Annotated in this window: 122 protein-coding genes and 1 pseudogene (1 of these 123 running past the window's edge); 55 read left to right on the top strand and 68 right to left on the bottom strand. The window is 52.6% G+C overall.

The window, feature by feature from the left end; translation table 11 throughout:
• Positions 1 to 128 precede the first annotated feature (128 nt).
• Positions 129 to 1,157, top strand: a pseudogene (locus E0765_RS07830) (replication endonuclease); the annotation flags it as partial.
• On the opposite strand, the gene E0765_RS07835 reads toward E0765_RS07830, so the two are convergent.
• On the bottom strand, positions 1,150 to 1,755 hold the full coding sequence (locus E0765_RS07835; RefSeq protein ID WP_132812663.1) for a transglutaminase domain-containing protein: 606 nt from the start codon (positions 1,753 to 1,755) through the stop codon (positions 1,150 to 1,152). The pseudogene E0765_RS07830 and the gene E0765_RS07835 overlap by 8 nt on opposite strands.
• A gap of 229 nt (positions 1,756 to 1,984) precedes the next feature.
• A complete protein-coding gene (locus E0765_RS07840; protein ID WP_132812664.1) occupies positions 1,985 to 2,197 on the bottom strand; it encodes a hypothetical protein in 213 nt (70 codons plus the stop codon).
• A gap of 233 nt (positions 2,198 to 2,430) precedes the next feature.
• On the opposite strand from E0765_RS07840, the gene E0765_RS07845 reads away from it, so the two are divergent.
• Complete coding sequence (locus E0765_RS07845; protein ID WP_132812665.1) at positions 2,431 to 2,811, top strand: PAS domain-containing protein; 381 nt, start codon at positions 2,431 to 2,433, stop codon at positions 2,809 to 2,811.
• 14 nt (positions 2,812 to 2,825) lie between these two features.
• Positions 2,826 to 3,932 carry a methyl-accepting chemotaxis protein gene (locus tag E0765_RS12810; RefSeq protein WP_132812666.1) on the top strand — a complete coding sequence of 369 codons (1,107 nt, stop codon included), beginning with the start codon at positions 2,826 to 2,828 and terminating at the stop codon, positions 3,930 to 3,932.
• A gap of 21 nt (positions 3,933 to 3,953) precedes the next feature.
• On the opposite strand, the gene E0765_RS07855 is transcribed toward E0765_RS12810, so the two are convergent.
• Together E0765_RS07855 and E0765_RS07860 are read right to left on the bottom strand one after the other, a co-directional pair.
• A complete protein-coding gene (locus E0765_RS07855; RefSeq protein WP_132812667.1) occupies positions 3,954 to 4,421 on the bottom strand; it encodes an HPP family protein in 468 nt (155 codons plus the stop codon).
• Complete coding sequence (locus tag E0765_RS07860; protein WP_132812668.1) at positions 4,405 to 4,836, bottom strand: globin domain-containing protein; 432 nt, start codon at positions 4,834 to 4,836, stop codon at positions 4,405 to 4,407. The genes E0765_RS07855 and E0765_RS07860 overlap by 17 nt, the downstream gene beginning before the upstream one ends.
• Positions 4,837 to 4,992: 156 nt before the next feature.
• On the opposite strand from E0765_RS07860, the gene E0765_RS07865 reads away from it, so the two are divergent.
• Together E0765_RS07865 and E0765_RS07870 are read left to right on the top strand one after the other, a co-directional pair.
• Positions 4,993 to 5,412 (top strand): Rrf2 family transcriptional regulator, encoded by a 420-nt coding sequence (locus E0765_RS07865; protein ID WP_255417885.1) that lies wholly within the window; start codon positions 4,993 to 4,995, stop codon positions 5,410 to 5,412.
• Positions 5,413 to 5,479: 67 nt separating this feature from the next.
• Positions 5,480 to 5,671, top strand: coding sequence for a hypothetical protein (locus E0765_RS07870; protein ID WP_132812669.1), 192 nt, complete (start codon positions 5,480 to 5,482; stop codon positions 5,669 to 5,671).
• 40 nt (positions 5,672 to 5,711) lie between these two features.
• On the opposite strand, the gene E0765_RS07875 is transcribed toward E0765_RS07870, so the two are convergent.
• From E0765_RS07875 to E0765_RS07890, 4 genes are read right to left on the bottom strand one after another with little or no spacing between them, the layout of a single operon-like run.
• Entirely contained in the window at positions 5,712 to 6,794 is a 1,083-nt protein-coding gene (locus E0765_RS07875; protein ID WP_132812670.1) for an ABC transporter permease, read from the bottom strand.
• The gene (locus E0765_RS07880) at positions 6,791 to 7,903 is read right to left on the bottom strand and encodes an ABC transporter permease (RefSeq protein ID WP_132812671.1); all 1,113 of its coding nucleotides are present in this window, start codon (positions 7,901 to 7,903) and stop codon (positions 6,791 to 6,793) included. The genes E0765_RS07875 and E0765_RS07880 overlap by 4 nt, the downstream gene beginning before the upstream one ends.
• Positions 7,900 to 9,504 carry an ATP-binding cassette domain-containing protein gene (locus E0765_RS07885; protein WP_132812672.1) on the bottom strand — a complete coding sequence of 535 codons (1,605 nt, stop codon included), beginning with the start codon at positions 9,502 to 9,504 and terminating at the stop codon, positions 7,900 to 7,902. The genes E0765_RS07880 and E0765_RS07885 overlap by 4 nt, the downstream gene beginning before the upstream one ends.
• 14 nt (positions 9,505 to 9,518) lie before the next feature.
• On the bottom strand, positions 9,519 to 10,676 hold the full coding sequence (locus tag E0765_RS07890; protein ID WP_132812673.1) for an HlyD family secretion protein: 1,158 nt from the start codon (positions 10,674 to 10,676) through the stop codon (positions 9,519 to 9,521).
• 107 nt (positions 10,677 to 10,783) lie between these two features.
• On the opposite strand from E0765_RS07890, the gene E0765_RS07895 reads away from it, so the two are divergent.
• The gene (locus tag E0765_RS07895) at positions 10,784 to 12,064 is read left to right on the top strand and encodes a TolC family protein (protein WP_132812674.1); all 1,281 of its coding nucleotides are present in this window, start codon (positions 10,784 to 10,786) and stop codon (positions 12,062 to 12,064) included.
• A 54-nt stretch (positions 12,065 to 12,118) separates the two neighbouring features.
• On the top strand, positions 12,119 to 13,201 hold the full coding sequence (locus tag E0765_RS07900) for a hypothetical protein (protein ID WP_132812675.1): 1,083 nt from the start codon (positions 12,119 to 12,121) through the stop codon (positions 13,199 to 13,201).
• Positions 13,202 to 13,216: 15 nt separating this feature from the next.
• On the opposite strand, the gene E0765_RS07905 is transcribed toward E0765_RS07900, so the two are convergent.
• The 4 genes from E0765_RS07905 to E0765_RS07920 form a co-directional block, all read right to left on the bottom strand.
• Positions 13,217 to 13,465, bottom strand: a complete 249-nt coding sequence (locus E0765_RS07905; RefSeq protein ID WP_132812676.1) for a hypothetical protein — start codon at positions 13,463 to 13,465, stop codon at positions 13,217 to 13,219.
• Positions 13,462 to 13,794, bottom strand: coding sequence for a nitrogen fixation protein NifQ (locus E0765_RS07910; protein ID WP_132812677.1), 333 nt, complete (start codon positions 13,792 to 13,794; stop codon positions 13,462 to 13,464). Before E0765_RS07910 ends, E0765_RS07905 begins: the two co-directional genes overlap by 4 nt.
• Before the next feature lie 63 nt (positions 13,795 to 13,857).
• The gene (gene ald / locus E0765_RS07915; protein ID WP_132812678.1) at positions 13,858 to 14,955 is read right to left on the bottom strand and encodes an alanine dehydrogenase; all 1,098 of its coding nucleotides are present in this window, start codon (positions 14,953 to 14,955) and stop codon (positions 13,858 to 13,860) included.
• Between the two features lie 115 nt (positions 14,956 to 15,070).
• Positions 15,071 to 15,619 carry a redoxin family protein gene (locus tag E0765_RS07920; protein WP_132812679.1) on the bottom strand — a complete coding sequence of 183 codons (549 nt, stop codon included), beginning with the start codon at positions 15,617 to 15,619 and terminating at the stop codon, positions 15,071 to 15,073.
• Positions 15,620 to 15,751: 132 nt separating this feature from the next.
• Between E0765_RS07920 and E0765_RS07925 the strand changes: the two genes are divergently transcribed.
• Positions 15,752 to 17,365 (top strand): sigma-54-dependent Fis family transcriptional regulator, encoded by a 1,614-nt coding sequence (locus E0765_RS07925; protein WP_132812680.1) that lies wholly within the window; start codon positions 15,752 to 15,754, stop codon positions 17,363 to 17,365.
• A 3-nt stretch (positions 17,366 to 17,368) separates the two neighbouring features.
• Here E0765_RS07925 and E0765_RS07930 read toward each other — a convergent pair whose 3' ends face one another.
• The 5 genes from E0765_RS07930 to E0765_RS07950 form a co-directional block, all read right to left on the bottom strand.
• Positions 17,369 to 18,343: a diguanylate cyclase gene (locus E0765_RS07930; RefSeq protein WP_132812681.1), complete on the bottom strand. Its 975-nt coding sequence runs from the start codon at positions 18,341 to 18,343 to the stop codon at positions 17,369 to 17,371.
• 146 nt (positions 18,344 to 18,489) lie between these two features.
• A complete protein-coding gene (nifT, locus tag E0765_RS07935; RefSeq protein ID WP_132812682.1) occupies positions 18,490 to 18,702 on the bottom strand; it encodes a putative nitrogen fixation protein NifT in 213 nt (70 codons plus the stop codon).
• Positions 18,703 to 18,766: 64 nt separating this feature from the next.
• Positions 18,767 to 20,419, bottom strand: a complete 1,653-nt coding sequence (locus E0765_RS07940) for an L-aspartate oxidase (protein ID WP_132812683.1) — start codon at positions 20,417 to 20,419, stop codon at positions 18,767 to 18,769.
• Positions 20,409 to 21,530, bottom strand: coding sequence for an aldo/keto reductase (locus E0765_RS07945; RefSeq protein WP_132812684.1), 1,122 nt, complete (start codon positions 21,528 to 21,530; stop codon positions 20,409 to 20,411). Before E0765_RS07945 ends, E0765_RS07940 begins: the two co-directional genes overlap by 11 nt.
• Positions 21,530 to 22,507, bottom strand: a complete 978-nt coding sequence (locus tag E0765_RS07950) for an iron-sulfur cluster assembly scaffold protein (RefSeq protein WP_132812685.1) — start codon at positions 22,505 to 22,507, stop codon at positions 21,530 to 21,532. Before E0765_RS07950 ends, E0765_RS07945 begins: the two co-directional genes overlap by 1 nt.
• 230 nt (positions 22,508 to 22,737) lie before the next feature.
• On the opposite strand from E0765_RS07950, the gene E0765_RS07955 reads away from it, so the two are divergent.
• From E0765_RS07955 to E0765_RS07975, 5 genes are all read left to right on the top strand, one after another.
• Complete coding sequence (locus tag E0765_RS07955) at positions 22,738 to 23,133, top strand: P-II family nitrogen regulator (protein WP_165921718.1); 396 nt, start codon at positions 22,738 to 22,740, stop codon at positions 23,131 to 23,133.
• A 103-nt stretch (positions 23,134 to 23,236) separates the two neighbouring features.
• On the top strand, positions 23,237 to 24,991 hold the full coding sequence (gene aspS, locus E0765_RS07960) for an aspartate--tRNA ligase (protein ID WP_132812687.1): 1,755 nt from the start codon (positions 23,237 to 23,239) through the stop codon (positions 24,989 to 24,991).
• A gap of 2 nt (positions 24,992 to 24,993) precedes the next feature.
• Positions 24,994 to 25,566 (top strand): adenylate kinase, encoded by a 573-nt coding sequence (locus E0765_RS07965; RefSeq protein ID WP_132812688.1) that lies wholly within the window; start codon positions 24,994 to 24,996, stop codon positions 25,564 to 25,566.
• 16 nt (positions 25,567 to 25,582) lie between these two features.
• Entirely contained in the window at positions 25,583 to 26,230 is a 648-nt protein-coding gene (adk, locus tag E0765_RS07970) for an adenylate kinase (RefSeq protein WP_132812689.1), read from the top strand.
• Between the two features lie 45 nt (positions 26,231 to 26,275).
• Positions 26,276 to 27,016: a molybdopterin-binding protein gene (locus E0765_RS07975; protein WP_132812690.1), complete on the top strand. Its 741-nt coding sequence runs from the start codon at positions 26,276 to 26,278 to the stop codon at positions 27,014 to 27,016.
• Positions 27,017 to 27,232: 216 nt separating this feature from the next.
• On the opposite strand, the gene htpX is transcribed toward E0765_RS07975, so the two are convergent.
• Together htpX and E0765_RS07985 are read right to left on the bottom strand one after the other, a co-directional pair.
• Positions 27,233 to 28,129, bottom strand: a complete 897-nt coding sequence (htpX, locus tag E0765_RS07980) for a zinc metalloprotease HtpX (protein WP_132812691.1) — start codon at positions 28,127 to 28,129, stop codon at positions 27,233 to 27,235.
• On the bottom strand, positions 28,116 to 28,601 hold the full coding sequence (locus E0765_RS07985; protein ID WP_132812692.1) for an ankyrin repeat domain-containing protein: 486 nt from the start codon (positions 28,599 to 28,601) through the stop codon (positions 28,116 to 28,118). Before E0765_RS07985 ends, htpX begins: the two co-directional genes overlap by 14 nt.
• A gap of 112 nt (positions 28,602 to 28,713) precedes the next feature.
• Here E0765_RS07985 and E0765_RS07990 point away from each other — a divergent pair, with 112 nt between their 5' ends.
• Positions 28,714 to 29,910 carry a tetrahydrodipicolinate N-succinyltransferase N-terminal domain-containing protein gene (locus E0765_RS07990; protein WP_132812693.1) on the top strand — a complete coding sequence of 399 codons (1,197 nt, stop codon included), beginning with the start codon at positions 28,714 to 28,716 and terminating at the stop codon, positions 29,908 to 29,910.
• Positions 29,911 to 30,032: 122 nt separating this feature from the next.
• Positions 30,033 to 30,338 (top strand): hypothetical protein, encoded by a 306-nt coding sequence (locus tag E0765_RS12580; protein ID WP_188109932.1) that lies wholly within the window; start codon positions 30,033 to 30,035, stop codon positions 30,336 to 30,338.
• A 1-nt stretch (position 30,339) separates the two neighbouring features.
• Here E0765_RS12580 and E0765_RS08000 read toward each other — a convergent pair whose 3' ends face one another.
• The 12 genes from E0765_RS08000 to E0765_RS08050 all read right to left on the bottom strand — a co-directional run bounded on the left by E0765_RS08000 (position 30,340) and on the right by E0765_RS08050 (position 38,648).
• Positions 30,340 to 31,806, bottom strand: a complete 1,467-nt coding sequence (locus E0765_RS08000; RefSeq protein ID WP_132812694.1) for an SH3 domain-containing C40 family peptidase — start codon at positions 31,804 to 31,806, stop codon at positions 30,340 to 30,342.
• A 12-nt stretch (positions 31,807 to 31,818) separates the two neighbouring features.
• A complete protein-coding gene (locus tag E0765_RS08005; protein ID WP_132812695.1) occupies positions 31,819 to 32,478 on the bottom strand; it encodes a LexA family transcriptional regulator in 660 nt (219 codons plus the stop codon).
• Between the two features lie 244 nt (positions 32,479 to 32,722).
• Positions 32,723 to 32,869, bottom strand: coding sequence for a hypothetical protein (locus E0765_RS12540; RefSeq protein ID WP_165921719.1), 147 nt, complete (start codon positions 32,867 to 32,869; stop codon positions 32,723 to 32,725).
• Positions 32,869 to 33,339: a tRNA (cytidine(34)-2'-O)-methyltransferase gene (locus tag E0765_RS08010; protein WP_132812696.1), complete on the bottom strand. Its 471-nt coding sequence runs from the start codon at positions 33,337 to 33,339 to the stop codon at positions 32,869 to 32,871. The genes E0765_RS12540 and E0765_RS08010 overlap by 1 nt, the downstream gene beginning before the upstream one ends.
• The gene (gene purU / locus E0765_RS08015) at positions 33,340 to 34,179 is read right to left on the bottom strand and encodes a formyltetrahydrofolate deformylase (protein WP_132812697.1); all 840 of its coding nucleotides are present in this window, start codon (positions 34,177 to 34,179) and stop codon (positions 33,340 to 33,342) included.
• A 24-nt stretch (positions 34,180 to 34,203) separates the two neighbouring features.
• The gene (locus E0765_RS08020) at positions 34,204 to 34,551 is read right to left on the bottom strand and encodes a hypothetical protein (RefSeq protein ID WP_132812698.1); all 348 of its coding nucleotides are present in this window, start codon (positions 34,549 to 34,551) and stop codon (positions 34,204 to 34,206) included.
• On the bottom strand, positions 34,542 to 34,790 hold the full coding sequence (locus E0765_RS08025) for a tol-pal system YbgF family protein (protein WP_132812699.1): 249 nt from the start codon (positions 34,788 to 34,790) through the stop codon (positions 34,542 to 34,544). Before E0765_RS08025 ends, E0765_RS08020 begins: the two co-directional genes overlap by 10 nt.
• A complete protein-coding gene (gene leuB / locus E0765_RS08030) occupies positions 34,778 to 35,854 on the bottom strand; it encodes a 3-isopropylmalate dehydrogenase (RefSeq protein ID WP_132812700.1) in 1,077 nt (358 codons plus the stop codon). The genes E0765_RS08025 and leuB overlap by 13 nt, the downstream gene beginning before the upstream one ends.
• Positions 35,855 to 35,857: 3 nt before the next feature.
• A complete protein-coding gene (locus tag E0765_RS08035) occupies positions 35,858 to 36,361 on the bottom strand; it encodes a 3-isopropylmalate dehydratase small subunit (protein ID WP_132812701.1) in 504 nt (167 codons plus the stop codon).
• 89 nt (positions 36,362 to 36,450) lie between these two features.
• On the bottom strand, positions 36,451 to 36,909 hold the full coding sequence (locus E0765_RS08040) for a methionine-R-sulfoxide reductase (protein ID WP_368666179.1): 459 nt from the start codon (positions 36,907 to 36,909) through the stop codon (positions 36,451 to 36,453).
• 119 nt (positions 36,910 to 37,028) lie between these two features.
• Entirely contained in the window at positions 37,029 to 37,817 is a 789-nt protein-coding gene (gene flgG / locus E0765_RS08045; protein WP_132812702.1) for a flagellar basal-body rod protein FlgG, read from the bottom strand.
• Positions 37,818 to 37,835: 18 nt separating this feature from the next.
• Complete coding sequence (locus E0765_RS08050; RefSeq protein WP_132812703.1) at positions 37,836 to 38,648, bottom strand: flagellar hook-basal body protein; 813 nt, start codon at positions 38,646 to 38,648, stop codon at positions 37,836 to 37,838.
• A gap of 148 nt (positions 38,649 to 38,796) precedes the next feature.
• On the opposite strand from E0765_RS08050, the gene rpoD reads away from it, so the two are divergent.
• Positions 38,797 to 40,659 (top strand): RNA polymerase sigma factor RpoD, encoded by a 1,863-nt coding sequence (rpoD, locus tag E0765_RS08055; RefSeq protein ID WP_132812704.1) that lies wholly within the window; start codon positions 38,797 to 38,799, stop codon positions 40,657 to 40,659.
• Positions 40,659 to 41,345, top strand: a complete 687-nt coding sequence (locus E0765_RS08060) for a hypothetical protein (RefSeq protein WP_132812705.1) — start codon at positions 40,659 to 40,661, stop codon at positions 41,343 to 41,345. The genes rpoD and E0765_RS08060 overlap by 1 nt, the downstream gene beginning before the upstream one ends.
• Here E0765_RS08060 and E0765_RS08065 read toward each other — a convergent pair.
• From E0765_RS08065 to hemL, 5 genes are all read right to left on the bottom strand, one after another.
• Positions 41,320 to 42,348, bottom strand: coding sequence for an HD-GYP domain-containing protein (locus tag E0765_RS08065; RefSeq protein ID WP_132812706.1), 1,029 nt, complete (start codon positions 42,346 to 42,348; stop codon positions 41,320 to 41,322). The two genes, E0765_RS08060 and E0765_RS08065, sit on opposite strands and share 26 nt — an antisense overlap.
• On the bottom strand, positions 42,348 to 43,811 hold the full coding sequence (locus tag E0765_RS08070; RefSeq protein WP_165921720.1) for an ATP-binding protein: 1,464 nt from the start codon (positions 43,809 to 43,811) through the stop codon (positions 42,348 to 42,350). Before E0765_RS08070 ends, E0765_RS08065 begins: the two co-directional genes overlap by 1 nt.
• A 152-nt stretch (positions 43,812 to 43,963) precedes the next feature.
• On the bottom strand, positions 43,964 to 44,473 hold the full coding sequence (locus tag E0765_RS08075) for a hypothetical protein (RefSeq protein WP_132812708.1): 510 nt from the start codon (positions 44,471 to 44,473) through the stop codon (positions 43,964 to 43,966).
• Complete coding sequence (locus tag E0765_RS08080) at positions 44,460 to 44,762, bottom strand: AtpZ/AtpI family protein (RefSeq protein ID WP_132812709.1); 303 nt, start codon at positions 44,760 to 44,762, stop codon at positions 44,460 to 44,462. The genes E0765_RS08075 and E0765_RS08080 overlap by 14 nt, the downstream gene beginning before the upstream one ends.
• A complete protein-coding gene (hemL, locus tag E0765_RS08085) occupies positions 44,762 to 46,045 on the bottom strand; it encodes a glutamate-1-semialdehyde 2,1-aminomutase (RefSeq protein ID WP_132812710.1) in 1,284 nt (427 codons plus the stop codon). Before hemL ends, E0765_RS08080 begins: the two co-directional genes overlap by 1 nt.
• A 101-nt stretch (positions 46,046 to 46,146) precedes the next feature.
• On the opposite strand from hemL, the gene tgt reads away from it, so the two are divergent.
• From tgt to E0765_RS08105, 4 genes are read left to right on the top strand one after another with little or no spacing between them, the layout of a single operon-like run.
• A complete protein-coding gene (gene tgt / locus E0765_RS08090; protein ID WP_132812711.1) occupies positions 46,147 to 47,268 on the top strand; it encodes a tRNA guanosine(34) transglycosylase Tgt in 1,122 nt (373 codons plus the stop codon).
• Positions 47,249 to 48,046: a pyridoxine 5'-phosphate synthase gene (locus tag E0765_RS08095; RefSeq protein ID WP_132812712.1), complete on the top strand. Its 798-nt coding sequence runs from the start codon at positions 47,249 to 47,251 to the stop codon at positions 48,044 to 48,046. The genes tgt and E0765_RS08095 overlap by 20 nt, the downstream gene beginning before the upstream one ends.
• A complete protein-coding gene (pdxA, locus tag E0765_RS08100; RefSeq protein WP_132812713.1) occupies positions 48,034 to 48,969 on the top strand; it encodes a 4-hydroxythreonine-4-phosphate dehydrogenase in 936 nt (311 codons plus the stop codon). The genes E0765_RS08095 and pdxA overlap by 13 nt, the downstream gene beginning before the upstream one ends.
• Positions 48,966 to 50,453, top strand: a complete 1,488-nt coding sequence (locus tag E0765_RS08105) for a hypothetical protein (RefSeq protein WP_132812714.1) — start codon at positions 48,966 to 48,968, stop codon at positions 50,451 to 50,453. Before pdxA ends, E0765_RS08105 begins: the two co-directional genes overlap by 4 nt.
• Positions 50,454 to 50,461: 8 nt before the next feature.
• Here the strand turns inward: E0765_RS08105 and nspC are convergent, their stop codons facing one another.
• Positions 50,462 to 51,604, bottom strand: coding sequence for a carboxynorspermidine decarboxylase (gene nspC, locus E0765_RS08110; RefSeq protein ID WP_132812715.1), 1,143 nt, complete (start codon positions 51,602 to 51,604; stop codon positions 50,462 to 50,464).
• Between the two features lie 157 nt (positions 51,605 to 51,761).
• Between nspC and amrA the strand changes: the two genes are divergently transcribed.
• The 4 genes from amrA to E0765_RS08130 all read left to right on the top strand — a co-directional run bounded on the left by amrA (position 51,762) and on the right by E0765_RS08130 (position 55,417).
• On the top strand, positions 51,762 to 52,313 hold the full coding sequence (gene amrA / locus E0765_RS08115) for an AmmeMemoRadiSam system protein A (RefSeq protein WP_132812716.1): 552 nt from the start codon (positions 51,762 to 51,764) through the stop codon (positions 52,311 to 52,313).
• Between the two features lies 1 nt (position 52,314).
• A complete protein-coding gene (amrS, locus tag E0765_RS08120; RefSeq protein WP_132812717.1) occupies positions 52,315 to 53,301 on the top strand; it encodes an AmmeMemoRadiSam system radical SAM enzyme in 987 nt (328 codons plus the stop codon).
• Positions 53,298 to 54,104: an AmmeMemoRadiSam system protein B gene (amrB, locus tag E0765_RS08125; protein WP_132812718.1), complete on the top strand. Its 807-nt coding sequence runs from the start codon at positions 53,298 to 53,300 to the stop codon at positions 54,102 to 54,104. Before amrS ends, amrB begins: the two co-directional genes overlap by 4 nt.
• An 86-nt stretch (positions 54,105 to 54,190) precedes the next feature.
• Entirely contained in the window at positions 54,191 to 55,417 is a 1,227-nt protein-coding gene (locus E0765_RS08130; protein WP_255417887.1) for an EAL and HDOD domain-containing protein, read from the top strand.
• A 68-nt stretch (positions 55,418 to 55,485) separates the two neighbouring features.
• Here E0765_RS08130 and E0765_RS08135 read toward each other — a convergent pair whose 3' ends face one another.
• The 7 genes from E0765_RS08135 to hemH form a co-directional block, all read right to left on the bottom strand.
• Positions 55,486 to 56,670 carry a saccharopine dehydrogenase family protein gene (locus tag E0765_RS08135; protein ID WP_132812720.1) on the bottom strand — a complete coding sequence of 395 codons (1,185 nt, stop codon included), beginning with the start codon at positions 56,668 to 56,670 and terminating at the stop codon, positions 55,486 to 55,488.
• A 70-nt stretch (positions 56,671 to 56,740) separates the two neighbouring features.
• Entirely contained in the window at positions 56,741 to 57,109 is a 369-nt protein-coding gene (locus E0765_RS08140; RefSeq protein ID WP_132812721.1) for a diacylglycerol kinase, read from the bottom strand.
• Positions 57,090 to 58,928, bottom strand: coding sequence for an MFS transporter (locus E0765_RS08145; RefSeq protein WP_165921721.1), 1,839 nt, complete (start codon positions 58,926 to 58,928; stop codon positions 57,090 to 57,092). The genes E0765_RS08140 and E0765_RS08145 overlap by 20 nt, the downstream gene beginning before the upstream one ends.
• Positions 58,925 to 59,638, bottom strand: coding sequence for a DUF695 domain-containing protein (locus E0765_RS08150; RefSeq protein ID WP_132812723.1), 714 nt, complete (start codon positions 59,636 to 59,638; stop codon positions 58,925 to 58,927). The genes E0765_RS08145 and E0765_RS08150 overlap by 4 nt, the downstream gene beginning before the upstream one ends.
• A gap of 36 nt (positions 59,639 to 59,674) precedes the next feature.
• Positions 59,675 to 60,913 carry a hypothetical protein gene (locus E0765_RS08155; protein ID WP_132812724.1) on the bottom strand — a complete coding sequence of 413 codons (1,239 nt, stop codon included), beginning with the start codon at positions 60,911 to 60,913 and terminating at the stop codon, positions 59,675 to 59,677.
• A gap of 12 nt (positions 60,914 to 60,925) precedes the next feature.
• Complete coding sequence (locus tag E0765_RS08160; protein WP_132812725.1) at positions 60,926 to 61,558, bottom strand: HAD family hydrolase; 633 nt, start codon at positions 61,556 to 61,558, stop codon at positions 60,926 to 60,928.
• On the bottom strand, positions 61,559 to 62,506 hold the full coding sequence (hemH, locus tag E0765_RS08165) for a ferrochelatase (protein ID WP_132812726.1): 948 nt from the start codon (positions 62,504 to 62,506) through the stop codon (positions 61,559 to 61,561).
• A 122-nt stretch (positions 62,507 to 62,628) separates the two neighbouring features.
• Between hemH and E0765_RS08170 the strand changes: the two genes are divergently transcribed.
• Entirely contained in the window at positions 62,629 to 63,432 is an 804-nt protein-coding gene (locus E0765_RS08170) for a C40 family peptidase (RefSeq protein ID WP_165921722.1), read from the top strand.
• Positions 63,433 to 63,436: 4 nt separating this feature from the next.
• The gene (locus E0765_RS08175; RefSeq protein ID WP_132812728.1) at positions 63,437 to 63,901 is read left to right on the top strand and encodes a hypothetical protein; all 465 of its coding nucleotides are present in this window, start codon (positions 63,437 to 63,439) and stop codon (positions 63,899 to 63,901) included.
• Here the strand turns inward: E0765_RS08175 and E0765_RS08180 are convergent.
• Together E0765_RS08180 and glyS are read right to left on the bottom strand one after the other, a co-directional pair.
• Complete coding sequence (locus E0765_RS08180) at positions 63,892 to 65,022, bottom strand: FAD-binding oxidoreductase (protein WP_132812729.1); 1,131 nt, start codon at positions 65,020 to 65,022, stop codon at positions 63,892 to 63,894. The genes E0765_RS08175 and E0765_RS08180 overlap by 10 nt on opposite strands.
• A complete protein-coding gene (gene glyS / locus E0765_RS08185; RefSeq protein ID WP_132812730.1) occupies positions 64,994 to 67,042 on the bottom strand; it encodes a glycine--tRNA ligase subunit beta in 2,049 nt (682 codons plus the stop codon). The genes E0765_RS08180 and glyS overlap by 29 nt, the downstream gene beginning before the upstream one ends.
• A gap of 170 nt (positions 67,043 to 67,212) precedes the next feature.
• Between glyS and E0765_RS08190 the strand changes: the two genes are divergently transcribed.
• From E0765_RS08190 to E0765_RS08215, 6 genes are all read left to right on the top strand, one after another.
• Positions 67,213 to 67,632, top strand: a complete 420-nt coding sequence (locus tag E0765_RS08190) for a class II SORL domain-containing protein (RefSeq protein WP_132812731.1) — start codon at positions 67,213 to 67,215, stop codon at positions 67,630 to 67,632.
• Positions 67,633 to 67,714: 82 nt separating this feature from the next.
• Complete coding sequence (locus tag E0765_RS08195) at positions 67,715 to 68,377, top strand: uracil-DNA glycosylase family protein (protein WP_132812732.1); 663 nt, start codon at positions 67,715 to 67,717, stop codon at positions 68,375 to 68,377.
• Complete coding sequence (locus E0765_RS08200; protein ID WP_132812733.1) at positions 68,374 to 69,441, top strand: hypothetical protein; 1,068 nt, start codon at positions 68,374 to 68,376, stop codon at positions 69,439 to 69,441. Before E0765_RS08195 ends, E0765_RS08200 begins: the two co-directional genes overlap by 4 nt.
• The gene (locus E0765_RS08205; protein ID WP_132812734.1) at positions 69,422 to 70,108 is read left to right on the top strand and encodes a Crp/Fnr family transcriptional regulator; all 687 of its coding nucleotides are present in this window, start codon (positions 69,422 to 69,424) and stop codon (positions 70,106 to 70,108) included. The genes E0765_RS08200 and E0765_RS08205 overlap by 20 nt, the downstream gene beginning before the upstream one ends.
• 27 nt (positions 70,109 to 70,135) lie before the next feature.
• Positions 70,136 to 70,642, top strand: a complete 507-nt coding sequence (locus tag E0765_RS08210; protein WP_132812735.1) for a ferritin-like domain-containing protein — start codon at positions 70,136 to 70,138, stop codon at positions 70,640 to 70,642.
• A 3-nt stretch (positions 70,643 to 70,645) separates the two neighbouring features.
• Positions 70,646 to 71,101: an ankyrin repeat domain-containing protein gene (locus tag E0765_RS08215; RefSeq protein WP_132812736.1), complete on the top strand. Its 456-nt coding sequence runs from the start codon at positions 70,646 to 70,648 to the stop codon at positions 71,099 to 71,101.
• On the opposite strand, the gene E0765_RS08220 is transcribed toward E0765_RS08215, so the two are convergent.
• From E0765_RS08220 to E0765_RS08235, 4 genes are all read right to left on the bottom strand, one after another.
• A complete protein-coding gene (locus E0765_RS08220; RefSeq protein ID WP_132812737.1) occupies positions 71,090 to 71,461 on the bottom strand; it encodes a YbgC/FadM family acyl-CoA thioesterase in 372 nt (123 codons plus the stop codon). The two genes, E0765_RS08215 and E0765_RS08220, sit on opposite strands and share 12 nt — an antisense overlap.
• A 26-nt stretch (positions 71,462 to 71,487) precedes the next feature.
• Entirely contained in the window at positions 71,488 to 72,870 is a 1,383-nt protein-coding gene (locus tag E0765_RS08225; protein WP_132812738.1) for a diguanylate cyclase, read from the bottom strand.
• Positions 72,871 to 72,960: 90 nt separating this feature from the next.
• Complete coding sequence (locus tag E0765_RS08230) at positions 72,961 to 73,839, bottom strand: cell envelope integrity protein TolA (protein ID WP_132812739.1); 879 nt, start codon at positions 73,837 to 73,839, stop codon at positions 72,961 to 72,963.
• Positions 73,823 to 74,704 carry a FecR family protein gene (locus tag E0765_RS08235; RefSeq protein ID WP_132812740.1) on the bottom strand — a complete coding sequence of 294 codons (882 nt, stop codon included), beginning with the start codon at positions 74,702 to 74,704 and terminating at the stop codon, positions 73,823 to 73,825. The genes E0765_RS08230 and E0765_RS08235 overlap by 17 nt, the downstream gene beginning before the upstream one ends.
• 88 nt (positions 74,705 to 74,792) lie before the next feature.
• Here E0765_RS08235 and E0765_RS08240 point away from each other — a divergent pair, with 88 nt between their 5' ends.
• Entirely contained in the window at positions 74,793 to 75,596 is an 804-nt protein-coding gene (locus E0765_RS08240; protein WP_132812741.1) for a tetratricopeptide repeat protein, read from the top strand.
• Here the strand turns inward: E0765_RS08240 and E0765_RS08245 are convergent.
• Positions 75,593 to 76,417, bottom strand: a complete 825-nt coding sequence (locus E0765_RS08245; RefSeq protein ID WP_132812742.1) for a mechanosensitive ion channel family protein — start codon at positions 76,415 to 76,417, stop codon at positions 75,593 to 75,595. The two genes, E0765_RS08240 and E0765_RS08245, sit on opposite strands and share 4 nt — an antisense overlap.
• 58 nt (positions 76,418 to 76,475) lie before the next feature.
• Positions 76,476 to 78,026 carry a sensor domain-containing diguanylate cyclase gene (locus tag E0765_RS08250; protein WP_132812743.1) on the bottom strand — a complete coding sequence of 517 codons (1,551 nt, stop codon included), beginning with the start codon at positions 78,024 to 78,026 and terminating at the stop codon, positions 76,476 to 76,478.
• 156 nt (positions 78,027 to 78,182) lie between these two features.
• Here E0765_RS08250 and E0765_RS08255 point away from each other — a divergent pair, with 156 nt between their 5' ends.
• The 3 genes from E0765_RS08255 (at position 78,183) to E0765_RS08265 (ending at position 80,958) form a co-directional block, all read left to right on the top strand.
• Positions 78,183 to 78,488, top strand: a complete 306-nt coding sequence (locus tag E0765_RS08255) for a helix-turn-helix domain-containing protein (protein WP_165921723.1) — start codon at positions 78,183 to 78,185, stop codon at positions 78,486 to 78,488.
• A gap of 218 nt (positions 78,489 to 78,706) precedes the next feature.
• Positions 78,707 to 79,651, top strand: coding sequence for a GGDEF domain-containing protein (locus E0765_RS08260; RefSeq protein WP_132812745.1), 945 nt, complete (start codon positions 78,707 to 78,709; stop codon positions 79,649 to 79,651).
• Positions 79,652 to 79,791: 140 nt separating this feature from the next.
• Entirely contained in the window at positions 79,792 to 80,958 is a 1,167-nt protein-coding gene (locus E0765_RS08265) for a pyridoxal phosphate-dependent aminotransferase (RefSeq protein WP_132812746.1), read from the top strand.
• A gap of 4 nt (positions 80,959 to 80,962) precedes the next feature.
• Here the strand turns inward: E0765_RS08265 and E0765_RS12865 are convergent, their stop codons facing one another.
• The 14 genes from E0765_RS12865 to nifN all read right to left on the bottom strand — a co-directional run bounded on the left by E0765_RS12865 (position 80,963) and on the right by nifN (position 90,755).
• On the bottom strand, positions 80,963 to 81,199 hold the full coding sequence (locus E0765_RS12865; protein WP_368666182.1) for an excalibur calcium-binding domain-containing protein: 237 nt from the start codon (positions 81,197 to 81,199) through the stop codon (positions 80,963 to 80,965).
• A gap of 39 nt (positions 81,200 to 81,238) precedes the next feature.
• Positions 81,239 to 81,460 carry a hypothetical protein gene (locus tag E0765_RS08275; protein WP_188109933.1) on the bottom strand — a complete coding sequence of 74 codons (222 nt, stop codon included), beginning with the start codon at positions 81,458 to 81,460 and terminating at the stop codon, positions 81,239 to 81,241.
• A gap of 66 nt (positions 81,461 to 81,526) precedes the next feature.
• Entirely contained in the window at positions 81,527 to 82,069 is a 543-nt protein-coding gene (locus tag E0765_RS08280; RefSeq protein WP_132812748.1) for a hypothetical protein, read from the bottom strand.
• A 17-nt stretch (positions 82,070 to 82,086) separates the two neighbouring features.
• On the bottom strand, positions 82,087 to 83,034 hold the full coding sequence (gene lpxD / locus E0765_RS08285; RefSeq protein WP_132812749.1) for a UDP-3-O-(3-hydroxymyristoyl)glucosamine N-acyltransferase: 948 nt from the start codon (positions 83,032 to 83,034) through the stop codon (positions 82,087 to 82,089).
• A gap of 1 nt (position 83,035) precedes the next feature.
• Entirely contained in the window at positions 83,036 to 83,506 is a 471-nt protein-coding gene (gene ilvN, locus E0765_RS08290; RefSeq protein ID WP_132812750.1) for an acetolactate synthase small subunit, read from the bottom strand.
• The gene (locus E0765_RS08295; RefSeq protein ID WP_132812751.1) at positions 83,506 to 85,200 is read right to left on the bottom strand and encodes an acetolactate synthase large subunit; all 1,695 of its coding nucleotides are present in this window, start codon (positions 85,198 to 85,200) and stop codon (positions 83,506 to 83,508) included. The genes ilvN and E0765_RS08295 overlap by 1 nt, the downstream gene beginning before the upstream one ends.
• A 176-nt stretch (positions 85,201 to 85,376) precedes the next feature.
• Entirely contained in the window at positions 85,377 to 86,642 is a 1,266-nt protein-coding gene (gene rpoN, locus E0765_RS08300; protein ID WP_132812752.1) for an RNA polymerase factor sigma-54, read from the bottom strand.
• Between the two features lie 166 nt (positions 86,643 to 86,808).
• Positions 86,809 to 87,099: a 2Fe-2S iron-sulfur cluster binding domain-containing protein gene (locus E0765_RS08305; RefSeq protein ID WP_132812753.1), complete on the bottom strand. Its 291-nt coding sequence runs from the start codon at positions 87,097 to 87,099 to the stop codon at positions 86,809 to 86,811.
• A 119-nt stretch (positions 87,100 to 87,218) separates the two neighbouring features.
• Positions 87,219 to 87,662 (bottom strand): nitrogen fixation protein NifZ, encoded by a 444-nt coding sequence (locus tag E0765_RS08310; protein WP_255417888.1) that lies wholly within the window; start codon positions 87,660 to 87,662, stop codon positions 87,219 to 87,221.
• Positions 87,619 to 87,993: a nitrogenase-stabilizing/protective protein NifW gene (locus E0765_RS08315; protein ID WP_132812754.1), complete on the bottom strand. Its 375-nt coding sequence runs from the start codon at positions 87,991 to 87,993 to the stop codon at positions 87,619 to 87,621. Before E0765_RS08315 ends, E0765_RS08310 begins: the two co-directional genes overlap by 44 nt.
• Positions 87,994 to 88,005: 12 nt before the next feature.
• A complete protein-coding gene (locus tag E0765_RS08320; protein ID WP_132812755.1) occupies positions 88,006 to 88,521 on the bottom strand; it encodes a flavodoxin in 516 nt (171 codons plus the stop codon).
• 10 nt (positions 88,522 to 88,531) lie between these two features.
• Positions 88,532 to 88,984 (bottom strand): NifX-associated nitrogen fixation protein, encoded by a 453-nt coding sequence (locus E0765_RS08325; protein WP_132812756.1) that lies wholly within the window; start codon positions 88,982 to 88,984, stop codon positions 88,532 to 88,534.
• Between the two features lie 5 nt (positions 88,985 to 88,989).
• Positions 88,990 to 89,442, bottom strand: coding sequence for a nitrogen fixation protein NifX (gene nifX / locus E0765_RS08330; protein WP_132812757.1), 453 nt, complete (start codon positions 89,440 to 89,442; stop codon positions 88,990 to 88,992).
• A gap of 11 nt (positions 89,443 to 89,453) precedes the next feature.
• Positions 89,454 to 90,755, bottom strand: a complete 1,302-nt coding sequence (nifN, locus tag E0765_RS08335; RefSeq protein ID WP_132812758.1) for a nitrogenase iron-molybdenum cofactor biosynthesis protein NifN — start codon at positions 90,753 to 90,755, stop codon at positions 89,454 to 89,456.
• Between the two features lie 208 nt (positions 90,756 to 90,963).
• Between nifN and E0765_RS08340 the strand changes: the two genes are divergently transcribed.
• Positions 90,964 to 91,545: an NAD(P)H-dependent oxidoreductase gene (locus E0765_RS08340; protein WP_132812759.1), complete on the top strand. Its 582-nt coding sequence runs from the start codon at positions 90,964 to 90,966 to the stop codon at positions 91,543 to 91,545.
• Here the strand turns inward: E0765_RS08340 and nifE are convergent.
• The gene (nifE, locus tag E0765_RS08345) at positions 91,542 to 92,903 is read right to left on the bottom strand and encodes a nitrogenase iron-molybdenum cofactor biosynthesis protein NifE (RefSeq protein WP_132812760.1); all 1,362 of its coding nucleotides are present in this window, start codon (positions 92,901 to 92,903) and stop codon (positions 91,542 to 91,544) included. The genes E0765_RS08340 and nifE overlap by 4 nt on opposite strands.
• Before the next feature lie 121 nt (positions 92,904 to 93,024).
• Between nifE and E0765_RS08350 the strand changes: the two genes are divergently transcribed.
• Positions 93,025 to 93,450 (top strand): host attachment protein, encoded by a 426-nt coding sequence (locus E0765_RS08350; RefSeq protein ID WP_132812761.1) that lies wholly within the window; start codon positions 93,025 to 93,027, stop codon positions 93,448 to 93,450.
• Between the two features lie 3 nt (positions 93,451 to 93,453).
• Here the strand turns inward: E0765_RS08350 and E0765_RS08355 are convergent, their stop codons facing one another.
• Complete coding sequence (locus E0765_RS08355; protein WP_132812762.1) at positions 93,454 to 94,056, bottom strand: class I SAM-dependent methyltransferase; 603 nt, start codon at positions 94,054 to 94,056, stop codon at positions 93,454 to 93,456.
• A 153-nt stretch (positions 94,057 to 94,209) separates the two neighbouring features.
• Here E0765_RS08355 and E0765_RS08360 point away from each other — a divergent pair, with 153 nt between their 5' ends.
• The 16 genes from E0765_RS08360 to cheB form a co-directional block, all read left to right on the top strand.
• Entirely contained in the window at positions 94,210 to 95,322 is a 1,113-nt protein-coding gene (locus E0765_RS08360) for a response regulator transcription factor (RefSeq protein WP_132812763.1), read from the top strand.
• Positions 95,323 to 95,337: 15 nt separating this feature from the next.
• Positions 95,338 to 97,584, top strand: coding sequence for a methyl-accepting chemotaxis protein (locus E0765_RS08365; protein WP_132812764.1), 2,247 nt, complete (start codon positions 95,338 to 95,340; stop codon positions 97,582 to 97,584).
• Positions 97,585 to 97,669: 85 nt separating this feature from the next.
• Positions 97,670 to 98,275: a POTRA domain-containing protein gene (locus E0765_RS08370; protein ID WP_165921724.1), complete on the top strand. Its 606-nt coding sequence runs from the start codon at positions 97,670 to 97,672 to the stop codon at positions 98,273 to 98,275.
• A 150-nt stretch (positions 98,276 to 98,425) separates the two neighbouring features.
• Positions 98,426 to 100,342, top strand: a complete 1,917-nt coding sequence (locus tag E0765_RS08375) for a methyl-accepting chemotaxis protein (RefSeq protein ID WP_132812766.1) — start codon at positions 98,426 to 98,428, stop codon at positions 100,340 to 100,342.
• Entirely contained in the window at positions 100,343 to 100,723 is a 381-nt protein-coding gene (locus E0765_RS08380; protein WP_132812767.1) for a PAS domain-containing protein, read from the top strand. It abuts the gene before it with no gap.
• 8 nt (positions 100,724 to 100,731) lie between these two features.
• Entirely contained in the window at positions 100,732 to 102,000 is a 1,269-nt protein-coding gene (locus tag E0765_RS08385; protein WP_132812768.1) for a methyl-accepting chemotaxis protein, read from the top strand.
• Positions 102,001 to 102,119: 119 nt separating this feature from the next.
• The gene (locus E0765_RS08390) at positions 102,120 to 102,518 is read left to right on the top strand and encodes a PAS domain-containing protein (protein WP_132812769.1); all 399 of its coding nucleotides are present in this window, start codon (positions 102,120 to 102,122) and stop codon (positions 102,516 to 102,518) included.
• An 11-nt stretch (positions 102,519 to 102,529) separates the two neighbouring features.
• Positions 102,530 to 103,795 (top strand): methyl-accepting chemotaxis protein, encoded by a 1,266-nt coding sequence (locus tag E0765_RS08395; protein WP_132812770.1) that lies wholly within the window; start codon positions 102,530 to 102,532, stop codon positions 103,793 to 103,795.
• Positions 103,796 to 103,912: 117 nt separating this feature from the next.
• Positions 103,913 to 105,856, top strand: a complete 1,944-nt coding sequence (locus E0765_RS08400; RefSeq protein WP_132812771.1) for a methyl-accepting chemotaxis protein — start codon at positions 103,913 to 103,915, stop codon at positions 105,854 to 105,856.
• Between the two features lie 128 nt (positions 105,857 to 105,984).
• Positions 105,985 to 106,842, top strand: coding sequence for a hypothetical protein (locus tag E0765_RS08405; protein ID WP_132812772.1), 858 nt, complete (start codon positions 105,985 to 105,987; stop codon positions 106,840 to 106,842).
• Positions 106,843 to 106,862: 20 nt separating this feature from the next.
• Complete coding sequence (locus E0765_RS08410; protein ID WP_132812773.1) at positions 106,863 to 107,231, top strand: response regulator; 369 nt, start codon at positions 106,863 to 106,865, stop codon at positions 107,229 to 107,231.
• 8 nt (positions 107,232 to 107,239) lie between these two features.
• Positions 107,240 to 109,285, top strand: coding sequence for a chemotaxis protein CheA (locus E0765_RS08415; RefSeq protein WP_132812774.1), 2,046 nt, complete (start codon positions 107,240 to 107,242; stop codon positions 109,283 to 109,285).
• Between the two features lie 9 nt (positions 109,286 to 109,294).
• The gene (locus E0765_RS08420; protein ID WP_132812775.1) at positions 109,295 to 109,795 is read left to right on the top strand and encodes a chemotaxis protein CheW; all 501 of its coding nucleotides are present in this window, start codon (positions 109,295 to 109,297) and stop codon (positions 109,793 to 109,795) included.
• Positions 109,773 to 110,609, top strand: coding sequence for a protein-glutamate O-methyltransferase CheR (locus E0765_RS08425; protein ID WP_132812776.1), 837 nt, complete (start codon positions 109,773 to 109,775; stop codon positions 110,607 to 110,609). The genes E0765_RS08420 and E0765_RS08425 overlap by 23 nt, the downstream gene beginning before the upstream one ends.
• The gene (locus E0765_RS08430) at positions 110,606 to 111,229 is read left to right on the top strand and encodes a chemotaxis protein CheD (protein ID WP_132812777.1); all 624 of its coding nucleotides are present in this window, start codon (positions 110,606 to 110,608) and stop codon (positions 111,227 to 111,229) included. The genes E0765_RS08425 and E0765_RS08430 overlap by 4 nt, the downstream gene beginning before the upstream one ends.
• Positions 111,230 to 111,237: 8 nt before the next feature.
• A protein-coding gene (gene cheB, locus E0765_RS08435) for a chemotaxis-specific protein-glutamate methyltransferase CheB (RefSeq protein ID WP_132812778.1) crosses the window boundary here: on the top strand, positions 111,238 to 111,959 show its 5' portion. The gene runs 337 nt beyond the window's last position; 722 of the gene's 1,059 nt are visible here — the first part of the coding sequence; it begins with the start codon at positions 111,238 to 111,240; the stop codon falls past the right edge of the window.

Below are 111,959 nucleotides of genomic sequence, written 5' to 3' on the forward strand. Positions count from 1 at the left end.
GACTTTAGCGAATCTAATCCGCTTCTTTAAGCTTTAGGTCGTAAAAACTACAATCCAACAGCCTTCTCAGCTGCCTATTTTAACTCCGCGCTTGACACCCGAAAAAGTATTTTGCAGAGGTTAATAACCGTGTCAATTCTCTTTTCGAATACTCTAAACAGTTGGGTCTCTACCCTGTCTTTCTTACTATTACATTGCCCGATCGCTTTCATCCCTCATCTAAAAATTACGATTCGACTTTATCGGTTCGTGATGGTGTTCGTCATTTGTCCGATTCTTGGCGTTCTTTTCGTAATTTGAAAGTATTTTCACAGATCAAAAAAAAGACTGGCCACAATCCTATTTATCTCAAAGTTATCGAACCTCATAAGTCCGGGGTTCCTCATGTTCACGTTATGTTATTTCTTCCTAAAAATTTTATTCTTGTTATGAAACAAATTTTTAAACGTCATTTTTCGCGTGATGGTGCTTCTAAATATGCTCAGGACTTTAAATACACTTGGTCTAATACTTCGGGCGGTGCTGTTGCTTATTTGCTTAAATACATCAATAAAACATTTAAAAATGCTCTTGAAGATAAAATGACGATGGAGGCTTATTATTTCGCCCGTCATCGCATAATACGCTTTACATGCTCTCGCGTGTTGGTTCCTTTGTATATTCACCGAAAAATCAAACATGATCCACGTTTTCGTGATTTTCTACGATGTACGGATTATTATCATTCGGGTGTACTCTATTCTGTTTTTAATAAAAGATTTGTACTTTTTATCGATGATCCTAACGAGGCGGATCAGGCTATTTATGCAAAGAATCCCATGATTGATGATTTATTCAAAAAATCGAAAACTCGTGTACCTGATCGTATTGTAAAACATCGTGAAGATAGTAGGGTTCCTATTTTTATTGATGGTCAAAAATCTTCTTTTGTTTTTCAGCATAAACGCATTTTTGAGCCTGTCATACCTGTTTATGATTTTTCGGATTGGCGTTTACTCGAGTATTATCGTGCTCTTGATCCTGACCTATGTGATTTTAATCATTTTGTCAACGTTCGCAATTTATGCGCATCTCGTGGTCTAATAGATTCCGATCCTGTTTTAACTCATCAGCTCTTTGGTGTCAATGATTACAAATTTCTTTGTTCTATTAGCTGATTATTTTTAATTTCGCTTTTTCGATTTTAATTTTATACTCGTTTTCTACGTCGTAGATCGCTTTAAAATCTTTCGGAGTGATGTTATTGAATGCACCTATATAACTGTTTTTATCGGTCGTTTCCGCATAGTAATAATTCTTGTCTTCGATTTCTATTTTTGCGTACGGTTTAATGAGATTTTTTTCGTTTTCGATTTCAACTGCTATAAACGCATGATTGTTTGTATAGATCAATATGCTTTTGACATTTATTGCTTTCAACATGGATGCCATTAACTGGCTTTTTTCATCGCAATCACCACCGTATTTTATTACTTCTGTGGGTCTTTTGTTCGTTTCATTTTGATAGGTGTAATTTATATTTTTAACGTAGTCGTGTATCGCTATTGCTTTGCAGTCGTTTTTTTCGCATTGCGTAGTTATCGCGTCTGTTTTTTCTTTTACTGTATCGCTTACGTTAATAAAATTTGTTGCGTAACCTTCTTCTATCTTTATACGTTTTGGTACTGTATATTCTTCGTCTGATATGTAATTGCGGTATGTAAATACTATCAGGAACACGGCTATGATGCTCAAAAACAAATTTTTTGTTCTCATGGTTTTTATTATTTTTTCGTGTTCTTTAAGGGATTTTTTAAGTATTTAGGGGGTACAATAATCCAAGTTATAGGGGGTTGCAGCCCCCTATCAACTTTTAAATCTTTGCGTAATGTTCGAACTTTACGGCTTAAATCTTAAGCCTCCTAGCCTTAAATTCCACTTAATGTAATATATATTATATTGAAAATCTTTTTTGTACGAAAAGCCGTATAGCGGTCTCTTCTGATCATTCGGCGGCGGAATTGCGTGTTATACAGCAATCGTTAATGCCGAGGATCGATCCCGCCACGAGTGAGGGACTGATACGGTATTTGCAACCGTATTCGACATCGTCGCGTTTTTCGGTGGCCATGGCTCGGGCGACCTCTTCGGTGTATTGGCCCAGTTCGACGATCGCTTCGATCACCTCGTCAATATATTCGGACAGATTGTTGCGCATGTTTTCCCCTTTTAACCGCATCGACGTCTGAATAGTGCAATGCATAAGTGTAGCATGTTTACAGGAACGTGCATGCATTGCTATGCTGGTGCTGCCCTTCCCTGCGCAGAAATTATGTTTCAGTCACGAACCGAAAATGCATCATTGGAAACGAACGGACAAAAAACGGGTACGAATCGATCGCATAATCAACTAAACTATATACATTAAATATGCAACAAGAAAGAGTGAAAATGGAATATACGCTTGCCGACACCGACTTTCTGGTGTCTCAGACCGATTCAAAAGGGATTATTCTTTTTGCAAATGAGGATTTTTGCAAAATCGCAGGTTATAAGCTCGAAGAGCTGATCGGAAAGCCGCACAATATCGTGCGCCATCCGGATATGCCCAAAGCGGCGTTCAAGGATTTGTGGGACACCGTTAAAAGCGGTCGTGTTTGGAAAGGGTACGTTCAAAACGCCACCAAAAACGGGGGGTATTACTGGGTCTTCGCGACCGTCTATCCGAACATCGCCTGCGGCGAAAGCGATCACGGCTACATGTCGTGCCGCCGGAAAGCCTCCCCTGCCGAGATCAAAGCGGCAGAAGAACTGTACAAAACAATGCGCTAAAGGGCCCATGAATTATGAATAAAACGACAAAAAACATTGTAATTGCCGCTGTCGCCCTGCTGGGCCTGATTATTGTCTTTACCGTGGGTTCGACATGGGCAAGTGCCGCCGCAATCGCCGTCCTGGCTCTGACTGCGGTATGGGCACTCTCTTCGTCACAGGGAGATGGGATGTTTGCACAGCATCTCAACGATTTCGAAGAACTGCTGCAGTTTAAACGCAACCAGTTTGATACGGTCCAAGCCGACCCCGGCAGCCTCGAAGACAAACTGAACCACATTGCTAAAACGCATGAGAGTATTCTCGAGCAGGATACGAAAGTCGCCGGAGAAATGGTATTGCTCGCCGATAAAGTCCGCCGCGGACACTTCGCCTGCCGTGTAGCCAGTGACAGCAAGACACCCCACGTTCACCTGCTGCGAAAAACGATGAACGCAATGCTTGATGCGACCGAAAACAACCTCGATCAGGCGATTCGGGTGTTGCAGGCGCTGAGTGAGGGGCATTTCGCAACCCGCGCGAACGTACAGGTAGAAGGGAAAATGGCGCAGATGCTCGAGAAGATCAACGAACTCGCGGTTGCGCTTCAGTCGATGGAACAGCAAAACAACGAAGCCAAAGAGGTGCTGCACAATAATACCCTTCAACTGCGCGATACGATCGAAAGCCTCCGCTCGAACCAGTTCGTCGAGCTGAACGGCATGATCAACACCACCGTTGAACGGATTCATACCGTAGCGAACAAAGAACACGAGCTCTCGATCAACCTGCAGTCACTTGCCGGTAACGCCCAGGAGACTAAACAGATCCTCATCACGATCGGGGACATCGCCGACCAGACCAACCTCCTCGCGCTCAATGCCGCGATCGAAGCCGCGCGGGCGGGAGAACACGGACGCGGATTCGCCGTTGTTGCCGACGAAGTGCGCAAACTGGCCGAACGAACCCAGAAAAGCCTTGCCGAAACGGCGGCGACGATCAATATTTTGATTCAGGCGATCAACGACAACAGCGAATCGCTCAACCAGAACATGGACGAAATGATGGATCTCACCAAATACGTCGGGAACGTCGACAACAAAATGGAAGAACTCCTCGCCACTATGGACCGCCTCAGCTGACCCCCTGCGGTCAGCTCCCTCTCATTGAACCCGTATTTTTCGCATTATCCGCTGCAAACCCAGTCCTACCACCATCAGTAAAATGAGCCCGGCGAACAGAGGCCAGATCAGAAAAAAAGACAGATGCCCCTGCGTAACGATCAGGAAATTCGCACCTGCCGGCGGATGAACCACCCTGAAAAAATGCATGAGCGCGATGGTCATACCCAATCCGATTCCGATGCTGAGCCAGTCGCCGGATGTGTAGTGCAGTATGGCGATTCCCAGCAGCGTAGAGATGAAATAGCCGCCGAAGATGTTGATAGGTCTGGAAAAAGGGCTGCCGGGGGCGCTGAAAAGAAGGACCGCTGTCGCCCCGAACGGGGCGATGACCATCATGGTTCCCGCTTTTTGGGCAATGATGCCGATCAGCGAGAGGCCTAAAAAGGCTCCCAGACCCGCTATGAAGCTTTCAAGGCGATGGGGCGTATGGTCAGTTTTGTTGTGCATACAGCTGCCGTTCGCGCTGTATCAGGATACCGGCCAGAAAGGTATAGCCTTCGATCCATGCGCTTTTGCGTTCGTCGGTAAAAGCATCGCCCAAAACATCTCCCATTGCCGTAATCAATGCATCGGCAACCATCGGATAGTGATCGGGTTTAACTTCGGTGGCGACGTGAGCCGTAGCCATTTTTTCCACTGCTGCCGAGAGCATCGGGAGGTTGTCGACGTTTCCGGCGAAGGCCGCAATCGCTCCGGCAAGCTTTTTATGCTGATCAGAAGTCGCGTTGGCAAACAGCGGCTTTGTCTGAGGATATTTGGTAAAGAGGATCTCGTACATTCGTGTGGTTACGTTTTCAGCCTGGGCCCTGATCAACGGGACGGTTTCTTTAATCGATTGGATGCTCTGGGGGGTAAGGTTCATGTTAATCTCCTGGATAAATATGGCGGTATTGTATAATTACTATCTTCGAATAGTATTTATTTGCGGATTTAATTGGATGGATTCAAAGACGGTGTTATGCAAATAAGAAGCAAACTTGGATTAGAATCGTTTTAGCGCATTGAAAGAGGATGGACCATGAGTATGCATTTTTCCAAAACCGCCGAATACGCGATCCGCGTTTTGATTTATCTGCACCGTAATGAGGGCGTTTTGCAGCCGGTCAGCGTATTGCATCGTGAACTCGGTCTCCCCTACAAGTACCTCACACGTCTCATGACGCGGCTGGTGAAAGAAGGATTGGTGCATGCCGCGCGCGGCAGAGACGGGGGATTGAGCCTGGCAAAAAAAGGCGAGGAGATCCGATTATGCGATATTCTCGGCGCGATCGGCGAAACGTCGGAGTCTTCGCGCTGTATCCTGGGATTCGACTCGTGCGATGCCGCGAATCCGTGTGCCCTTCACGATCAGTGGACGGCACCCAAAGGGATGATTGATACGATGATTAATTCGACAACCCTCGCCTCGCTGAGCGGGAACGTCCATACGCGAATCTAGCGTTTCTAATATACCCTCTGACAATCGTCTCCGGAAGCGCTATAATTGCGCCGTTAAAAGGAGATGCATGGGAAGTGAAAAAGGGGCGGCGAAAGCCCGCAAAATCCGCGAAAAGCAGGTAAAAGCCAAAATCCAGGCCGCCATCGGGATACATCTGCTTTACGGAAAAAAACCGACCGTGCGCTCCGTCGCCGAAGAGGCCCAGATCAGTACGGCCACCGCCGCCAAATACCTCAGGGAGATCAATACCAAACCCTGAAACGGCGGTTGTATCAGATAGATAATCTATCTGATACGCACTAAAACAGCCTGCCTATTTTGCGAAATCCGATCCAGTACATGATCCCTCCCACGGCAATCACCCCTCCGAAGTAAGGAAGAAGGTCGATCCATCCGCTGCCGCGGTAGAAGATGCTCTCCGTCCCTTCGATGTAATACCGCAACGGTGAAGCCAGCGACACCGCCTGCAATACGGGATGCATCGCATAGATCGGCGTCCAGGCACCGCTGAGGAAGATGAGGGGCATCATCACGATGATCGAGAGCTGTGCGACCTGCATCACATCGCGGGCAATCGCCGCTATAAACAAACCGATCCCAGCGCTGGCGCAGACATAAAAGAAGCTCAACAGTGCAAATGCGGCAAACGAACCGTTCAGCGGTGTCTGGAACGCGCCGAGAACGATGAATCCGAGGGATATGACGATTCCCGCCATTACGATCAGCACCTGTGAAAACGATTTGGCCAGAATGATCAGCTTTGGATCGACGGGCATGAGGAGCATGATGTCCCAGGTCCCCTGCTCTTTTTCTTTGACGAAGACCACGGCAGTCAGGATTACGGTCAGCATCGTTATGATCGAGAGCATTTCGGTCAGTGCCATGAACGTGTGGTTGTCGGCATTTTCATTAAATAGCTTGTGGCTGGCGACATCGATGGGCAGATCGGGTGCGGCAATGTCGAGAAGGATGCTCTGCAGATACCCCATCGTCGTGTAGGCCTGGGATGCTGCAGTGGCATCAAGCAGGACGTTGAGCTGAGCATTTCGCCCCTGCCGGAGGTTCTTTTCGAAGTCGGCATCGAAGACGATTCCGACGATAATCTCTTTATCGAAAATCGCGCGGCTGAGTTCTTCTTGGGATTTGAAGCGGTGCGGCGGCAGGAATTCGGGCCCATGCAGGCGGGCGAGGATCTTTTGGCTGATCCCTCCTCCTGTATCGTCGACGTAGCCGACCGCTACGTTGCGGGGGTTGATTTCGATTCCGCTGCCGGCAATGTAGACTTCGACCGTGAAAGAATACAAAACGACGAGGACGAGCTGCCATGATCGTATAAATGACAGAAGCTCTTTGCCCACGATAGCCCAGAACGTCCGGCTCATTTGAGTTCCTTGCGCAAAAACAGCCGGCCCAGGCCAAGCAGGATCGCCGAATAGACAATCATAATCCCCAGGTAACGCGCCGTTTTTTCCGATTCGATCCCCTCCCCGATCAAAAAGACGTCGTAAAGAATGTGGTTGTAGTACATGACCGGAAAGATGTGAGCCTCGATCTGGGAAGGTCCGCTCATGGACGAGATGGGCATGATGATCCCTGAATACATGAATCCAGGGATGATCGTGATGATGATGGTCAGGACCACCGCGACGATCTGGGTGCGTGTAACGACGGAGATGAGCATGCCGATCGAGATACTGATGAGCAAATAGATTTCCGATGCGATCCAATAGAGCCAGAAGCTCCCCCGGAACGGAACGTCGAAAACGTAAACCGCCCACAGGAAAAGGACGAAAATATTGAGCGAATGGAGCAAGAACGCGGGAATCAGTTTTGCGGTGATGAATTCCCATTTAGAAAGCGGTGAAGCGTAAAAATTGAAAATAGTCCCCCGCTCTTTTTCCTTGACGATCAGCAGTGCCCCCAGGATAGCCGGAGAGACGAGCAAAACCAGGCCGATCAGCCCCGGAACGATGGCATCTTCGTCACGCATCGCCTGGTTGAATAGCGTCCGCTGGTTAATGGCGATCAGGTTTGCACTCCGTTCTTTCCCCAAATCGGATGCGGCATCGAGGATCACCCCGCGTACATAGGTTTCCATGGTTACGCCCCGGCTGGGGAAAGCCGCATCCACGAATACCCCTATTCCGGTGCGTTGATGGTGGAGTACCCTTTTTTCGAACGATTCGGGAATCACGACGATGACGTCGGCTCTGGCTTGTTTGATACGCCGAAGCGCCTGTGCTTCACTGATCGGTTCTACCTGTGTGCGGAAATAGCGGGAGTGTTCGAATTTGGCGATAAGGCGCTGGGAAAGAACGCTGTTGTCGTTGTCGATGATGAGCGTTCGTGCCCCCGTCACCTCCATCCGTATTCCGTAACCGAAAAGCAGCAGCAGCATCGTCGGTAGTAAAAAAACCATAACGATAAAGCGCGAACGGACCAGTTCGACGAGTTCCTTGTAAATGTAAGCCCTGATGATACGAAGCCTCATCGGTAGTACTCCATGAAGATCTCTTCGAAAGTTCCGGCACCCGGATGCAGCGCATACAGTTCTGCGATGCTGTTGTCGGCTACCTTTTTACCGTCGCGCAAGAGGACGATACGATCGCAAAATTCGGCTTCGCTCATGTAATGGGTCGTGATGAGAATCGCAATTCCCCATTTTTCTTTCAGCGTGGTGAGGAGTTGCCAGAACTGGGTGCGCGCAATCGCATCGACACCGGAAGTAGGTTCGTCCAGGAAGAGCACCAGGGGGTCGTGCAGGAGCGCCGCCGCAAGCGAAAAACGCTGGTTGATCCCCAGCGGGAGATTCGAAGGTATCTCGTCGAGATACGCTTTAAATCCGAGTTCTTCGGCGTAGAGAGAGGTTTTTTCAAGTGACTTGGCCAACGGAATCCCGCGCATCGCGGCGAAATACAGCAGGTTCTCGCGGACGGTCATGTCATTGTACAGGGCGAAATGCTGGCTGACGTAGCCGATCGATGCTTTGAGCGCCTGCCGGTCGGATGCGTTTTGAATCGGGCGGCCCAGAAGTTCGAGTGTTCCGCCGTCGATCGGCAAAAGGCCAAGAAGCATTTTGATAAACGTCGTTTTACCTGCGCCGTTTGCCCCCAGAAGCCCTAATATTTCACCCCGATTAAGGCGAATGTCGACGGAATCGTTCGCGATGAACCCGTCAAAGCGCTTGGTGAGGGCATGGGCTTCCATGACCGTCAATGCGTGATCGTATTCTTCGGGTCGCGACGTAATCGTAATCGGCGGAAGCATCCGCTCTTTTCGGAGTGCGTTGACGAAAAAGAGCGCTTCGAGCGTCGGTTCCGGGTGCGGCAAGTGCAGCGGATCGAGCGAGTATAGGGCATCGAACGTTTTAAGACCCGGGGAGGCGGTATCGGGAACATAGGTCATCGGGCGGACCGATTCGATCAGTTCGGATGCCGTTCCGCCCGCGATGATCTCCCCTTCGTCAAAAAGGAGTATTTTATCCATGCCTGCCGCTTCTTGCATGTAGGCGGTGCTCACAAGGATGATCGTCCCCTCTTCGCGCCGTATCCGGTCGAGGATATTCCACAGTTCAATCCGGCTGAGAGGATCAACCCCGGTCGTCGGCTCGTCGAGGATCAGCAGTTTCGGGCGGTGTAACAGGGTACAGATGAGCGAAAGTTTTTGCATCATGCCGCCGCTGAGGTTCCCTGCCCGACGATCCTCGAAGCGCTCAAGCCCGGCCATCGCGAGCAGGCGGTGTTTGTAATCGCGGTAGCCGCTATCAAGAGGAAGATTGCGAATGTCGGCAAAAAAATCGAGATGTTCCCCGACGCTGAGCATTTCGTAGAGTACCAGTCCGATTCCCTGCGGCATGAACGCGGTATCGGCTTTTATGGGTTCGGCTTCGGCGGGAGAACGGTAGAGAACATCTTTAAAGCGGATTTGCCCTTCGAACGCCCCGACACCCGCAACGGCGTGCATCAGAGAACTTTTCCCGGCGCCGTCGGCACCGATAAAGCCGATTATCTCGCCCTCCCTGGCCGTGAAGGAGGCGTTACGTATACCGATGTGTTCTTTGTAGCGGACGGTGACGTTTTCGACGCTGAGCATTAGGGCTTTCCCCTTTATTCGGGGACTTCCCGAAGCGTGACGGGAAGGTTTTTGCCGTCCAAAGAGACCACACCCACCGCCGGAAGACCCAGTTTGAGAAGCGGATCGGGTTTGAGGGGTTTGAGGTGGACGGCATATACACGCTGAATCCTGTCACTGGCGACGGAGACCTCTTTGGGGGTAAATTCAGCTTTTTGTTCGATACGGACTACTTTTGCCGCTATCGGATGATCGGGATAAGCGTCGACGAAGATGACGGCGCGGTCTGCAATTTTGATCTTGCCGTTTTGGAGCGTATCGACGAAAATTTTCAGGTACAACGAAGAGGGATCGATCAGCGTAACGACGGGATTTCCGGCTCCGACAACCTCTCCGCCGTGTGCGATTCTCTCGACCACGAAACCGTTCACCGGAGAACGCAGCTCCATTTCATCGAGGACCGCCTGGCTTTGGGCCTGTGTCGCTTCCATTGCTTTGATTCCCGCGGAAAGTGCGTTGTTGGCCTCCTGCATCGCATCGATTTTACGCTGTGCCAACAATGCTTCGACACGCGAACTTTGTGCGATCGAGATCGTCTCGTCCAGCTGTTTGCGTTTGTACATGAGTGCGGATAGCTGCTCGCGGTCGGTTTTGAGCTTGAGTTCGGCGGTTTCGAGCTGGCGCGATTCGACAAGCCGTTTGCCCACCAGGTCGTGCATCCGTTCGAAATCTTTTTCGCTTTGGGCAACGATGTTTTTTTGCATGCTCACGGTTCGATCGAGTTCGTCGCGGGAACGCTGCGAGAGTGCGAGATTCGCGTCGGCTTTTAAAAGGGTCTGGGGGAGAGTCCGGCGCAGAATCTCCAGTTCGATTTCCCGAGAGCGGAATTCGCGCCGTGCCGCATCGAGCCTGGCGACTACCTGATCGTGCTGGGCGCGCGACTCTTGGCTGTCGATCACGGCGACTGTCTGAAAACGGCGTACCTGTTCCCCTTCTTCGACGTCGATGCGGCTGATCCTGCCGGCGTACTTCGCATTGAGATTGATCAAATCACCGTCTATCCGCCCCGTCCCCTGAATTAGGTTTTCGGCCAGCTGCGGCGGATGAAGCCTTACATAGATCAAAACGGCGCCCGTACCGAACAAAAGCGCAATAAGAGCACCCAACCAGTATTTTTTCAGGGTAGAAAACATATTCGACTGCCCTATTTCTAGATTTAGACCATCTTATAGCGTTGTAGCTTAATTCAGTATCAATTAATCGTATCGTGACTATATTGACGGATAGAAAAGGAGAGCGCATGAAGCGGTTGCTTCCGTTTATTTTGCCGACACTGGTATTGGCTCAGAGCTATCCTGAAGTAATCGCGCGCATCGACGCTTCGTACGCGGTGCAAAGTGCCCGTGCGATCGAACACTCGGCATACGAAGCGTATCTGGCGGCGGAGGGTAAGCATCTTCCCTCGCTCGATGCCCGCCTCAGCGCTCTCAAATTGAACCGGACGCCCACTGCGGTATTGGCGTCATCGAAAATGCAGACCGCCTCACGCAACAATGTAGAGGGAGAAGTCACCCTTACTTATCCGCTGTTCAGCGGGTTTGCCCTCTCCGCTTCGGCAGAAAAAGCCAGGCTCCATCATGAAAAAGCATTACTTGAAACCTCCGATCTCAAACGTAACCTTTATCTGGATGCCACCCGGCTATATGCCGCAGCTGCGGGCTATGAGGCGGTAATTGCGGCTCAGAAGGAAGCCAAAATCGCAATCGACGCATCGTACGCAAAAGCGAGGGGAATGTATGCCAACGGCCTGCTCGCCCCCGCCGAGCTCTATGCCATCGAAGCAAAGGGATACGAAATCGAAGCGCAAATCGCCGAGAGCCAAAGCGCGCGCCTTCAGGCGCTCAACACCCTTTCCTACCTCACGGGGGAACGTGTCGAGAAGGTTGAACTCCCCTCTGTACGGGAATGGACATCGGAACCGACAAAGGTCGAAGCTGCCGCGCAGGCGAACCGTGAAGACCTGCTCGCCCTGGCAAAAGCGCTCGGAATCGCACGAAGCGACATCGCTATGGCCGAAAGTCGGTGGTATCCTCAAATAGCGCTTGTCGCTTCCCTTAAACGTCACGGTGACACGTTCGATCTTAACGGCGACGGATACACGAACGCCGATAAAAGTTACGGCGGGGTTGTCGCTTCGTGGAATCTCTTTTCGGGGATGAGCGACTATCATGCGCTTCAAGCCTCAAAGGCATCCGAATTGGCCGCATACGCCGCGATCGAAGATTATAAAAGCCGTATCATTTCAGAAATACGCAATACGGCTTTGAAGATCGAAGCGACCCATACTAAACTGCTGAGCGCACGTATGCGGATCAAGGCCGCCGAAGAGTATGCCAAACTCACCCGGGGGAGATTTGACAACCAGCTTTCGAGTGCGGACGAATTGAGCCGTGCCATTGCCGACCTTGCGTCGGCGAAAGCAGCTGCGGCAACGCTGGAAAGCGAGCTTTTCACCCTGGATGTTTCGCTTCTGCTGCAGGGCGGTTTGGAAATGTTCCGCGTAAAAACGGCGATTCACTGAGTATTCGGCCCCGTTTTGACTATAATAAAGCATTTGTTTAAAGGAGGAGGCGATATGCGTTTCCAAGCCGCTCTTGCCGTCGCGTTGGCCGTGTTTGTTTCGGGGTGCAGCATGCGGACGCCGCATGAGTCCCTGAATGCGGCGCTCGAAAAAAGTTTCCGTGCGCAAGGTTACGATTATACCTCCTCGACCCGGATCACAAAACTGTCGGTCTCGCATGACAAAACCGACGAAACCGACAGGAGCGCCGTGTACGTCGACAAAGGTTTGAGCATCCTGCGGTCGCTCAGCCTCCAGGCCAAAGGTTCCGTGGACATCCGGCAGGCAAGGTCCGAAGCGCTCTACGATCTGCGATACGCACAGAACAACGTCGAAGTTTCGGTTAGGGTACCGCTGATGGCCGACTATGAAAACCGGGTGCTCTATATCGGCAATTCGTTTCTCAACACCCTATTTCCGATGCGGCCCGAAGATGAGAAAAAACTGATCCGTTTCGATCTTAACGATACCATGATGCAAAGCTTTTTTCCCGAGGATGCTTTTAACGCTTCGGCGTTCCGGAGTATGAATCGGGCGATTCAAGAAGGGACCCTCAAAGGGTTTGCGGAGATGAACGGATCGCTCGCGTATTACGATGCGGCAAGCGGAAACATACGGGTTCGGCTCGATCATGACGATTCGGTCGGGTGGTTCGTCCGCTTTAGCGATGCCGCAATCGTCCGCCTTTTTCAAGACGGCGTTTTGAGCAAAGAAGAATATGGGGCGTATATGATTCTAAGCGACCAGAAACGCATCTCCGCTTTGTTTGAGCGATTCGTCCTCGCGACCGATTTTGAAATCGCCCTGAACCGCTCCGGCCGCGTTGAACGCGTTACCGTACGCCTCGATATTAGCGATGCCGAGGGATCGTTCACGGCGGGAATCGAAAATACAACGTCGATAGAACATTACGACGATCCCCACTTTACGCTCGATCCTGAAAAAGCCGGAACGGTCCATTTTCACGACGTTGTCAAAAATTTCGAAATGTTGATGGAACCCGTCAACACGCTGGATAAAATATTTCAGGAACCGGCCGATGTCAATGACGCGCTGGGCGTTCTACCCTCCGCTCTAAAAACCCATCGGGTTTTGTGACGGACCAAATGATCGTTACTCCATGCCGATGAGGATGCGCCCTTTTTTGTTCAAATAAAAAGTTTCGTATCCATCGTCCCCTATACTCATGCATTCTCCCAAAAAGCCTTCGTCATATAGCTCTCGTATAATCCGGTGTACCGTATCGGCATCCATCTGTGCATATTCGGCGATATCGTCAGCTTCGTAAATGTTGTATTCGATTTCGTCGCTCAGCGAAAAAATCGATCGCATGACGCGCAGTCTCTCGGCTGTCGTGTTCATGATGCGCTCGCTTCGGCAACAAGGCAGGAGAAACAGTGCTCGCGGTCGTTGCATCCGGCACAGGCGGGAGCCACTTTCCCGATGGCGTCGTAGAGGAATTTTTTCCAAAGTTTCTCTTTGGGTTTCATTTCGGCGAGACGGGGAAAGTGGCGTGCCATGAACTGGCCCATCTCGATGCGGTTTTTAAACCCCAGGTCCTGGTACAAATGGTTCATCTCGAGCGATTTGAGCGCAATAAGCGGAGCGAGATCGTATCTGGCCTCATCGTTCGCGGCGTATTTTTTCAGGTGGTTTTCAATCTCGCGGCGCATGACGTCGTGTTCGTGCATAGCTTCCCTCCCCTATGGGTCTTCATGGAGAGATGCAATTTTTATGCGCGTACTTTTGCGCTTCTAATGGTGCCCTTTATACTTCATGCCGTGGGCATGGGCCACCGCTTCGTTCATCAGATAGCCGTCATAGGTGTTGAGCGCGGAACTCAAGACGTCGTTTCCGACGACATGTGTAATCGGGGTAGCGGCTATTTGCTTGATATAAGGCAGCGTAGCGTGTGTTAGTGCGCTCGTAGAGGTATGCGGGTACATGCCGGGCATATTGGCGACGCAATAGTGGATGATCCCTTCGACTTCGAAGGTGGGGTCGGAATGGGTCGTCGGACGGGAAGTTTCAAAACATCCCCCCTGATCGATGGAAACATCCACCAACACCGAACCCTTCGGGATCAGTTCCAACATCTCCCGCGTAATCAGTCTCGGAGCTTTCGCACCGGGAATCAATACCGTACCGATGATCAGGTCGGCTTCTTTGATGCTGTTGACAATCGCGTCGTGGGAGGAATAGTGCATCGTCACCCGCGGACTCATGACGTCACGCAGATACGCCAGCCGTTCGGTATTGATATCAAACAGTATGACTTCGGCACCGAGCCCGGCGGCGGCGTCGGCGGCTGCCTTACCCGCCACCCCGGCTCCGAATACGACGACGCGCCCGGGTGCAGTACCGACGGCACCGCCGACGAGCTGCCCTTTTCCTCCGTAATAGCGTCCCAAATGTACGCTCCCGAACAGCGTAGCCATACGTCCGGCGATTTCGCTCATCGGTTCGAGCAGCGGGAGACGACGGCCGCTGCGGAGCGTTTCGTACGCGTAGGCGGTCACTTTTTTCTCACACAGTAATTCGGTGAGTACTTTATCGGCCGCGAGGTGGAGGTAAGTAAAGAGTATCAGCCCTTCGCGAAGCCTCGCATATTCGGCTTCAATCGGTTCTTTGACCTTGACGATCATATCGCTCGAACGCCAGATCTGGTCGGGATCGTCGAGGAGGACACCGCCCGCAGCCGCGTAGGATGCGTCCTCAAACCCGCTCCCTTTTCCCGCACCGGATTGAACGTATACGGTATGCCCGCTACGGACCAGCTCTTCGACCCCCGAAGGGGTAAGAGCGACTCTGAATTCATCGGTTTTGATCTCTTTGGGTAGCCCTATGATCATCGTTTTCTCCCTATTGCCGCAGTGCGCAGGCGGTTCATGGAACGGAAAAAGTCAGCCTGGGTCAATGATACCACATTTGGGACGAAAGCGAAAACGCCTTTGCACCGTTTGAGGCTCAGGCCCCCATCCAGTTCTCGTGTTCGTGCCCTTTTTGTTTGATATTCACCGCCTTTTCCACCGCTTCGATACAGCGGGAATAATCGACTTCATCGGTGATTTCAGGGACGATTTCGAGATAGCTGATGAGCCCTTCTCGATCGATGACGAATACGGCCCGAGCCAGCCGATCCTTTAGTTTACCTTCCGAAATCAGGATGCCGTACTTTTTTGCAAACTCGCGCGACGTGTCGATCACCATTTCCGAGCGGTCGATCCCCTCCCGCTCGACATAATCGCGGACGAAATCGATATCGTCGGTCGTAACCATGACGGTTTTGAGTTTGTCGAATCGTCGGATAAGCTCATTGAATGTTTTCGCCCCAAGGGAACATACCTCGGTTTTAAGCGAGGGAATCGCAATCAACAGCTGCGCCGTCGGAGCGATCATTCCGATCACGTTTGGGGTGCCGTCCAGAAGCGTTACGCGTGCCGCCGGGGCCTCGCGCCATATTGTCATCTGTTTTCCTTCGAGCGTCGTCGGGGTGCCGTGTACGGTGATTTGCATGTGTACTCCTTATCGTAAAAAAATAAGAGTGCAAAAGAGATTCCATAAACTGCCTATTTTTTATCCATTTGAACGATGATTCGTTGCTTTTTTTTGTACTACAATTTCCCATATCCTAAAAAAGAATGCGCCATGATGACTTTTGATGCCAATATTCCGAACCGTGAAGAGTGCCATACCTGTTCGCTCACGTTCGCGTACAAAGAGATCAATCTTCTTTATGAAGTGGCGGTGATGCTGACCAGCACGACCGATATCCACGAAAGCGTCGAAAAAGCGATGCGCCGACTCAAACAGCACGGCTATCTCGAACGGTGCGCCCTGTTCCGCAAAAAAGAGGACGCGGACGAACTTGAACTGCTGATTTCGATCGACCTCGAACCGTATCAGAAAAAAATGGCCACATACCGCTTCGGCGAGGGAGCAACGGGGCTTGCCGCCCAAAGCCGTGAACCGATCGTCATCGAAAACATCCACAATAACATCAATTATCTCAACAAAATGGGCAACATTTCGACCCAAATGGTCTCTTACGTAGCCGTTCCGCTGATGCAAGACGATGAAGTGATCGGCGTCATATCGGCCAATATCGGGAAAAACAGCCCGCTCAATTTTGACGAAATCGTCCGGATGCTCACGATTGTCGGGTCGCTTTTTGTCGGTGCGCTCAAGGTACAGCAAACCATAACAAAAGAGAAAGAATCGCTAAGCGAACTCAAAACGTACTACAAAGAAGAGATGCAAAAAGATTATAAATTCGAAAATATAGTCGGGCGTTCGACGCGGATGCAGCAGGTGTTTTCGATGATCAATACCGTTGCCCCCACCGATGCGACGATTCTTATCCGCGGAGAAACGGGAACGGGAAAAGAACTCATCGCCACCGCGATACACAACCTGAGCCGACGCCAAAACGGCCCTTTCATCAAACTAAACTGCGCCGCCATCAGCGAAACGCTGCTGGAAAGCGAACTTTTCGGACACGAAAAAGGGGCTTTTACCGACGCACGGGAAATGCGCAAAGGGCGCTTTGAACTCGCTGACGGCGGAACCTTGTTTCTCGATGAGATCGGCGATATTACTCCTTCTTTACAGGTGAAACTGCTGCGTATACTGCAAGAACAGGAATTCGAACGGGTCGGCGGCACAAAAACGATCCGTACCAATGTCCGGCTTGTCGCGGCAACAAACCGAAACCTCGAAGAGATGGTGCGTAAAGGGGAATTCCGCGAAGACCTTTTTTATCGTCTGAATGTCATCCCGATCAACCTCCCCCCGCTGCGGGAGCGCTACGAAGACGTCAAACTGCTGATCGAGCACTATTTGCAGAAATTTATGAAAGAGCACCGCAAGACGATGCATTTCACCAAGCCGGCGATGGAGCTGCTGCTTGATTATCCGTGGCCGGGAAATATCCGTGAGCTGCAAAATACTATGGAGCGGATCGTGCTCATCTGTCCGGACGGGGAGATACAGCCGGAAATGCTGAGCCACGTTCTGCCGTTCAATTACCAAAAGCTCTACATGCAAAACGACATCCCTGTATCTCCGTCCGCTTCGGCGGTGCCGGCAAAAGAGCTTCCCAGCGGCCCGATAACCAAAAAGACGCTACAGGAACTTGAGAAAGAATCGATCATCCAGGCGTTGATCGACTCGCACGGAATTCAGACCAAAGCAGCCCGTTCATTGGGGATGACCGCCCGCCAGATCGGCTATAAAATCAAACAGTACGGGATTGAGGTATAAGTTTTAGCCCATGTCGATACGGACGCAGTTTTTACCGTCCGATTTTGCACGGTAAAGGGCTTTGTCGGCACGCTCGAACACACTTTCGAGGTCTTCTTCCGGACGAACCGATGCAAGACCGAAACTGCAGGTGACGTGCACGATCGTCTCGAAACTGTGCTCGTCTATTTTTTTACGTATCTGTTCGGCCACTTTCATCACGGCCATCGGATCGGAGTAGCGCTGCAAGATGGCAAATTCTTCCCCTCCCCAGCGTACGAACGTATCGGTTTTCCGGATCGAAGCGCCGATGAGTTCGGCAAGTTGCTTGAGCACCGAGTCTCCGACATTGTGTCCGAACGTGTCGTTGATGCTTTTGAAGTTGTCGACGTCGAGCAGCAGCAGATAGAGCGAATAATCCTGCGTTTTCGAATGTTTTTGATACGACTGAAACACCTCTTCAAACAGTCTGCGGTTACCGATCCCCGTCAGCGTGTCGGTCGTTGCCATTTTCAACAGCCCCTTCTCGCCCTCTCCGACGAGTCCCATCAGTGAATCGATCACCGTGTAGTCGTGTTTGACCATCGGGGTGATTTGCCGGTAACAAAGTGACATCAGGCGGTGTTTGTCGATAATTCCCAGAACGTTTTTGCCTTTTGCCGCGACAATTTTGTCGTAGGGCAGCTCTTCGATCGCTTCGATTACGTCGGATATCTGGGTATCGGCATCAAAAGTTTCGACGGGAGAGGTCATGAAATCGCGGATCGGAAGCCCGAGGTTGTCGCTGTCATGTATGACGCGGACGATATCCCTGAGGGTGACGATCCCGACATGGGCCGACCGACGGGTTACGATGACCGCATCGTCGTCGTTGCGCGAGAAAAATTCCAGCAGGTTTTGGACGATCGTATCCCCCTCGAATCTCGGACAATCCGCCGAAGAGGGAAAAAGGTCTCCGATCCGCGTAGATGGGGTAATGGCCGATAATTCAGGATTCATTCAATCTCTTTCGACGCTCTTTACGTAATATTTTAGGTTAATATCGGTGAATTGCTGTCATTATATCAGAGATTTGGCAACATGCGCTGAAATCGGTCGAAATGACCGGATGCAATGAAAAGAACGGGATCGGCAGAGGTGCCGAATCACTCCCCGAGGCGCTTGGCGACGACTTCGGAAGGGAATTTTTTGACGCAGGGCTCAATGTACCAGGTTTCGCCGTTACTGAGTTTAACTTCGCCGCCCCAGCGCTCCTCGCTATCGAATTCGGATTTGACAATCGTCTCTTCCATGTCTTTTTTGGCGACGTAAAACGAAATCGCCCCCGTTGAATCGTAACGCAGCATAACCTTGGCCATTGCAGCTCCTTTATATTCTATAATATTAATCTGCGCCGGACGCAAACCGAGTCTTTACATGCATTTATTGTGCATGGAAAAAACGGCGGATCCGATGCCACCACTCTGCCGATACGGTCCCTTCGAACGTGATTCGCAAAAATGTTCCGGCGAGACGGCGAAGGATCGTATCGACTTTGTAATGTCTGTCGTCCCGGACAGGGAAATCGCTGCGATAGTGGGCTCCCCTGCTCTCTTCGCGCGCCATTGCCGCCATCACCATCGCTTCGGCTACGCTTAGCGAGTTGCGAAATTCGAGTATGGAGAGAAGTTCGACGTTGTCGGAGCGTTCTTTGTTGACGCAGCACACTCCTGAAGACATTTTCATCAGGTAGTGGATGTACTCAAGTGCGTCGGCCAACGAGTCGTGCGTTCGGAATATTCCCGCATTAACGTACAAATTATTCCCCAGATTGCGCCGCATCGTATTGATGTTGAACCGGTTCTCCCCGTCAAGTATCATACCTATGTAGCGTGATTCCCGATCCACCTGCGCGTAGTCGATGGGCTGAAATTCATGTTTGCGGGCCACCCTGGCCGCTTCAATCCCTGCAACCCTTCCGAAATAGGCCGCTTCGAGAAGACTGTTCCCGCCGAGCCTGTTGGCACCGTGTACCCCGTTATAGGCGCATTCCCCGCAGGCGAAAACACCCGGAATATCGGTCGACGTGTCGGCGCGGCTCCAGATCCCTCCCATAGTATAATGGGCTGCGGGGGTAATCGGAAGAAGTTCGGTCGTGATGTCGATTCCCGCACCGTTGAGGGCGTGTTTGCGGGCGGATGGGAGTTTTTTCTCGATCAATTCCTCCCCAAGATGGCGGAAGTCGAGATAAACGCTGTGCCCTGCGTTCCGGTGCTCCATTATGGCGCGTGAGAGTCGGTCGCGCGTTGCGAGCTCGTCGGTAAAACGGGTTCCCGTTTCATCAACGATATGGGCCCCCTCTCCTCTGGCCGCTTCGCTGATAAGGATACCGTTGAGCGTCGTGGGATGGAACTGTACGAACTCCATGTTCGCCAGCCTCATTTTTGCCCGTAATGCGACGGCAAGTGCATCCCCGCTCGATTCTTGCGAATTTGTCGAGTGACCGCGGTAGATACCGGCATACCCTCCGGCCGCAAGCACCAGTGATTTGCACGCAAACGCGATCACCTGGGAATCGCGGCGCCGCAGAAGAATGACGCCGGAGAGCTTTTCCTTGAACGTCGCGATCGAGAGCATGACGTGACCGGGGAAAATATTGACCCCTTCCTTGCGACACTGCATCAGCAGCGTCTGGGTAATCGCCGCTCCGGTTTTATCGGCGATATAGCAGGTGCGCGACGCATTGGTCCCCCCGAACGGTCTTTGCGCGATTTCACCGTCTTCACGGCGATCGAAATTGACCCCCATCTCCGAGAGCTCCCGTATCACCTCTTCCGCCCCCGTAACCATCGGGCTTACGACGCTAAAACGCCCCAATTCGTCGGCCCCTCTGAGCGTATCGGCGATGTGGTCGCGGTACGAATCGCGGCGGGTTGAGTGCAATACGGCATTGATACCCCCCGACGCTACGGCTGAATTCGACCGCAGGAGACTGCTTTTGCAAATCAATGCAACGCTCAATCCCGAACGACGGGCATACAGCGCGGCATAGAGCCCTGAAATGCCGCTTCCGACAACGACGACGTCATAAAGCATACGAATCCTTTATCAGACTTTGCATAGCGATTGCCGGTGCGGCGCCCAGATAACCGAGTACCGCGTTGTCGCTGACGTGCGAGGGATCTACCGCACCGAACACCGTACTGATCGCTCCGGCGCTGCGGGCAAACTGCAACGCACTGGCGACATCGGTTAGGGGGACCGTATTGAGTAGCTCGGCGATTTTCGGCGTGAACGGGCGTTTGAACAGATTTTTCTGCAGCAAAGGCGATGACCCGATCATGCTTATCTCGAATCGAGCACAGGCGTGCATCAGAGGATAGTAGAGTCCGTCATCGCACCGTTGGTTCGCATAGGCCATGGCGTGAGGCTTGGCAAGGTTGAAAGGAGATTGCAGGTATTTAAAACCGTGGTTGTCCCCTCCGACGCGGCGGGCGATTTCGATTAACGCATACAGCGATACGTATTCAGTGTGATTTTCTTCGTACAAAAAACCGTTCCACGACGCAACGCCGTACGAGACGATTTTACCCTCCGATCGCAGCGCTTCGAATTCGCGGAATGCCTCTTCGCATCGGTAGTAAAACGTATCGCGGTCGATGTAGCCGAGCTGGGTTTCGGGATTGTGAAGATAGAAAATGTCTATAGTGTCCATTTCAAGATTTTTAAGCGACTGTTCGCAACTCCAGCGCAGATAGGCCCGGCTCATGCAGTGCTGATCGATAATGATTTCGTCTTTCTCCGCCAATCCCGCATCCACGATATGACTCTGGATCCATCCGTAAGGATTGTCCGGAAACGGGAAATCAAGAGGTATGAATCCCGCTTTGGAAGCGATTATGATCTCGTCGCGTTTGATTTCCCCGGCTTGAAACATCGGAGCGACCGCTTCGGCGATTTCGCGCTCGCTGATCTGGTAGCGGTAGTTGATCGCCGTGTCGATCAGGTTGATTCCGTTTCGGAGTGCCGTCTGGACCGCCGCTGCGAAATTGATGATGTAGTTGTCCTCTTTGTAGGGTTCGGGTTTATAGGTTCCCAGCCCCAGCGAAGGGAAAAAGAGTTCGCCGTTGAACCGGTAAAAATCTTTTGAATACTTCCCGAATTTCTTGAGGTATCTGAACGTCCCCTCTTTGGTTGCATGGTTCATCAGATCACCAGGACTCTTAGATTGGCTTTTAGCTTGAATTTGAGCATGTCTTCGATTCCCGCTAGCGTGGTGGTGGTGTTCATCGAACAGCTCATGCATTCCCCTTTGTATTTAATATACAGCTCGTATCCGCCCTCGATTTCTTTAAGATCGACGAGTTCGACGTCCCCGCCGTCAGCTTTGAGGGTCGGTCGAATGTACTCTTCGAGAATCGACTCGATCGTCTTGATTTTCTGAACGAGGCTCATTGCGTTGAAATCGCCGTCGGCTTTAGCTTCTTTGATCTTTTTGCTGATCGCTTCTTTTTCGAGTTCCTCTTTCACTTCGGCGAGAAGATCGACGAGATAGAGATCTTTTTTCTCGTGCCCTCCGGGTTTGACGCACGATTTGCAAAAGCCCCCGGCCTTGGTGTAATCGACGATTTGTTCGATAGAATCGAGTTTGTTGAGGCGGATTACCTCTTTGAGTGTGTCCAGGCTCACACGGGCGCATTCACAGACGATGAATTCGGTCTCGAACTCGCTCATATCAACCCCCTTGTACAGGGATGCCGCTTTTTTTATCACGTCATACGCCATAACCGAACAGTGCATTTTTTGCCCCGGTACCGCCGGGATATCCGGGTCGTCGCGCAACGCTTTTTCGACGTCTATGTTGGTAATTTTCAGAGCCTCGTCCACCGTTTTTTCCATGCACAGCTCGGCCATCATGTCCGAACTGGCGATCGCAGTGCCGCAGCCGAAACTTTTGAACCGGCTTTTCACGATGACGTCGTTCTTGGGATCGATGAGCCAATACAGCCGTACCGCATCGCCGCAGCTTTCCGCTCCGAAATCGGCGATAATGAGCTGTTTGGATTCTTTGTCGGCCTCTTCCTGGGTGATCTCGCCCATGTTTACCGGGTCGTTCATCCGCCGCTGCACTTCCGATGAATATTCTTCCCATAACGCTCCGCCGATCAGTGTATCGCGTGCCATGTGGTTGCTCCTTGCTAGTAACGATGTTGTGCGAAAGAGGTTGCAAACCCCGTTCTTGTATTTATAAGACATTTTTGTCGCATCCATTCCCTGGAACGGCTTATGCAGCATGATGATCCGGTTACGTTGTTTCGAATGAATCGATTGCCTATTTAATCATCAGCGGATGGATGAATGGGGGAGCGTATTCGAAATATAATGACGAAACATTTTATTCAAAGGGGTCCGCCATGGTCCAGATTACCGCCGTATTTAACAAACACTGTCTTAATGACGTTCTGCGTGAACTGTTCGACAACCTGATCGAAGGAGTCACCGTTATGGATGTGATCGGAAAAGGCTCGCTTGGCATTGCCGAAAAAAACAATGCACCCGATCTTTATCCCAAAGTGATGATCATCATCGTCGTTTCCGACGACAAACACAAAGAGATCGCAATGGAGTGCATCCGTTCCCATACACAGGATTTGGGGCACGGCGCGGGCAAAATGTGGATCACTCCGGTTTTGGAAGTCGAACGGATCCGTACGGGAGAGAAAGATGAAACCGCATTGACACAGCCGACACCGCGCGCCACCAGCAAAAGCAACACGTTCTTCACTGCCGTCGATACCCCCTCGAGCTGATTTCCTTCCGCAGGAGACGCGCTTCGCGTCTTCGCCGCGCTATTATCAAACCGCAAGTTTAAGCGCGCTATAATTGCAAAAAATTTTGAGCAAGGACTTTGTTTTGAGAAGTCATTTTTGTACCGAACTATCAGACGCCGATATCGGCCAGGAGGTCGTACTGTGCGGCTGGGCTAACAGCTATCGTGACCACGGGGGGATCGTATTCATCGACCTTCGCGACAAAAGCGGGCTGATCCAGCTCGTTTGTGACCCTGCCGACAACGCACATGCCCACAAAGTGGCGAGCGAAGTACGAGACGAATTCGTCCTCATCGCCAAAGGGCGCGTCCGTGCCCGTGGCGAAGGGCTGGCCAATCCGCGTCTCAAAACCGGATCGATCGAAGTCGTCGTAGAGGATCTGGTGATCGAAAACCGTTCCGAGCCGGTCCCGTTCGTCATCGGCGACAACAGCGTCGGCGAAGAGACCCGCCTTAAATACCGTTACCTTGACCTGCGCAATCCGAATGCGTTCGAAACGTTTAAAATGCGTTCCAAAGCGGCGATTGCCGCACGCAATGTACTCGATTCGCTTGGATTCTTGGAGGTCGAAACCCCGATCCTCACCAAATCGACTCCGGAAGGTGCGCGTGACTACCTCGTTCCCAGCCGTGTTCACGAGGGTGAGTTCTACGCCCTTCCCCAGTCTCCACAGCTGTTCAAGCAGCTGCTGATGGTCGGCGGCTTTGACCGTTACTTCCAGATCGCCAAATGTTTCCGCGACGAAGACCTGCGCGCCGATCGCCAGCCCGAGTTTACCCAGATCGACGTTGAGATGAGTTTCTGTAACCAAGAAGACGTCATCCGCGTCGCCGAAGAGCTGATCAAAGGGATGTTCGCTGCGGCGGGGCATGAAGTCCATATCCCTTTCAACCGCATCAAATACAACGATGCGATGGAACTTTACGGTTCGGACAAACCCGATCTGCGCTATGACCTCAAAATGGTCGACGTCATCGACATTTTCGCCCGCTGCGACAACGAGATCTTCACGAGTATCGCCGCCAACCCGAAAATGAACCGGATCAAAGCACTCCGCGTACCGGGTGCCGATCTTGTCTTTTCCAAGCGCGAAATGAAAAGCTTCGAGGATTTCGTCCGCAAATTCGGAGCAAAAGGGCTCGGATATTTCCAGATGAAAGAAGACGGTCTCAAAGGGCCGCTGGAGAAATTCTTCACTCCTGAAGATCTCCAACTCCTCGTAGAACGTACCGGCATGGAAGTGGGCGACGTCGTCTTCTTCGGTGCGGGGGACAAAAAAACCGTCTGGGATTACATGGGGCGCTTCCGTATCTTTATCGCCGAGCACGAGAAGATGAACCTGATCGACAAAGACCGCTTCGAATTTGTGTGGGTCGTCGATTTCCCGATGTTCGAGATCGAAGACGGCCGTGTAAAAGCCCTTCACCACCCGTTCACGATGCCGCGTGACCTGAACCACGAACATATCGAGGATATCGAGTCGATCGCGTACGACATCGTCCTCAACGGTACCGAACTCGGCGGCGGATCGATCCGTATCCATAAACAGGCACTGCAGGAAGAGATTTTCAAGCTTCTCGGCATCGGCGAAGAAGAGGCCCAGGAGAAATTCGGCTTCCTCCTCGACGCGCTCAAATTCGGAGCGCCTCCGCACGGCGGATTTGCGATCGGTTTTGACCGCTTCATGATGCTCTTGTCGAAAAAAGACTCTATCCGTGACGTCATCGCATTCCCGAAAACCCAAAAAGCGTCGTGCATCATGACCGACGCACCAAGCCCGGTAGAAATCACGCAGCTGCGTGAACTGCACATTCGCCTCCGCGAAAGCGCCAAATAAGCATGAAAAAACTTTTTCTCATCATCGGCGCTCCGGGTTCGGGAAAAACGACCGATGCGGCGATGATCGCCGAGCGCAACACCCAGACCGTGGCCCACTACTCGACCGGCGATCTGCTACGCGCCGAAGTCTCCAGCGGAAGCGAACGGGGACGCGTTATCGACAGTTTCATCAGCAAAGGGCTGATCGTCCCGATCGATATCGCCATCGAGACGATCACGGGCGCGATCAAGGCTTCTGCGGCTGATGTCATCCTCTTCGACGGCTATCCCCGTTCATTTGAGCAGATGAGTGAATTGGACAAGTTTCTCTCTTCCGATGACTCTATCGAACTCGTCAGCGTCATCGAGGTCGTCGTCAGCGAAACGGTTGCGCGAGACCGCGTTCTCGGTCGCGCACGCGGTGCGGATGACGATGAAAAAGTGTTCAACAACCGGATGAAAGTCTATACCGATCCCCTGCCGGAGATTCAACGCTTCTACGAAGCCAAAGGTGTGCTCCGCAAGATTGACGGCGAACGCGGTATCGAAGCTATCGTCGACGATATGGAAACTTTCATCAAATCAAAAATCTAAATTAATAGGAAATAATATGAAAATTATTCTTTTGGGAGCGCCGGGTGCCGGCAAAGGTACTCAGGCACAGTTTTTGACCAAAGCGTTCGACATCCCCCAGATTTCCACGGGCGACATGCTCCGCGCGGCTATCAAAGCGGGAACGGAACTCGGAGTTCTGGCCAAATCGTTCATGGATGCGGGCAAACTGGTTACCGACGACATTATCATCGGACTGGTCAAAGAACGGATCAAAGAGGAAGATTGCCGCAACGGCTTTTTGCTTGACGGGTTCCCCCGCACCGTTCCCCAGGCAGACGCACTCAAAGAAGCCGGCGTAGCCATCGATGCGGTCATCGAAATCGACGTTCCCGATAACGTTATCGTCGAACGTATGTCGGGGCGTCGCGCACACCTTGCATCCGGGCGTACTTACCATGTCGTCTACAACCCTCCAAAAGTAGAAGGCAAAGACGACGTTACGGGTGAAGACCTGGTTCAGCGCGACGACGACAAAGCCGAAGTGGTTCTTGACCGTCTGCGCGTTTATCATGAGCAGACCGCGCCGCTGGTCGGATACTACAAAACCCTATCCGCCGCCGACTCCTCGGTGAAATACATCACGATCGACGGAACGCAGCCCATCGATACGGTTGAAAAAGAGATCCTCGAGCGCCTCAAATAATTCCTCCTTTCCCGCCTTGCGGGAATCTCATGTTATAATCGCTTCATGAAAACACCTCATTTTTATGCCGTCATCATCGGATCGGAGATTCTCAACGCCCGCCGTATCGACAAACATTTCACCTTCGTTCGCGATGCCCTTCTCGCACGCGGTCACGCACTCTTCGCATCGATGATCATCAAAGACGATTCCCGCCTCATCCGCGATACGTTCACGATGGTTCGCAACGATCCCGATGCTGTCATGTTCAGCTTCGGAGGGATCGGTTCGACCCCCGATGACCTGACGCGCGCGATCGCCGCAGAGGTGTTCGGCGACGGTAAACTCTACCCTCACGATAAGTTTCGTTCGGATATTGTCGAGCGCTTCGGCGATGCGGCCTATCCCCACCGGATTCACATGGCGGACCTTCCGCGAGACGCAGGCCTGCTGCACAACGTCATCAACAACATGTCGGGATTTTTTTTGCAGGAGCGTTATTTTTTCATGCCGGGTTTTCCCGAAATGTCCCATCCCATGGTGAACGAGGCGCTCGATCGCTTCTATCCCCGCTCCCAACCGACCTTCCGTAAAACGCTGATTGCCCAGACAAGCGAAAACACGCTGATCGATGTGATGAAGCGGTTGCCCGAATCGGTCGATTTCTCCTCGCTTCCGATGCTCAAAGAGGGAATGGCGAGTGTAGAAATTTCGGTAGCTTCGAGTGACGAAGAGGAGAGCCGGCACTGCCTCGAGCTTTTTGTCACGTTTCTCGAAAACCAAAAAATAGATTACGAATTAATCTAAACAATAAAAAATAAATTATATTTTTGTTATGCCGATATATGCTTAAAGAGTCCCTGAGCGTCCGAAAAAGGGGGAAAGCATGGGTATATTGGAATATTTGCTCGTTACGTTAAGCCTGATGGCGGCCGTATACGGTTTTTATCGGCACACTTTTCTGAAGCGGCCGAAGCATAAACCGCCGCTTAAACCGCATTTTACGCTTAAAATCGAGGGAGATCAGACGTAATGACGCTCATAGAGTTTATTGCGTCCGTTTCTATCCGCCGATACTTCTGACTTCAGCTTCTCAAGTCTTTCAAGCCGCTGATCCGTAGTGGGATGAGTGCGAAATAAATTGACAAACGAAAAATTTTTCCCGTCAAAGGGACTGATGATGAACATGTGGGCATTTTCAGGTGTCGCACCGTGTACTTCGCCTCTTGCATTGTAATTGGAAAGTTTCACCAGTGCGCTTTGCAGCCATTCGGGATGCCCGGTTAACCGCGCGGCCCCTTCATCCGCCATGAACTCGCGCGAACGGCTGATCGTCATCTGGATCACCGTTGCCGCAATCGGAAGCAAAACGGCCATCAGCAGCATCAAAATCGGGTTTCCACCACGGCTGTCCCGACTGCCGAACATGGCACCGAACTGCAGCATGTTGGCGATAAACGCTACGGCTCCCGCGATCGTCGCCGCAATCGTAGCCACCAGGATATCGCGATGGGCGACATGCGAAAGCTCGTGTGCCATGACCGCTTCGACTTCATCTTCGTTCAGGAGTTCCAGCAATCCGGTTGTAATCGCTACTGCCGCGTTCTGCGGATTTCTACCGGTAGCAAAGGCGTTTGGAATACGATCATGGATGATATAGACTTTGGGCATCGGCATGTCGGAGCGTTCGACGAGCCGTTCGACGACCCGGTAAAGCATCGGCGCTTCTCTGGGATCAACTTCCTGGGCGTTATAGTGTTTTAGAATCATCGTATCGGAAAAATAATAGGCGTAAAAATTCATACCGCCTGCCATCAGCAACGCAATAAGCATGCCGCCCTGCCCTCCGAAGTAGCCTCCGATGAAAACGAGCAGAACGCTCAGGCTTCCCAGGAGTAAAAAGGTCTTAATCTGTTCCATTCGTTCCTCCTTCCAAAAGGGCTAAAATCGATTTTTTATGCATTTTACGGGCAAAATCGAGTGCACTGAGCCCATGGCGGTCACGCGCGCTGACATCAACGCCCATCTCCAGGAGTTTGCGTATGATCTCCGTGCGCCCGTAACACACCGCGCCCATGAGCGGGGTAAACCCGCTGTTGCGGGTGGGACGGTTAACGTCAAACCCCTCTCGAATCAGCCGCTCGATCAGCGGAAGATTATTGTAGGTTACCGCAACGTCAAAAACGCTGACCCCTTCATGATCGGTATGAAAAAGATCGGCTCCGCTGTCTGCGAGCAGTTCGATGATCTCTTCGTCGCAGTGGTACCGCATCGCAAAACAGATCACCGATTCCCCGTTCTCTTCCTCATCGTTGGGATTGGCACCGTTTTTGAGATATTGTTTGATCCCGAGATAATTGTTGGCTTTTAAAAGTTCGATCCACTGTTCCATCTGTTTCGCTTTGCATCCGTAAAATTAATCAGCAGTATAACATGCAAGATTCAACTGAAGTCTAGTCTCTTATGCTAAAATTCCCCATTAATTTTGCCAAAAGTGAGAGAATATGGAAGTTTTAGAGACAGAAGCGGCATTTAAAGCGTGCGTACAGGAGATTCAAAGCGCAGCAGGGTACAAAAACCCCCTGGCGTTCGGGATCTGCCGCGTCGATTTGGGTCAGCTCAACAGTGATAAAGTCCTTCAGGCGACCTATCCGCATATCAACTGGAACGAAAACTTCGGCAGTGCCGCCATTTTTATTAAAAACGCCCGGGAACAGGGATTTGAGATCGATTTCACCGCGGATGAAGTGATTGTTCCTGTTACCCTGAAATTCCTGGAAGGGTGTCTGAACGCGTTTACTCCCTATGCAGACGAGGCATACGGCGACGCCCATAAAAATATTCAGGTCGTTTCGACGCTCTATTCCCTGATCAAAGAAAACGGCATGCGTGACGGCGAGTTCCGTCTGGTCATTTTGTTTAACGACGTGCCATGTACGAGCGTCGAGGGGACGTACCTCAAACTCTACGCCCTGTCGCTGGCGAAGGTTCCGCTGCGTTCGATTAATCTGAACGGTGCGTTTGGGGCCCTGCATAATGTTGCCTGGTCCGAAGGGCAGCCGATCGAACTCGAATGGCTCCGTGCGAACGAAATCGAACTCAAATTCGCCAACGAGTATCCGAAAATCGACTTCGTTGATAAATTCCCCCGCTTTTTGCAGCATATCATTCCGGCCAACAACACCCGCATCCTTGACGACTCTAAAGTCCGTTTCGGCGCACAGCTCCACCCTGGTACGACGATCATGCCCGGAGCGAGTTACGTGAACTTCAATGCCGGTACAACCGGCGTCAGCATGGTAGAAGGACGCATCTCGAGCTCAGCCGTCGTCGGTGACGGCTCCGACGTCGGCGGCGGCGCGTCGATTCTGGGTGTCCTCAGCGGCACTGACGGTATCCCCGTCACTATCGGCAAAAATACCCTGTTGGGAGCCAACTCTGTCACCGGTATCGCTTTGGGAGACGGATGTATCGTCGATGCGGGAATTGCCGTACTGGCCGGAACGAAATTTGCGGTCACCGCAGAAGAGCTTGCCAAAATCAATGAAGCCAATCCTTCCGCAAAACTCAGCGGCACTTCGTTCAAAGGGAAAGACCTGGTGGGGCTCAACGGTATCCACTACCGCCAGGATTCGACAACGGGTCAACTGATGATCCGTCGTTCGACGCGTGAAGTTAAACTCAACGCAGACCTTCACTGAATTTATCTCCGAAAGTTTCCCCATTCCGGGGAAATTCTTTTCCGAATCTAATTTTTTACCCCTAGAACCGTTTAAGGCGACCGGACTTATACTTTCATTATCTGAATGAAAAGGAGCTTTCCATGATAAGCTCGAATGTTTCGTCCATGATGTCAAATCAGACGTACATGAACAACAACGCCCAAAACGTCGCAAATGTTAATAGCGATCGGTACATACCACGCGAAACGACGATCAGCGAAACGCAAAACGGCGGAACAAAAGCCAATACTGCCGCTGCAACCGATAACGGGAGCCAGCGTTCACAGACCGATTTGGCCAAAGAGCTGACCGATCAGGTTACGATTCAAAACGTCAGTGAAGCCAATGCCCGTTCCATCCGTGCACAGGATGAAATGAGAGGTTCTCTGCTCGATATAAAAGCGTAGTTTAAAGCGCTTTCTTTTTCTTTACCCCTTTGCTCTCCTTAGAGAGTATAAGAGGTACACGGGTGAAAATATTCATGCTGCACGCCCGGCTCAGCAATCGGTTTTCCGGATCGAACTCTTCCATTTCACTTCCAAGGTCAAGCGTGCTGATAACCGCTTTACCCACGATGCGGCGTCCTTTGTTTCCCGTTTTGTCGATCGTTCGAATCCCCCAGACGTTGTGCATCATCAAAACATTGTCCTGATACGTTCCGACGTAAAGCAGAACGTGGCCTTTGAGATAGACAATCGTCTCAAAAGGGACCCCTTTTTCTTTGATGAGGGAGAGTTTTTCGTCGTTAGAAAGCCCTTCAAACGAAATAACCTCCCCTTTGCGAGCCTGTGAAGCCGAGTTTCTGGGAAGCCAAATCCCAAAGGGGGTATACATGTCGCGGATCATCGACGAGCAGTCCCGTTCTCCGAACATCCCTCCCCAACCGTACGTGTTTTTGAGCATCTGTTCCCCCAATCGGGCCAGATCGCTTTTGTTGATTTTCGAAATACCGATTCGTGCCGCAGGCTTTGGGATTGAGAGCGATTTGAACGAACCGTCGGTATCGTATACCATCGCATAGTATTCGTTTTGCTGCTCTTTTTCGAGCGGCAGGACCATACCGATGCGTGAATAGGCGACAAAGCGGTTCATGCTGTCATACAAAGGGACGTTGTCTTCCATCACGAACAGCTTTTCTTGTTTGCGCATCGTTTCTGCGGCGGCATCTTCGATCGCGACGACGCCCTCCGATTTAACCCATCCCGACGCACTGTTGGTAAACACATAAGTCCAGGCACCGTCGATCGAGGTGTGGGAAATATAGAGCGGTTCGTGATAATTGACGCTGCTGTTTTGAAGCATGTCGAACGGATACCCTTCTCCCGGCTGAGACGGGTTACGGTAGAGCGGTTTTTCGGTGGGAAGTGCACGCAGATCGAGCCATTTGACTGCTATCCCCTTACGGTTGAGCGATCCGAAAGCGGCAAAATTCGCCTGCGCTTCGATCTCTTTGAACCATGACGGCGGCAGTGGACGCAGATTACTGCCGTATCCGCCGCGAAAGGCGCGCAACGGCCAGGAGGCTTCCTGTACGCTTGCAGGAGGGGCACTGTAGGTCCAAGGGGAATAATACGCTTTTTCAAACCCTTTTTGGACTTCGAAAAAATCGTCCCGGTCTATCCCGTTTTGTTCGACATAAGGGAGGATAGATTGATCAAACCGCTCCAGGTCGTTGATTTTGGGACCAAGCTGGGGAAGCGCCACATCCAGTTCCTGCGGAAGTGTACAGCAATACGGGGAATCCGAAGGTGCGGGGGGAAGTTCGGTTTTGGCTTTGCTGAGAGGTTTTTCGGGGACCGATTCGGGGGCAATGGTATGGGTACTGCACCCTCCCAGTACGAAAATCATACTGCCGATCCAGAATGTCGATTTCATCGTCTCTCCGCTTTATTCCACCCCTCCGAAACGTCCGACGACTCTGCCGATGATTTCGACTTCGTCACGGCGTGCGACGTAGGTGGGATAGTCTTTGTTATCCGAAATAATATCGAGTTTTCCATCAAGACGAACTTGTATTCTCTTGATAAAAAGGCCGTGTTCGGTGCGAATCGTAAAGATGCCCCCGCGACTGACGTCGGTTTTGGAGCGGTTGATGAAAACGATATCGTTGTAACTGAAAGAGGGTTCCATCGAATCGCCCGTTACGTTGATCGCTTCGATATGACGCAACTCCCCTTCTCCGCCGAGAGACATGACGAAATTTTCTTCCAGCATCAGCGGTTCGAAATCGAGTTCCTCGTTTTCGGCGCCTCCGCCGGCCGAAGCGTTCACCGAAGAAAAATAACGGACCATGTAAAAACGGTTCGTCGGTTCGATCAGGCTTTCGGGAGATTGATTGTACAGAAGCCAGTTGATCGCAATCGAACGCTTTGCGCAAAAATCGAGCAGCTCGTTAAAGGGGATTTTGTTGCGCTTTTTCATGGTCGCAAAATTCATCTGCGAAATTTCCAACAGCTCGGCGATGTCTTTGTCAAAAACCTTTTTGTCCGGAAATTCGGACGAGACGATGTCTTTGATCGTTTCGACGATTTCATTAAATGTTTTCATGACGATATCCTTTTATCGTAATTGATACGATATTCTAGGAATTATGCCATCTTTTTTGAAATAATATGACAAAATGAAATATTTTAAAAAGGAGTTCCACGTTTTTTATACTATTTTGCCATATCAATCCGATTCAAAGGAACTTTCATGGCACAGGTTATTCGTAAGGCAAGCGGCTGGATGGATCGTTTCGAAATGCAGATGGGAATCTGGGCGGAAAAGCTTTTTTAATACGGGGTCCGAATCAATCGCCCCCCTCACCGTCTTCGCCCTGTTGCGACTTTTCGTTTTGTTCTTCCCGTTCGAGACGTGAAAGATGGTAGCCCCGAAAAATATAGATCAGGAATAGGACAAAAAGGGCCACCATAACGGTGTCGAGAATTTGCATCATCACATCAGCTCCTTATACGCGTCAAAATTCTGCTTGATTGCTTCGTATAATATGATGCCCGTACTGATTGCCAGATTCAGGCTGCGCCCCTCTTTCGCCATCGGGATGGTGAGCGTCTGTTCCCCAAAAGATTCGAGCATCTTCGCCGGCAGCCCCGAAGTCTCGCTTCCGAAGATCAAATAATCCCCCTGGCGGAATTGAATATCGAAATAAGGGCGGTCGGTCTTCGTCGTCGCCAGGAAAAAGCGTTCACGGTTCGGGTGGGCTTCGAGAAAATCATCAAGAGATTCCCATACTTGAAGATCAAGTTTGTGCCAGTAATCCATTCCCGCCCGCCGGAGCGCCTTTTCGCCGATATCGAATCCCAACGGTTTGACCAGATGAAGCGTGGAAGCGGTATTGACGCATAAACGCCCGATAGCGCCGGTATTGTTCGGGATTTGCGGAGTTACGAGGACGATATTGAACATTTAGAAAATAATCGTTTTGTTGGCGTGGACGAAAATACGGTCTTCGAGTGCCAGCTTCAGGGCGCGGGAAAGGACAATTTTTTCGACGTCGCGACCGGCACGTTGCATATCTTCCCATCCGTAGGCGTGGTTGACGTGGATAACGTCCTGCGCGATGATGGGTCCTTCGTCGAGATTGTTGTTGACGAAGTGGGCCGTGGCACCGATGATTTTTACCCCGCGTTCGTACGCCTGTTTGTATGGATTGGCGCCGATAAACGCCGGGAGAAACGAGTGGTGGATGTTAATGATCTTGTCCTCGTACGCTTCGACGAAACGGGGCGTCAGAATGCGCATGTATTTGGCCAGTACGATGTAATCTATCTCGCCGAAAGAGGCGAGCTGCGAGAGAACCCTCCGTTCGTGTTCGTCCCGGTCGCACCCTTCGTGCGAAACGGTGTAAAAGGGTATGTCGAATTTGGAGACGAGCGATTCGAGCAGATCGTAATTGGAGACGACCCCTACGATCTGGGCATCCAGTTCCCCCGCTTCGTATCGGATCAATATGTCCCCCAGCGCGTGGGATTCTTTGGTCGCCATCAATACAATCCGTTTTTTACGCGGAGCGATAACGTCGATATGCGCATGCGAAGGAAGTGCCGCAGCCAGTTCGTTCTGAAGCGCGGCGGAATCGATTTCACCGGCGACGACGCTGCGCATGAAAAATTTATTTTGTGCCTTGTCGACGAATTCATTGTTGGAAATAATGTTCAGCTGACGATGGAAAAAAATGCTCGAAACTTTATAGACCAGCCCCTTCTCGTCGTTACAATGGATTAATACGCGGTATTGCTGATTCATGGATGGTGTCCTGGGCAGAAAAAATTAGGATTGTTTGAGATTGTCCAAACGGTTATCGATGGTGGCGAGGAGGTATTCAAGGAAATTGAGCGTCAGATCCACTTTGGCTTCGATCTGAACGTTGTTCGGCGACTGGAAGCCTTCGAACAAGACCAAAAGCCGCTCGCGGATCCCTTCGAGCCATCGGGCTTCGTCCTCACGCAAAGAAGGCGTCACGTTCCCTACCGACGGTTCCGGCGCGGAAACCGTTTTGGCGGGTGCGACAGAGGGGGTTTCTTCTTTGTTCGGTTCGACTTCTTCAGGCATTTCGGGAACGCCGGAGAGCTCTTCGATCTCAGCTAATGTGGAGAGAATGACGTCTTTTAGTTCCATGCTTTGAGCAGCCACCTTTCAAACTGGATAAATTCAGCCTCTTCGTCCATCTGGACGAAAAAAGATTTCATTTCGCTGTTGACCCCGAGAAATTTCTTCCGCATACCCGAAAGGCGGCGTATCGCGATCTTCGCGTCGGAATTGCCGGGATCTTTTTTTAAAATCTCTTTGTAAATGTCAAGGGCGTCTTCTTTGAGCCCCTGAAGCTCGTAAATGTTTGCGAGCGTCAGCGTTTGCATTTGGCCGCAAAATTCGCGATGATGGAACCCATCTCGCTGGTTGAACAGATCTCTTTGGCATCGAAGCTCGCGAGGTCTTTGGTGCGATATCCCTGTGCGAGCGCCTGCTTGATTCCGTAATCGATGCGGTCAGCGGCCGCGTTTTCGTTCAATGCGTAACGCAGCATCATCGCCGCACTCGCAATCGTGGCGATCGGATTGGCAATCCCCTGCCCCGCGATATCGGGAGCCGAGCCGTGGATCGGTTCGTACACGCCGATTTTTGCTCCCACCGACGCAGAAGGGAGCAAGCCGATGGATCCGGAGAGCATGCTCGCTTCGTCGCTGAGAATATCGCCGAAAATGTTACCCGTCAAAATGACGTCGAACTGTCTCGGGTCACGGATCAGCTGCATCGCGGCATTATCGACGTACATATGGGAAAGCTCAACTTCGGGATACTCTTTGGCAACCTCTTCGACCACTTCGCGCCAGAGCTGGCTGACGTCGAGGACGTTGGCTTTATCGACCGAGCACACTTTCTTGGATCGTTCCATCGCGATTTTGAACGCAACGTGGGCGATACGCTCGATCTCGGGACGGGTGTAAACCATCGTATTCCATCCGCGGTTTTCATCGCGCCCTTTGGGTTCGCCGAAATAGATCCCCCCGATCAGCTCGCGGACGACCATCAGATCGACCCCTTTTACTATCTCGGGTTTGAGGGAGCTGGCGTTGACCAGTTCGTCGTAGACGGTAGCGGGGCGAAGGTTGGCAAATACACCGAGTTCTTTACGGAACCGCAGCAGCCCGCTTTCGGGGCGTTTTTCGCGAGGAAGATTATCCCATTTCTGCCCTCCGATAGCGCCGAAGAGAACGGCGTCGCTGGAGAGGGAGACATCGATCGTTTCCTGGGGAAGCGGATCGCCGGTGACGTCGTAAGCGCATCCGCCCATGAGTACTTCGCGGTAATTGAACTCGATCTCTTCGCATGCGGCGACGGCATCGAGGACTTTGACCGCTTCGTCGATAATTTCGGGACCGATACCGTCCCCTTTGATCAGTGCGATATTGTATGACTTCATTGATTATTTCTCCTGGGCGGCAATTTCGGCTTCAGCGTAGTTCATCAGCCCTCCGGCGGCAATCAGTTCTTGCATGAACGGCGGGATGGGGATGAAATTGTAGACTTTGCCGGTTGTACGGTTCGTAATCGTTCCGGCGTCCATATCGATGGTAACCGATTCTCCCTCTTTGATCTCCATGCTCTCGGGAAGTTCGAAAATCGGAAGCCCCATGTTGAAAGCGTTGCGGTAAAAAATACGGGCGAAAGTCGGAGCGATGACGGCGGCGACACCGGCTGCTTTGAGCGCTATGGGGGCATGCTCGCGCGACGATCCGCATCCGAAATTTTCATCGGCGACGATAATATCGCCCGGCGTCATTTTGGTAACGAACGCCGGATCGGCGTCTTCCATCACGTGCTTGGCCAGTTCTTTGGGATCCGATGTATTGAGATAGCGGGCGGCGATAATAAGGTCGGTATCGATGTCTTTACCGAAATTCCAAACTTTCCCTTCAATTTTTTGCATTGAAAATCCTGTACTAAATATCGTAAAAATTTGGAGGGATTATAACTTATCTGACTTTAAAGATGCCTCTTTTCGTTTTTTTTCCCGCATCAGCGGGCCGGAATGAAGCGGATCGAGGTGTAATTGACGCAATGACGGGTGTCTTTGGGCGTCATCCGTTCCCCGATAAAAACATGTCCAAGGTGGCCGCCGCATGCGGCGCAGACAATCTCGGTCCTGCGGCCGTCGGCATCGGGGACCCGCTTCACCGCGCCGGGGATCTCGTCATCAAAGCTTGGCCAGCCGCAGTGCGAGTCGAATTTATCATCGGTACGATAAAGCGGCGTGTTGCATCGGCGGCAGACATAGGTACCCTTTCCTTCTTCCAGAAAACGGCGGTAATTTTCTCCAAAGGGGCGTTCGGTCCCTTTGTGCAGGATAATGTATTCTTCTTCGGGTGTGAGCGGATTGTAATTCATGGACGGTTTTTTCAGCCTTATGGTCGGTTCAGATGCGGCTGTCAGGGCTAAAAGCGACAGCACGATAAAGGATAGTACACTCTGTTTCATGGCAAATCCATTGCGATTTCAATCTAGAACCATTCTACAAGCTTTTTGTAAATTCGGAGGCGTATAACGGAGTTTTGAACTCCGTCAGGCGGCATAAAAGATATTAATACTGATTAATATTAACGTTTGAGGCTGTTGGTCGTCGCGAGCATTTCGTCGCTGGTTGTAATTACTTTGGAGTTGGCATCGTAGGCACGCTGTCCCGTAATCAGGTCGGTCAGCTCGACAACCAGCTGAACGTTCGAAAGCTCGACAAATCCCTGACGGATCGTTCCCAATCCCTCTTCGCCCGGCGTTCCTTCGATCGGCTGGCCCGAACTGTCGGTCTCGACGAAGAGGTTGTCCCCCATCGCATGCAGCCCCGCAGGATTAATAAAATTTGTCAGGGAAATCTGCCCCACCTGAGTCGCCTGTGCCTGCCCCGACTGGGTTACGCTGACGATACCGTCGACCCCGATACTGATGTTCGTCGCGTCTTCGGGAACGACGATCTCGGGGACCAGGCGGTATCCGTCGGAATTGACGATCGTACCGTTCTCATCAAGCTTGAAGGATCCGTTACGGGTATAAACTTCCGTTCCGTTGGGAAGTTCAAGCTTGAAAAAACCTTTTCCGGCGATCGCTACGTCAAGCGTGTTGTCGGTCTGTTTCAGGCTCCCCTCGCTGAAAATTTTGTTGATGGCGGTCGGCCGGACCCCAAGGCCCACTTCGATCCCCGTCGGTGATTTGGTCGTATCGCTGGTGGACGTTCCGGCGTAAGTCATGACTTTGTACATCAGATCGGCGAATTCGGCGCGCGATTTTTTGTACCCCATCGTGTTAACGTTGGCAATATTGTTCGCCGTCGTATCGATCTGGGTCTGCATCGCGAGCATCCCCGTTGAGCTGGTATAGAGTGATTGCATCATGATTCAAATCTCCTTGGGTTATCGGCGTGTCGCGCCGAGTTTTTCGATGGCGTCGCGGTTGAGGTCGTTCATCTGCGAATCCATCGCTTTTTGATACATTCCGACCAAACGGTTGGCTTCGACGAGCGCGATCATCTCATTGACCGCATTGACGTTACTTTTTTCGACAAATCCCTGCATGACGCTGCCGCTGTCGTTAAGCGGGTTTAAGGGATCGGCCGCATCGGGGATGTAGAGGTTCTCTCCCTCTTTGTTCAGCATCCGGATATTCTGCGGCTCGGCGATCAGCAACCGCTTGGCGGGGATCATTTCGGTCGTGCCTGCGATATTCGCGGCGATCTGGCCGTTTTTGTCGATCGTTACGACCGAACTTTGGGGATTTATCGTAATCGGGGTTTTATCGGCGGCCAGGACTTCAAATCCCTGCTTGGTCAGGAGTTTCCCTTCTTCGTTGAGGGTAAACGTACCGTTACGCGTCAAACGTATCCCCTGCGGAGTGTTGACCGCAAAGAACTGCCCTTCCTTGCCCAGTGCGAGGTCGAACGTGTTTTCGGTACGCTGCATCGCACCCAGCGAAAAATCGGTATAGGCATCGGTGATCTGCGGAACACGGCTCATCGAACGGTTGAAATACTGTGCCGCTTCCATTGTATGGTTTGGGATCGGCAGTTCGTCTTGGGCTTCCTTGAGCAGTCGGACGAAATCGCCCGTAATCAGCTGATCGCGTTTGTATCCCGCCGTATTGACGTTGGCCAGGTTGTTGGCGATCGTATCCATGCGGTTGAACTGAGCCACCATCCCGCCGGTCGCCGCGTAATATCCGGTCTGCATTCTCGTACGTCCTTGGTCGATTTGACGACATGAAGCAACTGCCGTTCCACTTTTTGTTTGCACCGTTTTATCCCAATATGTTAAGGATGGTTTATAAAAATTTGGGTATAATCCAAATCTTTTTAAACGACAAGGGAGCCCTCCTCGTATGAGCGTCAAAGATTTAAACAAGCATATCGAAACCCTCTTTTCCGAACACAAATCCAAAAACTGTCTGACATACGAAGCGATTGTCGAACCTTTCGACAAACAGCCTACCCTCGCGCAGGCCAAAACGGTTTTAAAACTCGCCCAAAAACATAAAATCTGCCTGTTCACCTCTTCCGAACACGCCAAAATGCTCAACCAGCAAGAAGCCGCCGCAAAACGTGCCGCGCAGCTCAAGTACATCGAAGAAGCCAGCGGGGACGAATTCGACATCCTCAAGCAGCATGAACTGCTCGAATGGTCGCGTTCGGATTCTCCCGTGCGGATGTATCTGCGCGAAATGGGGCAGATTCCCCTTTTAACCAAAGACGAAGAGATCGAAATCTCCAAACGGATGGAGATGGGGGAAGGGATCATCATCGATGCGATCTGCTCGGTTCCCTACCTGATCGATTTCATTCTCGATTACAAAGATCCGCTCATCAACCGCGAACGCCGTGTCAAAGAACTCTTCAAAAGCTTTGAGGAAGACGGCGAAGACGATGATGACAATGAAAATGACGACGAAAACGACGATGAAGAAACGAGTGAAAAAGCCCCTTCGGCCAAAGACAAAAAACGGGTCGAAAAAGTCGTCACGTCCTTTAAAGCGCTCGAAAAAGCGAAAAAAGAGTGGGTGAAAGCGACCGAAAAAGTGCTCGACGAATGTCCGGTCGAAGAGATGGATCCCGAGTATGTTCTCCATTTCCTCAACGTCAGTTTCAAGAAAAAAAGCCTCAAAGAAGCTCTGCTTGACCTGGGGCCCACCTCAAAGCTTATCAACGAACTGGTCCGCTCGATGGAGACGGCGCTGCGCAGCGACGAAGGGTTTGAACGCGAACTCAAACGCCTCGAGTACAAACTTCCCCTTTTTAACGATCAGCTCAAGAAAAACCACCAGGCGATTCTGGCCAAAATCTGTGACCTCTCGAAGGAGGACATCGCGGCCAAGGTTCCCGAGGCAACGATGGTAAGCACCTATATGGAGATCAAAAAACTGATCCAGACCAAAGAGGCCTCCAAGGGTGGCTTCAACATGGAACCCGAAAAGCTGGCCGACATCCTCGAACAGATCAAACGGGGTAAAAGCATCTCCGAGACGGCCAAAACACGGATGGCAAAATCGAACCTCCGTCTGGTTGTCTCGATCGCCAAACGTTATACCAACCGCGGCCTCCCCTTCCTCGACCTGATCCAGGAAGGAAACATCGGATTGATGAAAGCCGTCGACAAGTTCGAGTACCAGAAAGGGTATAAATTCTCGACCTACGCAACGTGGTGGATCCGTCAGGCGATCAGCCGCGCCATCGCCGACCAGGCACGAACGATCCGTATCCCGATCCATATGATCGAAACGATCAACCGGATCAATAAGATCATGCGCAAACATCTCCAGGAACACGGAAAAGAACCCGATGTCGAAACCATCGCGGAAGAAGTGGGTCTGTCGGTCGAGAAAGTCAAGAACGTCATTAAGATCACCAAAGAGCCGATCTCCCTCGAAGCACCGATCGGGAACGAGGAGGACGGCCGTTTCGGGGATTTCATCGAAGACAAGATGTCCATTTCCCCTTCCGATGCGATTCTCAAAGACGATCTGAAAGTCCAGATCGAAAGCGTCCTCGAACAGCTCAACGAGCGGGAAAAAGCGGTCATCAAGATGCGTTTTGGGATCATGGACGACGAAAGCGACCGTACCCTCGAAGAGATCGGGAAAGAGCTCAACGTCACCCGCGAGCGGGTACGCCAGATCGAGTCCAGCGCGATCAAAAAGCTCAAACACCCAAAAGTTGGGCGTAAACTTAAAAACTACATCGAGGACTGATGACGTTCGATCAGCAATGGATTGAATTTGATTTCAATCCGTTTATTCTTTTCAATGCAAGCGGAAAAATTGTATCGCTCAATACAGAAGCGCAATACCTTCTGGGGGCGGTGGAGTCTTCCGCCATCTATAAAATCGCCACGACCTATGCCAGCTCCTCGTTTGGATTCAAAACTACCTTTTTAGAGCTTGAATTCGGACGTTTCAAATTTTTCGGCATTACGGTCGGGTATGAAGACGAAGAGCACATCGGAATCCGCCTCTATCAACTCCCCTCTTTCCAGTTTACCAAACAAAAACCCGAAGGGCAGCTCGTCAACGTCTATACCCTTATCGATCTGTGCATCAGCTCCAATTCGATCGGAAGTCAGACCCGTTTTGTGAAAGAGGTCGATCCCACTATTCCTGAAATACGCCTGCAGACGGAACTTTTTATCAAGCTTTTGAACAAAATCTACATGTCAATGGCCGGAAACGAGAAAGTGACCACGCGGCTCTTTTTCCGCGTCGGGGAACACATCAAGTTCGAAGGGGAAAAATACTCTCTCTTTTCGATCGAGATCTCTGCCGATACGATTGCCCGGAAATACCTTTCGGACATTTCCCACCTCGCCGAAGAGAACAACCTCTTCACCGACATCAAAGAACAGCGTATAACGATCAACGTCCCGATGATCGTGAAGTAAACGCCGCTTCTTCGAAGATTTTCTCTCCTTTTTCCCGTATCAGTTTAACCGCAACGTCGACGACGGCAGGATCATAAAGAATGCCTCGATTGCGTGTAATCTCCTCAAGCGCTTTGTCCAACCCCAATGAGGGGCGATACGGGCGGTGCGAGCTCATCGCTTCGACGACATCGGCGACCGCAATGATTCTCGCTTCGATACGGATCTCTTCCCCTTGCAGCCCGTCCGGGTATCCTGAACCGTCGTAGCGTTCATGGTGCTGACGGATCGTTTCGTCGATCGGCCAGGGAAATTCGATGCCCGTGATGATATCGCTGCCGTTCACCGGATGGGTTTTGATAAGCGAGTATTCCAGTTCGGTCAACGGCCGCGGCATGACCAGCAGTTCTACCGGAACGGAGAGTTTGCCGATGTCATGGATCAAGGCGCTAAGGCGAACCGAGGTGAGTTGTTCGTCCGAAAGGCCCATGAGCCTCCCGATCGATTCGGCAAAAATCGAGACACGGTGCTGATGGCCGTTCGTGTACGGATCACGCTGTTCGATCGCGCGCGACAACGCACCGACAATCTGGGTAAGGGCTTTGATTGTCGCGTTTTTGGCTTTGGCCAGCTGAACGTCCTGAAAGCGGCTATAGGTGGCTTTCAAGGTTTGTGCGATCAACTGCTCGGTGTCAATCGGCTTTTTGACGTATCCGTCGACGCCGAGTTCGATCGCTTTGATGAAATAGTCGGTGTCGGTAAACGCGGTGACGATGACAATCGGCATCCCGTCGCGAAGGTTCCGTATCCGTTCCGCCATCGAGAGACCGTCCATCACGGGCATTTTAATATCGGTGATGACGATATCGTAGACGTTTTTCTCGAACAGCTCGAGTCCCTCCGCACCGTTTTTGGCTTCGTCGACACGCGCGAAACGGCGGCGCAGGAAACGGCTTACCTCTTCGCGCACCATATCTTCATCTTCGACATACAGTACGCTGAGGGTTTTGAGAAATGCTTCCATTAGCCATCCTTTTGTGTTTTCATCTGGGCATGATGCGGTATCCGAATCGTGAACTCGGCCCCTTCGCCCGTGTTGACGGCACTGATCGTACCCCCGTGATTGTGTTCGACAATCATGCGGGCCATATACAGCCCGATTCCGCTTCCCGATTCCTTCGTCGTGAAATAGGGATCGAAAATTTTGCCGATAATGGCTTCATCTATCCCGCCGGCATTGTCGGATATATCGATACGTACCTCGCCGTTTTCGGCAAATGCCCGGATAACGATTTTTCCGCTTCCGCTTTTGCGTTCTTTGACCGCATCCTTGGCATTCGTCAACAGGTTCAAAATCACCTGCGAAAGCTGGTTGGGATAACCGTATCCGGGCAGAGGGCGCTCGTATTCTTTGACGATTTCTATGTTGTTGTTTTTAAGAGCCGCATCGATAACGACCAGCGATTCTTCGATGATGTCGACCGTATCGAACGGTTTGGCTTCTTTGTCGGAGCGGAAAAAATTACGGAAATCATCGATCGTCTGCGACATCTGATTAAGAATTTTACGCGATTTTGCAACCGCGTTTGAGAGCGATTCTTCGCTCAACTCGTTGTATTTGTAGTCATCCTGGATGTTTGCCAGAATCACCGCCAGGGTATTGAGCGGCTGGCGCCACTGGTGGGCGATGTTGTGAATCATTTCGCCCATCGACGCCAGTCGCGACTGCTGAATAAGCAGAAGATCTTTCTGGCGGCTCTTGGCCACTTCGTCGCGTACCTTGGCTTCGAGCGTCTCGTTCAGCTCCATAACGGTTTGTTTTGCATTTTCCGATTCGTTCAGGGCATTTTGGAGTAGTTTTTCATTCCTGACAATACGGCTGAAGGCGAACCAGATTCCCAGAATTCCGAAAAGACCGATCAGAAGATGCCAGAGGGCAAGACTGATCTTTTGCTCGTCAGCAACATCCTGAAATGGCTGAAAAGGGATTGAGAAACTGACACCGCCCCGTATATCACCGACTTTGTAACCCTGATGGCCATGGCATTTCAGGCACCCCTCTTTGGCAACCATAGGCCGCATGTATCGCATGTTAAGCGTGCCGTTGATTTCAGAGAGTCCCCAAACTTCTTCTTTCCCTTTTTCAAAAGCTTTCAGTGCCTCGATTTCCCATGCATCCGGTTTATTTTCAGGGCGCAGCGGATTGAGCGACGTAATATGTTCTGTCGGTGCACCGGGTAAAATGGTTATTTCATGAACCTGCCGAATCATATACGCGGGATTGATTAAAGTCAGAGACTTTCCGCTTGTCGTATTCACGTCACGATCCGGAATATGGGACAAATAGGGATTGGGAGGATATTTTTCAGTCGGAACGGCATACACCCCTCCTTTATCCGTTACCCACTGTCGGTAAGCCTGATCTTTTGTCCAGCTTGCACGCCCTTCGGCAACTGCCATTTGCTGTGCCGTTTCATCTATTTGCATAAAATTGAACCATACTGAACCCGCTACGATCGCGATCCAGGCGGATGACAATGACCATTTTAAAGTGGGAGTGAGCATCTGTTTCGTATCCTCTCCGCACCGAAGCGCGATTAAGGATTAATTATATTACTTTCGCAAAGTTTTTACAAGTTTTAGCGTGCGATAAACAGTTCCTTGGCCATCAGGTAGCCGACGGGAATGCCGGCTGCAAGCCCGGCAAGATACGGAAGGACGTTCAATGCGCCGTTGTTTTCCAGTGCGATAAATCCGAGGATGAGAAACGCATAGGGGACAAGCCGGTAGACCGATACCCAGGCCGAAGCGTTTTGGGTCGTGTTTTTGACGATATCGGCACGTTGACGGGCTTTTTCTTCTTTGATCATCCGTTTAATGTCGGCCACCTCCGCTTCACGCTCCTCTTCGTAGAGATCGTAAGGGTCGTCCATCATATCGATCAGGTCTTTGTTGTCTTCGGGGTCGACATCGGGGACACGGCGATGGATCATGTTGCGGTACGAATAAAGCGATCCCATCACGATCAACGTGGTCGTCGTCATGGCAACGGCGAAATTGGCATAAACCGTCAGCGAATATGCAGCCAGTGTCGCCGCTCCGATCTGGGAAACGGCAAAAACGGCCAGAGGTTTTTTAATCCTCGTCATCGTCATCATCGTCCTTGCGCTCTTTGCCCATGTTGTATCGCGGATCACGGGCCAGTTTTTCGAATTCTTTGTACTGCTTGCTGTACGCTTTGAAAACATTCAGAAACGCCGCCGCTATTCCGATCCCGACGCCCACCCACAGCAGCCACGAGATACCGGTTATTTTTTTCAGTCCCAGACCGATGGCTACCCCGATGAGGACGGCAACCACCATAGAAATCCCCAGTGAGAGGGTTTCGGCCCCTTCGATGATCGGTTTGAGGCGTGGTTTGTGTTCTTCGTTTTCCATTACATCTCTCCGAAAATTTTATCGGCGGCGGCAATCGTCTCTTCGATCATGGCGTCGGTAATCGCGGTTGCTATAAATCCCGTCTCAAATTGCGAGCAGGCGAAATAGAACCCGTTCTCAAGCATCGCGGCGTGGAAACGGGCGAAGCGCGCGGTATCGCTTTTCAGTGCATCGGCGAAATTTGCCACATGTGCCTCGTTGAAGAAAAAGCCGAACATCGAACCGCGAACGTCGGTCTGAAGCGCTATACCGTGCTTGGCCGCCGCGTCGGCAAAGCCGCGCATAAGCCGTTTGGCCCGTTCTTCAAGGATGGAGAAAACACGGGCGTTCTCTTTGAGTTTTCGGATCGACGCTAGCCCCGCAGCCATCGCTACGGGATTTCCGCTGAGCGTACCCGCCTGGTAAACGCCCCCTTCGGGTGAAAGATGGGCCATGATATCGCGGCGTCCGCCGAATGCGCCGACGGGCATGCCGCCTCCGATTACTTTTCCCAGCGTCACGAGGTCGGGTTTGGTTCCGGTGATACTCTCGGCCCCATGCAGGCAGGCGCGGAATCCGCTCATCACTTCGTCAAAAATCAAAAGCGTTCCGTGCGCATCGCACAAAGCGCGCAATTCGGCGAGAAACTCTTTGGTCGCAGGAACAAGCCCCATATTTCCGGCAATCGGTTCTATGATGACGCAAGCAATCCCCGGGCTGTCTTTAAAGCACTGGCGAACTGATTCGATGTTGTTGTATTCAGCCAAAAGTGTGTGCTTCGTGAAGTCGGCCGGAACACCCGGCGAACTCGGCGTTCCGAACGTCACCGCTCCCGATCCCGCCTGAACCAGCAGCGCATCACTGTGTCCGTGGTAGCATCCGGTGAATTTGACGATATCGTCACGTCCGGTGAAACCGCGCGCGAGACGGATCGCGCTCATGACCGCTTCGGTACCGCTGCTGACGAAGCGGATTTTTTCGATGGAATCATAGATCGAGATGATCAGCTCGGCGAGTTCGCTTTCAGCCTCCGTCGGCGCCCCGAAACTCAGACCGTGTTTGACCGCCTCGATGACGGCGTTTTCGATGCTTTCATCGCGATGGCCGAAAATCAGCGGCCCCCAGCTCTGGACGTAGTCGACATAACGGTTGTTGTCGACATCGATCAGGTAGGCGCCCTCCCCGCCGGCTATAAAGCGGGGAATGCCGCCGACACTTTTAAATGCGCGGACGGGGGAATTAACCCCTCCGGGGATCAGGGTTTGTGCTTTTTCGAATGCGGAAATAGAGTGCTCGATGCTCATCTGGATAATCCTGAAGAAGTTGTTTTGGCGTGATTATACCGTAACGGGTTGTTCAAACCCCAGCCGATACGATAAAATAACGAAAAAAATCAAGGTTTTTAATGCAATTTCACGTCGACGCCACCTGCGGCAACGCCCGTGCCTGCACCATCACCACGGCCCATTCTACGATACAGACCCCTATTTTCATGCCCGTGGGAACGGTTGGCAGCGTCAAAGCGCTCGATATGACCGACATGACCGACATCCTCGGAACCCAGATCATTCTCGCCAATACCTATCATATGTATCTGCGCCCCGGCGATGAAACGGTAAAACAGTTCGGCGGACTGCACGGTTATACCACCTATCCGAACAGCTTTCTCACCGACAGCGGCGGCTTCCAGGCATTCAGTCTAAGCGATATTTCCAAACCCACCGAAAGCGGAATCGAATTTCGCAGCCACATCGACGGCAGCAAACATTTTTTTACCCCCGAAAAAGTCATCGACATCCAAAACAACCTCGGCAGCGATATCATGATGATTCTCGACGATCTGGTCGCGCTCCCCGCAACCCAGGAGAGGATCAGAACCTCGATCGAGCGGACCACCCAGTGGGCCCGCCAGTCGATCGAATACCACCGTCACAACCAATCCAGGGGTATCGGGATCGATCAGAACATATTCGCCATTATCCAAGGCGGTACCGACCTTAATTTCCGGACCCGATCGGCCGAGGAACTCTGCGCAATGGATTTTGACGGGTTTGCGATCGGGGGGCTCTCGGTCGGTGAAGCGAACCAGCTGATGTACGATACGGTCGAGCATACCGCGCCGCTCATGCCCGCCGATAAACCCCGCTACCTCATGGGTGTCGGTACGCCCGAAGACCTTGTCGAAAACATCGAGCGCGGCGTCGACATGTTCGACTGCGTCATGCCGACCCGGAATGCCCGCAACGGTACCCTCTTCACGACGTTCGGAAAAGTCAACATAAAAGGGGCTGCCTACAAATTCGATTCGGCTCCGATCGATCCCGAATGCGACTGCTACACCTGCCGCCGCTACAGCCGTGCCTATCTTCATCACCTCTTCCGCTCTCGGGAAATCACATTTTTCCGTCTCGCCTCTTTGCACAACCTGCATTATTATCTGAGCCTTGTGCGCCAGGCGCGCGAAGCTATCATAGCCGGTACTTTCGGCGCATTCAAAAAGGAGTTCTATGCACGCAGACAATCTTAAACTCGGCGTCAACATCGACCACATCGCGGTCTTGCGCGAAGCCCGCAAAATCAACGATCCCGATCCGCTGATGGCACTGGGTATCTGTGCCCAAAACGGCGCAGACCAGATTACGATCCACTTGCGCGAAGACCGCCGCCATATACATGACGAAGATGCGCGCCGCATTATCGCGGCTTCACCGTTGCCCGTAAATTTGGAATGTTCGATCGATCCCGAAATAATCCGCATCGTTACCCGATTGCGCCCTCACCGCGCGACGCTCGTCCCAGAAAAACGGGAAGAAGTGACGACGGAAGGCGGACTCGACGTCATCGGGAAATACGATATGATATTAAATGCTATTAAAATGCTGCGTGAAGCCCAGATCGAAGTTTCCCTCTTCATCGATCCCACACATGAAGCCATCGAAGCTTCCGAACGTCTGGGAGCCGAATGGGTCGAACTTCATACCGGGAGCTATGCCAATATCTACGCCATGCGTTACAGTGCCCTTCCCCACTCTCATCATGCGATTCCCGAACTGCATCTTTCACGCAAAGAACTCGACAACCGTCTCGAAATGGCATACAGCGACATCGTCGACGCGGCCAATGCGGCCCGGTCGGCGGGGATGAAAGTGGCCGCCGGACACGGTCTGAATTACCATAACGTCTCCGCCATCGTCTCTATCGAAACAATCGAGGAACTCAACATCGGCCAAAGTATTATCGCCCGTTCCGTATTCACGGGGCTCGCTTCCGCCGTCAGCGAGATGAAAGCGCTATGCCGCCGCTAAAAACGCTGGCGATCAGCGTCGGCGATCTCAACGGCGTCGGTTTTGAAATCATCCTCAAAGCGCATACGCAGGTCAGGACTCTGTGCCGTCCTCTTTACTGTATCGACCGGCTTATGGCGGAACGCGCCGCCGCTTTGCTGGGGAACACTCTGCCTGATGATTTTGAATGCCAGAGTGTCGGTGAGTCTTTCGAAATCCGCCCCGGATGCGTGGACGCGACCAGCGGGCATTACAGCTACAATTCGTTCAAAGAGGCCGTCGAGCTGGCCAAAACAGGTACAGCCGATGCAGTTGTCACCCTTCCGATCCACAAAGAAGCATGGATGAGGGCGGGAATCGCCTATAAAGGGCATACCGACGCATTGAGAGATTTTTTCTCGCAGGATGCTATAATGATGCTCGGATGCGAGCAGCTTTACGTTGCCCTTTTTACCGAGCACATCCCGTTGCGCGAAGTTGCGGATCGTCTGGATTCCGAAAGCCTGATCGCGTTTCTGATCCGGTTTTACCGCAGTACCAAAGCACACAAAGCCGGTGTGCTCGGCCTAAATCCGCATGCGGGCGACCACGGGGTTTTAGGAGATGAAGAAGGCTTTATCGAAGAAGCGATCGAAGAGGCCAACCGCCGGATCGGACATGAGGTGTTCGAAGGACCGATTGTCCCTGATATCGCATTTACGCCCCGGTTCCGCGAACGTTACGGCTTTATCGTCGCCATGTATCACGATCAGGGACTCGGGCCGCTCAAAGCCCTTTATTTTGATGAAAGCATCAACGTTTCCCTGGGACTGCCGATCGTCCGCACCTCGGTCGATCACGGGACGGCTTTCGACATCGCCTACCAAAACCGCGCGTCGGTAACCAGTTATCTCAATGCCGTCAAGGCGGCGACCACCCTGCAAAGGTACCAGGAAAACGAATGAAGCACCGGATCGTCGCCGATATCGCCGCATTGCTGGATGAAATGCTCCCGCGCGACCTGTATGCTCACGATTTTACCGATGAACACTATCGAGCCCTTCTAAAAAAAATCGGGATCGATGAGAGCCTTGAGCAATTCAACGACAAAAAAGCGGCGATCCGCAAAGGGATCATTGAACACTTCGCCCGTACTTTTCAGCATGTAGACGTCGAGCTGACGCAACACACCTTCATTCTAAAAAAACAATACGCCGACCCTTCCCTGCCCGAATCGTTCGACCGGCTTGCCCATCGCAGCAATCTTCGCATCATCGATGTGTTCCGGAACAAATCTCGGTTTCTCCCGGTTCCGTATCTCCTGTCGATCCCCGAAGAGATACGTCAGGAAATCATGCAGGAGTACCTGGACAAAAACGTTCCGATCGATACGGCAAGGGCCATTATCCGGCGGCAGATCACTTCAGTGTTCGACCTGTATGACCGTGACATCATCTTCTTCCTGCGCGGACGCATTTCGGTGCGCTATTTCACCCCTCCCAAAAAACTCGCCGACGGGGCGGACAAACGTTTTGCCGGGGAGTCGGTCGAGGAAATGGAAGCATTGTACCAGACCTATTTTCGCGACGGGGCATGGAAAGATATCGAGCCGATTCTGGGTGAAGCGATCTCTGAAAAACTGAATTTCTCGGTGATCGACAATGCTACGTTCACGCGTAACTTCATCCCCGTATTCCGGTCCATGATCGAAATTCTTCTGCTGGAGATTTTACCGGCCGAACATCGCGGAAAAATCGAAGGTTTTACCGGGTACGTCCTGCGCCAGACATTTCATCCGATTCTTCTGTACACTGCCAAAGTACTGCTTGAATTTGTCGAAAACAGGGATAAAAACGCCGAACAGTTCATCAAATATTTTTCCGAAGAGGTAGTTATCGACGCCAGCGGCAAAAAGATCCAGAAATACGCGATCGTTGACAGCAAACAACAACGATGGAACTATACGTCAATCCTCTCGATCATGATGCAGTATAAGCAGGCCAAACTCAAACTCGCCTCGCAAAAAGAGGCGATCACGGCCGCACAGGAGCGGATTGCCGAATGCGAAGCCGAAATCACCGTGGAGCGGAACCAGCGTTACAGCGTAATGGACCGGATCGCGGAACTCGAATCGATCATTGCCGACGGCGATTCACGGATCATGCAGCTAAAAAACAAGCTGGCCGACAGCACCTCTACGGCAAAAACCGACATTGCCCGCCTCAACGCGCAGCAAGACGAACTCCAAAAACGGAAAAAGAACGAAACGTCGCACCTCGAACTGGCCAACAGCAAATTGGCGAACAAAATGAACGAGCTGACTCGCCGCCAGAAAAAACTTGCAGATGAAAAGAAAGTGTTTCAAACCATCCTGGAACAGACGGCGAAACTGCGCGATACATACGAAATGCTGGCTGAAGCTCTTTCGGTGGTCCTGGCGAAACGCTGATACTTTAATCAGGAGAGACGGTTTCGGTAATCCTCGTAGCCGAATTCGTGCACGATCTTGAGTTCTCCCGTTTTCGTCCATATGGCCAGAGAAGGGAGCTTGATCCCGTTGAAGGTCGTATTTTTGACAAACGTATAATGGATCTGGTCTTCAAATACGATTTTATCCCCCACCTTCAACGGTTCATCAAACGAGTAATCCCCCATGATGTCCCCTGCCAGGCAGGTATTCCCGCCGAAACGGTAGGTGTAGGCTTTCTCGCCCGCCTCGCCCGAACCGCGCACCATAGCCCGGTAAGGCATTGCCAATGTATCGGGCATATGCGCTTCGGCCGAGGTATCGAGGATGGCAATATCCATACCGTTACGGACGATATCCAAAACCGAAGCCACCAGCGGCCCCGTCTGCCAGCCCACTGCTTCGCCGGGTTCAAGATAGACGGTAATGCCGTTGTGGCGCTCTCGGAACGAGCGAATCACTTCGATCAGCCGATCAACATCGTAATCAACACGCGTAATGTGGTGTCCGCCCCCGAAATTGACGTATTGCAAGCCGTCGATGAACGAGCCGAATTTCGATTCGAACGCTTCGAGCACCCCTTCGAGTGCATCGACGTTCTGTTCGCACAACGCATGAAAATTGAGCCCGTCAAGTTTGCTGAAGATACTCTCGTCGAAATTGGCAAGCGTCGTCCCCAACCGGCTGTACAGACCGCAGGGATTGTACAGGTCTACGGGACTTGAAGAGTATTCGGGGTTAACCCTGAGCGATACCTTGATTGAAGGATTGATCCGTTTGACACGTTCGTAATAGCGATGGAACTGCGAGGGAGAGTTGAAAACGATGTCGTCGCTGATGCGGGCAATCTCGTCGATATCCTCGTCTTTGAACGCCGGCGAATAGGTATGTACCTCCTTGTTCATCTTTTCTCGGGCAAGCTTGGCTTCATGAAGCCCGCTGGCCGTACATCCGTGAAGGTATTTTCCCACCTGATCGAACGTCGACCACATCGCAAAGCCCTTGAGCGCCAAAATAATTTTTGCACCCGACTCGCGCTGGACTCGATCGAGGGTCAAAAGGTTCCGTTCAAGGAGTTCCTCTTCGCAGATGTAACAGGGGGTATGGGGGAGGAGGGAAAAATCGATCGCCATCGCCAGATCCTTAAAAAAAGTGCGCAATTGTAGCATATCACACGTAAGCCGCATAGATTGGATTCCCACGGAGAGGGGGTATATACCGATTCGCCGCCATACGCTCGAAATTGATGTACAATGTAAAAACGGATTGACTTTCAAGAGGAGGCGCATCATGAGTTCCTCGATCTATGTACACGTTGCACGCGCAGCGATCCAATCGCGACTTGAAGGGTCGCATCTCGATAAAAACGTTTTTCTCTCCGACGAGCCGGCATTGGCACACAACGGTGCTTGCTTCGTCACACTCAACCTCCGCGGACGGCTGCGCGGATGCATCGGTTCGCTGATCGCCTACAGGCCTTTGATCGACGATTTGATCGCCAATGCGGAAGCCGCCGCGTTCCGCGATCCCAGGTTTCCCCCTCTTTCATCGGCCGAATTCGATGAAACGGATGTCGAAGTTTCCCTTTTGAGTGAACCCCGGCAAATCTATTATCGCGATGCCGACGATCTCAAAGCGATGATCCGTCCGCACATTGACGGGGTTATCCTGCGAAGCGGAAGCCATCAGGCGACTTTTTTGCCCCAGGTATGGGATGAACTGAATGATTTCAAGCGTTTTTTCGCTCAGCTGGGGCGTAAAGCCGCGCTGGGCGACAATCCCCTCTCCTACCATCCCGAAGTCTATGTCTATCAGGTCCGTAAATTCGCAGAGGAGGGTTGAAATGCAGTATTATCTCCCTAAAGACGGGCGTATTACCTGCCTGTTATGCCGACATTACTGTACCCTCAGCGAAGGGCAGATCGGCATGTGTCACGTCGAAAAAAATGTGGGCGGTCGCCTCGAATGCCTGGTTTACGGTCATCCGGCGGCGGTTCATATCGACCCGATCGAAAAAAAGCCCCTCTTTCACTTCCTGCCCCGCTCGTCAAGTTTTTCGCTCGGAACTATCGGATGCAATCTGCGTTGCCCGTTTTGCCAAAATTGGCAGATATCCCAAAGCGGCGACATCGATACTTCAATTACCCTTCCCCCCGAAGAAGCGGCACGTCTGGCCGCCGAGCGGGGTTGTGAATCGGTCAGCTACACTTACAACGAACCGGCCGTATGGTACCCTTATGCCAAAGATATCGGTACGGAAGCGAAAAAACGGGGGCTCAGAAACGTTTTTGTCTCCAGCGGATTCGAGTCCGATGAGGTTAGCCACGACCTCAAAGGGTGGCTGGATGCAACCAATATCGATCTCAAAAGTTTCGATCCGCTCTATTATCGAAAAACCCTAAAAGCATCTCTTGAAGGGGTTCAGGAGACCCTCAAGACAATGGTTCGGCTGGGGATCTGGGTCGAAGTCACCACACTGATCGTTCCGGGGCATAACGACAAAGAACACGAATTGCGCGGCATCGCCCGTTTTATCGCCGAAGAACTCGGCCCCCACGTCCCGTGGCACATCAGTGCTTTTCATCCCGACTACAAAATGAACGATACACCGCCCACATCCGTTTCTTTGATGGAAAAGGTACGGCAGTGGGGAAAAGAAGCGGGTCTGTATTACGTCTATCTGGGAAACGTCCCTCGCGCCGCCCAGACGCGATGCCCCGAATGCGATACACTGCTGATCGAGCGGTTCGGATTCGATACGACCTATTTTGCTTTGGATGACGGGCATTGTCCGCACTGCCGTCGCGCTATTGAGGGGGTATGGAAATGAAACTTCGCACCATGAGCGTCTCGGGAAGCTTTTACCCCTCTTCAGCCGGGGAAATCGTTGCAATGATCGACCGGTTCAACGCCATTTTAGCCGAACATCCCGAAATCGAAGAACGTTATAACGCATTGACCGGGCGTGCCGTGATCGTACCGCATGCGGGATGGGTCTATTCGGGTTTCACCGCCAACATCGCCCATCGCATTCTCGCACAATCGGGTATCGATACCCTCCTCGTCATCGGTCCTTCCCATCGGGTCGGATTTGAAGGGGCCAGCCTTTGTACCTACGAACACTATCAGACGCCGCTGGGCGAATTGAACATGGATACCGCATTGATCGACGCTTTGCGCGGGAAATTTTCCCTTGCCTGTTTACCGGAGGCACACCGCGAGCACAGTACCGAAGTACAGATGCCGTTTATCAAACACTATCTGCCTCATGTACGTATCGCCGAACTCGTCTACGGGCATGCCCATCCCTCAGCGATCGCTCCGGTGATCGAATACGTCCTTGGGGTGAAAAACAGCGGTGTCGTCATCAGTACCGATCTAAGCCACTACTACACCCTCGAACATGCCAAACGGCTTGATGCAGTATGCCTTGAAGCGATCCGGAGCGAAAATCCGTCGCTGCTTCATCGCGGATGCGAAGCGTGCGGAATCGTCGGCGTCGAAGCGATGCTCGACGTCGCTCGGCGCAAAGGTCTTGAAAGCGTCCTGCTCGATTATCGTACCAGCGCCGACGCGAGCGGCGACCGCTCGCGTGTCGTCGGTTACGCCAGCGCCCTTTTCCGTGGCGTTTAAGCGCTTAAGCACGAAAACAAATCTTCGCTTAAAGTACTTTTCCCTACAATCTATCACAAAAAAATATAATAAAACGGATCGGACGGATGGATACTTACATTGGCAGACAGCCGATTTTCGACACGGACGGCAGATGCATCGCATACGAGCTGCTTTACCGCAACGCGATCGATTCGGCAGGAGCCCATTTCAGCGACGACGGCAAGGCGACCGCGCGTGTGATGATCAATCTTGTCCACAACATCGGCCTTTCAGCGATCATCGGTGAGCGGCTTGGCTTTATCAACGTGGACGAAAACATCGTCATGAGCGACCTGATGCATTCGCTGCCCAAGGAGAAATTCGTTTTCGAAATTCTCGAATACACCCGTGTCACTCCCGAATTCATCGATAAAGTTGCCGATCTGCACGCGATGGGATACCGTTTTGCGCTGGACGATTTCAGCTGCGCGAACGAAAACATCGACTATTTCCGGCGTTTGTTCCCCTACGTCGAGATTGTCAAAATAGACCTTCTGGCAACCGATTACGATCATATCGAAACAATCGTCGAAAAATTCCGCGACTATAACGTCAAACTGCTGGCCGAAAAAGTAGAGGACATCGCTGTGTTCGAACGGTGTTCAAAAGCGGGATTTTACTATTTTCAGGGCTATTTTTTCGAAAAACCGACAGTTATCGCGGGCAAAAAAATCGAACCTTCGGTGGCCAACGCGCTGGATCTGATCAATACCCTCCATGCGAGCGACGACATTCACAAGGTATGCGAAAAATTCGCGCTGTGTCCCGAGCTGACCTATAACCTTCTGCGCTACATCAATTCGGCGGAATTTAATTTTCACCAGGAGATCACGAGCGTCCGCCAGATTCTGCAGATGCTTGGTCCCTCACGGCTTCGTTCATGGCTGGGTCTCTTTTTATATTCGGATGCCGAAGACCGGCGTTTCAGCGAAGCGATCATCGAAGCGGCGAAATTCCGGGCCAACCTGATGTATCGCCTCGTCCATGCCCACGGGCGTCCGGAAATGGCGGATGAAGCGTTTTTGACCGGTAGCCTCTCCCTGATCGATACGTTCTTGCAAATGAGCATGGAAGAGGTGATCGACAATATCCAGTTACGCGAATCGACCACCGACGCTCTGCTCAAACGCGAAGGGTACCTCGGAAAATTTCTCTCCATCGCCGAAAAACTGGAGACAAGTGAAAAAATTCATACGCTGATCGACAACCTGGCACCGAAAATCAACCTGACACCCGGCCGTCTGTACGCAATTTACACTGAAGCGCTGAACAATAATACTTTTGAAAAATGATCCGGCACCACGCCGCGTGAGAGCGTATCAGATAGATAATCTATCTGATACATGAAGCGGAAGAAAAATTAAACGTCCATCTCGATAACGTTCCAGGGGAGTCCCTGGGTGTTCATCTCGTCCATGAACGGATCGGGATCGAGCTGTTCCATGTTAAAGACGCCTTTCCCGCTCCAGACCCCCTGGACCATCAGTTTTGCACCGATAACCGCAGGAACGCCGGTCGTATACGACACGCCTTGCGATTTAACCTCACGATAGCACTCTTCGTGGTCTTTGACCTGATAAATGTAGATTTTCCGTTTTTTGCCGTCTTTGAGACCTTCGGCGACAATACCGATATTGGTTTTTCCTTTGGTGCGCGGTCCGAGCGACGCAGGGTCGGGAAGCAACGTTTTCAAAAACTCGATCGGTACGATCTTCATTCCCTGGTGTTCGACCGGCTCGATCCCCAGCATCCCGACGTTTTCAAGGCAGCGCATGTGGGTAAGGTAGCTTTGGCCGAACGTCATGAAAAAGCGGATCCGCTTGAGCCCTTTAATGTGTTTGACGAGCGATTCCATCTCTTCGTGATAGAGAAGATAGCTGTCTTTCGGGCCCACTTCGGGGTAATCCCATACCTGCATGATCTCCATCGGTGCGGTTTCGATCCACTCGCCGTTCTCCCAGTAACGCCCTTTTGCACTCACTTCGCGCAGGTTGATCTCGGGGTTGAAGTTGGTCGCGAACGGATAGCCGTGATCGCCAGCGTTACAGTCGAGGATGTCGATGGTGTGGATCTCGTCGAAATAGTGTTTCTGGGCATACGCACAAAAAACGTTGGTCGCACCAGGGTCGAATCCGCTGCCCAACAACCCCATGATTCCCGCTTCTTTAAACTTTTCATCGCGGGCCCACTGGAGTTTATACTCGAATTTGGCCTCGTCCGGGTGCTCGTAGTTGGCGGTGTCGAGATAGGGGGTTTTGGTCGCGATACACGCATCCATGATTGCCAGATCCTGATACGGAAGCGCAACGTTGATAAGGATGGCCGGATTGTATTTTTGGATGAGAGCGATCACTTCGTCGGTCTTGTCCGCATCGACGGTATCGATTTCGATCGCACCCGCGGGGAGTTCGCTTTGGATCTCTTCACACCGCTTGAGAGTACGGCTTGCCAAAATGATCCGATCGAAAATGTGGTTGTTCATGACACATTTGTGTGCCACTACGCGCCCTACTCCGCCGGCGCCGATAATAAGTGCTGTTGCCACGGCTTATCCCTTTGTAAAAAAATATCGAAAATTATAGAGAACAATCACTTACGATTGGGTTACGGACGGCTTAGAGGCAAAATGCGTCCAGCAAAACGAGCCCCCAAACGAATCCAAGCATCGCCAGCGACAAAAAAACCAGCGCTGCTCCGGCGTCTTTGGCTCTTTTGGCCAGTTCATGGTGCTCGAACGTCACCAGGTCCACGGTACGCTCGATAGCGCTGTTGATGATCTCGGCGATGAGCGGAACGAAGAGTGAGACGCTCAGGATCGCGCTGTGGACAAACGAAAGGGGTAAAAACCATGCGACAGCCATCCCCCATCCGAACAACAGGAGCTGGAGACGGAACGATTTTTCATTTCGGGTCACTTCGGCGAGACCGCTCAATGCGTAACGCGTATTTTTGAACAGGGTGTATTCAGGCTTGTTGAGTGCCATAATTCTCCTTTAATCGTGTAAGAGCATTATACACCGTATGCGGATCGGTATCGATCGGCAGCGGCTCTCCGTATATGATCCGGACGTTACGGCGGAACCATCCGGCCGAAGGGACATACCGCCCTTTGCTGCGCGAAAAGAGACTGCCGTAGATACCGTCGATATAAAACGGAACTATTACGCCCCCTTCGGCAGAGGCAATGGCACGGTAGCCGGGGTATATGGTCCCGATCTCTCCGTCAGGGCTGATCGAACCTTCGGGAAATATCCCGACAATTTCGCCGTTTTGAAGACGCTTCCTGGCATTTTTAAACGCTTCTTTCGCCCCGTTTTGGGAGACGGGGATCACTTCCCCCAGTTCCATGATCGGCCGAATGAACCGTTTTCGGTAGATCGAGCGTTCCATCAGGTAGCGGATGCGGCGTTCCACCCCAATCTGGACCAGAATCCAGTCGATCCAGCTGACATGGTTCCCCAGCAGCAGCACGGCCCCGTTTTTGGGTATGTTGTGGGTATGAACGGGAATGACGTTGTAACGCAGGGCCAGGAGATTTTCAAAAATAAGCCATAGAAAATAGTCTTTGTAACGCCCCGTTACCGCATAGGTCAAAACGGCTGACACGCCGAACATCGCATAAAAAAGAGTCACTGAATCCCATCCGGCATAGGCGAACAGGGTCGTCAGAATCAAAAACGAGGTCATAAACAGGTTCTGAACCCAGTTATTTCCGGAGAGAATATAGGCCAGGTGGGGCTGCGGAGCCTTCATCTGGATCAGCGAGTTGAGTGAAACGATCATCATCGCACCTCCGACACCGAATCCGAAAAAAACCGCCCCGATAATAAAAAGATTATGGGTCAGCGGCAAAATTGCCAGCATCACCGTCATTTTGAGCGCCCCGGCGACGATCAGCCCTTTGTGCAGATAGTGACGTGACATTCTCGAGGCGAAAAAAGAGCCTGCGATGATCCCGAATGCGGCGAGTGCCATCAGCCCCTGCACCACGATCGTATTGTCTATCCCCAGCGTCCGCTTGGCGTACGCGCCGAACGCGGCGAGAATAACCTGCGAAATCGACCAGAACAGTGAAAGATAGACGATCGCGTCGAAAATCTCCCGTTTGCGCCGCATCAGCCGCCAGTTCTTGCGAAGATAATAGCCGTTTAGATATTTTTTAATATCAAACCGTGTGCCAGAAGATGTGCCCTTATTTACCAAGCGCGCCGTCATCCAAAACTCGATCATGCTTCCCGCGACGAGCAACCATCCAAGAGGGGCTATCTGGCGCAGTATGTCGGCTTCGTCCCGATACGGAGAGCTCAGCGAGGTCTCAAACAAAACGGTGTACGCCATGATCCCCGAGAGGATCGCAACGGTCGTGGAGGACTGTACGAGCGCGTTAAGCGGGGCGAACCCCTTCTCTCCGGCAATCTCCTTTATATAGCCGTATTTAGCGGGAGAATAGATCGCACTTTGTGCGGCCAGGATGAGGGTAAGGACAAACGATGCCCAAAACCACCCCTGATAATAGCTGTACGTAATGAGCAAAGTGATAAAAACCGCAGCGAGCGCACCGTAACGCATCACCGATACTTTTGAAAAACGGTGTGAAATGTAGCCTGAGGGGGTATAAAGAAAAATGAACGGCAGAAGAATCAGTGCATTGAGAATCGCCGTATAGACGATTTGCGTCTGGTCGTCGTATATTTTGAAAACGGTGTTTTGGATGATGATTTTGTGCCCGAGGTCGGTGAAGGCATTGAGAAACAGTGCCAGGGTATAGGGAAATACCCCGGGGGTTTTCCATATTCCCCTCATTGGGCGAGTACCGTGCTCCATCCCTCGTAATAGCCGTGTTGTTCGAGTGCGGCGTCAAACAATACCGCGGTCGTCTCTTCGACCTGTTCGGGAGTTACGGGCTCGGTTTTAACCAGTACGGCGCCGTAGGCGTAATCGCTCTCGTTATCGCCGACCTCCTCCTTGAGTGAAAACCCGTGCGACGACAGAGACGAAACCACCCGCTCCAGAGCGCTTTTCGTCTGAAAAAAGAGATAATGTTCGACTTCACGCGCGATCGTGTGGTCGTCCCCGGCTTCTTCGAGGGCTTCGAGGGTATGGCGGTTCTGAATACGCAACAGTGCATAGGCATCGGGATAGAGGCGTTCGAGATACATTTCCCACTTCGTATCCCTCGATGCCCCCCGTTCGTAGGCAAATCCGCCGTGTGCGCTCATAACCTCCGAACTTAGGTTTTCGAACCGCTTGGCATCCGGAGCGTAAAAATAGAGTTCGATCCACCCTTCCTTACTCAACGAACCGGCGAAAACGGCGTCAAGTTCCGTTTGAAGCTTGTTTGCCAGTTCTTCGCGGAAACGGACGAAACCCTCTTCTGCGGGATCGGAAGCTTTGACAAAAAGCCATAGGAGCCAGCTTCTCTCAGGTTGCGGGGCGCTTTCGGAGAGTTCCATGTTGACGTCGCAGCGGAATGGGATCTCCTCTTCGTCGGTAAGTTCGTAAAATTCGATCATCGATAACCTGTCTGTTTTTTCGCCATTATAGAGTCTTTATTCTTGATTTTCACCGACATAGCTTTTGTGCAGCTTCACTTTTCCGGCGAGTTCTTGAATGTTTCGCGTATCTACCGGAGCCGATTTGTATTGTTCGAGCGACTGGGACAGCAGTTTCAGCCCTGCGGTGACTTCGGATGAGAGGTTTTCGAAGTGTTCGCGCGTAAATCGGCTGTCGCTGCGGGAGTACGATTCGAGTGTGACGATCAACTCGGCGAGTTTTCCTTTGGCAGCGACGAACTCTTCGTAGAGCGAATGTGCCGATACGAAAAGCGACGATAGCGGTTTGAACGAATCGGAAAGTTCTTTGGACTGCTGCGTGATCTCGCGTAACTGTTTGGATGAAAGGACCATTTGCTGCATGATCAGCTCGCTTTGTTCGCGGGAGCCCTTGAGGACGGCATCGTTTTCCATGAGCGCGGTGGCGATCGATTCGCTTTTGATCCCAAGGGCATGGATCTGCCGGCCGAACTCGTGAACGATTTTTTCAAGCTCGCGCCGCAGCACCCCGATAGCGTATTCGTCCGGTCCCGAAGACGCGATGCGTTCCAACCGGGCATGGACCTCTTCGAGCGATGCGGAAACCTCTTTGTGAGCGTCGCAGTTGATACCCAGCGCATTTTTGAGCTGGTTGAAATGGTCCTGCTCCGCGATTCGGAGCAGATCGATATGGCGATGAATGATATTGTCCAGCCCCGGCAGCTCGGTCAGGGTAAACTCTTCAAATTTTTCAAGCGTCGTATGTTGCTGAGCCAGAAGCGTCTCGAGTTTCGATACAAAAAGCTTCTGATTGGCCTGGATCACGTTCAGCGCTTCGATCTCTTCTTTAAAAAGGATGCGCAACTGTTCGTGAGTCGAGTCTTCCATCCGTGCAACCGTTTCGAGGCGGCGCGAAGAATCGTCCAGAGAGCGTCTGAGGCTGTCGACCTCCTGGCTGAGCGTGTATATGCGCAGTGCATTTTCGCGTTCCGACGCTGCGGCGGAGCTGCGGCTCAAAACGCTCATGACTGCCGACAAGAGAATACCGACACCCACCAAAAGAAGCGATTCTTTGAGAACGTCCAAAGCGTTCGGCACCGTCGCATAGACGATGAAATGAAACATCGCCCCCGCGGCACCCAGCCCTAACACCACGGGCGTATAATTGATTTTATGGCCGTCTTTGTAAATCGCCGTATGCCGCAAAAACAACAGGGAAATCAAACCGATCGTAATGATGATGTCGATATCTGCCATACTATCCCCTTTTTAGCCGATCAAACGCAAAATTTCCGAAGGTTCACGCGCGATCGGATGCGCATCGGCGATCGCGGCAAATCCCCAGGCTGCGAATACCGCTTCGATTCCCGCATTGCAGGCCGCTTCCATGTCTTTTGCATTGTCTCCGATCATCCAAGCACGATCCGTACCCGGACGGTATCCACAATGATCGAGATGCCGGCGGATCATCTGCGGATGAGGTTTTGGCTGCTCTACGTCGTCCGCGCCGACGATCAGTTCAAAATACCCCTCTAGTCCCAGATGGGAGAGCATCCGGCGCGCGAACATCCCAGGGGCGTTGGTCGCCACCCCCATCCGCGCATTTGCCCCGCGCAGGGTTTCGAGGACCTCGATGATCCCGTTGTAAGCGCTGACATTCTTGATGCACTGATCGTAATAATGGCTTTCGAAAAGTTCTTTCGCTTCAGGCTCATAGAGGACGGTACCGTAAAAAATCTCGGCCAGGTTCCGGCTCGGGGCGTTGATCGCATCGACCACGGCCTGTACGCTCATCGGTGAGAGCGCATAACGTTCCTGCCGGACGTAATTGACCGAATGGGTGATGTCATTCCCCGAATCGATAAGCGTTCCGTCCATGTCGAAGATAACGATTTTCTGCATTTACTTCATTTTTTCGTACAGTTCGACGAGCGCCTGAACGAACATGGGATGATCGTTGGGGCAGCGGGATACGCGGTACTTTTCAAACCCCAACTCGTGTGCGATTTCGGCATATTCGATCGAAAGTTCGAAATCGGTTTCGGAATTGTCGATCGTGAAAGCGATAGGAACGATCAGCACTTTTTTGTTCTCCATCGATTCGAGCATTTCACCCAGGGAAGGTTCGAGCCATTTCATGGGGCCGACTTTTGACTGATAGGCCAGGCGGACGTTTCTAAAATCAAGACCTTCCGTCTCCATCAACTCCCTGATCAGTTTGACGTGTGCGATAACATGGCGCTGGTAGGGATCACCCTCGTCCACCACTTTTTGGGGCAGCCCGTGCGCCGAAAAGACGATGTCGTACTCGCGGGGATCCGATCCCGCCAGCGCTTCGCGGATCCGCTCGACAACGCAGCGGTTATAGGTCGCATGGGCGAAAAAATGTTTGATCTCGCTGAAAATGACGTTCCAGCCGATCCGGTGGGCCGTACGTTCGAAATCTTCCAGCGAGGAGAGGGTCGTCGTCGTCGAATACTGCGGATAAAGGGGGATGAGATATGTTTTTTCAACCCCGGCCGATTTGAGCCGTTCGCATACCTCTTCGGCCAGCGGCGGTGTATAGCGCATCGCGAAATCGACAATCACGTCATTGCCTACGGCCTGTTGCAGTTTCTCGCACAATGAACGCGTATGCCCTACCAACGGTGACTTCCCGCCGATACGACGGTAAATTTCTTGGGATTTTTCGGTACGGGTCAGCGTAATCATCCCCGCTATGAATTTTCGAAGAAGCGTGCTTTTCGTCCGTATAATGTTCGGATCGTTGAACATGTTTCGTAAAAACATCTCCACTTCTCCAAGGTTGTTGGGGCCGCCCATATTAAGCAGTACGATTGCTTCTTTCATCCGTTTTCCGTCTGTTTTTGAAGAAAGTGTACCATAACGGCATGCTGATTTTCGGGATCTATAAAAAAAATAAAGAATTTTGGTTTATAATGGTCTCAGCACACAACGCAGCAGGAGGTTGGATGCTCGGTAAATGGACACTTTTATCGCTTGCAGTATTGACTTTTACAGCACATGCCGAATCGCAACGGCGTGAACCTTCCCTCTTTTTGGGATACGAAAGAGACCTCAAAAAATCGATCGAATCCGAAAAAGAGGAAACAACTGCTTTTATCAAAAATCCGCTGCCTCCCGTATCGGTGGTCAAACCCGCCGTCCCTGCCGTTCCCGTCGTTAAAGCCGTAGTAGCGCAGGATGTATCGATGCCGATACTCAAAAATGCCAAAGTCGAAACCGACGAAATCGGACATGAGGAGAAACCTTTCCTCGTCGTGTCGAAACCTGCCCCCGCAACCTCCCCGAACCTTTGCCCCGACGAGAAAAAACCTGCTGCCGTTTCCTCCAAAGAAGGAGGGTCGATCGTCAAAAATCTTAAAAATGCAAAAGAGAAAGTTCTCTCCAAAGCCAAAGAATTTCTCGGGACGCCCTACGGCTTCGGCAATAAATCGGGGATGCAGACCGATTGCTCGGGATTCACGCAGCAAGTTTACAGCCAGTTCGGGATTTCGCTTCCGCGGAGTGCGGCCGAGCAGGCCCAGCTGGGAATGAACGTCGATCCTTCCGATTTGCAGGTGGGAGATCTTCTCTTTTACCGTACCTACAAATCCGATCCCTCGCACGTGGCGATCTACGCCGGCGACGGCAAGATCATCCATGCCTCCTATACGGCCAAAAAAGTGCAGTACGACTCGATCGACAAAGATTATTACAAACAGCGGTTCCTCTACGCCAGACGCCTGGCCTTCAACGAATCGCAGTCGAAGTAAACGCATGTCATCTCTCTATTCAACCCTCGACAAACACTGGCTCTGGAAAGAGGTTCATACCAAACTCGCGATCTCTTCCCCCGCCTATTCGTACTGGAACGACACCCGCCATATAAAGCTGGGACGTTATGTCTTCATTGAAAAAAACACCCTTCCTGCCAGATATGCCCACATCCAAGAGGAGCTGACCGACCTCTCGGGATACCTTCCGACCCAGTATGCGGCAACGCAGCTGGGGATCGACAACCACATCTTCGCCTACAAAAAAATGCGTTTGTACAACCAATTCGAATACACGTTCGTCAACGGGATCAAATTCGTCAACATCAAACGCTTTTTTCTCGAGAACGGGATCAAAATAACCAAAAACAGCTACGTCCATCTCGCCCGGCTCGATGATCTGATCATCACTCCCGACTGCCGCTTTTACCGCGTTGACGATGCCTACGGCGTCGTCGTTTACGACTGACGTTTCATACGACGCAGAAAAAAACGGGCGGGAGAAAGCGAAGGGTCGATTTCACGCCCCGAAACGATATGCTCGCATATCCGCCTGGCCAGGTACGGTGCCAGGACGAACCCGTATCCTCCCGACCCGTTAATCATCCACACATTCGGATAAAAGACGCACGTTTGGACATTCGGTTTTTCTCCGCTCTTTTCGCAAACGCTCGACGATTCATCCACCAATTCTCCGGCGATCGGGTAGTAATCGTGCGTTCCCGAACGCAGCCCCGTGTAATCTCTCACAACCCGGACGTTATCCAATTTCAATGTCCGGGCCGCTTTCTCCATCAAAGCGGCCCTTCCCGCCTCGATATCGTATGTCTCTTTTCCGAAAGGGTCAAAATGGACGTCGTGCGTAGCGCCGATGGCAACCGTTTCCGACGACAAAGTCGGTGAAATCGATACATGATGGTGGAGAATGCACGGAACTTCGGTGTCGGTTTGCACGTCGATACGATGTCCCCATATCCCCCTCAGTTTGATCGAATCGCCGCCCAGGATTTTAGGATAGGCTCCGGTTGAGAGTATCATGTGTACCCCCCGCAATTCACCGATATGCCACAGCCCGTCCTGATAAACCGGATCGCTTGCCTCAAGAGAATAAAAATCGCTCCCTTCTGCCATGGCACGGCATACCCCCTGCGCATCGACGACGGCTCCGCGTTCGAGATAAATCGCTTCATTTTCCAGCGCTTCAGGAACCACCATCCGGCGCAATGCATCGGGAACCTCCGTGAAAGAAAGAGCGGTCGTACTTTTATAGGCGGCAAGCTTTTCGGATTCGGATGCTGAATTGGCAATGTGGAGCAAGGGACGCACAAGGGTCTGCTGCGGAAAGTGTTGAGAATAAAAATCGAGAGCTTCGGCATGTGCGGCGGCGACGATCTCTTTGAGAGGGCCGCTTTTCGAAAACTTCGGGGAGATAAAGGCCCCCGCCGCCCCGCTCCCCCCCTGCGCGATCCCGCTGCGGTCGATCAGGGCAACCCGCAATCCGGCACGGTTCAAAAACCAGGCACAGCTGCAGCCGTTGATACCCGCACCGACGATCAGAACGTCATAGGGTGATGTTTTTGATGTCGGCAATCGCGTAGATCTCGCGGTAGATCATTCCGACCAGCGCTTTACGGTTGGCCCGGACGTTCAGGTCTTCGGCATTGACCATCACATTGTCGAAGAAAAGGTCCAGCGGCGCTTTGAGCCCGAACAACGCATCGAGGCGCTCTTCGACGCTCGTGTAGTCTGCAGCGATCACGGATGAAGCCGCAGTGTACAATGCGCGCTCGGCATCATTCTCGAACAAAGCGGCATCGACGCTGAACGCTTTGTCCATCGCTTCGTCTTTGAGAATATTGCTGACCCGTTTGAACGTCGAAAATGCGTCGACGAAAGAATCGGACGACGCGATCGAAGCGACGGCCCGTATCTTGCGGTCTATGTCGATGATATCGAGATTGACCGATCCCTCTTTGGAGACAACCGAATGAATGATCGAGGGGTTGATGTCGGGATAAGCGCCGGGCAGACGTTCGACGACGAACGCTTCGATATTTTTAATGTAATCGGTGTTGGCGGGATAAAGCTGCGCGACCGACGGACGGCGGATAAATTCGCCGATATTCAATGGGACGGCGTGTTTGAGCGCAATCGCGATGATCCCGTTGACGGCCCGACGCAATGCGAAGGGATCGCGCGAACCGGTCGGGATCTCGCCGATACTGAACATACCGATCAGGGTATCAAGTTTCATGGCGATATTGACGACGGCGCTGAGCGGAGTAGTGATCTCTTCTCCGCTAAAACGGTACTGTTCCTTGATCGCATCGGCGATTTCGGCATTGTCGTTCGGATAGAGGCTGCGATAGTAATACGATCCCATCAGTCCCTGAAGCTCTGTAAATTCGTACACCATTTCAGACATCAGATCGGCTTTGGCGAATTCGACCGCTCGTACCAGTGACGTTTCATCTACGGCGACGCCGTGTGCCGAACACGTCTGTGCGAGCTCGGATACGATTTTTTTCTCACGCTCGATCTTGTCGGCAAGCGTTCCCAGGCCGTTCATAAAAACGACTTTCTCCAGCCCTGCCGTACTCAGCCCTTTTTTGAGGTCGTTACGGTAGAAAAACAATGCGTCCGACAAACGGGGGCGGAGGACCCGTTCGTTCCCTTCGACCACTTTGCTGAAATCCTCGGTCAGCGCGTTGGAGACGACGACGAAAGCGTTGATGAGTTTTCCGTCTTTGAACACCGGAAAATAGCGCTGGTGTTCTTTCATCGACGTAATGATGACTTCAGGCGGCAGTTCGAGGAAGTTTTCATCGAATTTTCCGACGAGCGGGGTCGGATATTCGGTGATCGCGACCACTTCGTCAAGCAGATCGGCGTCTACTTCGATCGAGATGCCGTGCATTTTTTCGAGTTGCGCGAACTGGTCAAGAATCCGTTTGCGGCGCTCTTCGGGAAACAACAGGACGGATCCCGATTTCAGAATATCGAAATACGACTGGATCGAAGCGACCGGTTTGGGTTCGAAGTGGCTGATACGGTGGACATGGGTGAACGGTGCGGAACGAACGCCGAAAAGTTCGGCTTCCACCTGCTCTTCACCGAGCATGACGTTGAGCCAGCGGATCGGGCGGATAAAACTTTCGGTATTGCTTCCCCAGCGCATCGATTTTCCGAAGCTGAGGCTTTTGATCCATGTCTCGATCATCGACCCGAGAATCTGGGCACTAGGACGTCCCTGCAACGTCCGAGCGTAATACAGCACCTCTTTCCCCCCTTTCTCGGCACGCGAAAGCTGATCGAATTCGACGCCGCATTTTTTCGCAAATCCCAGAGCCGCAGGCGTCGGGACACCGTCTTTGAGTGCGATTTCAACCGGTGCACCGAAAAACTCTTCGGTCCGGTCATCCTGGGCCGTCTTGAACTCGCGGTGCCACAGCACGAGGCGACGGGGCGTATAGTAAAATTCAAACTCGCCCATGAGCGCGTTTTTTTCGAGCACGGCAGCCCATTTTTTTTCGATTTCGTTCAGTTCTTTTAGGAGGGGAACCGCCGGGAGCTCCTCAACACCGATTTCAATCAAAAGAGGTTTTAGCATTGTTGTAGTCCGTCATCATTTTTAAAAGGTCGATTTTACCGCCCCGATGGTTAAAAACCGCTGTTGCTTTGGTAAAAATTAATTCAGAGATAAAGTATCCGATTTAGGGAGGTTTAAAAGTTTAGGGATGTACAATGCCTCCATTCAATCAATACCAGAAGGAATCATTCATGCCAACAATTAACCGTTACGTTGATATCAGTACCGTAGACCGCGAAGCGAAAAAAGACTATATCGATCGCCATTCTCCGTTTATCCACTGTGCCGCCACGGCGAAAAAAGGGGAAAAATTCGCCGTTACCGTCAAAATGGGGAACGAATACTCGCATCCTGACGATTTCGATCACTACATCGCCAACATCGCCCTCTACAACGGAGAGACTCTTCTCGCCCGTGCCGATTTCGTCCCCGGAACGCTCGGAAACGAAAAAAATCACGCCGAAGTGACGTTCAACATCGTCCCGACGGGTAAAAAACTCACCCTCGTAGCCCACGGCTACTGCACCAAACACGGTGTGTGGGAATCTACTCCGGTCGAAGTAGAAGTGGAAGAAACTTCTTCATGCTGCGGCGGCGGACACTGTTCATAAGCCATCATTAGGGAGCTGATCTTTTAGCTCCCTTTAACCCCCTTTCCTTTATACTCTTCCAAAACGTGAAAGTATCAACGCCGTGGACTCCTATCAAAATCTTGCACTGCTCGAAAATCTCTATCGCCTCAAAGCGCTCGGATACCGTTACGTCGATCCTCTCATCCCCAATTTCCAGACTCCCGCGAATACCCTGCCGGATTCTCTTTCGACCCTCAAAGGAACCGTCGAGCGCTGTTTCCTGTGCGATCTGAGCAAATCCCGCCGTCAGAGCATGAGCGGTTTCGGAAATGCACGGGCACGTGTCATGTTTGTCGATGCTTACGTTTCGGCTGCCGAAGACGAATCGGGGGAATACTACACGGGACGCTCGGGCGCGATGTTGCGGGACATGATTGAAAAGGTTCTGATGCTGAACACCGAAGAGGTCTATTTTACCCATGCGGTCAAATGCAAACCGTTCGGCTTCCAGCAGCCCTCCCAGAGCGAATGCAACAGCTGCCTCCCCTATCTTGCCAGACAGATCGAGATCATACGTCCCCGCGTTGTCGTCGCACTGGGCCCCGATGCCTACGAGCTCGTCACCCGTGAAAGCAAAGATTTCGAACGGGTACGGGGGACTACCGTCGACATGGGCGGCTATTCGGTCATTCCGATGTATCACCCTTCTTTCCTGATACGGAACCCTTCGATGAAAAAAGAGGCCCTGCGCGATCTGCAAACCATCAAGGCGCAACTCTCATGAAAACGATCTGTTTCGTCATCGTCTGGTTTTTCGTATCGATCGCCGCCTATGCTCAACCGCTCACCACCGCCAAAACACTTGAAATTTCCCCCTCTTCGCCGAGTGCCGAGCACCCGCCTCCCTCCGTCGCCAAAATTGCCGTCCTCACCGCTCCCAAAGTTATCGGCCGCTATTCGCAATCGATATTCAACGTCGCCCTGGCCACTACCCTTGGCATCACCCCTTCGGGATGCGAAATACGCCATTTTACCGTTCCCGATGAATCACCCGAGTCCCTGCGAAAGGCTCTCGATGAGATCCGGGCGGAAGGTACCCGCGCCGTTCTGGCACCGCTCACCTCGACGGGGACGAAAAACCTGCTGAGTTTGAATACCGATCTGAATATCTTTGTCCCGACCGTCCACAAACGCGATTTCTCCGATGCCCCCGCAAACATCGTATTCGGCTCGATCGACTATGTCCGCCAGATTGAAGCGCTCCTCCCGCACATGTCCGATTCGATCGCCGTGTTTTACGACGATTCCGCCGTTGGAAAACAACTCAAGGCCTCGACCGAAGAGGTCTTTGTCACCTATAAGGGGGCCAAGAAAACCTTTACCGCCTACGCCGTCGATCCCAAGGGGGACAACATCGTCTCCCATCTTTCCAAACCGGCCCAATTCAACAAAAAAAGCATCATATTTCATGTCCCCGTCGTCAAGAGCTCACTGTTGGCAGCCCATATGACATTCACCGGGGTCAAGGAGCGAAATATCCTCTCGACGCAGATCAATATCGACCCAAACCTTCTTCATCTGACCCAGTATCATGATCGCAAAAACATGATTATCGCCAATTCTCTCGTCGAGTTTCCCCCCGAAATCTACGCTTCCAACGCCTTGATGAACAACGATATCGCCTTTGACTGGGTCCATTACGCTTCGAGCGTCGGAGTCGATTATCTGGTTTCGGAACTTAACGGCACGCCGCGCTTCTATACGATGCGCATCGTCAACAACCAGGTGATCTATCCGATCGAACTTTTACGCCCGAAGGAGTCCGGATTTGAGCCGCTTCGACCCTAGTCTGCTGCAAGGAGGGATCTTCAGCCACCTCTCACCGCAGCAGATCGAGATGATTGAAACCATCAGTTCTCTCAAGCGCTACGATAACGGTGAGATCATTTTTTATGAAGGTGACGAAAGCCGCCATTTCCATCTTCTGCTCGAAGGAGAAGCCAGCGTATTCAAAACCTCCGCTTCGACCGAAACGATCGTCGTTCACCGCTTTCGCGCCCCATCGCTGATCGCCGAAGTCGCAACCCTCAAACAGGTCCCTTTTCCCGCATCAGCAGAAGCGATCGGTACGGCGACCGTACTCAAAATAGAACGGGAGCGTTTTCTCTCCCTCCTGCGCGAAGATCCCTCGTTAAGCATTACCATGATCGCATCCCTGACGCAAAAGATCGGAGCGCTGGAAGCATCACTGCAACGTCACAGCGCCCCGAACGCCTCGGCTAAAGTGGCGCGGCTGCTACTGGAAGATTCCGACGCATTCCGACGCCTCAAAGGGATCGAAATCGCCGCTCTGCTCGCCATCACCCCCGAAACGCTCTCGCGCACCCTTAAAAAGTTCAAAACCCTTTCTCTTATCTCGTATCAGAAAGACAAACGGCTGTTCATTGAAAACGCTGACGCGCTTCAGGGGATCGCGGATAATAATTTTCCTTTAAGAGAATCGCTGATAAAGTAGACCTATCTGCTTTTAAAAGGATCTTCCATGGCAAAAAGAGGTATTTCTCTCCTGAAGGGAATCGAGGCGCAAACCGTTTACGAACTGCTCAACAAAGCCTACTGCGACGAGTGGCTTGCCTATTACCAGTATTTCATCGAAGCCAAAGTGGTCAAAGGGCTGATGAAAGACGCCGCCATCACCGAACTGACGCAACACGCCGCCGATGAGCTGCGCCACGCCACAATGGTGTGCGACCGTATCATTCAGTTGGGAGGCACCCCGGCGCTCCACCCTTCAGAGTGGCTCAAAAACAGCAACTGCGGCTACGACGCTCCCGAGAATCCCGATGTCCGCAACGTTTTACAGCAGGCTATCAAAGGGGAGCAGTGTGCGATCAGCGTCTATTCGAATATTCTCGATCTGACGCGCGAAAAGGATATTGTCACGTACGATATGGTCTCGCAGATTCTTGCCGACGAAGTCGAGCACGAAGAGGATCTGCAGGCACTGTTTGATGACATTCAGGATTTTATTTCCGAGTTCAAAAGCTAAACGATGCGGGGATTGTTTTTCTCTCTAATTGCCCTCGTTACGCTTGCGCAGGGGGCCGATATACTCCAGCTCGTCGCCCTGCTGGACCGCAACGATACCCAAACGTTCAAAACTAACGTGCAGACGCTTCAGGATGCCAATGCCATGCGCAGCGACAACAACAAAACGGTTTTGATGTACGCATGCTGGGTAGGCAACGGCGAAGCGGTCAAACATCTGGTCGAGAAAGGGGCTGACGTCAACGCCCACGACTCGGGCGGAGTAAGCGCTCTTCATCTGGCGGCATGGAAAAACCGTACCGACATTGCCCTCTACCTCCTCGAACGCGGGGCGTCCGGCAGCGCGATCAGCAAAGACGGCATGACCCCTTTGGATATCGCGACGATGCGCGGCAACCGCTCCATTGCCGAAGCCATCGAAAAAGCCGCTCCCAAACTCAAACCGCTTCTAAAGCGCTAAGAAAAATTCCCTCTCCATGGGGGGAATTTTGGACATTTTCCCCGCAAAATCGATAAACACCAAAACGATCGTCATCTCAAACAGCTTTTCATCTTCCCTGTAAACCTGCTGCAACAGTGTCAAAGAGGCGTTTTTCATCTCGACCAGCGAGGTTTTGACGTCGAGAACGTCCCCCAGCTTGGCACTTTTGATATAGTCGGCTTCGAGATGTTTGGCCACAAAGTGCCCCTCTTCGAGGATCGGAGAACGCCCCGCATCGAAAAAAAGATGGCTCCGGGCCCGTTCACAGAAATTGAGGTAGTTGGAGTGATAAACAATCCCTCCCGCATCGGTATCTTCGTAATAAACACGTATTTTCATCAAAAATCCATCCAGCCGTGCCGCCTCTATAATAGCGGGTTGTATATTTCGACTCTGTTGCGGCCTTTCTTTTTCGCTTCGTACAAGGCCGCATCCGCCTTTTGAAAAAGGGTTTTTTTATCGTCGTTTTCATCGAGCTGGGCGATGCCGAAGCTGAGGGTTATTTTCTCGTCGAGACCGTTAAAACGGTGCGACTGCACCAGCATCCTGAGATTTTCAGCCAGGTTGGAAGCTCCCGCAATATCGGTGGAAGGGGTCAGGATAACGAATTCCTCTCCGCCCCATCGTGCGAATACATCCCCTTTTTTGAGATTTCTGGCAACGAGTTCGACCATGTCTCTCAAAATAAGATCTCCCATCTGATGGCCGTAGGTGTCGTTGACGGCTTTGAAATGATCCACGTCGAAAATGATGAGGCTGAGCGGCTGGGAATATTGATGGGCATTGGTGATCTGGATACCGAAGATGTCCTCGAAATTTTCACGGTTGTTGATCCCGGTCAGGGTATCTTTGGACGCTTTTTCTTCCAGGGCGTTCGTCATCGAATAGAGTTCGTCGACTTTGTATTTCATCGCCTGATTGATATTGCGTAGCTGCTGTTTGGTCTGCTCCAGTTCGGTAATATCGTGACGTATCGCGATGTATTCGACGATATCGCCGTCAACATCGAGGATAGGGATTACGGTCGTATCGACGATGTATGTCCCACCGTCTTTTTTCATATTGGTAACGACCCCGCTCCAGCTTTGTTTCGCCTTGATCGTATCCCAGAGGTTTTTGAACGCTTCTCGGGACATTTCGGGATGGCGGATTATGTTGTGCGGCTTTCCGATCAGCTCTTCGCGGCTGTATCCCGAGATTTCGCAAAATTTATCGTTGACGTAGGTAATGACCCCTTTGGGGTTGGTTTTGGAAACGATGTTGCTCAGATCGACCGCTTTTTTGTATTCGGCCAGCAGATTGGAATTTTCACTTTTGTAATTTTGGTTGCTGTGAATGATGGTTTCGAAGTTCGACGCCAGGTCGTTCGCCATCTGAAGGGTCAGGGAATCGATCTCGCTTTGCAGGGCGTACGAGAGGTTTCCGTTTTCGAAAATAACCTCTTCGATCGCATTTTTAAGCTTGAAGATGAGGGTAAACAGATCCGCGGTCGTGACGTTGTAGTTGTTCAACAATTGCAGAAAATCGATTTTCGCATGGCAGTCCGACACCGTCGCACGCCATTCGATGACGCTGATGTAACAATCGCAGAAACGGTAGAAAAGATGGGTGTTTTTTTCGATGGCCGGAAGGGAATGGCGGTGAAGGACGTTTTGCACCTCGCTTTTTCCCATCCATCGCTTAATGATTTCGTTCCGGTTGATGCGCAAAAAATGCGAAAATTCTTCACTATCGATGATTTTGATCACGCCGCCCCACTTTTTTCGATTTAAAATTTATTAAATTATACCTTCCGATTCTGAAAAAACATTCATCTGCAACTCTAAAAATTGTGCATATCAGTGTGCATGGTCAAGTCTGTTTTTTGCCTCTTTTTCCTGCTGTTCCAGGTGCGAAAGTTCCTGGGCGGTCCGTTCTCTATCCGCTTTGGCTTTCGCCAGCGCTTCTCGTGCGCGTTTGAGCGCGTCACTCTCCCCTTTTGGGAGCTTCGTATCGGGTGTTTTCATCTCTTTTTGGGAAACCTCTTTTTCCAAAGCCCTGATTGCGCCATCCTGCTTCGACAGCGACTCCCGCACACTCGTAACGCGCTGATGCAGCGTTTCGATGAATTGTCCGAGCGCATGGGGATCGGCAAGTGTCGTTCCGGCGGCTTCGACCGGTGTCCCAGGCTCGGGTACGTTCGGAATAACGGGGGTACAGTTCGGCGCACGCAGTTCCCAGCTCCGGTTTGCTTCGTTGTTTGCGATACAGTCGAGCTGGGAACGCGCCGGAGGTATCGGTTTCAGGACAATCTGATTCGAAGGAAAGGATGCAGATACCCCCTTCATACTTCCGAGCAGTCCCTCTTTTTCGCTGTTAAACTGCTTTTGCTGAAACGCTTTTTTAAGCGCATCTTGTTGCTGCTGCTTTTGGAGGGCCGCTTTTTGTGCCGCCGCGGAAGCCCCGTCATCGCTTTTTTGACTTTTCGCCGCCCCGGTTTTAGGATACATTCCGGGTTTAAAATAGCACGGACCGGCGCAGTCGTTTTTGTAGTTGGAATTCATGCAACGGGAAAAATAATAGGCGTTGCATTCCGATTCGCTCGGCCAGCAATGGCCCGATTGCCCCGTATATTTCTGGAGCCACGATTTCCAGTCGATACAGTACTCCGCATGGACGGGTAAAACCGCAATCATTCCCCCGATTATCGCCGCGACGGTTCTAGTGCGAGTCATCATTGCCGCTCCGAAGTTCATTGAGTTTTTTAACCGGCCGAATCCCTTCTGCGGTCAAAATTTCGCACCACTCTCCCCCATGCACTTCCACCCACTCGTCCTTTGAAGAGGAACGGACCGTGACCGTCCCTTCCAGTACTTCAAGCCGGCTTCCGTGGAGATGATGCCGAAGGGTAAATTCGGTTCCCCTCACCGCACACACCGCAGCGGGTGTTCTTACTTCGAACTTTCTGCCGAAATAGTGCTTCAGTTTTGCCCGGACATGGGCGAACCCCTGTGAAAGCATAGCTTCGAGCCCTTCCTCTCCTTCGCTGCTGATGCTGAAACTGCTGTTTTCACCAAGATCAATCTGACCGTCACCTCTACCGATGAAAAGCTTCGCCGAAGCGCCGGAACCGACATCGACCCGTTCTCCGGCACGCAATGGCGTGCATGTATCCGAAACCGATGCGGCATTGTTGAGAGTGCGTCTTACCTCACCGCCCAGCGGTATAAGAATGCCCTTGGCATCTTTGGCGGACGAAACGGTTTCACGTACCGATGCAAGAAGGCGTTCTTTATGACGTACCAAAGCCTTAGAGCGTTCCAATAATATTTCCGCTTCGCGCAATCCCTGCAGACTGACCGTTACCGCTTCTCGGGCAACGGCCGCCGCATCGGGATCTTTAAGAATTTGAGTGTCATTTTGCATCTCTTTGGCGATCCTGAGGTCGCTTTGCGCCGCTTCAACCCTTTTTTCCGCCGACGACACGGACTCACGGGCGGCATTTACTTCGGCCTGTGCCCACTCGATTGCGCGCGTACCCGCTTCTGCGGCGAAGATTTCGACCCATGCCGCTAAAAGCAGTAGAAACAAAACCCGGTTCATCGATTCATCCTTACACCCATTTTACTCCGAGATATGTATAATAGCCTAAGTAACAGAAAAACGGACATCCCTCCGCAAAGGATTAAGAATGAATATGATGTTGAAAACCGCTTTACTCTCGGCATTTTTGCTCGGAGCCGCACTTGCCGACGAGCGTTCCGAAGAGGGACGGCGTTACCTGATACGCGGTATTGCCGCCATCGAGATGGCTAAATCCGAAAAAGAGCTCGCCGGTGCCGCCGAACAATTCGCCAAAGCGACGCAAATAGCACCTGAGCTTTCGGCGGCATGGTACAATCTGGGATCCGTCCAAGCCAAACTGGGACGCTACAAAGAGGCGATGGACAGCTATCAGCACTACCTTAATCTCAATCCGAAAGCCGAAGACGCACCGAAAATCAGGGATGAAATCATCAAGCTCGAATACCGGATGGAACAGGCTGCGAAGGTCTCAGCCCTTGCCGGGACATGGGTTGATAATTACGGCCGGCATTTCAAACTCGATATCTCCGGAAGCCGTATAACCCTCACCTCCCGCAGAAATCCCGATGATAACGACGTCATATCGACCTACTCCCTGGTAGGCAAAGTACCGGTGCACAATGCTATCAACGAAACATTTCAGCTGGAAATGTCGGGGCAGGAACTGAGCGGAAAATGGAGTAAAGACGGGTATCAGGCAGATAAATGCACCATTCCGCCGCTTGCAAGCAATGCCGCCGGCGAGGTTTCGCTCGAAGAGAATAAAATCGTATTACGCCATATCGACACCAAATATTCCGCCGCTACCCAGATCAACATTTTTGACGATTTTTGTATCGGCGTCAAAGTGACCGAACAAAAAGAGGTCGAGCGGGTATTCAAAAAATACGTCGAGCAACCCGCTCCCTAAACGTTCGGAAGGATTGCGATTTGACGCTGAGGGAACGGAATCGTGATCCCTTCATGCCGCAGAGCGTTGTAAACCAAAAGGTTGACTTCATACTGAAATCTGAAAAAGTTGCGCGTCGGAACCCAGTAGCGCATCCCGATAACCAGGGCGCTATCCCCGAAACTTTCGATACCGACAATCGCGGCATGTTCGGTTGAGACGAAATCGCACGCGCCGATGACGCTTTTGATGAGAGCGATTGCTTTTTCGGCATTGTCGGCGTACGATATACCCACTCTAGACTCCACGATGCGATACTTCGAAGAGTTTACGATCACCTCTCCGATCATGTTCTTGTTTGGAACGGTGATGAGCTCTTCGTCTTCCGTTCGCAGCGTCGTATAGGCGAGTTTGATCTCTTCGACCTCGCCGTAAACACTGTTGACGAGGATCGTATCCCCGATCCGAAACGGCCGGGTAATGATAAGCGATATTCCTGCGGCGTAGTTGGCAACACTCCCCTGTATCGCTAGTCCGGCAGTCAGAAAAACCGCTCCGACGGCGGCAACGAACGGGGCTATCGAAATCCCCAGTTTTCCGATCGCGACGACAACCATCGCACCGAAAACCAGTAACCGTGCCACGTTTGCGGCAAACTTTCCAAGCGTCGGATCAAAATCGTGATTCTGAAAAAACCGGATCAGCATCCGGTAGACATATTTGGACAAAAACCATCCGAGTAGGACGATAATGACCGCCCCGATGATCTGAAAACTGTAATTAGCCAGAAAATCGATCGTTTTAAGATAAAACTGTTGGATAAAAGCCAACTCCCGGTCCATACCGCGCTCCTCGTTAATGACAATCAGCGATTATACACCGAAATCTCTGACCCCCGCTTTACTCCGGGCCGGGACATACGCGGTTTCGCCCTTGCGCTTTGGCCTCGTAGAGCATTGCGTCGGCACGGTTGATCAGGCTTTCGTGGGTATCGTCCTCTTCGAGTTCGGCGACTCCGAAACTGCAGCTCATATAGCCGTGTTCGAACGGATAGGCGCCGATGAGTATCCGAATCTCTTCGGCCAGCATGATCGCATCGTGTAATTTCGTATGCGGAAGCAGAATGATAAACTCTTCCCCACCCCATCGGCCGACGATATCGCTTTCACGAATCCGCTTTTTCACGAGAGTGCTGACATCGACGAGCGCCTTATCCCCCATCCGGTGTCCGTGGGCGTCGTTGATCTGCTTGAAATGATCGATGTCGAAAAAGATTACCGACAGCGGCGTACGTCCCCGACGCGCGTTTTTGATCATGAAACCGATTTGGTACAGCAGTGATGCACGGTTGGCAATCCGCGTCAGCCGGTCGGTATTGGCGTGACGGATCAGCAGCTTGTGATGCTGACGAAGCCGGTAGAGGAAATAGACGATCATCACTGTCGGCGGGACGCCTAGGATCAGGGCAAACATGATGACCGTTTTGAAGTTGCTTTCCAGATTGATCAGATGCTGGTCCGGCAGATACGCAACTATGTACCCGACGTGCTTACGGTCAAAACTCTCCAGCGGGTTTAGCAGCATCAGGTACCCTTTACCGTCCAAAACCGCGGGGATGATACGGGGTGTACGCTGATCTTCAAAATCTTCAAAGGACTCTGAAAACACGGCATTGAGGCGGCTGAGCCGCTCTTTGGTAAACAGATAGCGCCCCCTCTCATGAAGTCGGTTGTCGACAAGATAATCAGGGCTTAACGCCGAAGTTGAATAATTGGAGCGTTCATCGCTGAAAACTTTGTTTTCCACGACACTACGGCGCAATATGAGTGTGTAATAGGCCGGATAGAGGTTTTGGGCCAGCCGTTTGATCGCATCAAAAGAATACGACAGTTCGACCGTCCCTACGAACCTACCTTCATGAAACAGCGGAAATACGTGGCGAAATCCGTTAAAGATGCGCCCTTCCTCGAATCCGCTGACGCTTCGGCGCGTCCGGTTTACCGCATCGATCGCCGGGCGTATGCCCTGCAACGAGTCCCCGTATTTTTCGGGGCGGTGAAACCGCAGAAAACTGACCGAACCGGGCAGGTGAAAATGGAGCTGGCGGACATTGTGTTCTTCGAGCGATCGGTACAAACGGCTAAAATGACCGTAAAGCTGATGGCGTATCCGCTCTTTTTGCTCATCGTCCCCGTCCGCGGCGCGGGCCATCATTTCGGTAACGCAGGGGGTGTTGATCGACGAATCGAACATCGTCCGCGCGATGGTGTCGTAGGTCAGCTTCAGCGTTTCGATTTCAACCGATGCGGTCTCGAGCCGTTTTTGCAGATAGAGTTTTTTTTCTCGTTCGTACCGATCGAGGAAAAAAAGGCTGACCATGACGATCAAAAACAGATACAGGCCGATGGCTGCAATGATATAGGGCAGAATCCTGCGGATTTTTTCTTTCATGATATGGTATATCTTCTGGTTATAGGTTGGGGAGAATGCAACATTCAGAGAAATTATAATCGATTAGAGTTTGTAAATTGTTTTGATAGACTTAATTTTTATTTAATATTTTATTCTTTATCATGGATTTATCCATTGTATCAGAATGAGGCAACCATGCAGCGCCATCAACCCCATTTCCACCGAATATCCCTTCATCAAGATACGTATTACGATACAAAAGGAAAACTGGTCGTCGACGGAGACAAACGTGTTTTTCTCTCCCATTCCGAAATCACCGTACTGGAACTGTTGCTCTATTACCGCGGCGAAACGCTGCTCTACGAAACACTTGAATACGCTTTCCTTTCGTCTGAAAATAAAAGCCGAAATGCCCTTAAAATCATTGTCAGCAATCTGCGTAGAAAGATCCCGGGACTCCCCATCCGCTCAATACCTAAAATCGGCTACATTCTCCTGTGAGCGGGCATCTTACACCCTGGTGGAAAGCGTTATAATTTACGATTGCGCATTGAATACCGCGTAATAGCGTTGTAGTTTGAGGCATTCTTGTTATCCCGTAATTGTAAATTGGCTTATTTCCGCGACTTATAATTCAAATATGCTACAAATGGATCGGCGAACATGCTACAATCGCCTCAGACGATTTACCGACACATTACTTTCAAGAGCAAACGAGCATGGGCAAAAAGACCGTATACGAAAAAATATTCGCCATCCACGACCGGACAATAGAAGCATTGCGCGAACAACATATCCCGCCCTATCCTTCCCATTATAAAAAGCATTTCGATGCTATTTTCCTTCAACAGGCGGATCAGAGCCTCCTCAAAAACCACAAGCCCGATGATTCGCACAGCGATAAGCACCACGAAGAGCTGACCCGTTTCCTTGACATTGCCCACCGCTCGCTTAACGCCTTTGCCGAAACCCATTCGGATATTTCCCACGTCGCGGAGCTGCAGGAACAGTACCTTAAAAACGTAGAGGGAAACCATCTCGAACGTTGCGTCACTTTTGTCGAGGGGCTCAGCGAACTGGGCAAAAACATGACCGAAGAGCTGAAAAAAGCACAGCAAAAAATCGATTCCCTCAACGCGGAGCTTAAAAACGCCGTCGAAAGCCTCAGTACCGATACCCTCACGCAGGTCGGCAATCGTAAGGCATTCGTCGAAGATCTGAGCCGGATTATCGAGGCAGGCAAAGACAAACCGTTACCCATCGTCTTGATGATGATCGATGCCGATAATTTCAAGCTTTTAAACGACGAATACGGCCATCTGGCGGGGGACAAAGTCCTCTATTTCCTCGCCCAGAGCATCAAATCGATCATCCGTTCGGGCGATAAGGTTTATCGCTACGGCGGCGAAGAGTTTGCCGTTATCCTCAATCGATGCGACCTGGATCATGCATTTCCCATCGCCGATAAGATCCGTTCCAAAATCGAGCACAGCCATCTGATCTATGCGGGGAAAACGATTCACGTCACCGTAAGTATCGGGGTGACCCTCCACCGCCACGGCGATACCCACGATACGCTGATCGAACGTGCAGACGATGCGCTTTACCGCGCCAAAAAAGCCCGTAAAAACTGTACCGTCGTTTTCGACACGCCCCATTCCTGAACACCGGGTGTTACCCTATGTCTCTTTAACCCTGCACAGGGTTTCGGTTCGTTACATCCGTGATGATTATTCTCATTCCGAAGACAAAAATTTAATCCTATCCATGCTACAATTTCAAAATTTTTTATAAGGGCCTTCCCATGTTAACCGATCGCGTCAACACACTCTCCGAATCGATTACCATCGCAATCTCAACCTTAGCGCAGGAACTCAAAGCTCAGGGGAAAAATATCCTCAGCTTCTCCGCCGGCGAACCCGATTTCGATACCCCGCAGGTGATCAAAGACGCCGCGATCAAAGCGATCAACGACGGCTTTACGAAATACACCGCGGTAGACGGGATCCCCGAGCTCAAAGCCGCCGTTGCCCTGAAACTCAAACGCGACAACGGACTGGAGTACAAACCCAACCAGATCATCGTCAACAACGGGGCCAAACACTCCCTCTACAACCTTTTCGCGTGTACGATCCAGTCAGGCGACGAAGTGATCATCCCCGCTCCCTACTGGGTAACCTACCCCGAGCTGGTGATGTATTGCGGCGGAACGGTAGTCGAGATCATGACCGACGATGCGAGCGGATTCAAAATCACTCCCGAGCAGCTCAAAGCGGCACTCACGCCGAAGACAAAAATGCTCATCCTCACTTCCCCCTCCAATCCGACGGGTGCGGTGTATACCCGCGACGAACTCGTAGCGCTGGGCAAAGTGCTCGAGGGGACCGACGTCATCGTCGCAAGCGACGAGATGTACGAAAAACTGATTTACGACGGCGAGTTTACTTCGGCGGCAGCGGTCAGCGACGACATGTTCAAACGTACGGTCACCATCAACGGTCTCTCCAAATCAGTAGCAATGACGGGTTGGCGCTTCGGGTACATGGCCGCAGCCAATACCGAAATCATCCAGGCGACGAAAAAACTCCAGAGCCAGAGTACTTCGAACATCAACTCGATCACTCAGAAAGCCGCCATCGTCGGACTCAACGGTGAAGCGGACGCCGACATCGAAGCGATGCGCGTCCAGTTCAAAGCGCGCCGCGACGAAGCGGTCAAGCTCTTCAACGAAATCGACGGCCTGAGCGTCCTCTCCCCTGCGGGAGCGTTTTACCTGTTCGTCAATATCAAAGAGGTGAGCAACGATTCGATGGAATTTTGTAAAGGGCTTCTGGAAGATCAGGGAGTCGCCGTCGTTCCGGGCGTCGGGTTCGGTTCGGAAGGATATTTCCGCTTCAGCTTTGCAACGGATATCGAAAGCATCCGCGAAGGAATCAAACGGATCGCGGCATACGTAGAATCCGTAAGATAAAAAATCAATTACCCTTCCCCGAAACGGGAGGGGAAGAGTTAATCAAGTTTTTGCACCATTGTCGTTCACATGGTATACCGTTAGGTTTCTGCCCATCTCCTCCCCCATCCATTTTAACATTCGGACAGTTTCTTAGAAAGAAAACAGCTTCCTCACATGATTTCATCTGAGAACAATATTGGCGGCCGTCACATTGAAAACCTGACTGCTTATCAGCTGCCGCCGAAACGTACCAGCCCACCAATAAAACTACGAAAAACGTTCGTACTACCAAAAGAAATTACTTAATACTTTTCAACGCTTCAACTACCGCGTCGATGTTCCCCATAGGGATGTGGACTTTCCATTCGGGGTTTTTGGCATCTCCGGAGAGCGATACTCCGATACTCGCGACGCTGTCGCTCCCCTCACCGTAAGGCTCATCGATTTTACTGATACTGATGACCCCTTTTTTCGTACCGTCGAGAGGAATTTCACTGATAATCGTTGCACCTGAGCTCATACAATCTCCTAATCGATAATGATATGAGGAAGAGTTTAGCCGATTTTGGCTAAAGCAACCTTAAATTCAATCGGTTCCTTCGCCTTTGAAGCCGTTGCCGTAGATATAGGCGTACATTTTGCGGTAGTAGCGGGCGTTGCGCGCCGGATCGGTGGGCGCATGATGGTAACGCCCCAGCGTTTCCCACGAATAGCCGAAGCTTTTGACCAGTCGCGTCAGGATGCCGTTGGCCTTTTCGCGGGCAGTCGGTTCGTCGAAATATTCATGAACGAAAGGATTGGGGTGGTATTTGTAGTTGATCTGGTAGGGTCCGAGGTCGAGGTTCGTGATTCCGCCGTCGATCAGCGCCTGAGCCTGCATTGCACACTCCTGCGTCGAACCGCAGCGGATCAGGTGGCCGTTGACGGCGAATCCTGCCGCTGCCGCACGCTGGGCGTCCTCAATCGCATTGATTCGGATAACGTGGGGATTACACGCACCGTTTTCCTGGAGGCATTCGCAATGTTTGATCGCATCGAGGACGATGTCGGGCATCCGGAACTCACCCGGTGCGTCCGCGGCGTTGAGCAGTGCCACACTCATCACAATTCCCGCCATCCATCTCTTCATCCGCGAATCCTCCGACTTTAAGATTCGATCATTTTAGCCAATTTTGCCTGCAATTTCAGCCACAATTTATGCTCCATGAGCGGAAAGCCGCTGTAAACGCCACCTTTTGCAACATTTTTTGTTACTCCGGCACGGGCGGCCAGGGTGGTGAAGGGGGCGATACTCAGATGTCCGGCGGTCGCGCTCTGGCCGCCCATTACAACATTGCGCCCCAGCGTCGTCGATCCCGCAAGCCCCACCTGCGAGACGAGAATCGAATATTCCCCGATCACGCAGTTGTGGCCGATCTGGACCAGATTGTCGATTTTCGAACCTTTTTTGATGAGGGTCGAGCCGAATACCGCGCAATCTATCGTGCAGTTTGCTCCGATCTCGACATCATCCTCGATCACTACGTTGCCGTTTTGATACAGTTTGACGTGCTCACCCGTTTTGGTATGGGCGTATCCGAAACCGTCGCTTCCTACCACGGTTCCGGCATGAATGATTACGCCGTTGCCGATGATGCAGTCGCGATATACGCAGACATTGGGATACAACGTGACGTCATCCCCGATAACCGCTTCGGCCCCGACGTAAACTCCGCTCATGATCGTGCAGTTTTTCCCGATACGGGCGCCGTTTTCAATGTGTGCGGTGGGATAAAGCGTCGTCCCTTCGCCGATGAGAGGCGCTTCGTCGCTGCTTTGGATCGGCTTGGCGAAATATTTTGAAAGCTTCGCCACCGCCATGTAGGGTTCGTCGCTTGGAAGCGCAATCACCCCTTCGGGCAACAGCGATGCTTTGGAAGCGGGAAGGATGACCGCAGAGGCTTTCGTATCGGCCAGCTCTTTTTCGTATTTCCCGTCGGAGAGAAACGATATTTCTCCCTTTCGGGCATTTTGGAGAGTATTCATCGACGTAATTTCGATGCCGCCGTCTTCGGTGCCGCATCCGATGATCGATGCGATTTCGCTCAATGTCATCTTATCTCTCCAGCGCGACGGAGCCGCTGCGGACGATTTCTTTTGGATGGAAGCGTTTGATCGCTTCGAGGAAATGGCCGACGCGGGACGGCTCGTCCGCCACCATTGCGATCAGCGTGTCGCTGCCGACGTTGACGATGCGGCCGTTGTAGGCGTGGGCCAGTGCTTCGATGTCGCTGAGCGATTCGTTCAGGGGGATCTTGACCATCGCCATCTCTTTTTCGACCAGGTCGGCATGTTCGTAGACCTTCAGAACCGGAATCAGCTTATGCAGCTGCTTGGTGATCTGTTCGATCACCCGTACCGAGCCGGCGGTGACGATCGTGATCCGCGAATACTTCGAATCGGGGATCGGCGCGACGGTGAGCGACTCGATGTTGTAGCCGCGGCCTGAAAACAACCCGACGATCCGGGAGAGGACGCTCGCCTCGTTCAGTACGATAACGGAAATGACTCTGCGTGCGTTTTCCATTATTTCTCCTTGTATTCGAGCATCATGTTAAAGAGCGATCCGCCGGCGGGAACCATCGGCAGGACGTTTTCGAAACGGTTGACGACGACGTCGATGATCGCGACGACGTTTTTCTCCACCGCGTCTTTAAGGGCGGCGTCAAATTCCTCTTTGGTGTTGACGCGGTACCCTACCCCGCCGAACGCTTCGGCGAGTTTGACGAAATCGGGCTGCATCGACAGATCGGTCTGTGAATGGCGTTTGTCGTAGAACAGTGTCTGCCACTGCCGCACCATCCCCAGGAAGTTGTTGTTGAGGATGACGTTGATGACGGGAAGTTTGTATTCGACCGCCGTCATCAGCTCCTGAATGTTCATCAGGATCGAACCGTCCCCGGTAACGTTGATGCTGACCCGCTCTGGATCGGCCCGTTTGACCCCCAGTGCGGCGGGGAAACCGAATCCCATCGTCCCCAGACCGCCCGAACTGATCCACTGGCGCGGGCGGGAGAAGGGATAAAACTGCGCCGTCCACATCTGGTGCTGTCCGACGTCGGTGGAAATGTTGGCGTTTTCCCCCAGCAGCTGACCGATCCGCTCGATAACCCACTGCGGCTTGAGTCGATCCCCCTCTTCCTTGTACGAAAGAGGGTGGAGCTTGTTGAAGTTGGCGATCGTGTTGTGCCACGGGGCGTAACGGGCCGGATCAACCTGCTCTTTGGCCAGCGGCATCATCTGTTCGAGGACGTTTTTTACGTCGCCGACGATCGGATAATGGGCATGGACGAGTTTCGAAACCGATGCCGGATCGATGTCGACGTGGATGATCTGGGCGTTTTTGGCGAATTCGGAGAGTTTTCCCGTGACACGGTCGTCGAAACGCGCACCCAGCCCGATAACAAGATCGGTCTCGCTCATCGCCATGTTCGCCGCGTATGAACCGTGCATCCCGAGCATCGAGATCAGAAGCGGATCATCAAAACGGAGCGTTCCGCGCGCCATAAAGGTTTCGACCGCCGGGATCTGCGTCATCTGCGCGAACTCGCGGACCAGGTCGGCCGCACCGGAGCTGACAACTCCGCCGCCGAGGTAAAGGAGCGGACGTTTGGCCGCGGCGATCGCCTCGATCGCTTTTTTGATCTGGCGGGCGTTCCCTTTGGTGGTCGGTTTGTAGGTTTCGAGCTCGACCTCTTTGGAATAATCGAAATGGGCGATCTGCGCCGTCACGTCTTTGGGGATGTCGACGTGAACCGGGCCCGGACGTCCCGTGCGGGCGATGTAAAACGCTTCTTTAAGGACACGCGGCAAATCGGCCGCGTCGGTAACGAGGTAGTTGTGTTTCGTACACGGACGGCTGATCCCGACCGCGTCGATCTCCTGGAACGCGTCGGTTCCGATCAGCGACATGGGAACCTGGCCGCTGATGACGACGAGGGGAATGGAATCCATGTAGGCGTCAGCCAGCCCCGTCACGCCGTTGGTGAATCCGGGGCCTGAAGTGATCATGGCAACCCCGACTTTGCCCGTGGCTTTGGCGTACCCTTCGGCCGCGTGGACCGCCGCTTGTTCGTGGCGGGTCAGAATGTGCTGAAAAGAGCGCTGTTTGTAGATCTCATCATAGACGTTCATGATCGCTCCGCCGGGGTATCCGAACACCACGTCGACGCCCTCGGCGATAAGTGCTTCGATAACCATCTGCGCACCGCTGATTTGCATGTCGTCTCCTTTTTACTGTTTAGTTTAAATACGCTGACCGCTATGGCATTAAAGCCTGCCGCATGAATGAGGCGGGCAATAATCGTGCCGGGAATATAACGGAAAAAAATTGGGCCATTATAAAAGAAAGAAGCTATAAATTACGTTAAGGCTGGGAAAAGGAAGGTTTCAAGCCCCTAGAGGAGCTCGAGTTTATACAAAAAATGGCGCTCTTTGTAGGATGGAATGTCGAGTTCCTGGCGGTATTTGGCGATGACGCGACGGACCATTTTGACGCGGAAACGCTCTTCGATCATCTCATGGAGCGTTTTGTCGCTGTAGGGGTCGTCTTTGTTTTCGCTCTGCACCAGGCGCTGCAGAAAATGCTTGATTTCGGAGGTCGAAACCTCTCCGATGGAGTTGGAAAAGAAATCCTTGAACGCATAAAGCCCCCGCTCGGTCTGGATGTATTTGTCGGCGATGGCACGGGAGATCGTCGATTCGTTGAATCCCAGTTCGTCGGCGACATCCTGAAGGCGCAGCGGCTTGAGCTCACCCCCCATGAAAAAAGCGTACTGTTTTTCGATCAGGACCAGTGCGACGTTGTAAAGCGTCGCTTTGCGCAGGTCGAGGAGTTTGACGAGTTCGCGTGCCTCTTTGAATTTCTGTTTGGCGAAATGGTCGTATTTGTCGATCTGGTTGACCTGCAAATCGGGGTAAAAGGCATGGTTTATCCGGATGTTGAGCTCGGAGCCAGAAAACTCGACGAACAGATCCGGGGTGATCTGCGCCTCGGGTTCCATGTATTCCAGCGCCGGAGGGTTTTTCAGGTGTTGCAGAACATGCTTGGCATCCGATAGGCGGGGATGCTTGATAAACTTTTCCATTTTGTCGAACTGCAAAATCATCGCACTGAGCAAAATGCTCAGTTCATCGTCAAGATCGTAATCGGCCAGCTGGAACAAAAAGGACTCTTTGTAATCGCGCGCACCGACACCCGAAGGCTCCAAATGGGCAAAACGCTGACGCACCCGCTCAACCGTCTGGGGATCGGTATCGCACTGGCGGGCAACTTCTTCGACGCTCCCCTCGAAATACCCCTCTTCGTTGATGTAGTAGACGATCTGGCGGGCGATCTTCTGCGAAATAGGCGTCGGGAAAAGCGGTGCAACGATCTGTTCGTCGAGTTTTTCATACAGGGATGACGAAGCGATGCTGAGCCATTCGATCTGATCGGACGAGGCGTTGGAGACGTAGTTCTGGAACGCCCCGTATGCCGATGACCCCCCAGAAGAGGCATTGGACTGTTCAAAGCCCGATTTGACCTCTAGACAGGGATTTTCGTTGGTAATGACCTGCAAATGCTTTTCGAGGTCGTTCAAGGAGCATTGCAGCAACGGCAGCCATGTCTGCATCGACAATCTCGGCAGTTGTTTCTGTTTGAAAGATAGGGTTGTGTGCATCGTCTTCACCTGATACGAATCGTTTGATCGCCTTATGGGTTGCATATTTCGTTCTTGTTCATTATAGGGAGAGTTTCGGCGGGAATTCGGGGATAGCTGATTAAAAAACAATCAATTGTACCGGGACGGAGCAACTCCGTCCGCAAGGGCGATACGACGACGCGTATCAGTATTTGAGGCGAACCAATCCGTTCGGTGCGACGACTTTCATCTGGCACGCAAGACGCGCTTTGGGGTTGCTTTCGTTCAACGTTTTGAGTACCGCTTTTTCTTTGTCGTTGATTTCGCTCATGTACTCCATCCCCGACTCGACCGATACGACACAGGTACCGCATTCGCCGTCACGGCATCCGAAAGGCAAAGCGCTCCCCGATGCTTCGACGATATCCTGGATCGTTTTGCCCGGGCGGACGTTGATCGCCAGAAAGTCATTCATAATTTCTACACGTGTTGTCATCCCAACTCCTTTTTATTATGATGATGCACTAAACGAACGGGTCGTTTAGGATTAACCCTTGCGGGCACACTGTCCGGAACCGATTCCCGGACTCTCCTAATCCCAAAAAAAGCGCGATGCTACTCCCCCTTTTCCTGAGATTGCGCGGCATTGGCCGCGGCGCGTTCGGCACGGTGGCGTTTGATCCATGCCAACTCTTCGGCCACTTCGTCGTAACCGTCTTCCTCTTCGGCAGCTTCGAGTTCGGCTTCGCGGCAGCCGAAGATGACCCCCTCTTCGAAAAAATTCACTTCATAGATTCGGATCGTCTGCAAAAAATCGCCGATTTTGCGGACGTACCCTTCCGCCCCCGCATCGACGAGAAACTCACCGGGAGCGGCGTAAGGATAGGTTCCGTCGTTACGGATCGCCTTGATGAGGCGGACTCTCTGGCCGATACGGAATACCGGGAGGATTTCGTCTTTTGCCGACATTTTGTACAAATTGGTACGGCGCGCATCTTCGCTGATCGGCATCTCTTCAGAAGTTGACGCTGTTGTTGCTGGTGCAGGCATGGGCTCCATTGCTCACCTCCGTTATCTCGTTGCAGCTTCCTGCGGTGGAACAGGTGCCGCAGGCGCTTGGTTTGTCGAACATCGACCACACATCCGCCGCCGAAGGACTGTAGCCGTTTTCGAAATTTTTGTAGACGCTCAGGAGGGCGAATTTGTAGTATTCGAGCAATTTCGCGTCACTTCCCATATCGTGGCCTTTGGCCTTCTCCACGAGTTCCCCGAACTTTTTCATGATGTGGAACCGTTTTACCTGAACAAGACGCTCATCGTAGTTAATATCAAAGAATTCAAAGAACTCTTCGGCATCGGTTATTTTTTCGAATTCGGCCAGTGTGCCCATCGTTTCCTCCTTTTAGAGTCCCATCTCGTCTTTGAGCTGGGACGCCCACGCGCTGACGCGCGATTCGGTCAGTTCCTCCTGGTTAACGTTATCAAACGCCAGTCCGCAGAACTTCCCGTCCTTCTCGGCAAGCGAATATTCGTATTCGAACCCTACCGTCGGGGTAAAGCCGTAGGCCTCGGCCCCCAGCGAAGTAAACAGCTCGTGCATTTTTCCCAGCGCGCTGACGAAATGTTCGCCGTGGGTTTTCTGATCCCCCGCACCGAAGAACGCCACTTTTTTACCGCCCAGGTCGGGACGGTCGTTGGAGAGTTCGTAGAGGGGGTCGACCCAGTCGCGCTGCGGGTCTCCCTGCCCCCACGTCGACGATCCGATGAGAAGGACGTCGAACTCGTCGAACTGATCGATCCCCTCAAAGTCCTCTTCCATATCGATGAGCTCGGAGCCTTTGAACTCCCCGGCGAGTTGTTCCGCCGCCTCCCGCGTGGCTCCCGTGCTGCTGCCAAAAAAAATCCCTATTTTTGCCATGATGTTCTCCTTATCCTTGTTTTACACACGGTTTGTATTGCTCGTAGATCGCGACCGCCGTTTCGAGCATCTTGTCCCCGTCCTCGAAAAGCGAGTCCAGCGTCCTGTAGCTGAATCGGTGGGCGTCCTTGAAGTACTTGTTGACGATGCATATACGGTCCGCGATAACCGCACAGCGGCCGAATCCTTCGTGACTCATCTCCATGATGACGTTGCAGACGACGCCCGTTTTGCGTTCGAACGACAACGCTACCGCTTTGTAGATCATTTTGATGTCGTTAATCATCATCTCGTCGATGTCGGCGATCAAAGGGATCTGTTTGAGTTCCTCTTTGGTCTTGACGTACTTTTTGACGAGCAGCTCCTCGTCAGGGATTTTGGCCCAGTTGCCGAATTGGTCCATCGCCCGCAGCTGCCGTACGATCTCGATCCCGAAATCGCTCAGTTTTGTTTCCGTTTCCATAATAATTATTCCCCCTCTGCCCATCGGTCTTGCCGAATATCGTGTTCGGTCTGCATGTGGATGATCCTCTTGATCCACGGCGGCGGATTGGAGTTGATCATCGCCACGAGCGATTTGAGGATATCTTCGATCAACGTCGGTTCGTTCACTTTCATCGGATGGATCCCCGCACGGATCACCTTGGCCGCCGCCGTACCGCCGATACTCTCGCAATACATGATGTTAACCCCGCGCAGCGCACGGACGCGAAAGTCGGTCTTGTCGTCGTCCTCTATTCCCGTGGTATCGGTCTTGATAACCTCACAGAGCGAAAAACCCTCTTTTGAGACGTTGTAGACGACAAATTCCCTGGCTCCGCCGAAATGGGCGTTGATCTCTTCCATGTCCTTGGTTGCAAAGGCAACTTTCATCGCGTCGTTCATCGACCGATCCCCTTCAACCGTAATTTTCGTATTCATCTTCTCCCCCTTTAGGCGTGATGTTTGACGTGACGAAGAGCATTGGCGATCTCGAACAAAAAGTAGGTGCTACCCTCGTACAGCTGATCGTTTTTAAGCTGGTTTCCGAGCTCTTCGTAATTCGGGAATCCCCGGATGACAAGTGCCGTATGGGGATAGCTGTGCAAGATCCGTTCTGCATGAAAGTTACTGATGAGCAGGTCGGCGTTTTCGATATAGGATTCCGCGTCTTCGAGATCGCCGACGATCACCCGATCGGCTTCCACACTCTCCAGTACGGGGCTTGGCACCGTCGAAACCGCCAGATCGACCGTCCCCCCGACGCTGCAAAGCAGCGCGCAGATTCCGCTGAGCATGTCCGGCTCTCCCGTGACGACGAAATGGGACGTTCCGATCAGGAAATGGGTGTCGAGCATGGCATCTTGCAGACGGGACCGCCACCGTTTGATCGACGGTTTGGGTTCGGAGTGTCGCAGTTTCATCAGCGCGCCGACAAAATTGTCGCACCCTTCCAGCCCCATCACATGCTCGAAATGCAGGTGAAGGATGGAAGGATTTTTAGCTAGGAGCGCCGCCGCCGGTTTTTGCATCGACGCTCCTATCGATACGACGACCGACGCGGTGGCGAGGTCGCGCACCTCATTGACCGTTATCCCCCCGTTGGCGAGTTTCCCCTGACCCTCTTCCCAGTAGCCGTCCAGCGACGTCGAGATATCGGGCAGCGCACAGGTTTCGAATCCGAAGTCCCAGCAGAGGCATTTGAGCTTTTCGACCTCGATGGGCTGCATACTGACGTGGGGCAACAGGACGAGCTTGTTTGGTTTTACTTCGGTAGCGGATCGGGTGAGCTGTTCGACGATGGCGGTCGCGGTCAAAGCCCAGCCGCTCTCCATGCCACCCTCGTAATCGGGAGTGTTGACAAAGACGTAGGGGATCTCGATATGCGTCCCGACTCCGCGCACATCGTCCCCCTTGGTCTCGGTAAGCCCCGTCGTGTGCAAGCCGATCATGCTGGGGCGGAGGTTCTTCTCTTTTTCCGTAATGTTCTCGATCGCCATCAGGATCGAATAATCCCCTCCGTCGAGTACGGCGGTGATGTCGCTGACCGAGGTGTTGCGCACGGCGATGGGTTCGTTGAAATGGCGGGTGAAAAAGACCTTGGTGTACGAGGCGCACCCCTGCGCGGCGTGCATCAGGGGCATACAGTCCTTGACCCCCAGAAACGCCAGGGTAGCGCCCATCGGCTGGGAGTGTTTGATCGGGTTGACCTGCAATGGCTTGGAAGATGGAGGAATAATGCGGTGCGGTTCCATGACAACTCCTTGTTATCATGGAAAATGCAAGTTTTGTGCGAGAAAGGTGCAATTGATAGGTTTATCCCCTTTAATCGCATCAATATCTGATATGATTAATACAAATCACCTCATAAATTGATACGATTAATCCAAATACAATGCAAAATCTCCCGTTTACCCTATCGTTGTACAATTAATTTCATACACTCATCTTAGGAACCATTCCATGAAACACGTCCTTCTTCTAAACCTTCACCAAAAATACGAAGGGTTCGCCAACGGCAATCTCACCCGCGACCTCCTTAGCACCGCCAAAGCGTATTTTGCCGCCAACGGCTATGAGATCAAAGAGAGCGTTATCGAAGAGGGCTACGACATTGCCAGCGAGCTCGAAAAATTCAAATGGGCCGACCTGTTTTTCGTCCAGTCCCCCGTCTACTGGATGGGACTGCCGTGGCTGGGGAAAAAGTACCTCGATGAGATCCTCTCGGGGGGCAACGGCACGGTGACGTTCGTCAACGACGGGCGGGCGAACGGAGGGGCATACGGCAGCGGCGGTCTGATGAAAGAAAAACGCTACATGCTCAGTTTTACCTATAACTGCCCTCCGAGCGAATTTGACAATCCGAATGGTTTTTTCGAGGGGCTCAGCCTCGATCAGGCAAACGTCGCCCTCCACAAAGCGTTCCAGTTCTGCGGGGCGCAGCCCTACCGCAGCTACTCGGTCCACAACGTCTACGGGGCCGATTTCAGCATCGACGCCGCATTGGACGGCCTGCGCCGCAGACTCAGCGAGAACTTCTCCTAATCCGCCTCCCACGGCGCGGGACGCCCGACGTTGGCAAATACCGGGTTGCGAAACGCGTATTTGAGCTCTTCGGCGAGGTTTAGAAGTCCCTCGTATCCTCCGTAACTCGTTTTTTTCTCCTGGTTGACGTCGATGAAACTGATTTTCTTCTTGATAGCCGTATAGAGGCTCCGTCCCCCGGCGAGGAGGATATGGGCCCCCGTAGAGTCGATCACCCTGGCCTGTTCGGCGGCGGGTTTGGTCATCAGTATCCCATCGGGTCCCAGGTATTCGCGCGCCTTGTCAATGTCGTCCTGAGTCGATTTAGCGATGCTCGTCGCGACCACTTCGATCCCCAAATCCTGAAGCCCCGACGCGATCGACCACGCCTTGTTACCCCCGGTGTTCAGAACCGCCTTTTTCCCGGCGAACAGTTCACGATACGGGCGAAGTTTCGTTTCGAGTTCGGCTTCGGCCTGAGCAATCACCTCTTCGGCACGGGCGATGAGTTCGGGGGCTCCCAGCGCACGGACGATTTCGCGGATCGCGAACGTCGTGTCCCGTTTTCCGTAAAAGGAGATGGAGATCCAGGGGATGCCGTAACGCTCCTCCATTTTCCGTGTAAGGGTGATAAGCGACTTGGCGCAGACGATGACGTTGAGGCGGGCGCGGTGGGCACATCGTATGTCTCCCACCCTCCCGTCGCCGCTTAGCGAGCTCAACACCCGTATGCCGATTTTCTCGAAGAGAGGGAGATACTGCCACATATCCCCCGTGACGTTATAGTCGCCGATGAGGTTGATGTCGTAAGGGGTTGTAGTTTCGGGTTCTTTGGTGCCGATGAGGTGTTCGAGTACCGCTTCGCCCGCCAGCCGCGACCCGAGATTTTTACTCCCCACAAATCCGGGTGCATGGACGGGAACGATTGGGATGCCGTGACGCTCAGACCCTTTTTTGCAGGTCATGTCGATGTCATCCCCGACCAGTGCCGTTACACAGGTCGAATAAACGAAAATCGCCTCGGGACTGTAGTGCTGCACGATATAGTCGATCGAATCGCCCAGTCGTTTGTCGCCGCCGAAAATGACGTCATTGGTCGTGATCCCCGTCGTAAAGCCCATCTGGGTATGGTCGCGTCCCGCGTACGACGTTTTTGTCTCGCGGGTCTCCCACGACGCCCCGAGGCACGTCTGGGGACCGTGGACGAGATGAACGGCGTCGGCGTAAGGAAAGAGCGATATCTGCGCACCGTCGAAGGCGCATCCTCCTGCGGCAAGTCCCGGTTTTGGCTTGTCGCACCCTTCTCCTGGTTTTTTGTTCTTGCTGTGGGAACAGGCGCTCTCGTTCATGAGTTCTTTGATCTTGGCACGGCTGACCATGGTAGGCTCCTTGCGTGAAGTCTTTACCGTATGCAAATTTCATGCGATCTCAACGTTTCTTTAAGGATCGGGGAGTACCATTTATTTGTTTCGATAATTTTCGTATCGCAGGAGGGCGCAGATGGAACACGCAGGGAAACGGATCATTGCCGCCGATATGGGCGGCCTTAAAAGCTACAGAGTCGATTATATTTCCGAAACGGGGCGTTATCATATAGAAGCGCTGGAAGATATCGATTACATCGAAGGGCGCAAGAAAACCGGGGATCTTCTGAGTGACGACCGCGGTAATTTCCAGCACTCGAGCGGAGAGAACCACACACTGGAGCATCACGTCGAACAAGAACTGGTGCGTACCGTTGCCGGAGACATTTCGAAACTCCTCGCCGACTCGGAACCGGGATCGTGTTATCTGGCGTTTCCTGCCAGACACCATGACGAACTTGTCGCAGCCCTCTCCGAAACGGCCCGCAAGGCGGTTGGCAAATCCGTAAGCGCCAATTTGCGCAAATGTCCCGCAGGAGAGCTGTTAAAGCATTTTTCCTGATAATCAGAGTTTCGTAGCGGTCATCAGAAAAACGGGATAGTTTTTCCCCTCTTTCTCGATCGTACAGGCGGTATGGAACCGTACATTTGAAAATCCCGCTTCTTCAGCCGTTTCGCGCAGTTTTTCACGGTCAAATCCCAGATGAAACACCCCTTCGTTGCCGTGCGAATGGAACGTCCCGTCTTCGGCATCGAGATCGGCGATCGCAACAAACCCGTCTCGCTTGATGTGCTTGCGAAATGCACGGAATAGCGCTGCGGTATCCTCGACATGGTGCATCGCCATCGAGCTTACGATCCCCTCGAACGTCCGATCCAGCGGTTCGTTGAGCAGATCGGCGCATACGGTTTCCATCCGTAATTGCGGCGTATTTTTGGCGGCGGCCTGTTCAAGCATTTTTTCGGAAAGGTCGACTCCGGTCACCGATCGCACCTGCGGGGCGATGCGAAATCCCAGCAGTCCCGTGCCGCAGCCGAAATCGAGAATATCCATGTGCCCAAGCAGCGCAATGCGGCTTGCGATGGTCTGAAAAACCGATTCGGCGATGAATCGACGCATATCCCCTTTATCCCAGTTTTCCGCCGCACGGTCGAAACGCTCCGTCATCGTATCCCCCCTCTTTTTACTCGCCGCATTATGAACCAAAAAGATGAAAAAATCAACGCCGCCCGCCGCCGAAATTGCAACACAGTTGCGACACTATAGTGGCACAATGCCTTCCATGATCCGTATTATTTTCAATTATCAAGGAATGGCCGAATGGATTACAGCTTTGTAGCCAAACATCTCAAAGAGATCGGATTTGAGATGCGACTGCTGCTTGTAGAGGACGATCCCCTACTCCAAAAACAACTGCAATCTTTTTTACAGCGTTTTTTTAAAACCATCGACATCGCCTCCGACGGCGTCGAAGCGATCATGCTTTATCAGGCCAATCCCTACGATCTGGTCGTGACCGATTTGACAATGCCCGTCATGAGCGGAACCGAACTGGCCGCAAACATCCGCGAGCTGAACCCACGCCAGCGTATCGTCATCATATCCGGGGATTCGGGAACCGAACGGCTGCTGGAACTCATCAACATCGGGATCGACGCGTTTATCGTCAAACCGCTGAAGATGAATGAAGTCCTGATCCATCTGGAAAGAACGTGCCAGGCGGTGTACGATCAGAAAATGCTCGATTATTTCAGCACGATGCTCGAAGAATCGAACCGCGAACTGCGCGAAGCGAATCTCGAACTCAGCTGCGCTCTCGACGAATACAAGCGCGATAAGCGCAACGCTTCCAAGGAACCCCGCACCGAAACCGTTCAGACCTTCATTCCCCCACAGACGTGCGAGCTTTACAATGATCTCGGAGCCGGTCGGGAACTCAACGAAAGCGAAAAGGTGATGCTCTACACCCGCAACGAAAAGACAAGTGCCGAAGAGTTTCACAGCGCCTACCCGCTTGAACTGGACAAAACCGACGAAGAGCTGGAGCTGCTCGAAGACAGTTTTCACCTCCTGCTTACCAATGCCGAGCGCAACGCCACACAAGAAACCCTCTCGAAGCTAACCGATATTTTACGCGATTACGCGCGGGAAATCGAACTTATCCCCCAGTTCGGAGCCCTCTCCTACGGGATCCAGCAACTGGCCAGAACGTTTGAATCGGTGGACGATCCGGGAAAACTCCCCGGGATCATGCCGATGCTCTCCTCGCTCTTCGACAACCTCGAGCGATGGCGCAAAGAGGTGCTGCATTACCGGCGTGCCGAGGACATTCACTATCTGGACAATTCGCTCATCAGCGACGCTCTTAGCCTTGAGGGGCTTTTGAGCAACCAACACGCGGTCTCTTCGGATAACGACATCGAATTATTCTAACACAAGGATTCGGCAATGAAACAATGGCTCACCGGTATACCGGTCTCGAAAAAACTCGGCTTCATCATGGTACTCGCCTCTGCGGTCGTGATTTTCGAAACACTGATTTTCCTGCTCGCGACCAATTCGCTCAACAAAGAGTTCGAAAGCTTCGACCAGAGGAGTTTCGAAGGGGTCAAAGCGGTACTGGAGACCGAAAAGGAACTGAACTATTTCAGCCGTATTACCCGTGAGATAATGCTCGGCGGCGACCTAAACGAAAACCTGAACAAACTCGACGATACCTACGAAAAAATCGAAATCCTCTTTAAACGGATGGAACAGACAACCAGCGACGCGGCACAACGCGGCATCTGTAAAAAAGCGAAAAACGACGCGATGGTCTTTATAACGTCGTCGCGCGATCTGATGCGCACCCTTCAAAACGGGCCGCACGACCTGGGAGCGACCTACCGGTTCTACCATGCCAATTTCTCGCCGCTGGCCAAAGCGTCGCGCGAATCGATGAAGAGTCTCGTGGCATCCAAAATGGATGAAGCGGCCCGAATGAAAGAGACGTTTAAAAACGATATCCTCATGTGGGGAATCGTCGCCGGAATCGGCGGAGCGATCGGGATCGCCGCGATGATCGTCATCATGCTTATGATCGCCTCACAGATAAAAGAATCGCTCTCCCTGGCACAAAACGGCCTGCTGGGATTTTTCCGTTTTCTGGGGGGAGAAGAGAAACACGCCCAGCCCCTGCCTGATCTGGGTAGCGACGAATTCGGGAAAATGGGAGCCATGATCAACCGCAATATCAAAGAAGCGGAAGCGAAGTTCAACGAACAGCAGCAGGCGATCCTCGATTTCGAAACCATCTGTTCAAACGCCAGCAAAGGATTTCTCCACCACCGTATCGCCACCCGGTACAGCGATCCCAATCTCCAGCAGCTCTCCCGCACGCTCAATACGTTCCTTGACGAAATCGAACTCACCTTCGGAAAACTGGTGGCCATTTTCGTCGATTTCGCACAGGGCGACTACAGCAAATCGGGAGAATCGCGCGACGCGAAAGGATCGTTTGCGTCGATTGACCAGGCGGTCAGCGCCGTGGCGGCTTCCAACAGCGAGATTTTTTCACTGATTTCGCGGTTCTCGCGCGAATTTACCCGTGACGCCCATCATCTCGCCTCTTCGGGCGACGAACTGAGTGCGAGCGCCAACCAGCAGGCTTCGAGCCTCGAAGAGACCGCGGCGGCTATCGAAGAGCTCACCTCGAACGTCGCATCCAATACCTCGAAAGCCGAAACGATGGCCCGTACGGCCCAGGAAGCGATGCATGCCGCCGAGCGGGGTAACACCGTCGCGGGCGAAAGCCTCGAAGCGATGCATGAAATCGTCCGCGCGACCGAAGCGATCAACCAGGCGGTCGACATCATCGACAACATCGCGTTCCAGACCAACATTCTCTCGCTGAACGCCGCCGTCGAAGCGGCCACCGCCGGGGAAGCGGGCAAAGGATTCGCCGTCGTCGCACAGGAAGTGCGCAACCTCGCCAACCGCAGCGCCGACGCCGCAGCGCAGATCCAGCAGCTCGCCCGCAGCGCGCGCGAAAAATCGCAAGGCGGTCTGGAAACCTCCCAAAACATGATGGAAAGTTTCTCGATGATCGCCCGCAAGATCACCGAAACCGACGCGATGGTGCGCGACGTCGCGAGTGCGAGCCGCGAACAGATGGCGGGTATAAACCAGATCAACGATGCCGTCAGCCAGCTCGACCAGATGACGCAGCAAAACGCCAAAACCGCCAACAATGTCGCCCAGATAGCCAACGAAATCCTCGATAAAACCGAGCAGTTCGAACACATGCTCTCACGCGTCCGCTTCGATGAGAGCGTGGAGCACCACAACTGTGACGTGCAGATGATTTTCGACACGGCGAAACTCAAAATCGATCACATCAATTTCAAAGAGAACAACTACAAAAAACTCAAAAGCGAACACAGCGTCTGGCGGGTGAGCAACCACCACGAGTGCAATCTTGGCAAATGGATCGACGAACACGCTTCGGCGCCGTTTGCCCAGGGGGAAGCGTGGAATGCGCTGCTCAGCGCCCATGAAAAAGTCCACAGCGGGGTGCAGTCCTACATCGAAGCCGATCTCTCCCGTGCCTCTTCCCAGACTCTCGAGCGGATCACGCGCGATCTCGAAGAGGCGACGCGCGGCGTCTTCAACGGACTCGATGCCATCAAATCCCTCAACTGCGGCGGGAATCTCTAACCCGCCTCCCCGCGCGCCCGCGCGTTTGCAACACACTTGCCACACTAACGTCATACAATTCCCCAATTTACTTCAAGGAGCATGCATGCGCGTTAACGTCTTGCTTTCACTCGCACTCTTATCCCTCTCCCTTTCGGCTTCGACTCCCATCGACAAAATCGTTTTCGAAGGTAACGAAAAAATCCCGACCAAGAAACTCAATGCGCTGGTTCAGCCCTATCTGGGCAAAACGCTTGACGCTTCCACCGCTGAGCGGATCGCAGGAGACGTCGAGTCGTTTTACCGTAAAAACAATTTCAGCCTCGCCTACGCTTCGGTCGCCTCCATCGACGAAAAAAACCGCACCGTGACCGTCAGTATCAAAAAATATACCGATTTCAACCGGCGTTCCATCGGTGAAATGGAGCGGCGGCCGTTGCACAAAGGGCTGATCAACCGCGTCTTTTTCACCGGAAACGAAAAGATTTCAACCTACCGTCTGATGAAAGAGATCGAACCGCTGCTGGGGACCGAGCACAACGACGACGCACTCGCGAAACTGGTTAAAACGGTCGAAGATTATTACCGTTCCCGCCGCTACGAACTCGCCTACGCCGAAATCGCGCAGGCCGACGACAACGGCATCGTCACCGTCGCGATCAAAAAATACCCATCTTTCAAAGCCCGCTACGCCCGCGAAGGGAAAAACTGATCCCCCCTCTTGTTTCGCCACGCCGCACGTATGAGGGAAAGTTTCTCCTCCGGCAGCGCTAAAATCGTTTTGCCACAAAGTTGCAACATTAAAGCGTTACGATACCCCTGATTACAATGTAATAAAAATGTAACCGAAAGGGGGAACCTCATGAACACGTCTTTGTTCGAACGGCTCTCCATCCGACAGCGGATGACCTATCTCGTCCTCAGTGTCACGGCGGCGGTCGTCTTCGCTGCGGTATTCGTCTTTTTCGCCCTGAGCAAAATCGAATCCGACTATACCCAGCTGCAGCAAAACGCCACGGCCGGAGCGCTGTATACCCTAGAAATCGAAAAAGACCTCAATTACGTCAGCCGCACCAGCCGCGACATCATGCTCGGCAACAGCTATGACAAAAACATGGTGAAACTCCAGGAGCGATCCGAAAAAATCAAAAAGAACTTCGCCGAACTCGAAAAACTGGCCGACTCGGAGTCCGAATCGCTGATCGCCGAAGCCAAGCGGACGACGTTCGCGTTTCTGGACAACACGATGGCGCTGATGCAGACCCTCGGCAAAATGGATAAAACCCTCATTTCGGCCAACACGATCCCCATTTACGGCCAGTACAAAAAAGAGCTGACTCCCTATGCCGAAGCCTCACGCGAAAGTTTCGAAAAAGTGGTCAAAATGAAGCGGGACCGCTTCGTCGCCGCTACCGATGAGATGCACGACAACATCCTCTTTTTCAAAACGGCGGTCATGGTCTCGGGGATCGCGGTTGCGGTGATGATTTTCGCGTTTGCCAATCTCGTCCAGCGTTCCATCGTTTCGGCACTCGAATCGTTTACCCTCGTCATACGCCGCGTCGCCGAAGGTAATTTTGCCCAGACCCGCATCGAGGCCGCTCCTGGGACCGAACTCGGCCTCATGGGGCATTCGCTCGAACAGCTCATCAGCCAGATAGAGACTTTTATCCACCGGATCAATCTCACCATCGGCAACGCGACGCGCGGGGATTTTAGCGTACCGCTGAGTTCGCAAGGGATGCACGGCGAGTTCATCGATGCGACCGAACTGGTCCGCAATTCGATCCGTGTAATGGAAGAGCAGGAAGGGAAAAAGCAGCGCGACGCGCTCAATTCGGAGCTGAGCAAGCTCTCGGTCGAAGTGACCGAATCGCTCGCGGTCATCCAGCACAATCTCGAGCACAACATCGCCAATCTCAAAGAGGTGACCCGATCGACGAAAGAGGCCGCCAACCTCTCCGACGACAGCCGTCAAACGATCGAAATGATCGTACGTGAACTCGAAACGATGAAACAAAGCGTCAACGAAAACAACGAGGCGATCATCCATATGGCTTCGCGCACGCAGGAGATCAATTCGATCATCCGGCTCATCACCGACATCGCCGAGCAGACCAACCTCCTCGCGCTCAATGCCGCGATCGAAGCCGCACGGGCCGGCGAGCACGGACGCGGTTTCGCGGTCGTCGCCGACGAAGTGCGCAAACTGGCCGAGCGGACGCACAAAGCCACGGGTGAAATCGCCGTCTCGATCAACTCGCTCAAACAGGATATGAGCGACATCGAAAAAAGTGCCGAAGAGATGAACCAGGTGGTCGAATCCTCGACCGAGCACATCCACGATTTTGAAAAAACCCTGATCCGGCTCAACGAGACGTCGACAAGCATCGTCAATTCGTCGTACATGATGGAAAACAGCGTCTTCATCGTCCTGGCGAAAATCGACCACATCATCTACAAATCGCGCGCCTACAACAGCCTCATGCGCTGTGAGCCCCGTCTTGAGGTGCTGACGACGCAGCAGTGCAGCATCGGCCAATGGTATAACGAAGAGGGGCGGCGGCGCTTCGGCAAAACGGCGAGCTTCGCGCAGATGACCCGGCCGCACGAAATCGTCCATGACCGCGTCAATAAAAATCTCGCTTTCATCAAAGACCCCTCCGGGCAGCTCTGCCTGAGCCACGCAAGCGAGATTATCGCCAACTTCCGCGATATGGAAGAGGCAAGTACCGAACTATTCGTCCTTATGGACAATCTGACCAAGGAGACAGCATAAATGAGAGAAATTGAGATGGATGAAACGTCGCTGATCATTTCGGAGACCGACGCGCGGGGTGTCATCACCTTTGCCAACGACGATTTTCTGCGATACAGCGGATACGGTTGGGAAGAGCTTTTGGGCAAACCCCACAACATCCTCCGCCATCCCGACATGCCCAAGGCCGCCTTCAAAGACCTTTGGGACACGATCAAGAAGGGAGCAACCTGGAACGGTTTTGTCAAAAACCGCACCAAACACGGCGAATACTACTGGGTCTACGCCACCGTTTCACCGATCACTTTCGAAAACGGCGAGACACGCTACCTCTCGCTTCGGCGCAAGCCGACCCGGCAGGAGATCGCCAAATACGACGCGCTTTACAAAACGATGCATTAAGGAGCATTATGTTCGATATCAGTAAAAAAGACTACCTGATCCTCAAACAGGCCATTAACGACTGCCGCCATTTCGTCCTCGAAAAAGTGAACGAAGTGGACAGCCGTTTCACCAGCGGCAGCCACCGCATTAACGATCTGCTCGAAGATCTCCACCGTTTCGCCGCCGAATACAAAGCGGTCCGCGACGCCAATTACATCCAGGCAGGAATGCTCGCCATGTCGGTTTTTCGGGCCAAAACCGGGGAACTGAGCAACGTCAGCATGGCGCAGTGCACCCATAACGGAAGCGGGGTTCTCAAAGAGACGACCAACTTTTACAACGGGCTCATGAGCCGTCTCAAAGAGCTGTTCAGCGAGATCGAATCGGGATTCACCCGGATCAGCAACAACGACCTGCGGGTTCCGTTCAAATCCGACGGGTGGCATCACGACATCCGCACCCTCAACGAACACATCAACGAGCTTCAGGAAATCATCGCCGAACAGTACCGTCAGCAGCTCGGCGACGCCCTCGCCCTCCGGCGCAATACCTCGGAGCTTTCCCGCTATTCCGAAGAGCTCAGCGCCAGTGCGAGCCTGCAGGCTTCCAGTCTCGAAGAGACCGCCGCCGCCGTCGAGGAACTCACCTCGAACGTCTCGTCCAACGCCGAAAAAGCCGAAGCGATGAGTCGCGTCGCACGCGAAGCGAAAACCGCCGCCCGGCACGGCAACGACATCGCGCAGGAAAGTTTTGCGGCGATGAACGAGATCGTCCGCGCGACCGAAGCGATCAACCAGGCCGTATCGACCATCGAAAACATCGCGTTCCAGACCAATATCCTCTCGCTCAACGCAGCTGTCGAAGCGGCCACCGCAGGCGAAGCGGGCAAAGGGTTCGCCGTCGTCGCCCAGGAAGTGCGCAACCTCGCCAACCGCAGTGCCGACGCCGCCCGCCAGATACAGGAAGTCGCCCGCCTCGCACGCGAAAAATCGCAGGGAGGTCTGGAAACTTCCAAAAACATGATGGAAAGCTTTTCGACGATCGCCGACAAAATCTCGGAGACCGACGAGCTGGTACGCGACGTCACCCTCGCCGGGCGCGAACAGATGGCCGGAATCGCTCAGATCAACCATGCGATCACGCAGCTCGACCAGATCACCCAGCAAAACGCCAAAACGGCCAATAACGTCGCTTCCCTCTCAGGCATCGTTCAAAACCTCTCAGACCATATGTACGCCGAAATCTCCCAAAAAGAGTTCAGGGGAAAAGAGCAGCTTCTCGCTTCGGCGAACTGACTCTCCCGCCTCCCCCTCTTTTCTCCCCTGCGGGTGTGATAAAAACGTTATTTTTTTGCGACGCACTTGCAACACTAAAACCGCATAATTTCCTTACCAAACCATGAGGAATCAACGACATGCAAATCTTTACCTCGAACGGTGCCGAACGCGTTTTGACCGACAAGGCGTTTTTGGTTTCCGAAACCGACGAAAAAGGGATTATCGTCTTCGCCAATGACGACTTCTGCACCATTGCCGATTACCGGGTCAGCGACCTGATCGGCCGGCCTCACAATATCGTGCGCCACCCCGACATGCCGAAGGCGGCGTTTAAAAGCCTCTGGGACACCGTACACGAGGGAAAAATATGGACCGGATTCGTCAAAAACAAAACCCGCAGCGGGTCGGAGTATTACTGGGTGTATGCGACCGTCTTTCCGATCACCCGCAACGGTAGACGCCACTACATCTCCTGCCGCCGCAAACCTACCCGCGATGAAATCGCGCAAGCCGAAGCGCTTTACCAAACCCTCTAAGGAAAACTGATATGTTCGGAACCAAACCTGCCGACGCCCAACTGCTCGAAGCGATGATCGAAGACATTTTCGATATCGCCGAAGGAAAACGCAACCGCTACCGCTATTCGGGGGCCGAATTCGCCGACCGTAAACTCGAAAAAGTCTCGAACGCGATCCATCGCCGCCTTGCTTCGCTCATCGAGAGCAAGCAAAAAGACATGCTCGCGATGGGCGAGCTGATACTCGCGCTCGACCAGATGAAATCGGGAATCTTCAAACCGTCCGAAATCGACGCGCACGGCAGTGAAATGAGTGTGATCGCTTCGTCGTTCAACGCCTTTACCCTTCTGCTCTCGGAGCGGTTTGTGCAGATCGTCCAGACCCTCTCTACCTACTCCACCAACGATTTTACCCCGCGCCTGAGCGAAGGGGAACTTCAAGGCGAACTCGCATCGCTGATCCGAGGCGTCAACAACCTGGCCGACGAAATCACGCAGATGCTCTCTGATAGTCTTCGAAACGGGCTGGACCTGCAAAACGAAGCCGCGATGCTGCGCGAGGCGATGGAACGCCTCTCGAATGCCAGCAACGAGCAGGCCGCCAATCTCGAAGAGACCGCCGCCGCGATGGAGGAGATGACAGGGAACGTCCAGGGGAATGCCCAAAAAGCCAACGACATGGCCCGCATGGCGGCACAAACCGACGATAGCGCCAAACAAGGAGCCGCACTGGCCGACAAAACGGCGCAGGCCATGACCGAGATCCAGGAGGCGACCCGCTCGATCAACAATGCCGTCGCCATCATCGAAAACATCGCGTTCCAGACGAACATCCTCTCGCTCAACGCCGCCGTCGAAGCGGCCACCGCAGGCGAAGCGGGCAAAGGGTTCGCCGTCGTCGCCCAGGAAGTGCGCAACCTCGCCAACCGCAGTGCCGACGCCGCCAAAGAGATAAAATCCCTCGCCGAACAGGCCGCCGCCAAATCGGACGAGGGAATGAACATCGCCGGCGATCTCACCAAAGGATTCGAAGTGATCGCCGAAAAGATCGAGCAGACCACGATGCTCGTCCAGGACGTCAGCAACGCGAGCCGTGAACAGATGCAGGGGATCGGACAGATCAACACCGCGATTACGCAACTCGATCAAATGACCCAGGAAAACGCCAAAATCGCCGCCAACGTCACCCGGACCGCCGAAACGGTGCAGATTCTCTCCGACGATATTTACCGCCATATCGAATCCAAACAGTTTCGGGGAAAACACGAGCTGCTCGGCGGACGCCGGGGATCCTGAGTGAATTAACATTCATTTTGTCTGCGTCCCACGTATAGGGCGCGGTTATAATGCAACATAGTTGCAACTTTTCCTTTCTACACTTCCATCATTGCACACAACCAAAAGGAGTTCAACGTGTTTAACAACCTCACCATTAGAGAGAGGCTGCGACTATTCCCGATTTTTGCCGTCATCATGACGGCGGGGGCCGGTATTTTCATTTTTATGTCCAAAAGCACCGGAACCGATACGTTTATCGCCGAAACGCTGATTATCGCAGGCGGATTGGCGTTCATCGCCCTCTCGAGCGCGGTATCGAAAACAATCCTCAATTCGGTCGAAAACCTCACGCACGGCTTTGAAGCGATCACCCGCACCAACGATACGGGCATCCGGCTCGAGATTTCGGGCAACGACGAAATCTGCGAAGCGGCACGCCACTTCAATGCCTATATGGAGCGTCTCGACGCGGTTGCGCACAAAGACCAAGAAGCGATCGCCGACATCGCCAACGTCGCCAAACTTATGGCCGTCGGGTTCGTCTCAGTCCGGATCAAAGCGCAGGCCGGCAGCCCCGCACTGCAACAGACGATCAACGGATTCAACACCGCCCTGGCCGAAATGGAAAAAGCGACCGCCGAAATCTCGCGCGTCATGTCGGCTCTGGGGACCAGCGATTTCGCCGTCGAATTCGAGACGGGCAAATACTCCGGCGAACTTGGCGGTATGATGACGAGCCTGCAGGGGCTCAGCGAAAGCATCGGCGATTTCATGGCCCTCCTCTCCAAAAACGGCATCGCCCTCAACCAGGGTGCCACCACCCTCTCGGGTGCCAGCAACGATCTGTCCGGTTCGAGCAATACCCAGGCTTCGAGCCTCGAAGAGACAGCCGCCGCGATCGAAGAGCTCACCAGCAATATCTCGGCCAACAGCCAGAAAGCCTCCGAAATGGCGTCGCTGGCGCGTGAAACCGAACAGGCCGCCAGCGAAGGCAAAGCCCTCGCCGATACGACGGTCATGTCGATGAACGAGATCAGCAAAGCGACCCAGGCGATCAACGAAGCGGTTGCCATCATCGAAAACATCGCCTTCCAGACCAATATCCTCTCGCTCAATGCCGCCGTCGAAGCGGCCACCGCAGGCGAAGCGGGCAAAGGGTTCGCCGTCGTCGCCCAGGAAGTGCGCAACCTCGCCAACCGCAGCGCCGACGCCGCCTCGCAGATCAAAGAACTCGCCGAACTGGCCAACGCCAAATCCAAAGACGGTCTGGCCGTGAGCGAAAACATGATGAAAGGGTTCGACGTCATCAACCAGAAAATCTCCCACACGACCCAGCTGGTCCAGGACGTCGCCAACGGCAGCCGCGAACAGATGGCGGGGATCAACCAGATCAATTCCGCCGTCGCGCAGCTCGATCAGATGACGCAGCAAAACGCGTCACTTGCGGGCGAAGTGAGCAAGCTCAGCGAAGAGATTCTGGGTATGTCGCAAACCCTCAGCGCGACCGCGGCAAAGACCAAATACCGAAAAGAGTCCGAAAACCGCGTCTGCCGAATCGACATGATGTTCGAAACGAACAAACTCAAATTCGACCACGTCAATTTCAAAAACAACAACTTCGGCAAACTCAAAGAGAGCGTCACCGCATGGACGGTCACCAACGAACATCAGTGCGATCTGGGCAAATGGATTCAGGCCCACAGCAACGAGAGTTATGCCAAAGGCTCCGAATGGAACGAACTCCTCTCCAACCATGCCCACGTCCACCAGAAGGTTCAGGAGTACATCAACCGCGAAAAAGCGGGAGCCAGACCCGAAGAGCTCGAACGGATCGCCAAAGAGATCGAAACCGACACCACCAAAGTGTTTGCATCACTCAACAAGGTGCGCGTAGCCGCATGCGGTCAGTCGCATCCGGCTCCCGAACCCGTTCGCCCCGCACATCGTACTCCGCGCCCTTCCGCCGCGCCCGTACGTCCCGCGGTACGGGTATCCGAACCCGCTTACGCCAAACCTGCCTATACGGCTCCCAAGCCGCCGGTCAAACATGACGATGACGATATCTGGGAGAGTTTTTAACCACGTGAATCGCCTTAGGCGTTTCACCCCGCCAGCCCTTTTTTCACGGACGGCGAAACGACCGTTTTGCCACAATATTGCAACACTAATACGGAATACTGACAGCGTAGTTTTAAAAGGATACGGTAATGAATACCCTCTGGAATTTGTTAGAAGACGAAGATCGCTTCCCCTCGCTCGAAGGGAGCGGTTTTGGTCTGGTCGACGCGCGGGAAAAGGGATGCGACGTTTTGGTATGCGGGCTTGAACACGTCGAGTACGCAGGCGCTTTCGTCGATCCCAAAGAGTGCTTTTTCATCGTCGCGCTGAGCGATCCCGAGCTGGAACGGCGGCTGGTACCGGATTCGTTCAGCGCATGGATCGACCGCAAACGGCTCGAACGTCTTCCCGCGATGCTCGAAGCCTACCGGCCCCATATCGAGCAGCGGGCCCGGACACGGCGTCTGCGGGAGATGCTCAGCCGCTTCAGCGTCGATACGGGGGTCCATCAGGCGAACCTCGAGGGGATCAAACAGAGCATGCGCGAAAGCACGCGCGAAATCGAAACGATCTTCGAAGAGCGGGTCGAAGAGATGCGCGCCATCCATAAAGACGCCGCGGTCGCCCACGAAAAACTGACCGCCCTCAAGGCCCAGATCGTCCCCGAAGAGTTCAACGATCTTGAAGAGTCGTGGAACATGACCCACTCGATCCTCTCGCGTACCGACGACGTCATCAAGGCGATGTTCGGCTTCATCATGGTGCTCCAGTGCGAAGACCGGATCACCCAGATGATCGACGGGATCAGCAAGATCATGGAAGACGACATCGTCCATGCACGCGAAAACGGCTGCGGCGTCAGCATGGCCGAACAAAACGAACTCAAAGCCAGACTCGTGCCGTTTTACACGATCCAAGAACAGCGCGATTACGCGATGGGCCATGAGGATGCCATGCAAGGGTGCAAGCCTGAGCAGGTCGATATCGACGACTTTACGTTGTTTTAATACCAAATACGGAGAAAAATATGCCAAAGATTTTGATTGTTGACGATTCCAATATGCTGCGCGACATGGTCAAATACGCCCTGAACGAAGGGGGATACCCCGAGGTTACCGAAGCGATCGACGGTGCCGACGGCCTCGAAAAAGCCAAGGCGACGGTATTCGACCTGATCGTTACCGACATCAACATGCCCAACATGAACGGGTTTGACCTGATCGTGGAACTGCGCAAGCTCCCCTCTTACGCGAAAACCCCGATTCTCACCCTCACTACCGAAAAGAACGATGACATGAAAGCCAAAGGAAAGGCGGTCGGGGCAACCGGATGGATCGTCAAGCCGTTCGTCCCCGAGCAGCTTCTCAAGGCGGTCGGAATCGTCCTCAGCCGCTAAGGAAGGTTATGGCAGTTTTTGATATTAACAAATATCGGCAGATGTTCCTCGAAGAGGCCGAAGATATTTTCGAGACGATCGATACGCTGCTGCTCGAAGCCGAAGAGAGCGGCGACATGGACGGCGAGACGATCAATTCGCTCTTCCGCTCGGTCCATACCCTCAAAGGGAACTCCGCTTCGGTCGAGCTTGCGATGTTCGCGGCCCTCGCCCATGAACTCGAATTTTTCATGGACCGCCTGCGCAACGGCGAGCTCTCGTTCGAAGAGAGCATGGCGGGGTTGCTGATCGAAGGTATCGACACCCTCAAAGAGGTGCTCGAACTCGAACTGGCAAGCGAACTGGCAGAGGAGCGTTTCGCCGATATCAAGGCGCTTCTTCTGCGCAAGATCGACGCTTTTAACGAAGACTCGCGCGAGCTGGAAATGCTCATGGCCTCCGCCGGCAGCGATGAGGATTTCGGGCTGCTTCTTCCCCTCGATGATGAAGAAGGGTTCGGCCCTCTGGGCCAGGAGCCCTCGGAAGAGACGGAACTGCCGCAGGGGATGGACGAATACTTCGGCTTGTTCGACGATCATGCACACTCCCCGCAAGAGCAGGAAGTTCCCCCGTTCGAAGAGATTTTCGGATTTTTCGACGATCTGGAACAAGAGGCTTTCCGCCGGGCGGGAGACGAACTATCCTCGGGTTCCGAAGGGTTCGGCTTTTTCGACGATGCCCCGTCGGCTCCGATCGCCCTCGAGGAGGATTTCGGGTTTTTCGACGACATCCCGGTGCGCGCGGTCCAAACAGCCGACACCGCAGTCTCCAAACCCGCAACGCCCAAAGAAGCCCTTACAGCGGAAAACAAGGAAGCCAAGAAGTTCAAAGCCGACAGCACCTCGAATTCGATCCGCGTGGATCTGTCGAAAATCGACGGTTTGATGAACAACATCGGCGAGCTGGTCATTGCACACTCGATGCTCTCGCAGTACACCTACACGATGGAAGACCAGAAGATCAAAGCCGAACTCTCCGAACGGCTCGATCTGATCGACCGCCATATCAGAGAGCTCCAAGAATCGGTCATGAGCGTGCGGATGGTGCCGATGGAGACCGTTTTTTCGAAGTTTCCCAAAGTGATCCGCGATACCGCCAAAAAACTCGATAAAAAAATCGATTTCAAACATTTCGGCGAAAGCGTCGAAATCGACAAAGCGATGATCGAAGGGCTCACCGATCCGCTGATGCACATCGTCCGCAACGGCCTGGACCACGGGATCGAATCGCCCGAAAAACGGCGCTCTCTCGGTAAACCCGAAACGGGGACGCTGATGATGAGCGCGGAACAGGCGAACGGCCAGATGATCATCAAAATCCAAGACGACGGCGGCGGGATCAACGTCGCCAAAGTAACAGCCAAAGCTCTGGAGAACGGGGTGATCGACGAGCATCAGGCCGCAGCGATGAGCAAAGAGGAAAAAGCGATGCTGATCTTTGCCCCCGGCCTCTCGACCGCCGACGCCGTCACCGATATTTCGGGGCGCGGCGTGGGGATGGACGTCGTGATGTCCAACATCAAAAAACTCGGCGGCGCGATCAAGGTAGACACCGAAGAGGGGTACGGCACGACGTTTACGATCGCCCTTCCCCTGACGCTCGCGATCCTCGACGGGCTCAATATCCGAATCGGGCGCGAGCAGTTTATCCTGCCGTTGTCGGCGATTATCGAATCGCTAAAGCCCGAAGAAGAGATGATCAAGCACATCGGGGACAAGGATTCGGAGATGCTCATGCTGCGCAACGAGTTTATCCCGATCGTTCGGCTGCACAACGTATTCAACGTCGCCCCCCAGTACCGCAAGCTCACCGAAGGGCTGCTGATCGTGGTACGTTCGGCGGCCCAGAAAATCGCGCTGTTCGTCGACGAGTTCATGAACCAGCAGCAGTTCGTCATCAAGCCGCTGGACAAAAATTTCCGCAACGCGCAGGGGATCGGCGGCGCCACCGTACGCGGGGACGGAACGATCGGCCTTATCATCGACACGATGAACATATTAGAGAAAAATTACTAGGAGTACGCCATGGCCATCATCGAGAGCAACCAGCTTCTGACTTTCAAACTCGGCAACGAAACCTACGGTATTCAGATCAACAAGGTGCGCGAAATCCTCACCTATCCCACGGTAACCCCGATCCCGGACGCGAGCCGTTGGGTCAAGGGGGTGATCAACCTGCGCGGCGAAGTGGCCCCCGTGATCGATCTGCGGGTCCGCTTCAACGTCAACGACGATCCCATTTACACCAACCGCACCATCATCATCGCCGTCAAAACGCAGGACATGCGGATGATCGGCCTCGTCGTCGATGAAGTATCCGACATGGAAAACGTCGACCTCGACCGCCTCTACCCCGCCCCCGATATGGGAACGTCCATCGCTCCCGAATACCTCAAGGGGCTGTTTAAAAAAGAGGAGAAAATGATCGTCATCCTCGACATCGACCGTATCCTCGACAAAGACGAGATGCAGCGCCTCTCCCGCGCCGGCGAGGGAACGACGAATGTATACAGCGCGTCAGCTTGAGCGCGCCCGCGAGCTGGCGTACCGCCACAGCGGCATCACGCTGGGGCCGAATAAGGACGTCATGATCGCCAACCGCCTCGACAAACTCAAGCGCGACGTCGCGCACGACGATATCGACGCGATTTTAAGCGCCGTAGAACAGGGGCGCTACGTCGATACGTTCATCAGCACGTTTACGACGAACAAAACCAATTTTTTCCGGGAATCGTTTCACTTTGACGATCTCCGGGACCGGGTTTTCAAACAGGCGGCCGGGAAGGGATCGGAGCTGAAAATCTACTGTTCGGCGGCATCGACGGGAGAAGAGCCCTATTCGATACTGATGACGATGGAGGCGGCCAAAACGGTCCATTCCGATGCGGCTCTGAACTATTCGCTGCTGGCGACCGACATCGATACCGACGTGCTCCGACACGCATCCAACGGCATCTATGAATGGCAAAAAAACGCCGAAGACTTTCCCGAATGGATACGTCCCTCGGAATATTTCAAACGCCGTCCCCATCCCACCAAAGAGGGGGACTACCTTATCAAGGTCAAAGAGACGCTCGCGCGGCGGGTCCGTTTCGAGCGTCACAACCTGATGGCGCAGGAGTATCCTTTCAAACCCCACGAGTTCGACGTCGTTTTCTGTCGAAACGTCCTGATCTATTTCAATCAGAACGACCAAAACGCCATATTGAAAAAACTGTTCCGCACGCTTAAACCGGGAGGAACGCTCTATCTTGGGCATTCGGAAAGCCCGCTGGAGCTCAGCCCCTATGTCGAACGGTACGGCCAGAATATTTTTGTCAAAACCAAAGAGTATCCATGAAAATCATCAAAGGGACGGTTGATTCCAAAATCGTCAAACTTTCGCGTCCCGACGCAATCAAATACATCCGTAACAAAGAGACCCTGGGCATCATCGGGGGAGAATTCGCCATCACCTACGACGAAGACGACCTCCCCATCACGACGCTGCTGGGTTCGTGCGTCGCCGTCATGCTCTACGACGCCGCACTGCAGGTTAAAGGGATGAACCATTTTCTCCTCCCAACCTCGTGCGCGCAGGGGACGTCATGCCGCTTCGGGCTCTACGCCATGGAAGCGATGCTCAACGAAATGTACAAACTCGGCTGCCGAAAAGAAAACATCTCGGCCAAAATCGCGGGCGGCGCGAATATCCTGCACGATCTCAGTGACAGCATCGGGGAGCGTAACGTCCTCTTCGCACGTCAGTTCTGCCGATCAGAGGGGATCCGTATCGTCGCCGAAAACGTCCTGGGAAGCAACGGCCGCGTTGTCATGCTCGACCGCGACTTCCAGACCATCGCCAAAACGATCGCCAACCGTTCGATGGACGAAAAGCTGGCCCAGGCCGACCGCGCCCTCGCACGCGCGGTCAACAAGACCGAAAGCGCCCCCGCAGAGAGCGGCGTGACCCTGTTCTAGGAGCGAGGATGTACCGTGTCATCGTTATCGACGATTCCCCTCTGATGCAGCGGGTCCTATCGGACATGATCTCCCGAATCGAGGATTTTACCGTCGTCGCCACCGCCTCCGATGCATTCGAGGCACGGGACCTGATCAAAAAACACGAACCCGACCTGGTTACCATCGATATCAACATGCCGAAAATGGACGGCGTGGCGTTTTTGCGCAACCTGATGCGTCTTCACCCGATGCCCGCAGTCGTTATCTCGACCGACGCTTCGCGTCACGAAGAGGTATTCGACGACGGAGCGGTGGGGTTCATACCGAAAAAAAAGATCGGCGAAAGCGACGCGTCGTTTTTCGGCCGCATGGAAGATACCCTCATGCGGCTGACGTTTCTGATCGACCGCTATCGGGCCAAAAACAAGATCAAAAAACAGCCGATCGAAATCGAAACGGCAAAAATCCATCCCGACGAACTCATTCCCCATAAGCCCTCCGCCGTTTACGGCGGCAAAATCATCGCTATCGGGGCATCGACGGGAGGGGTGGAGACGCTGATGGAGATTTTTTCCGCCCTGCGCCCCCCGTTGCCGCCGATTTTGATCACGCTGCACATCCCGTTCGGGTTTTCGGGGAGTTTCGCCGAACGGCTCAACCGCCTGAGCCCGCTCAATGTCTACGAAGCCTTCGACGGCCAGAACGTAGAGCCTTCCTCGGTCTATATCGCGCCGGGGAATCGCCATCT

Origin of the sequence: Sulfuricurvum sp. IAE1 (genome assembly GCF_004347735.1) — a bacterium.
Taxonomy (GTDB): domain Bacteria; phylum Campylobacterota; class Campylobacteria; order Campylobacterales; family Sulfurimonadaceae; genus Sulfuricurvum.

What these genes read in the sequence shown, in the direction of transcription:
- E0765_RS08380 (WP_132812767.1), top strand. Translation starts at nt 100,343, where the DNA reads ATGAGAGAAATTGAGATGGATGAAACGTCGCTGATCATTTCGGAGACC.
- E0765_RS08310 (WP_255417888.1), bottom strand. Translation starts at nt 87,662, where the DNA reads ATGGAGCCCATGCCTGCACCAGCAACAACAGCGTCAACTTCTGAAGAG.
- E0765_RS08430 (WP_132812777.1), top strand. Translation starts at nt 110,606, where the DNA reads ATGAAAATCATCAAAGGGACGGTTGATTCCAAAATCGTCAAACTTTCG.
- E0765_RS08350 (WP_132812761.1), top strand. Translation starts at nt 93,025, where the DNA reads ATGGAACACGCAGGGAAACGGATCATTGCCGCCGATATGGGCGGCCTT.
- amrA (WP_132812716.1), top strand. Translation starts at nt 51,762, where the DNA reads ATGAGTTCCTCGATCTATGTACACGTTGCACGCGCAGCGATCCAATCG.
- adk (WP_132812689.1), top strand. Translation starts at nt 25,583, where the DNA reads ATGAAAATTATTCTTTTGGGAGCGCCGGGTGCCGGCAAAGGTACTCAG.
- E0765_RS07860 (WP_132812668.1), bottom strand. Translation starts at nt 4,836, where the DNA reads ATGAACCTTACCCCCCAGAGCATCCAATCGATTAAAGAAACCGTCCCG.
- nifX (WP_132812757.1), bottom strand. Translation starts at nt 89,442, where the DNA reads ATGAATACGAAAATTACGGTTGAAGGGGATCGGTCGATGAACGACGCG.
- E0765_RS08280 (WP_132812748.1), bottom strand. Translation starts at nt 82,069, where the DNA reads ATGAAGAGATGGATGGCGGGAATTGTGATGAGTGTGGCACTGCTCAAC.
- E0765_RS08060 (WP_132812705.1), top strand. Translation starts at nt 40,659, where the DNA reads ATGACGTTCGATCAGCAATGGATTGAATTTGATTTCAATCCGTTTATT.
- E0765_RS08405 (WP_132812772.1), top strand. Translation starts at nt 105,985, where the DNA reads ATGAATACCCTCTGGAATTTGTTAGAAGACGAAGATCGCTTCCCCTCG.
- E0765_RS08385 (WP_132812768.1), top strand. Translation starts at nt 100,732, where the DNA reads ATGTTCGATATCAGTAAAAAAGACTACCTGATCCTCAAACAGGCCATT.
- E0765_RS08325 (WP_132812756.1), bottom strand. Translation starts at nt 88,984, where the DNA reads ATGGAAACGGAAACAAAACTGAGCGATTTCGGGATCGAGATCGTACGG.
- E0765_RS07835 (WP_132812663.1), bottom strand. Translation starts at nt 1,755, where the DNA reads ATGAGAACAAAAAATTTGTTTTTGAGCATCATAGCCGTGTTCCTGATA.
- E0765_RS07880 (WP_132812671.1), bottom strand. Translation starts at nt 7,903, where the DNA reads ATGAGGCTTCGTATCATCAGGGCTTACATTTACAAGGAACTCGTCGAA.
- E0765_RS08190 (WP_132812731.1), top strand. Translation starts at nt 67,213, where the DNA reads ATGCCAACAATTAACCGTTACGTTGATATCAGTACCGTAGACCGCGAA.
- amrS (WP_132812717.1), top strand. Translation starts at nt 52,315, where the DNA reads ATGCAGTATTATCTCCCTAAAGACGGGCGTATTACCTGCCTGTTATGC.
- E0765_RS07930 (WP_132812681.1), bottom strand. Translation starts at nt 18,343, where the DNA reads ATGAATCCTGAATTATCGGCCATTACCCCATCTACGCGGATCGGAGAC.
- E0765_RS07905 (WP_132812676.1), bottom strand. Translation starts at nt 13,465, where the DNA reads ATGAACACGACAGCCGAGAGACTGCGCGTCATGCGATCGATTTTTTCG.
- E0765_RS08075 (WP_132812708.1), bottom strand. Translation starts at nt 44,473, where the DNA reads ATGACGAGGATTAAAAAACCTCTGGCCGTTTTTGCCGTTTCCCAGATC.
- glyS (WP_132812730.1), bottom strand. Translation starts at nt 67,042, where the DNA reads ATGCTAAAACCTCTTTTGATTGAAATCGGTGTTGAGGAGCTCCCGGCG.
- nifN (WP_132812758.1), bottom strand. Translation starts at nt 90,755, where the DNA reads ATGGAACCGCACCGCATTATTCCTCCATCTTCCAAGCCATTGCAGGTC.
- E0765_RS08140 (WP_132812721.1), bottom strand. Translation starts at nt 57,109, where the DNA reads ATGGCACTCAACAAGCCTGAATACACCCTGTTCAAAAATACGCGTTAC.
- E0765_RS07920 (WP_132812679.1), bottom strand. Translation starts at nt 15,619, where the DNA reads ATGCAAATCACCGTACACGGCACCCCGACGACGCTCGAAGGAAAACAG.
- E0765_RS08230 (WP_132812739.1), bottom strand. Translation starts at nt 73,839, where the DNA reads ATGATGACTCGCACTAGAACCGTCGCGGCGATAATCGGGGGAATGATT.
- E0765_RS08420 (WP_132812775.1), top strand. Translation starts at nt 109,295, where the DNA reads ATGGCCATCATCGAGAGCAACCAGCTTCTGACTTTCAAACTCGGCAAC.
- E0765_RS08245 (WP_132812742.1), bottom strand. Translation starts at nt 76,417, where the DNA reads ATGGACCGGGAGTTGGCTTTTATCCAACAGTTTTATCTTAAAACGATC.
- lpxD (WP_132812749.1), bottom strand. Translation starts at nt 83,034, where the DNA reads ATGACATTGAGCGAAATCGCATCGATCATCGGATGCGGCACCGAAGAC.
- E0765_RS08260 (WP_132812745.1), top strand. Translation starts at nt 78,707, where the DNA reads ATGGGCAAAAAGACCGTATACGAAAAAATATTCGCCATCCACGACCGG.
- E0765_RS08365 (WP_132812764.1), top strand. Translation starts at nt 95,338, where the DNA reads ATGAAACAATGGCTCACCGGTATACCGGTCTCGAAAAAACTCGGCTTC.
- E0765_RS08215 (WP_132812736.1), top strand. Translation starts at nt 70,646, where the DNA reads ATGCGGGGATTGTTTTTCTCTCTAATTGCCCTCGTTACGCTTGCGCAG.
- E0765_RS08025 (WP_132812699.1), bottom strand. Translation starts at nt 34,790, where the DNA reads ATGCAAACGCTGACGCTCGCAAACATTTACGAGCTTCAGGGGCTCAAA.
- E0765_RS12580 (WP_188109932.1), top strand. Translation starts at nt 30,033, where the DNA reads ATGATAAGCTCGAATGTTTCGTCCATGATGTCAAATCAGACGTACATG.
- E0765_RS08035 (WP_132812701.1), bottom strand. Translation starts at nt 36,361, where the DNA reads ATGCAAAAAATTGAAGGGAAAGTTTGGAATTTCGGTAAAGACATCGAT.
- E0765_RS07925 (WP_132812680.1), top strand. Translation starts at nt 15,752, where the DNA reads ATGATGACTTTTGATGCCAATATTCCGAACCGTGAAGAGTGCCATACC.
- nifT (WP_132812682.1), bottom strand. Translation starts at nt 18,702, where the DNA reads ATGGCCAAGGTTATGCTGCGTTACGATTCAACGGGGGCGATTTCGTTT.
- hemL (WP_132812710.1), bottom strand. Translation starts at nt 46,045, where the DNA reads ATGAGCATCGAGCACTCTATTTCCGCATTCGAAAAAGCACAAACCCTG.
- E0765_RS07890 (WP_132812673.1), bottom strand. Translation starts at nt 10,676, where the DNA reads ATGTTTTCTACCCTGAAAAAATACTGGTTGGGTGCTCTTATTGCGCTT.
- E0765_RS08155 (WP_132812724.1), bottom strand. Translation starts at nt 60,913, where the DNA reads ATGGCAGATATCGACATCATCATTACGATCGGTTTGATTTCCCTGTTG.
- E0765_RS12540 (WP_165921719.1), bottom strand. Translation starts at nt 32,869, where the DNA reads ATGATGCAAATTCTCGACACCGTTATGGTGGCCCTTTTTGTCCTATTC.
- E0765_RS08150 (WP_132812723.1), bottom strand. Translation starts at nt 59,638, where the DNA reads ATGATCGAATTTTACGAACTTACCGACGAAGAGGAGATCCCATTCCGC.
- E0765_RS08410 (WP_132812773.1), top strand. Translation starts at nt 106,863, where the DNA reads ATGCCAAAGATTTTGATTGTTGACGATTCCAATATGCTGCGCGACATG.
- E0765_RS08210 (WP_132812735.1), top strand. Translation starts at nt 70,136, where the DNA reads ATGGCAAAAAGAGGTATTTCTCTCCTGAAGGGAATCGAGGCGCAAACC.
- E0765_RS07855 (WP_132812667.1), bottom strand. Translation starts at nt 4,421, where the DNA reads ATGCACAACAAAACTGACCATACGCCCCATCGCCTTGAAAGCTTCATA.
- E0765_RS08390 (WP_132812769.1), top strand. Translation starts at nt 102,120, where the DNA reads ATGCAAATCTTTACCTCGAACGGTGCCGAACGCGTTTTGACCGACAAG.
- E0765_RS08250 (WP_132812743.1), bottom strand. Translation starts at nt 78,026, where the DNA reads ATGAAAGAAAAAATCCGCAGGATTCTGCCCTATATCATTGCAGCCATC.
- E0765_RS08130 (WP_255417887.1), top strand. Translation starts at nt 54,191, where the DNA reads ATGGATACTTACATTGGCAGACAGCCGATTTTCGACACGGACGGCAGA.
- E0765_RS07885 (WP_132812672.1), bottom strand. Translation starts at nt 9,504, where the DNA reads ATGCTCAGCGTCGAAAACGTCACCGTCCGCTACAAAGAACACATCGGT.
- ilvN (WP_132812750.1), bottom strand. Translation starts at nt 83,506, where the DNA reads ATGGAAAACGCACGCAGAGTCATTTCCGTTATCGTACTGAACGAGGCG.
- pdxA (WP_132812713.1), top strand. Translation starts at nt 48,034, where the DNA reads ATGCCGCCGCTAAAAACGCTGGCGATCAGCGTCGGCGATCTCAACGGC.
- E0765_RS12810 (WP_132812666.1), top strand. Translation starts at nt 2,826, where the DNA reads ATGAATAAAACGACAAAAAACATTGTAATTGCCGCTGTCGCCCTGCTG.
- E0765_RS08275 (WP_188109933.1), bottom strand. Translation starts at nt 81,460, where the DNA reads ATGAGCTCAGGTGCAACGATTATCAGTGAAATTCCTCTCGACGGTACG.
- E0765_RS07975 (WP_132812690.1), top strand. Translation starts at nt 26,276, where the DNA reads ATGAAAACACCTCATTTTTATGCCGTCATCATCGGATCGGAGATTCTC.
- E0765_RS08010 (WP_132812696.1), bottom strand. Translation starts at nt 33,339, where the DNA reads ATGTTCAATATCGTCCTCGTAACTCCGCAAATCCCGAACAATACCGGC.
- E0765_RS08255 (WP_165921723.1), top strand. Translation starts at nt 78,183, where the DNA reads ATGCAGCGCCATCAACCCCATTTCCACCGAATATCCCTTCATCAAGAT.
- E0765_RS07870 (WP_132812669.1), top strand. Translation starts at nt 5,480, where the DNA reads ATGGGAAGTGAAAAAGGGGCGGCGAAAGCCCGCAAAATCCGCGAAAAG.
- E0765_RS08370 (WP_165921724.1), top strand. Translation starts at nt 97,670, where the DNA reads ATGCGCGTTAACGTCTTGCTTTCACTCGCACTCTTATCCCTCTCCCTT.
- E0765_RS07965 (WP_132812688.1), top strand. Translation starts at nt 24,994, where the DNA reads ATGAAAAAACTTTTTCTCATCATCGGCGCTCCGGGTTCGGGAAAAACG.
- E0765_RS08105 (WP_132812714.1), top strand. Translation starts at nt 48,966, where the DNA reads ATGAAGCACCGGATCGTCGCCGATATCGCCGCATTGCTGGATGAAATG.
- E0765_RS08175 (WP_132812728.1), top strand. Translation starts at nt 63,437, where the DNA reads ATGTCATCTCTCTATTCAACCCTCGACAAACACTGGCTCTGGAAAGAG.
- E0765_RS08145 (WP_165921721.1), bottom strand. Translation starts at nt 58,928, where the DNA reads ATGAGGGGAATATGGAAAACCCCCGGGGTATTTCCCTATACCCTGGCA.
- E0765_RS08160 (WP_132812725.1), bottom strand. Translation starts at nt 61,558, where the DNA reads ATGCAGAAAATCGTTATCTTCGACATGGACGGAACGCTTATCGATTCG.
- leuB (WP_132812700.1), bottom strand. Translation starts at nt 35,854, where the DNA reads ATGAAGTCATACAATATCGCACTGATCAAAGGGGACGGTATCGGTCCC.
- E0765_RS08095 (WP_132812712.1), top strand. Translation starts at nt 47,249, where the DNA reads ATGCACGCAGACAATCTTAAACTCGGCGTCAACATCGACCACATCGCG.
- E0765_RS07865 (WP_255417885.1), top strand. Translation starts at nt 4,993, where the DNA reads ATGAGTATGCATTTTTCCAAAACCGCCGAATACGCGATCCGCGTTTTG.
- E0765_RS08355 (WP_132812762.1), bottom strand. Translation starts at nt 94,056, where the DNA reads ATGACGGAGCGTTTCGACCGTGCGGCGGAAAACTGGGATAAAGGGGAT.
- E0765_RS08425 (WP_132812776.1), top strand. Translation starts at nt 109,773, where the DNA reads ATGTATACAGCGCGTCAGCTTGAGCGCGCCCGCGAGCTGGCGTACCGC.
- flgG (WP_132812702.1), bottom strand. Translation starts at nt 37,817, where the DNA reads ATGATGCAATCACTCTATACCAGCTCAACGGGGATGCTCGCGATGCAG.
- tgt (WP_132812711.1), top strand. Translation starts at nt 46,147, where the DNA reads ATGCAATTTCACGTCGACGCCACCTGCGGCAACGCCCGTGCCTGCACC.
- E0765_RS07895 (WP_132812674.1), top strand. Translation starts at nt 10,784, where the DNA reads ATGAAGCGGTTGCTTCCGTTTATTTTGCCGACACTGGTATTGGCTCAG.
- E0765_RS08340 (WP_132812759.1), top strand. Translation starts at nt 90,964, where the DNA reads ATGAAACACGTCCTTCTTCTAAACCTTCACCAAAAATACGAAGGGTTC.
- E0765_RS08265 (WP_132812746.1), top strand. Translation starts at nt 79,792, where the DNA reads ATGTTAACCGATCGCGTCAACACACTCTCCGAATCGATTACCATCGCA.
- htpX (WP_132812691.1), bottom strand. Translation starts at nt 28,129, where the DNA reads ATGGAACAGATTAAGACCTTTTTACTCCTGGGAAGCCTGAGCGTTCTG.
- purU (WP_132812697.1), bottom strand. Translation starts at nt 34,179, where the DNA reads ATGAATCAGCAATACCGCGTATTAATCCATTGTAACGACGAGAAGGGG.
- E0765_RS08395 (WP_132812770.1), top strand. Translation starts at nt 102,530, where the DNA reads ATGTTCGGAACCAAACCTGCCGACGCCCAACTGCTCGAAGCGATGATC.
- E0765_RS07875 (WP_132812670.1), bottom strand. Translation starts at nt 6,794, where the DNA reads ATGAGCCGGACGTTCTGGGCTATCGTGGGCAAAGAGCTTCTGTCATTT.
- E0765_RS08305 (WP_132812753.1), bottom strand. Translation starts at nt 87,099, where the DNA reads ATGACAACACGTGTAGAAATTATGAATGACTTTCTGGCGATCAACGTC.
- nspC (WP_132812715.1), bottom strand. Translation starts at nt 51,604, where the DNA reads ATGGCGATCGATTTTTCCCTCCTCCCCCATACCCCCTGTTACATCTGC.
- E0765_RS08415 (WP_132812774.1), top strand. Translation starts at nt 107,240, where the DNA reads ATGGCAGTTTTTGATATTAACAAATATCGGCAGATGTTCCTCGAAGAG.
- E0765_RS08065 (WP_132812706.1), bottom strand. Translation starts at nt 42,348, where the DNA reads ATGGAAGCATTTCTCAAAACCCTCAGCGTACTGTATGTCGAAGATGAA.
- E0765_RS08070 (WP_165921720.1), bottom strand. Translation starts at nt 43,811, where the DNA reads ATGCAAATAGATGAAACGGCACAGCAAATGGCAGTTGCCGAAGGGCGT.
- E0765_RS07910 (WP_132812677.1), bottom strand. Translation starts at nt 13,794, where the DNA reads ATGCACGAACACGACGTCATGCGCCGCGAGATTGAAAACCACCTGAAA.
- E0765_RS08295 (WP_132812751.1), bottom strand. Translation starts at nt 85,200, where the DNA reads ATGCAAATCAGCGGTGCGCAGATGGTTATCGAAGCACTTATCGCCGAG.
- E0765_RS08220 (WP_132812737.1), bottom strand. Translation starts at nt 71,461, where the DNA reads ATGAAAATACGTGTTTATTACGAAGATACCGATGCGGGAGGGATTGTT.
- E0765_RS07845 (WP_132812665.1), top strand. Translation starts at nt 2,431, where the DNA reads ATGGAATATACGCTTGCCGACACCGACTTTCTGGTGTCTCAGACCGAT.
- hemH (WP_132812726.1), bottom strand. Translation starts at nt 62,506, where the DNA reads ATGAAAGAAGCAATCGTACTGCTTAATATGGGCGGCCCCAACAACCTT.
- amrB (WP_132812718.1), top strand. Translation starts at nt 53,298, where the DNA reads ATGAAACTTCGCACCATGAGCGTCTCGGGAAGCTTTTACCCCTCTTCA.
- E0765_RS08050 (WP_132812703.1), bottom strand. Translation starts at nt 38,648, where the DNA reads ATGCAGACCGGATATTACGCGGCGACCGGCGGGATGGTGGCTCAGTTC.
- E0765_RS08170 (WP_165921722.1), top strand. Translation starts at nt 62,629, where the DNA reads ATGCTCGGTAAATGGACACTTTTATCGCTTGCAGTATTGACTTTTACA.
- E0765_RS08020 (WP_132812698.1), bottom strand. Translation starts at nt 34,551, where the DNA reads ATGGAACTAAAAGACGTCATTCTCTCCACATTAGCTGAGATCGAAGAG.
- E0765_RS07950 (WP_132812685.1), bottom strand. Translation starts at nt 22,507, where the DNA reads ATGGCACGCGATACACTGATCGGCGGAGCGTTATGGGAAGAATATTCA.
- ald (WP_132812678.1), bottom strand. Translation starts at nt 14,955, where the DNA reads ATGATCATAGGGCTACCCAAAGAGATCAAAACCGATGAATTCAGAGTC.
- E0765_RS08200 (WP_132812733.1), top strand. Translation starts at nt 68,374, where the DNA reads ATGAAAACGATCTGTTTCGTCATCGTCTGGTTTTTCGTATCGATCGCC.
- E0765_RS08040 (WP_368666179.1), bottom strand. Translation starts at nt 36,909, where the DNA reads ATGAAACAGAGTGTACTATCCTTTATCGTGCTGTCGCTTTTAGCCCTG.
- nifE (WP_132812760.1), bottom strand. Translation starts at nt 92,903, where the DNA reads ATGGTCAGCCGTGCCAAGATCAAAGAACTCATGAACGAGAGCGCCTGT.
- E0765_RS08005 (WP_132812695.1), bottom strand. Translation starts at nt 32,478, where the DNA reads ATGAAAACATTTAATGAAATCGTCGAAACGATCAAAGACATCGTCTCG.
- E0765_RS07945 (WP_132812684.1), bottom strand. Translation starts at nt 21,530, where the DNA reads ATGAACCATGCAACCAAAGAGGGGACGTTCAGATACCTCAAGAAATTC.
- rpoN (WP_132812752.1), bottom strand. Translation starts at nt 86,642, where the DNA reads ATGCACACAACCCTATCTTTCAAACAGAAACAACTGCCGAGATTGTCG.
- E0765_RS07940 (WP_132812683.1), bottom strand. Translation starts at nt 20,419, where the DNA reads ATGCTTTATGACGTCGTCGTTGTCGGAAGCGGCATTTCAGGGCTCTAT.
- rpoD (WP_132812704.1), top strand. Translation starts at nt 38,797, where the DNA reads ATGAGCGTCAAAGATTTAAACAAGCATATCGAAACCCTCTTTTCCGAA.
- E0765_RS07955 (WP_165921718.1), top strand. Translation starts at nt 22,738, where the DNA reads ATGGTCCAGATTACCGCCGTATTTAACAAACACTGTCTTAATGACGTT.
- E0765_RS08320 (WP_132812755.1), bottom strand. Translation starts at nt 88,521, where the DNA reads ATGGCAAAAATAGGGATTTTTTTTGGCAGCAGCACGGGAGCCACGCGG.
- E0765_RS07985 (WP_132812692.1), bottom strand. Translation starts at nt 28,601, where the DNA reads ATGGAACAGTGGATCGAACTTTTAAAAGCCAACAATTATCTCGGGATC.
- E0765_RS08315 (WP_132812754.1), bottom strand. Translation starts at nt 87,993, where the DNA reads ATGGGCACACTGGCCGAATTCGAAAAAATAACCGATGCCGAAGAGTTC.
- E0765_RS07900 (WP_132812675.1), top strand. Translation starts at nt 12,119, where the DNA reads ATGCGTTTCCAAGCCGCTCTTGCCGTCGCGTTGGCCGTGTTTGTTTCG.
- E0765_RS08235 (WP_132812740.1), bottom strand. Translation starts at nt 74,704, where the DNA reads ATGAACCGGGTTTTGTTTCTACTGCTTTTAGCGGCATGGGTCGAAATC.
- E0765_RS07990 (WP_132812693.1), top strand. Translation starts at nt 28,714, where the DNA reads ATGGAAGTTTTAGAGACAGAAGCGGCATTTAAAGCGTGCGTACAGGAG.
- E0765_RS08360 (WP_132812763.1), top strand. Translation starts at nt 94,210, where the DNA reads ATGGATTACAGCTTTGTAGCCAAACATCTCAAAGAGATCGGATTTGAG.
- E0765_RS08240 (WP_132812741.1), top strand. Translation starts at nt 74,793, where the DNA reads ATGAATATGATGTTGAAAACCGCTTTACTCTCGGCATTTTTGCTCGGA.
- E0765_RS07840 (WP_132812664.1), bottom strand. Translation starts at nt 2,197, where the DNA reads ATGCGCAACAATCTGTCCGAATATATTGACGAGGTGATCGAAGCGATC.
- E0765_RS08080 (WP_132812709.1), bottom strand. Translation starts at nt 44,762, where the DNA reads ATGGAAAACGAAGAACACAAACCACGCCTCAAACCGATCATCGAAGGG.
- E0765_RS08000 (WP_132812694.1), bottom strand. Translation starts at nt 31,806, where the DNA reads ATGAAATCGACATTCTGGATCGGCAGTATGATTTTCGTACTGGGAGGG.
- E0765_RS08375 (WP_132812766.1), top strand. Translation starts at nt 98,426, where the DNA reads ATGAACACGTCTTTGTTCGAACGGCTCTCCATCCGACAGCGGATGACC.